The organism is Thalassobaculum salexigens DSM 19539 (genome assembly GCF_000423805.1).
Lineage (GTDB): Bacteria > Pseudomonadota > Alphaproteobacteria > Thalassobaculales > Thalassobaculaceae > Thalassobaculum > Thalassobaculum litoreum.
This window is the reverse complement of record NZ_KE384094.1, coordinates 119,717-232,772: the sequence shown is the minus strand read 5'-3', so window position 1 is coordinate 232,772 and position 113,056 is coordinate 119,717. Positions and strand designations below refer to the sequence as shown.

The window sequence follows — 113,056 nt, the reverse complement described above, 5'->3', positions numbered from 1 at the left end:
CGGCCGGCTGCGGATGACCGGCGGCAACTGGGTGGATGCCCCGGTCTCGGGCGGCACGACGGCCGCCGAGGACGGCAGCCTGACCATCATGGTCGGCGCCACCGATCCCGACTTCGCCCGGATCGAGCCGGTGCTGAAGGTGCTCGGCAGACGGATCACCCATGTGGGCGCGGTCGGTGCGGGCCAGGTGGCGAAGACCGCCAACCAGATGATCGTCGGCATGACCATCGGCGCGGTGGCCGAGGCCATGGCGCTGGCCAAGCGCTCCGGTGTGGAGCCGGCCGTGCTGCGCCAGGCGATCACGGGCGGCTTCGCCCATAGCCGGATCCTCGAGCTGCATGGCGAGCGCATGGCGACCGGCGACTTCCGGGCCCGGGCCAAGGCGACGATCCAGCGCAAGGACATGCGGGCCGCCGTCGCCCTGGCCGATCAGGCGGGCATCGACCTGCCGGGGCTGATGACCAACGCCGCCCTGTGGGAGGACATGGTCGAGGGCGGCCTCGGCGATCTGGACCACTCCGCCCTGATCCTGGCGATCGACCCACCCGACGAGGCGTGACGCCGGTCAGGCCGGCTTCCGCCATTCCATGACATGGAAGAACGGGACGCGCGTGTTGCGGTCGGCCCAGTCTGGGGTGCCGCCGGTCGGTGCAGGCTCGTCGAAATGGCGCAGGATCAGACCGTTGTGCAGAAGGGCGGACATGTAGCGGCTGAGCGGGCGGTGCCGATTTCGCACCCGAATGCCCTTCCACTCGGCCCAATCGGTCCGTTCCTCAAGATAGTTGTCGATGCGGAAGCGCGGTATGCCATCGGCGTCCGCCTTCCAGCGGCCATCCACCAGGGCGGTGGCGAAGCCGTTCAGGTTGGCGATCAGCAGCGCGCCGCCGGGACGTAGGACACGGGTCATCTCGGCCAGCGCCAAGTCGATATCCGGAATGTCGATCAGGGTGAGGTAGCTGACCACCAGGTCGAAGGCGGCATCGGGAACGGGCAGGGCCTCGGCTACACCGTCCCGATAGTCTCCGTCGGGGTCCAGCGCCCTGGCGCGATCCAACAGCGGTCGGGTGGGGTCGATCCCGACAGTCGCGATGCCCCGCGCGCGCAGGATCCGACAAAACCGTCCTTCACCGCAGCCGACATCCAGGGCGTTCGCGGGTGCGATCCCGGCGACGCGGTCAAGCATCCGCGCATCAAGAACGAAGCGGCGTGAGAGATCGCCGGACTCGCCCTGCTCCGCGATCCAGGCATCCGCGGACTCGACCCAGCCTTCCGACATTCGTGCCTCCGCCCCTTGGGAGACGGGTCGATACACGATGGCCCGGGCTGGGCCAAGCGTCCGCTTGCCGCTTGCGCGGACCGGCGCGGCCCCGTAAGTCGGAAGTCCGTGCCGCTGCATCCTCCGACAAGGAACTGACATGCCCGAGAGCCTGGACGCCGTCGTCTTCGACATCGGCAACGTGCTGATCCATTGGGACCCGCGGCTGCTGTACCGGAAGATCTTCACCCGGGTCGACATGACCGCGGACGAGGGCATGGTCGACTGGTTTCTCGCCACTGTCTGCACCACCGAGTGGAACATCGAGCAGGATCGCGGCCGATCCATCGCCGAGGCGGAGGCGGAGGCGATCGGCCGGCACCCCGACTACGCGCCACAGATCCGCGCCTTCTACGGCCGGTTCCAGGAAATGATTACGGGCGAGATCCCGGATACGGTCGCGGCACTGCGCCAGGCGAAGGCCGCCGGCCTGCCGCTGCATGGGCTGACCAATTTCGGTCGGGAGACTTTCCCGCAGACCGCCGCGCGATTCGATTTCCTGCGGAGCTTCGACACCGTCGTGGTGTCCGGTGACGAAGGGGTCATCAAGCCCGACCCCGCCATCTTCCACATCCTGATCGAGCGCGCGGGCCTCGATCCGCAGCGGACGGCCTTCATCGACGACAGCGCGGCCAATATCCGGAGCGCGGCAGAGCTGGGGTTCGCCACCCATCACTTCGCCGACCCGGGCGCCTTCACCGCGTGGTGGACGGCTGCCGGGCTTCCGGTGGGCTGAGCGGCTGCTTCCGGCGGGCGAGACGCCCGATCAGTCGACCGTGAGGGGACGGCAGACCGCCTTGTCGATGGAGGACAGGAACACCGCCTGGAACGGCGCGTCCATGCGCAGATGCAGCATCGGGGTCGCGGTACCGGGCAGGTTCGGTGCGATGAAGGCGTTGGCGAAGAGCAGCATGTTGACGGGCGCCAGATCGCTTTCGGCCAGGGGCAGGATCAACCGCCGGATGGTGACCGTCCGCTCCGCGCCGTAGTCGAAGATCGCCTCGCTGAGCATCGGCCGCCGGTGCTCGACGGCGGCGGTGTACAGGTCGTTCAGGAAGTCGCGATACCGCCCGTGCTTGGCCGCATCCAGGTATTTGCCCTGATAGTTCTCGCCGAACATGGTCTGCATGTAGGAGCCGACCAGCCGGTAGCGGTAGCGGCGCGGCGGGCCCTCGACGTCGATCAGGCCGATGTGCTGGAGAAGTTCCGGAATATCGACCGGGTCGATATCGGCTCGGCTCGGTAGCGTGCGCCGGTCCCGCTTGATCGTCCAATATGCCAGCAGCGGATCGAGAACGGCATCTCCCAGCTGTCCCTCGGCCGTGGCGGACGGGGGTGGGAAACCCGGATTGCTCTGAACGGCTGCTGACATCGCTTTTCCCTACGATGCGGGAACGATATCGGATGGTACGATCGGCGACCAGAAGTATCGAATTGGAATTAGGGAAAGTTCATTTCAATCTGAAAGTAAAATAGTTAATCAACTTTAAGAAACTGTGTTGTTTACCACATTCGTCTTGTCGTGATTTGCCTCTAAGGGGCTTGGCAAGCGGGGGCGCGAATAGAAACGGGCCGGGGATCGCTCCCCGGCCCGTCCCGCATCGTTAAAGAGGGCTGGATCAGAAGCCCATGCCGCCCATGTCCGGACCGCCCGCCGAAGCAGACGACTTCGGCTCCGGCTTGTCGGCGACCATGGCCTCGGTGGTGATCAGCAGGCCGGCGACCGACGCGGCGTTCTGCAGCGAGCTGCGGACAACCTTGGTCGGGTCGATGATGCCGGCCTTCACCAGATCGGTGAAGCCACCGCTCTGGGCGTCGAAGCCCCAGCTGCTGTCCTTGGACTCGAGCAGCTTGCCGACGATGACCGAACCGTCGTGACCGGCGTTGGACGCGATCTGACGGGCCGGAGCCTCCAGGGCGCGGCGGATGATGTTCACACCCATGCGCTGGTCGTCGTTGGCGTACTTGACCTTGTCCAGCGCCCTGATGGCGTAGACCAGGGCGGCACCGCCACCCGGCAGGATGCCTTCCTCGACCGCGGCGCGGGTCGCGTGCATCGCGTCGTCCACGCGATCCTTGCGCTCCTTCACCTCGATCTCGGTCGCACCGCCGACGCGGATCACGGCCACACCGCCGGCGAGCTTCGCCAGACGCTCCTGCAGCTTCTCGCGGTCATAGTCGGAGGAGGTGTCCTCGACCTGAGCGCGGATCTGCGAGCAGCGACCCTCGATGTCCTTCTTCTTGCCGGCACCGTCGACGATGGTGGTCTCGTCCTTGGTGATGGCGACACGCTTGGCGGTGCCGAGCATGTCCAGCGTGACGCTGTCGAGGTTGATGCCGAGATCCTCGGACACGACGGTGCCGCCGGTCAGGATCGCGATGTCCTCGAGCATCGCCTTGCGGCGATCGCCGAAGCCCGGGGCCTTCACGGCCGCGACCTTCAGGCCGCCACGCAGCTTGTTGACCACGAGGGTGGCCAGGGCCTCGCCCTCGACGTCCTCGGCGATGATCAGTAGCGGACGGCTGGACTGCACGACCTGCTCCAGAACCGGCAGCATGGCCTGCAGGTTGGACAGCTTCTTCTCGTGCAGGAGAATGTACGGGTTCTCCAGCTCGCAGATCATCTTGTCGGCGTTGGTCACGAAGTACGGCGACAGGTAGCCGCGATCGAACTGCATGCCCTCGACGACGTCGAGTTCGGTGTGCAGCGACTTGGCTTCCTCGACGGTGATGACACCCTCGTTGCCGACCTTCTCCATGGCCTTGGCGATCATCTCGCCGATTTCCTTCTCGCCATTGGCCGAGATGGTACCGACCTGGGCGACCTCACCGGAGGTGGTGATCTTCTTCGAGCGCTTCTCGATGTCGGCGACGACGGCCTCGACGGCGCTGTCGATGCCGCGCTTCAGGTCCATCGGGTTCATGCCGGCGGCAACGGCCTTCGCGCCCTCACGGACGATCGACTGCGCCAGCACGGTCGCGGTGGTGGTGCCGTCGCCGGCCACGTCGTTGGCCTTGGAAGCGACCTCGCGCACCATCTGCGCGCCCATGTTCTCGAACTTGTCGGACAGCTCGATTTCCTTGGCGACGGTCACGCCGTCCTTGGAAATCCGCGGCGCGCCGAACGACTTCTCCAGAACCACGTTGCGACCCTTCGGGCCCAGCGTGACCTTCACCGCGTCGGCCAGAATGTCCACGCCGCGCAACATCTTGTTGCGGGCATCGATGCCGAACTTAACGTCCTTGGCAGCCATGTTGTTGTTCTCCTTGGATAGGGTTAGCCCTTTGTTACAAGCGGCTTCTTTCGAAGGCCCCTCGCTGAATGGGACAGCTGGTTAGGCGGCCTTCTTGGACGACTTGGAGGTGCCCTCGAGCACACCCATGATGTCGCTTTCCTTCATGATCAGCAGATCGTCACCGTCGATCTTCACCTCGGTGCCCGACCACTTGCCGAACAGGACGCGGTCACCCGGCTTCACGTCGAGAGCGACGATCTTGCCGGCTTCGTCGCGGGCGCCCGGACCCACGGCCAGGACTTCACCCTCCATCGGCTTTTCCTTCGCCGTGTCGGGGATGATGATGCCGCCAGCGGTCTTCTGATCGGCGTCGATACGACGAACCACCACGCGGTCGTGGAGCGGCCGAAATTTCATGACCCTTCCTCCAATTTACACTCTGTTGAGACGTGCAGTTTGAGCAATGTCGCCGGGATTGACTCGTATTGTTAGCAGTCTCGCCCGGTGAGTGCCAGCGATGTAAGGAGGCGGGAGGAAACTGTCAAGCGGGCTGCGAGCGCGTTCGCGCAGATTTCGCGCTCCGGACCGGTCCGTTGGGGCGGTGAAGTTGCAACGGTATATGCGGTTTAGCGTCCGCCGGATCAACCATCCGGGCGGCCGCGGCCCGGTGCAGGCGACCCCGTCAACTCAGCGTCCCGACATGGGGGAAGTCGGGGATGCCGTTGCCGATGTCGATGAAATGCCGGATCGCGGTCTTCTTCTCCAGGAGATAGCGCTCCTCGCGCGTCTTGAAATCGTCCAGTCGGATATCGTCCACCTGATAATACAGCAGGGTCGCCCGCCCCGCGTCGTCGCGCATCGGCAGGCCGAAGGATTCCGAGATCCGGCCCTTCCCGTCGCCGGTCCGCACCGCCTGGCTGACGAGTTGGCCGCAGGGGTGAGTGGCAATGAGCGTCATCGCTGCCCGGGTGATCGACCGCTCCTGCGGGGTGCGGAAGTCGAGATAGTTCTGTCCGGTGATCTCGCGGCCGTAATGCTCGATCACGGTGGTGCCGGCGAGCCGGACCAGGAAGTGATCCGGGGCGACGATCTCGAAGATCAGGAAGGTGTTGAGGATGCCGGCCAGTGCCCCGGGTTCGAAGTCGCGCCGGTACGGGATCAGGTCGGTCCGGGGCAGGGAAAGCCAGTAGTCGGCGAAGGCCCGCGCCCGGGGCTTCAAGGCGGCGGTGCGGATGCAGGACACCGTGGTCATGGCCGTCCGTCAGTATGTCCAGTTCGGGTCGAAGGTGACCGCGATGGTCGTGGGCGAGGTGGGCTCCACCAGCGAGTACATGAACTTGGTCGGTCCAGTATAGCCGCACTGGCCGATATCCGCGCCGGCGCGCTTGCGGAACTGGACCTCCAGGCGGAAGTGCCGGACCAGAGTGTCGATCTCCGCCTGCCGATAGGCCTCGACCGCTTCGGCCGGAAGCTCGATCGAGCGCGGCGGCGAGTAGATACCCTCGATGCAGAGCTGGTTGACGATACAGGCGGCGAGGTCGGGACCGTCGCCCTGCCCGAGGCCGGGGCAGGTGCCGGTGTCGGCCGACGCGGAAGCGGGGAGGAGTTGGCAGCAGAGTCCGATGGTGGCTGCTAAAATACTGAAGTAAAACAGAATTCCTCTTGTCCGCGCGGGCTTTCTACCAGCAGAATTTTCAGCGTCAACTGCGTTCATGCGGAGGTTAGGCGCGATGCTGCATTCCGGAACCCGTCCGAGCGTCAACGACTTGTATCGATATCGGCTGACCACGGCGGAAATCCTCTATCGTCTTCCCGACTACCCCAAGCTTCTCCAAAGCTATCTCTGGCAGGAGATGGATATCGCGCCGGACTTCCCCCGGCTGACGAAGTTCCTCGACTACTGGGAGCGCAATATCGACGGCCGGCTCCACACGGTGCGGATCGCCAATGCGGAGTTGGTCCGGCCGCAGGAGATCGCGTACGCCACCCACGACTTCGCCTACCACTAGGCCGCGGGCGGGACCGAAGGGCCGGTCACGGCCCTTCGGCTTACTCAGGCACCGATGTACTCAGGCATCGGCTTATTCAGGGGCCAGGGTGACCTTGAGGCCGTCCAGGCTCTCGTCGAACAGGATCTGGCAGGACAGGCGCGAGTTCTCCTGCACCTCGAAGGCGAGATCGAGCATGTCGTTCTCCTCCTCGCCGCGCGGGTCCAGCTTGTTCCACCAGTCGGGATCGACATAGACATGGCAGGTGGCGCAGGCGCAGGCGCCGCCGCATTCGGCGGTGATCGGCAGCCCGGCCTCGCGGATGATCTCCATCACCCGCCAGCCCTTGGTCGCCTCGACTTCGTGCTCACCGCCTTCTCGGTCGGTCACTTGGATCTTCATCGGGTCCCCTCGACTTGCATGACGTTCGGATTTTTTCCGAGGTTTAGGCGAAGGCACCGGCAGGGTCCAGCGCTTTGCGCCTCACAGGGAGAGGTCCAGACGGTCGCCGATCAGCCTCAGGGCGGCGCCGTGCGGGTCGGTCCAGGCGACCGGCATTCCGTTCACCGCCTGCATGAACATGCCGTTCGGCGGGGAAGCCGGGGCCTTCTCCGCGATCCAGGGCAGGACGCGGGTGGCCTCGTTGCAGATCCACACGTCGCAGGCAGCCCGTATGCGGTCGCAGACCTGCCGCCTCTCCTCCCCGTCGTCGATATAGGCCAGAACCGAGCTGTGGATCAGCACGCGGGTGGCGCCGGCCGGGGCGCCGTCGAACACGTCGTCCAGCGGATCGAGCAGGCTGCGCTTGCGGATCGCCACCGGGTCCTGGCGGGCGATCGCCAGGGCCTTGCCAAGACGGTCGGCCCGGTCGGTCTGCTCCGGCCAGACGAGGGTCTGCAGCCAGGCCACCTGTTCCGGATCGGTGGCGTCGAGCGGGTTGATGTCGAGGCCGCCGCGCCACGCGATGGTCGGGTAGGAGGACGGGATCAACGCCGCCGGCTCGATCGCGCAGGGGAAGACCGGCACGTCGTCGCCCGCTCCCTCGGGCATCAGCCGGACACCACCGTAGTCGTAGCCGTATCGGTCCGGATAGAGGCAGAGACCGGCCGACGTCCCGATCTCGAACAATGCGATCGGCTGCGGCAGGCGGGCGAGCACCGGCATCATCAGCGCGCAGCGCCCCGGCTCGTTGGTCTGGGTCGAGTGGGACAGCATGACGGCGCGGATCGCTTCGCCCCGGCTTCGGATCGCCGCGGCCAGGGCGGTGCCGTCGGCCGGCACACCGCAGACATGGCGGACCGCGGCGAGCAGCAGGTTCGGCTGCTGCTTCGGCGCCGGCAGTGTTGCGAGGAAGGCGAGGATGTCCGGCGTCTCGGCCACCGCCAGGCCGAGCGCGACATAGATCGGCGACCTCCCGCGCACCTGCTCGTCGACAAAGTCCCGATAGCGTCTGGCGATCGCGGCCGTCCCGCTCATCGGGGCGGCCTATCTGGGCATGGGCGCGAGGGTGACGTGCAGGCCGTCGAGCTCCTCGCGCATCAGGATCTGGCAGGAGAGGCGGGAGGTGTCGCGGACGTCGAATGCCTCGTCCAGCTTCGCCTCTTCCTCCTCGCTGCGCGGCGGCAGCCTGTCGAGCCAGTCCGCGTCCACATACACATGGCAGGTGGCGCAGGAGCATGCGCCGCCGCATTCCGCGACGATCGGCAGGTCCCAGTCCCGGATCACCTCCATCACGCGCCAGCCCTCCAGCGCTTCCAGCGCATGGCGCTCGCCGTCGGGGGTGGTCACGTTGAGGATCATGCGACGCCGAGCTTCTGCTGCAGGTCGGTGGAGGAGGTCGTGTACTGGAAGCGGATCTTCTTGTCCGGATGGACGATGCGCACCGCCGCCTGGCTCATGAGCGCCGCCTCGTGGAAGCCGGATAGGATCAGCTTCAGCTTGCCGGGATAGGTGTTGATGTCGCCGATGGCGAAGATGCCGGGGGTGGAGGTCTCGAACTTCTCGGTATCCACCGGGATCAGGTTCTGCTCCAGGTTCAGGCCGAACTCGGCCACCGGGCCGAGCTTCATGGTCAGCCCGTAGAACGGCAGCAGCATGTCGCAGGGCACCGACCACTCGCCCCGCTCCTTGTCCTTGAACACCACGCCGGTCAGCTGGCCGTTCTCGCCCTCCAGGCCGGAGATCTGGGCGATCTCCAGGGTCATCTTCTTCTCGGCCACCAGGGCGCGCATCTTGTTGACGCTGTCGGGGGCCGCGCGGAACTCGTCGCGGCGGTGGACCAGGGTGACGGACTCGGCCAGCGGCTGCAGGTTCAGCACCCAGTCCAGCGCGCTGTCGCCGCCGCCGGCGACGATCAGCTTCTTGCCGCGGAACTGTTCCATCTTGCGCACCGCGTAGAACACGCTGGAGCCCTCATAGGCGTCGATGCCCGGGATCGGCGGCTTCTTCGGCACGAACGATCCGCCGCCGGCGGCGATGACGATCACCTTGCTGTCGATCACCGTGCCGGTATCGGTGGTCAGCCGCCAGGTGCCGTCCTCCAGCTTTTCCAGCTTCTCGGCCATCTGGCTGAGGTGGAAGACCGGGCTGAACGGGGCGACTTGCTCCATGAGGCGGTCGGTCAGCTCCTGACCGGTGCAGACCGGGACCGCCGGGATGTCGTAGATCGGTTTCTCCGGATACAGCTCGGCGCACTGGCCGCCCGGCCGGTCGAGGATGTCGACCAGATGGCATTTGAGGTCCAGCAGCCCGAGCTCGAACACCGCGAACAGGCCGCAGGGGCCGGCGCCGATGATGGTGACGTCGGTCTGGTGCGGACCCGCACCCTCGGCGGTGATGATGGAGGGGGCGGCGTCAGTGGCGGCGTCTGGGGACATGGTGCGGCTCGGGGCTCGAAGTGTCGGATGGTCGCGTCGAACATAGGCACCCGGCGGGGCGGGGCCAAGCGTTCGATTGGTTTAATGTGGCCGGCCCGCGGTGGGCCATCGCGTTCCCTGCCGTCCATCCAGCCCTCTCCGCCAACCCAACCCGTCGTCCTGATGTCGATCAGGACCTGCGCCCAGGCGGTCGGAGTCGTCCGTGGCTTGATCCTGACGGGCGTCAGGATGACGGGAGGGGCGGATTGACGGCTTGCCTGCGTTGGCGGACCTTTCCCGAGCCGGATCAACTGGAGGCGGGCGATGACCATCATCCTCAAGAATATCAGGCCCTGGGGCCGGGCCGTCATCGACCTGGCGGTCAACGACGGACGGATCGTCTCCGAGGCGCCCGCCGGCGCTCAGGTCATCGACGGCGGCGGCGCCATCGCTCTGCCGGGCCTGGTCGACGCGCATGGCCATATCGACAAGACGCTGCTCGGCATGGGCTGGCGGCCGTTCACGGCCGCGGCCGGGGTGCAGTCGATGATCGCCAACGAACGCCAGGTGCTTTCGGAGATCGCGGATTTCTCGCCCGCCCGCCAGTCGGCGCGGGTGGTCGACCGTATGGTCGCGCGCGGCACCACCCATTGCCGCACCCATGTGGATATCGGTCCGGATATCGGACTGGCGCATTTCCACGGCGTCGCCGAGACCCGGGACGCCGTGCGCGACCGCATGGACATGCAGATCGTTGCCTTCCCGCAGACCGGCGTGATGACCCGTCCCGGCACCTTGGAGCTGCTGGACCGGGCCTGCGCCGAGGGGGCCGACGCGATCGGCGGGCTCGATCCGATCGGCATCGACCGCGACCCGAAGGGTCAGCTCGACGGGCTGTTCGCCATCGCCGACCGGCACGGGGTGGAGGTGGACATTCACCTGCACGATCGGGGCGAGGTGGGGGCCGTCACCCTCGACATGATCCACGAGCGCACCAAGGCGCTCGGGCTCAAGGGGCGGGTGGCGGTCAGCCATGCCTTCTGCCTCGGCAGCGTATCGGACGACCGGCTGGCCGGGCTGATCGGCAAGCTGCTCGACCAGGACATCGCCATCATGACCCACGGCCCGTCCGGCGATACCCCGTTCCCGCCGGTCCGACGCCTGCACGACGCGGGTGTCCGGTTGTTCACCGGATCGGACGGGATACGGGATTCCTGGGGACCGCTGAATTCCGGCGACATGCTGCAGCGGGCCTTCATCGTCGCCTATCGCAACGGTTTCCGACGGGACGAGGATATTGCCCTGACCCTGGACATGGCGACGACCGGCGGCGCGCAGGTGATGGGGGCCGCCGGCTACGGTCTGGACCCGGACTGCACCGCCGACCTGGTGCTGGTCGATGCCGAGACGCCGGCGGAGGCCGTGGTGGAGCACCCGCCCCGCAGGTTGGTGATGAAGCGCGGCAGGGTCGTCGCCGAGAACGGGCGGCTGACGATCGAGCCGGCCGGATGACCGAACTGCGACACCCCGCCGTTTGACCGGACGCGGGCCTTGCGCCATATCCCCAAGCCATGAGCGACGCGACATTTTCACCGTCTTCTCGGACGGCTCCTTCCAAGGCCGAGCGCGCCCGTCCGGCGGTCGCGGCCTGGCTGTTCGCCTCCGCCTTCATGGTGGCGGCGATGATCGTCATCGGCGGCATCACCCGGCTCACCGAGAGCGGCCTCTCCATGGTCGAGTGGCGCCCGCTGATGGGCTGGATTCCGCCCCTGGGCGATGCCGAATGGCAGCGCGTCTTCGACATGTACAAGGCGACCCCGGAATACACGGCGTCCAACTTCTGGATGACGATCGACGACTTCAAGACGATCTTCTTCTGGGAATACATCCACCGGGTCTGGGGCCGGCTGATCGGCATCGTCTTCGCCGTGCCGTTCCTGTTCTTCCTGCTGACCGGGCGGATCGAGCGCGCGCTGGTGCCGCGGCTGGTGCTGCTGTTCGTGCTCGGCGGCATCCAGGGCGGCATCGGCTGGTGGATGGTGACGTCCGGGCTGGTCGACGAGGCGCGGGTCAGCCCCTACCGCCTGTCCGTGCATCTCTCCATGGCCTTCCTCATTCTCGGCCTGCTGCTGTGGACGGCCCTCGGCCTGGTGCGGACGCCGTCCGGCGGCACGCGCGGCCAACGGATCGGCGCCGGACACGTGCTGGCGGCGGTCTCCATCACGGTGGTCCTGGGCGCCTTTGTCGCCGGCACCGACGCCGGGTACGCCTACAACACCTTCCCCTTGATGGGCGGGCGGTTCGTGCCGGCGGAGTACTGGGACGCGGATCTCGGCTGGCGCTCCCTGATCGAGCATGTGCCGGCGGTCCAGTTCCATCACCGCTGGGTGGCGGTGCTGACCGCGCTGCTGACCCTGGTCTTCGTGATCCGCAACCGGCCGCGCACCGAAGGCGCCGCGCAGCTCGCGCTGACCCTGCTGGGGGCGATGGTGCTGCTGCAGGTCGGTCTCGGCATCGCCGCCCTGCTGGCGGTGGTGCCGGTCTGGCTCGGCGCGCTGCACCAGGCGGGTGCCGTGGCGCTGTTCAGCCTCGCCGTGTGGACGCGGTTCGCCTTACGCGCGCCCTGATTGACGGTTCCACTAGCGCCTCCTTTAGCCAGGTGCCGACGGGGGCTGCGGATGAAGATCACCCGGACCGATTTCGATCAGGCCGTCGAGCACAGCGGCCTGACCCCTGAGCAGGGCGCCGTCCTGTGGCGGCACATGGAGGCGTCCCGGCCGGACGTACCGTTCACCGCCATCAATGTCCTGTTCTACGCCGGAGCGCTGATCGTCATCGCGGCGATGACCCTCTATGTCGGGCAGAGCTGGGAGACGTTCTCCGGACTGGCGATCGCCGGTATCGGGCTCCTGTACGGCGCTGTGTTCCTGATCGCCGGCGACCTGCTGATCCGGCGCGCCAGCATGCACGTGCCGGGCGGGTTCTGCGTGACCGTGGCCCTGGCGATGGTTCCGATGATCGTCTACGGCGTGCAGCTCGAGGCCGGCCTCTGGCCGGATGTCGAGCCGGGCGAGTACGGCGATTTCACGCGCTATATCAAGGGCGGCTGGTTCGCCATGGAGGTCGCCACGCTGGCGGTCGGTGCTGGGCTGCTGCGCGCCTATCGCTTCCCGTTCCTGGTGTTCGTGATGGGCGTGGTGCTGTGGTTCATGTCGATGGACATCGCGCCGCTGCTGGTCGAGGAGCGGGCCGACTATTTCGAGATCCGCCGCATGGTGTCGATGGTGTTCGGCATCCCGGTGCTGATCGTCGCCTATTGGGCCGACCTGTCCTTCCGCCGGGACTACGCCTTCTGGCTCTACCTGTTCGGCATGCTGGCGTTCTGGGGCGGCCTTTCGCTGTCGGACGCGGAGACCGAGCTGGCGCGGCTCCTGTATTGCCTGCTGAATGTCGCTCTGATCGTCCTGTCGGTGTTCCTGCGCCGTCGGGTTTTCATGGTGTTCGGGGTGATGGGCGTCATGGGCTATCTGGGCTATCTCGCCTTCCGGCTGTTCGAGGATTCGCCCTGGTTCCCCTTCGCCCTCAGCGGGCTCGGCATCCTGGTACTGCTTGCCGGTTACGCGGCGCTGAAGAACCGGGAGTGGCTGACGGGCTGGGCGGAGGCGGCGATCCCGCCGGGGCTGCGCGGTCTGCGACCGGACCGCGCCTGATCAGTTCGCATTGAGGAACGCCGTGGTCTCCGCCACCGCCTCGGCGAGACCGCAGCGTTTCACCGGCACGTCGGGCGGGAAGGCGCCGAGCAGGCGGCTTGGCATGCTCGGGTCGAGCAGGACGAAGACGCCCTTGTCGTCGGCCCGGCGGATCAGCCGGCCGAAGGCCTGTTTCAGGCGCAGGCGGGTCAGCATGTCGGTATAGGCGTTGCCGCCGAAGGCCGCGCGCCGGGCGCGATAGAGGATGTCCGGACGCGGCCACGGCACCCGGTCGAACACGATCAGCTTCAGGCTGTCCCCCGGCACGTCGACCCCGTCGCGCACTGCGTCGGTGCCGAGCAGGCAGCTTTCCGGCTCGGCCCGGAAGATGTCGATCAGGGTGGCGAGGTTCATGCCGTCCACATGCTGGGCGTAGAGCGGCAGCCCGGCCTGATCCATGGCGGGGGCGATGCGGTGATGCACCTGGCGCAGCCGGCTGATCGCGGTGAACAGGCCGAGCGCGCCGCCGCCGGACGCCTGGAACAGGGTGCGGTAGGCGCCGGCGACCTGGTCGAAATCGTCCTTGCGCACGTCGCCGACGATGAAGACGCGGGTGCGGTTGGGATAGTCGAAGGGCGAGGCGACGGCGGTGCGGATCGCCGGCGTCGGCAGGTGCAGCGAGCCGGTGCGGGCCTCGGCCGCATGCCAGTCCAGGTCGTCGTTGCCGGTCCCGTCGCGCAGGGTGGCCGAGGTCACCACCATGCCGTGGGCGGCCTTGGCCACCGTTTCGGTGAAGGGCCGGGTCGGATCGATCCAGTGGCGGTGCAGACCGATATCGATGTCGCGGCCCTCGATCCGCTCCACCGCCATCCAGTCGACGAATTCCGCCGGGGTTTCGGCTTCCAGGCTGGAGAGCATGGAACGCCAGCCCTCCACCATGGACCCGCCGCGCCGGGACAGCGACCGGGCGGCCGCCTCGATGCGCAGGCGGGTCGCCGTCTCCAGATCTTCGGCCTGCTCGTCCAGCATGGCCAGCAGGTCCTTGCGCAGGGCCAGCATCGGCTCCACCAGCCTGCGCAGCGCCTGCTCCAGCACCCGCGCAGCGGCGGCGAGACCCTCCACCGGCGGCCGTGTCTCGCATTCCAGCCCGTAGGGCGAGCGCGGGTCGGCGGAGCGGGCATAGACCTGCTGGCGGACCATCACCAGGAAGGTCTCGGTCGGTCCCTTGGGCTGGGCGTCGGAGATCCGGTTCATCCAGCCGTCGCCGGGCAGGGCGCGGGCGGAATCCTCGATCTCCTCCATCGCCTCCAGGGCGACGGGCCGGTCGGCGATCAGCTCCTCCACCCGGCGGCGCAGGCCACGGGCCCGGCCGCCGCGCCGGGTCTCCGCCCCCAGCAGCCAGCGGCGCAGCTCGACCGATTCCAGCGCCGACAGATGGGCGGAAAACGCACTGTCGGCGGCGTCGAAGACGTGATGGCCCTCGTCGAAGACGTAGCGGGTCGGCACATGGGCGTCGTCGACCCCGCCGAGGGCGGCCTGGATCATCACCAGCGCGTGGTTGGCGACCACGATCCGAGCCCTTCGCGCCCGGCGCACCGAGCGCTCGATGAAGCACCTGTTGTAGTGCGGGCAGGCGGAATAGACGCACTCGCCGCGCCGATCGGCGAGGCCCAGGGTGCGGCCGCGCCCCAGGATGTCGGACAGCCAGGCCGGGAAGTCGCCGCCCTGCAGGTCGCCGTCCCGGGTCGCCCGCGCCCAGCGCGCCATCAGCCCCAGCGCTGTGGCGTATTGCGGCTGCAGGGTGAGGGTGCGGATCGCCTCCTCCAGGTTCAGCAGGCAGAGATAGTTCTCCCGCCCCTTGCGCACGACCACCTTCGTCGCCTTGCCGACCGGGTCGGGATAGAGCCGGTCGAGTTCTCCGTCGATCTGGTGCTGCAGGTTGCGGGTATAGGTGGAGATCCAGACGGCGCCCTCGTTCTTCTCTGCCCAGACCGAGGCCGGGGCGAGATAGCCCATGGTCTTGCCCACGCCGGTTCCGGCCTCGGCCAGCACGACGGTCGGCTCGTCCTCGCGCTCCCGGGGGCGGAAGGCGGCCGAGGTGGCGGCGGCATAGTCGGCCTGGGACGGCCGCGGCTCGGCCCTGTCGCCCAGCATGGTGGACAGGCGCACCCGCGCCTCGCTCTCGCCGACCGATTCGTGGCCGGCGGGCGGCTGCGGCGCGTGCTCCGACCATTCCTGCAGCTCGCGCCAGACCTCCATGGTCGCCGGGCGGATCGGTGCCGGCGGTCCCGGGTCGGGCTCGTCCAGGGCCATCAGGATCAGCCGTCCCCAGCCCCAGCCGCCGTCATGCATCGCCTTGGCGATCGGCCGGGCCCAGCGGTCGCGCGCGCCGAGAGCCTGGCGCTCCGGGATCTCGGCCAGCAGAGCATCCGCGACCTCCAGCAGAGTGTCCGGCGCATCGTCCAGCGTGTGCGGGGCCGGGAGGCCCACCGCCTCGGCCAGGCCGCGTGGGGTCGGCAGGCAGAACTGCGCCGGCCGCACGAAGGCGAAGAGCTCCAGCACATCGAGGGCGACGACCTGCTCGACCCCAAGCCGGCGGGCGATGGAGCGGGCATGGCACACGACCGGCGGCGTCTCGTGGGCGCGCAGGGCGGCCCGCGACGGCGTGGGATGCTCGATCCGCCCATCGGGCAGGCGCCACGCCGTCCCCACGGGGGAGGCGTGCAGGGCGTGCATCTGGCTGATCTCGCGGGCGACGGGGGAGCGCATGGGGTTCGTCTAGCAGGCTGCCGGAATGTTTGAAAGCAAGCGTCGGTGGCGGCTAGATTTGCCGTGTCACACACCGACTGCGGAATGGCGATGGCTGATATGGAAAGCCGCGAGACAGCCCTGCGCGCGCTGGAGGAGCGGCTGGTTCAGTTCGCGCTCGCCCGCGCCGATGTCGAACCGATCACCGTCGCGCTGGGCGAGGCCCTGACCTCCATCGGCCTGCCCCTGGACGAGATCCGAGTCGGGGCCCGGACCCTGCACCCGGAGATCGATGCCATCGGCGTGACCTGGACGGCGGATCAGGCGCCGGATACCGGAGTGTGGCGGCATGCTGACGACACCCGGGACATCTGGCTGAACAGCCCACTCTACCACATGCTGACAAGCGGCGAGCTGCGGATGCGCCGACCGCTGTGGGACCCCGCCTGCCCGATGGATTTCGCGGTGTTCGAGGAGCTTCGCGAGCAGGGCTACACCGACTACCTCGCCCATATGGTGCCGGTCGGCGGCCGGCGACAAGGGCGGCCGGAAGGGTTCATCGTGCGCTGGCTGTCGCGCCGTCCGCAGGGGTTCGGGGCCGACGACCTCGCGGTGTTCGACCGTCTCGTGCCGTGTCTCGTCGCCGCCTGCGAGCCCGGGCGCGAGCGTGCCATCGCCCGGGACCTGCTCGGCGCCTATCTCGGTCCGCGCTCCGGTGCGGCCGTGCTCACCGGCGCGGTGCAGCCGGGGCACACCGAGTCGCTGGAGGCGGTGATCCTGGTGGCCGATCTCACCGGCTTCACCACGGCGAGCGACACGATGCCGGGCGCTCGGCTCGTGGACTTCCTGGACCGGCATTTCGACGCCATGGTGCCGCCCATCGAGGCGGAGGGCGGCGAGATCCTGGCCTTCCTCGGCGACGGGTTCCTGGCGGCGTTCGACGTGGCGGGAGATCCGGCGGGCGCCTGTGCCCGCGGGGTGGCGGCGGCCCGGGCCATCCACGACCGAGTTGCCGCCTTTCGTGCGCGCGAGCCGGAGGCGCTGCCGGTCGATATCGCGCTGCATATCGGCACGGTGCGGTACGGCAATGTCGGCGCCGGCGGGCGCCAGGCCTTCACCGTCATCGGCCCGGCGGTGAACCTGGCCAGCCGGATCGAGGCCCTGTGCCGGCCGCTGAAGTGTCCGATCCTGATGTCGGCCGAGGTGGCCGCCCATCTTCCGGCCGATGCGGTCGATGAGATGGGCATGCATCCGGTGCGGGGGATGGCGGTCGAAATACCACTATTTTCCTTGAAACAGAGGTAGAATCCGTCAATTATCCGGTCATGGATAAAATTGACCGGAATATTATCAATCTTGTGCAGGCCTTTGGCCGCGCCACAAATGCGGAGATCGCCGGCGCGTGCGGGCTCTCCGTCTCGGCGGCGAACGACCGGCTGAAGCGGCTGCAGGAGCGCGGCGTGATCACCGGCTGGTCGGCCCGCGTCGATCCGGACGCGGTAGATTTGGGACTGCTCGCCTTCATCTTCGTCGAGATCGACCACACCGGGCACAACGAGCGCTTCATCGCCGCGGCGACCCTGATGCCGGAGGTGCTGGAGCTGCACCATGTCACCGGCGAGTGGTCCTATCTGCTGAAGGTACGGGCGCGCGACACCAAGGCGCTGGAGACGCTGATCACCGGGCGGCTCAAAGCCCTGCCGGGCGTCGCGCGCAGCCACACCCATATCGCCCTGTCCTCCGCCAAGGACAACGGCCCCCTGCCGGTGGACGTGTCCGGGGATGACTGACTGGGGGCTGGGGCCGTTCGGCCAGGGTTTCCTGTTCGGCCTCGCCCTGGCGATGCCGGTCGGCGCGATCGGTCTGCTGTGCATCCGCCGGTCGCTGGAGTACGGCTTCGCGACGGGCTTCGCCACCGGACTGGGGGCGGCGGTGGCCGATGCGGGCTATGGGGCCGTGGCCGCCTTCGGGCTCACGGCGGTCTCGGATTTCCTGCTGGCTTGGCAGACGGTTCTGGCGCTTGCCGGCGGGGCGGCGCTGATCTGGCTCGGCGTCCAGTCCTGGCGCACCCGGGCGCAGGGCCCGGCCCGGACAGCCTCGGTCGGCCCGCATCCGCTCATGGCGTTCGTCCAGACCGTGGGCCTGACCCTGGCCAACCCGCAGACCATCCTGACCTTCGTCGCGCTGTTCGCCGGACTCGGGGTGGTGCTGGGAGAGCAGACCGGCTGGACACCCGCCCTGCTGCTGGTCCTCGGCGTTTTCCTGGGGTCGGGGGTCTGGTGGCTGACCCTGGCCGGGGCCGTGGGCGGCGTGCTGCGACGGCGCCTGAGCGACGGGGCGATCGGCTGGATCAACCGCGGGGCCGGCGCATTGATCGTCGGCTTCGGCCTGCTGGCGGTGGCCCGGGGCCTGGGTCTGATCTGACCGCCCTCAGTTCAGCCGGAAGACGATCGGGACGAGGGTTTCGCCGGCGACCGCATGGCCGCCGCGCGTCGCCGGCTGGAAGACCCAGGTCGTGATGGTCCGATGGGCCGCCTGGTCCAGCACCCCATGGCCGCTGCTTTCGGCCACGTCGATCCGGATGGGACGGCCCTGTCGGTCCACGGCGACGCGCAGGACGACCCGACCTTCCCAGCCGCGCTGGCGGGCCCGGAACGGGTAGTCCGGCGCCGGATTGCCGGCCGAGCCGAGGGCGAATTCCGCCGGGCTCGAGCCGGCGCCGGCAGGCTCGGAAGCGGCGCCCCGAGAGGCATCCCGGGCGGCGCTGGACGGAGCGGGAGGAGCCTCGGGCTGACCGGCCGGCAGGGCCGCGACCTGACGGGCGGGCTCGGTCCTTGAACCGGCGGCCGGCTGCGGTCGCGCGACCGGACGGGGCGGCTCGGCCACCGTCGGCGCCACAGGTTGCGCCGTCGCCGGTTGACTTGTCTCCGGTTGAGCTTTCGGCGGCTGGGCCGTGTCGGCATGGGCAACAGGGGCCTGCTCGAGCGCGATGGTCTCCGCGACGGCGGACGGGGGCGCCGTCGCCGCTGATCTCACCCGGACGGGCTCCGGCGGAGGGGGCGATCCAACCGGCGGTGCCGGGGCGGCGGCGCGGGCGCTGACCGGTCGGGGCGCCCGGACCGCCGGGGTGGCGGCGTCGGCCACCGGCATGGCCACGGCGGGCGGACCGCCCCGTTCGGCGGGGTCCGGTGCTGCCGAGCGCGGCGCCGTTCCGGGAGCAGGGGCCGGATTCGGTCGGGTGAGGGTGACCATCACGACCTCGAATGCCTGAGGCGGCGCGGCCTCCTCGGCGCCCCACAGGCCGATGGCGGCGGCGAGCGCCACGCCATGTACGGCGACCGACGCGCATACCGCCAGGGCGGCGAGGATCGGCCGCCGGGAGGGGGCGGTCGGCTCGGGGGCGAAGAGGCGGTCAGCGGCAGCCGGCATCGGAGCCTCCGCTGTTCCGCGCCCGGATCGACCAGGGCACGATCAGGGCATCGTCGCCGTCGCCGATCCGTCGGGCCTCCACCTCGAAGGCGGCGGCGATGGTCGCCGCATCCAGCGCCTCGGCCGGCGGACCCTCGGCCACCACCCGGCCCTCGTGCAGGACATAGACCCGGTGACAGAACCGGGCGGCCAGCGTCAGGTCGTGCAGCACCACCAGCGTGCCGCGGCCGTCGCGGGCGAGCCGGTCGAGCAGAAGCATGGCTTCCAGCTGGTGGCGCGGATCCAGCCCGGTCACAGGCTCGTCCAGCAGCAGCAGCGACGGCGATCCCGCCAGCACCCGGGCGAGCATCACCCGCATGCGTTCGCCGCCGGACAGGGTCGTGACGGTGCGGTCGGCCAGGTGCGTGGTGTCTGTGACGGCCAGCGCGGTCTCGACCGCCGCATGGTCGGCCTCGGAGTTGCGGGCGAGGGGCGACAGGAACGGCGTGCGGCCCAGCATGACCGTCTCGCGGGCGGAGATCGGCCATTCGCTGCGCGCGCTTTGCGGCAGATAGCCGAGGGTACGGGCGGTCAGGCGGCGGTCCAGCCCGGCGATCGGAGCGCCGTCCAGGGTGACCGAGCCCGAGGACGGCTCGGCCAGGCGGGCGAGAATTCGCAGCAGGGTGCTCTTGCCGGACCCGTTGGGCCCGAGCAGTCCGACGACCTCGCCGGGCCGAAACGACAGGCTGACCCCGTCGAGCAGGGCGCGGCCGCCGGCATGCAGGCTGACGTCGCGGGCGCTGAGGCCCGTCGTCGGGACGGATGATGAGGGAGCAAGGGCGGTATTCATGGGCGGCGGTCCGATCGCGATGGCGCATATCGCCACCGTTCGGGCCTCGGCCCTACCGTCGGAACACCCCGCCCGGCGGATGGTGACGTGTCGCGATCGGTCTCCTGGCTTACGGCTCGGACGCGAACCCCCGTCCTTCCCGGCGCATGTCCGGTGGCTCGTCGGGGGTCGCTCGCCGCTTACAGTTGCGGGGGCAGCGCCGGTCTCGCACCGGCTTCCCTGACCGGGAATCCCTGTCGGGCACCGGTCATCACGACAGCCGCAGTCTCTGGTTTCCCGCCCGGTCTTGCAAGGGATTTCGCCGCGATCCGGGGCGCCCGGCCACCAGCCCGGTCGTCAGTGCAGCAGGGCCGATCCCTCGTGATGGGTCGCAAGCCCCTCGATCCACCAGGCCTCGGGCTGCAGGTCCTCGCGCATCGGCACGATCATATCCGCGCCGGACAGGGCCTGTCCGATCGCCGCGATGTCGTCATAGGCGCGCAGGGCGGCCGAGAGCGGCAGCCAGGTCTGAGCCACCGACAGCGCCTCGTCCCGCCTGCCGCGCTGGGACAGGGCGACCGCCTGGAGGATATCGCGCTCCCCTTCGCCCAGGGTCGGGCAGCGCACACAGCCGACATCCCGCACGGTCGTCGCTTCATGCAGGGTGATCATCAGCAGCCGGTCGACCGAGTCGGTCACGTCCTCGGCCTCGATCGTGGCGAAGCCGCAGCGCAGCAGGTCGCGTGGGTCCAGCCGCGCCTTCACCGACTGAACCCAGTGCCGGATCGCCCAGACGATCAGGGCCTCGCCGGTGGTCAACCGGCAGATCGGTGTCCGCGCCGCAGACGGGCGGCGGTGAGCGGGTCGGAGTTCGGTGAGGTTGGCCATCGCAGAAATCCCTTGTTGCGACCGGTTCTCATTTGTAGATACTGAAATTGAGAATGAGTTGCAACAAGAAGGCGCGTCTCATGTCGATTTCCCTGATCCTGAGCCTAGTCACCCTTGCGTTGCTGCTGGCCACCGCCGGATGCGGTGTCGCCATCGCCGTTCTTGAACGAAAAGGCGCCGTCCCGGAATCCGTCGAGCGGGTCTTCATGGGCCTCGCCGGATCCGGGTCGGCGGTGCTCGTCTGTTCCGTGGTGCTGATCCATCCGGCGACCGGCGGCGATACCGCCTACCAAGTGGCCCTGCCGGCGGTGGCCGGCATCGCCATGGCCGCCGAGATCGATGCCTCCGAGCGTCCGGCATGCGTTCCCCTCGTCGACGGACCTGCCTATGATCGCGCCCAAGCCCGATTTGAAGGCGACGGCGCACAGGGAGAAAGCGGCCATGAAGTTTCTGTATTTCGATCACCCGGATCTCGGTGACTGGCGGCTGGGCGTTCTGTCCGGCGATGGCGTGGTCGATGTGACCGATGCCGTCGCGCATCTGCCCCACCTGGACAACCGGGGCCTGATCAATGCCGTGATCGCCGCGTACGACGAGACGAAGGGCGCGATCGAGTCGGCCGTCTCCTCCGGCAGGCCGGTGGCGCTGGACAGCGTCACGATCCGGCCGCCGCTGCCCCAGCCGCGGCAGATCGACTGCATGGCGGTGAACTACATGGAGAACGGCACCCTGACCGAGAAGCCGCTGATCAACGGCTTCCACAAGTCGCCCAGCGCGATCATCGGCACCGGCGGCACCATGGTCCTGCCGGACGTGCCGGCCGACGTGTTCGAGGGCGAGGCGGAGCTGGCGCTGGTCATCGGCAAGCGCTGCTCCAATGTCTCGGCTGACGAGGCGATGGACTACGTCTTCGGCTACATGAACTTCATCGACGGCTCGGCCCGGAATCTGCCGCCGGCCGGCAACCAGTTCTTCCAGGTGAAGTCGCGCGAGACCTTCGCGCCGATCGGCCCGTACCTGGTCACCAAGGACGAGGTGGCGGATCCCAACAACCTGGACGTTCGGCTCACCGTCAACGGCGAGACCCGGCAGTCTTTCAACACCTCCGACATGGCGCACAAGATCCCGCGCTGCATCGAGTGGCTCAGCGCCATGCATACGCTGGAGCCGGGCGATATCGTCGCCACCGGCACCAATCACCGGGGGCTCAGCCCGTTCATGGACGGCGACCGGATCGAGCTTGAGGTGGCCGGCATGGGCGTGCTGAAGGTCTCCGTCAGCGACCCGCTCAAACGCACCTGGGGCCGCGACAGCCGCCTGCAGCACAAGGAGAAGGGGCTGTCGGGCCCGTATACGCCGCAGCTCACCGGGAAATACGCGAAGTAGGGCATGGGGCGAGGGTTGCCTCTCTTTGCCTCCAGAAAAAAAACCGGACACTCCCCGGCCTTGTGTCGGGGGCTACTCCCAGAAGCGCATCGACGCTCATGAGTGTCCTGCATCGCTAGCCGCGCATGGCCGTAGGTCCCGGCACAAGGCCGGGGAGTGAGTTTGAGGTAAGGGGGAAGAAGAACCGCTTCCCCACCTCGGAACCGCCCCGGCCCGATCGCGTTGAGTCTCACATCGACAGGCCCGTTCTTGTTCTTCGACGTGCGCGGGCCATTTCTGCCGCAGTCCCAACGCCTATCGCACCGCAGCACACGCGTGGTGGCACTTTGCTGTGGAGCCGATATGCTTGATATCATCGCGTGTTAGCCACCCTGAAGGAGTTCTCATTGGAGATCCTGGCCGGCGACTATCATCGCCTCGGCGCCCATGCCGACCGCGACGGGGTGAGCTTCGCTGTCTTTTCCGAGAACGCCGCGCGGATCGAGCTCTGCCTTTTCGATGCCGAAGGCAATGAGACCGAGAAGCTTGACCTCCCGGAGCGCAGCGGGCCGGTCTGGCACGGCTACCTGCCTGGCCTGAAGGCCGGCACGCGCTACGGCTATCGGGCGCATGGCGGCTACGCGCCGGAGCGCGGCCAACGCTTCAACCCGAACAAGCTTCTGCTCGATCCCTATGCCAGGGCCCTCGACGGCGCCTTCGTACAAAGCGACGCGCTGTACGGCTTCGACGTGCGGGCGGCCGACGAGGATCTCTCCTTCGACGGCCGGGACAGCGCGCCCTTCGTGCCCAAAAGCGTGGTGCTGGATCCGGCGGCCCCGGCGGGGGCTGGGTCGCGCCCGCGCACGCCCTGGGCCGACAGCATCATCTACGAGGCCCACGTGAAGGGCCTGACCAAACAGTTCGAGGCGGTCGACGCCCCGCTGCGCGGGACCTATGACGCGCTCGGCCACCCCAAGGTGATCGAGCATCTGCAGGCGCTGGGCGTGACCGCCGTCGAGCTGTTGCCGATCCAGGGAATCCTGGACGAGGGGTTCCTGGCCGATAAGGGACTGGTGAACTACTGGGGCTACAGCCCGATCGCCTATTTCGTGCCCGATGCCCGCTATGCCGGCCCGTCCGGCGTGGAGGGCTTCCGCGAGGCGGTCAAACGGCTGCACGACGCCGGGATCGAGGTCCTGATGGACGTGGTCTACAACCACACCGGCGAGGCCGACCAGCGCGGCCCGACGGTGTCGTTCCGCGGCCTCGACAACGCCGCCTATTACCGCCTGCAGCGCGGGCGGCCCCGCTACTACGCCGACGACACCGGCTGCGGCCATACGCTGAACACCGCCCATCCGTTCGTCACCCGGCTGGTGCTCGACAGCCTGCGCTACTGGGTCGAGCAGATGGGCGTCGACGGGTTCCGCTTCGACCTCGCCACGGTGCTCGGCCGCGAGGAGAAGGGGTTCGAGGCGAGCGCCGGCCTGTTGGACGCCATGACCCAGGACCCGGTCCTGTCGGGTGTGAAGCTGATCGCCGAGCCTTGGGATATCGGCCCGGGCGGCTATCGGCTGGGCGGCTTTCCGTTCCCCTTCGCCGAGTGGAACGACCGCTATCGCGACGAGGTGCGCAAGTTCTGGCGCGGCGACGACCACGGCGCCCATGGCCTGGCGGCCCGGCTGCTGGGCTCGGCGGAGCTGTTCGACGAGGGAGGGCGCCCGGCCTGGAGCTCGCTGAACTTGATCACCGCCCATGACGGTTTCACCCTGGCCGACGTCACCGCCTATAACGAGAAGCACAACGAGGCCAACGGCGAGGACAATCGCGACGGCCACGAGGGCAATTACAGCGACAATTGCGGGGCCGAAGGACCGAGCGAGGATCCGCAGATCCTGGCGCGCCGGGACCGGCGGCGGCGCAACATCCTGACCACCCTTCTGGTCTCGCAGGGAACGCCGATGCTGCTCGCCGGCGACGAGATCGCCAACAGCCAGGGCGGGAACAACAACGCCTATTGCCAGGACAACGAGATCGGCTGGATCGACTGGCCCAATGCCGACCGGGACCTGCTGGCCTTCGTCCAGCGGTTGACGGCGCTGCGCAGATCCCATCCCGCCCTGCGCCAGGGCCGCTTCCTGCACGGCCGCGTCCGGGCTGAGGACGGCCAGCCCGATGTGATCTGGCGGGCCTTCGACGGCGGCGCCGTCAACTGGCGCGACCCGGGGCTGGGCATCTTCTGCCTGCGGGTGCGGGGCTCGGCCGAGGCGGCCAACCCGTCGCTGATCGACGACGACGTGTTCCTGGCGTTCAATGCGGGGAACCGCGACCGCTCCCTCGCCCTGCCCGAAGCGCCGGACGGACGGGCCTGGATCCGCTGCCTCGACACGGCGGCGCCGACCGAGGAGGAGCGGCCGGTGCGCGAGCAGGAATCCGTGACCGCGGAAAGCGTCGTGATCTTTGCCTTGAACCGAAACGGGACGACCGAATGACAGACACCGCCCTGGACGCACTCGCCGCCCATGCCGGTATCTTCGATCGCTATCGCGACCTCGCTGCCGTCGAGCATGTCGCCTCGGCGGACACCAAGCGCGCCCTGCTCGCCGCGATGGGCCTGGATGCGGATCATCCGGGCGAGACCCTGGGGCACCTGCAGGCCGAGGCGGCGGTCCGGTCGCTGCCCGCCGCCGTGGTCGTCAGGGCGGGCGAGCCGGCGGACCTGAGGATTCAGGGTTGGGACGTCGAATGGCGCCTGGCCCCCGATCCCCGGACCGCCGAGCGCCTGCATGGCGGCCGTTCCCAGGAGGGTGTGATCGCCCTGCCGGCCCTGGCGGTCGGTCTGCATGTGCTCATCGTCCAGGAGCGACAGACCCTCGTCGTCGCGGCCCCCGACGCGGCTCCGGATCTGGCGGCGCGGGGCCTGGCGGCGCCGAGATGGGGGGTTACGACGGCCCTCTATGGTCTGCGGTCGGACGAGAACCTGGGCATAGGGACCTATCGCGATCTCGGGGCGGCCGCCGAGGCGCTGGGCAGGCAGGGTGTGGATTTCCTCGGCATCAATCCGGTGCATGCCCTCGGGGCGGCGTCGGGGACCATCAGCCCGTATTCGCCGACCCATCGCGGCTTCCTCAACACCAGCCACATCGCGCCCCTGGACGATGCCGAGGAAGGGGCCGATCTGCGCGCGCGGCAGCAGATCGACTACGCCGGCGGGCGGCATGCCTTGGACCGGCTGCTGCGTGAGCAGCATCGACGGATGGACACCGTGGCGGCGGAGGATTTCCGCGCCTTCCGTGCGCGGTCCGGCGCGGCGCTGCAGGATTTCGCCACCTTCGAGGCCCTGTCCCTGGTCCATGGGGCGGACTGGCGCGCCTGGCCGGAGACGCTGAAGCATCCGACCGCCTCGGCCGTGCTGCGTTTCGCCGCCGAGAACGAGCGCGAGGTCGAGTACCACGCCTATCTGCAGTGGCTCGCCGACAGCCAGCTCGCCTCGGCCCAGCGCAGCGCCAGGTCGGCGGGGATGGCGCTCGGCCTGTATGTCGATCTCGCCATCGGCGTCCGCCCGGACGGGGCCGAGGTCTGGGGCGAGCCGAATTCCTTTGCCCGGGGCGTGTCGCTCGGCACGCCGCCGGATCAGTTCAACGCCAAGGGGCAGGTCTGGGGTCTGGCGCCGATCTCGCCGCTCGGATTGCAGAACGACCTGTTCCGGCCCTTCGTCGACGCGATGCGCGCCGTGGTCGGCCATGCCGGCCTCGCGCGGATCGATCATGTGCTCGGCTTCATGCGCTGTTTCTGGGTGCCGGAGGACGGAACCCCCGGCGCCTATGTGCGCTATCCGACCGATCTCCTGCTCGCCCTCACCAAGGTGGAGGCGTTTCACGCGGGCTGCATCATCATCGGCGAGGACCTGGGCGTTCTTCCGGAGGGTCTGCGCGACCGGCTCGCCGAGTCGCGGCTCTATGGCTGCTCGGTCGCCCAGTTCGAACGCGATCCCGACGGCGACCTGACAGACCCGTCTGAGTACCGCACCGCGACTCTGGCCAGCTTCTCCACCCACGATACCCCGACGGTGCGCGGTTTCTGGCAGGGGTGGGAGATCGAACGGCAGCAGGCATTCGGCCAGCTCGACGCGGAGGCCGCGGCGGGGGCCCGCCAGCGGCGGGACTGGGACCGCAGGCGGCTGCACTGGCTGGTCGACGGCGCCGCGGACGAGCCGCCGCAAGACCTGGACGCGGCCCATGTCGCCCGTCTTCACGCCGCCCTCGGGGACGGCGCGTCGGACCTGATCGCCGTGCAGCTCGACGACGTTTTCGCCCGGCTCGAGCAGCCCAATTTTCCGGGAACGGTCGACGAATACCCGAACTGGCGCCTAAAATGCCCCGTGGCGATAGGGGATCTGGAAGAAGTCCCCGCCTTGGAACCCGTGCGGCGCTCGGTGGAAAATCGCCGAGCGCGCGATAGATAGACAAGCGGGCGGGAAACGCAGCAGAACGAGACGGGTACGGATTCCACCGGCCGGCCGGTGGGGTTTCGGATATCGCAGGTGATAGCGAAGGGATACTTCATATGCATGGATTGCAGGCCCTGGCTCGGGCGCGGACGGCGTCCGGAGATCTGGAAAACGCCATCCACGACCACCTGCTCTACTCGATCGGCAAGACCACGGCGGCGGCCTCCCTGGCGGACTGGCGCATGGCCCTGTCGCGGGCGGTGCGGGATCTCGTGGTCGATCCCTGGTTCGAGACCACGCGTCGGATCTACGCCGAAGACCGCAAGCGGGTCTATTACCTCTCCATGGAGTTCCTGATCGGTCGGCTGCTGGAGGATGCGGTTCTCAATCTCGGCATCGAGGACCATGCCCGCCGCGCCATGTACCGCTTCGGCGTGAACTACGACGAGGTGGTCGACGACGAGCCCGACGCCGCCCTCGGCAACGGCGGTCTGGGCCGGCTGGCGGCCTGCTTCCTGGACAGCATGTCGACCGTCGGGGTCGCCGCCTACGGTTACGGCATCCGCTACGAGCATGGCCTGTTCAAGCAGCGCTTCCGCGAAGGCTGGCAGATCGAGCAGCCCGAGGACTGGCTGACCCAGGTGCATCCCTGGGAGTTCCAGCGCTCCGAAAGCGTCTATCCGATCGGCTTCGGCGGCGAGGTCCGCCAGAAGGAGGACGGACGCACGGTCTGGGAGCCGGCGGAGACGGTTCTTGCGGCCGCCTACGACACACCGGTGCCCGGCTGGCGAGGCCGCTGGGTGAATACCCTGCGCCTGTGGTCGGCCCAGGCGACCCAGGTCTACGACCTCGAGCCGTTCTCGCGCGGCGACTATCTGGCGGCGGCGGCTCCGGCGGTGCTGGCCGAGACCATCAGCCGGGTGCTCTATCCCGACGACAGCACGCCCCAGGGCAAGGAACTGCGCCTGAAGCAGGAGTTTTTCTTCACCGCCGCCTCCCTGCGCGATCTGGTGCGCCGGTTCGTTGCCCACCACAAGGACATCCGCAAGCTGCCGGAAAAGGTCGCGGTCCAGCTCAACGACACCCACCCGGCGATCGCCGGTCCGGAACTGGTGCGCATCCTGGTCGACGAGCATGGGCTCGAGTTCGACGAGGCGTTCCTAGTGGCGCGCGGATGCCTGCATTACACCAACCACACCCTGATGCCGGAGGCGCTGGAGCGCTGGCCGGTCGACCTCATGTGGCGCGTGCTGCCGCGCCACATGCAGCTCATCGAGCGCATCGACGAGGCCCACGCGGTCTCGACCCATGCCGCCAACCAGCCGCGGCCGGACAGCGTGAAGATCATCGACGGCGGCAACGTGCGCATGGGCGACCTCGCCTTCATCTCCGCGCGCAAGGTCAACGGCGTGTCGGCCCTGCATACCGACCTGATGAAGCGCACCGTCTTCCGCGACCTGCACGCGCTGCATCCGGACCGGATCGTGAACCAGACCAACGGCGTGACGCCGCGGCGCTGGCTCGCCGGCTGCAACCCGGCGCTGGCCAGCCTGCTGACCGAAGCGGTCGGGCATGGCTGGGAGACCGATCTGGAACAGCTCAAGGTCATAGCCCCCCTGGCCGACGATGCCGGCTTCCGGACACGCTTCTCCAAGGCCAAGCAGACCAACAAGGACTTGCTGACGAAATACCTGAAGGCCAAGCTGGACATCACCGTCGACCCGACGGCGATGTTCGACATCCAGATCAAGCGCATCCACGAATACAAGCGCCAGCTCATGAACATCCTGGAGGCGGCGGCCGCCTGGAACGAGATGAAGCGCAACCCCTCGGCCCCCTTCGCGCCGCGGGTGCGGATCTTCGGCGGCAAGGCCGCGCCCGGCTATGCCATGGCCAAGCTGATCATCAAGCTGATCAACGATATCGGCCGCACGGTGAACGCCGACGAGGAGACCCGGGACCGGCTCGCGATCGTCTATCCGCCGAACTACAACGTCTCCATGGCCGAGGTGCTGATCCCCGCCGCCGATCTCAGCGAGCAGATCTCCACCGCCGGGATGGAGGCGTCGGGCACCGGCAACATGAAGTTCGCCATGAACGGCGCGCTGACCATCGGCACCCTGGACGGCGCCAATGTGGAGATCCGCGAGCGGGTCGGCGACGAGAACATCTTCATCTTCGGCAAGACCGCCGACGAAGTCACCCAGTCGCGCGAGCAGGGATACGACCCCTCGGCGGCGATCGCCGCATCGCCGCGCCTGGCCGAGGTGGTGGAGCAGATCGCCTCGGGGCTCTTCTCACCGGAGGACCCGGAGCGCTATCGCGCGCTGGTGGACAATCTGCGGGGCCATGACTGGTTCATGGTCTGCGCCGACTTCGACGCCTATTACGCGGCGCAGCGCGAGGTCGATGCCGCCTGGGCCGACAAGAACGCCTGGGCCAGAAGTGCCGTCCTCAATACCGCCCCAATGGGGTGGTTCTCTTCCGACCGCACGATCCGCGGCTACGCGAAGGACGTCTGGGAGGTGGACGCGCGGGTGTAACGCCCGCGGCGTCGACCGTCCGCCCGCCTCGACAGGCGGAGACGTCGACCTGACAACAGACGGCAAAGCGGAGATCCATGACCGACGAGACACAGCTCATCGATCCGACCACCGCCGCCGATATCGCCCGGGGAATCTTCCCGGATCCGTTCTCGGTTCTTGGCATCCATCCGCAGGACGACGGCGTCGTCGTGCGGGCCTTCCTGCCCGGCGCCGAGCGCGTCGAGCTGATTTCCGGAACGTCCGGTAAACCGGTAGCCGACCTGGCGCCCGCCGGGGCGGAGGGGGTCTTCGCCGGCAGACTCGGCAGCCATCCCGGCCCGTACAGCCTGCGCGCCCATCGGGGCCAGGATACCTGGGAGGTGGTCGACCCCTACGCCCTTCCGCCGGTGATCGGCGAGCAGGACGAATACTACCTCTCCGAAGGCAGCCACCTGCGCCTGTGGCAGATTCTCGGTGCCCATCCGATGACCCACGAGGGCGTGGACGGTGTGCATTTTGCCGTCTGGGCGCCCCATGCGATGCGGGTCTCGGTCGTCGGCGAGTTCAACGCCTGGGACGGCCGCCGGCATGTGATGCGCCGGCGCGGCGCCACCGGTGTGTGGGAAATCTTCCTGCCCGGCATCGAGGCCGGCACCCAGTACAAATACGAGATCCGCGGTCCCGGCGGGAAGCTGCTGCCGCTGAAGGCCGATCCGATCGGCTTCGGCTCGCAGCATCCGCCCGAGACCTCCTCCATCGTGCGCGACCTGCGCGGCTATGGCTGGCCTGACGGGGAGTGGATGCGGGACCGCGCCGCCCGCAACCGGGTCGACGCTCCGATCTCCATCTATGAGGTTCACCTGGGATCGTGGAAGCGGCGCTGGGAAGAGGACGGCCGCATGCTGTCCTACAAGGAGCTGGCCGAGGAACTGGTGCCATACGTGGCCGAGATGGGCTTCACCCATATCGAGGTGATGCCGATCTCGGAATTTCCGTTCGACGGTTCCTGGGGTTATCAGCCGGTGGGGTTGTTCGCGCCGTCAATCCGTTTCGGCCGTCCCGAGGAGTTCCGCGATTTCGTCGCCGCCTGCCACGCCCACGGGCTCGGCCTGATCCTCGACTGGGTGCCCGGCCACTTCCCGAGCGACCCGCATGGGCTCGGCCAGTTCGACGGCACGCCGCTCTACGAGCATGCCGATCCGCGCGAGGGGTTCCACAAGGACTGGAACACCCTGATCTACAATTACGGTCGGCGCGAGGTGTCGAACTTCCTGATCGCCAACGCCCTGTACTGGCTGGAGGCGCACCACGCCGACGGCCTGCGGGTCGATGCCGTGGCCTCCATGCTGTACCGCGACTACAGCCGCGACGACGGCGAATGGGTGCCCAACATCCATGGCGGGCGCGAGAACCTGGAGGCGATCGCCCTGCTGAAGCGGATGAACGAGGTGGTCTACGGCGCCGACAGCTCGGTCATGACCATCGCCGAGGAATCCACCGCCTGGCCCGGGGTGACCCGGCCGACCAGCGAGGACGGGCTCGGTTTCGGCTTCAAGTGGAACATGGGGTGGATGAACGACACCCTGGAATACATGAAGGAGGATCCGGTCCACCGGCGCTATCACCACTCGAAGATGACCTTCGGGCTGCATTATGCGTTCAGCGAGAACTTCATCCTGCCGCTGAGCCATGACGAGGTGGTGCACGGCAAGGGCTCGCTGCTCGGCCGGATGCCGGGCGACCGTGGGCAGCGCTTCGCCAACCTGCGGACCTACTACGCCTACATGTGGACCCATCCGGGCAAGAAGCTGCTGTTCATGGGCGGCGAGTTCGGCCAGGCCAAGGAATGGGACCACGACGCCGAGCTGGACTGGGCGGCGCTGGAGTCCGGCGATCATGCCGGGTTGAAGACACTGGTGCGCGACCTGAACCGGCTCTACCGCGATCTGCCGGCCCTGTACCGGCGCGACGCGCGCGAGGACGGCTTCGGCTGGATCAACGGCGGGGCGGAAGCGGAATCCGTGATCGCCTGGGCCCGGTACGGAGAGCAGGGGGACGCCCCGGTGGCCGCCGCGTTCAATTTCACGCCGATGCCGCGCCCGGGCTGGCGCCTCGGCGTTCCGGCCGGCGGAAGCTGGAGCCTGCGGATCAACACCGACGCCACGGCCTATGGCGGGAGCGGCGCGCCGGTGCGCGAGACGGCGGACAGCGAGACCATCCCCTGGGACGGCTTCGCCCAGTCGATCGTCGTCGACCTGCCGCCGCTGTCGGGCGTGGTTCTGGAGCACACGGGGTGAGCGGGATCAGCGGTAGAACTGCATCACGCCGATGATGTGATCCGCCCGGCGGCCCGTGCCGCCCAGGGGCAGCAGAAGGCGGGTGTAACTTCGGATGTCGCCGAGAGAGGTCATCGCCTCGGTATTGGTGATCAGCACCGCGCAGCGGTCCTCGGCGCAGCGTCGATGCTCGTAAAGGGTCTCGTCGAGGCTGGTGCCGCCCATCAGCTCGCAGATCGACCGGCCCTTCATCCGGACGGCGTAGCGGCTGGCGATGGTCTCGCCGACCAGACGGAATCGAAAGTCGCCGTCCTCCACCTCAAGCAGCAGGATGTGCTCCAGCAGCGCCGGTATGTCGATGGGGTCGACGTCGGCGCGCTCGGGTATCGGCCGCTCGCCGCGCCACTTGTGCCAGGCCTTCAGCAGCGCCAGCGCCCTTGCATGCGTTGCCAGATCGGTCTCCGCGCTTGCGGGATCGAGGATCTGCAATCGCTCCTGACGAAAGCGTCCTGTCGCCTGTCTTATCGGTCGGGACATCGGCTTACATCCAAGGGAAAAGGGGCGGCAGGCACATCTCCGTGTCTCCGGCTAGCGGCTGGCTCGTCCCGCTCGGTCCATCGACGGACTGACGCAATCGGCGGAGCCGAAGCGTACATCCGCAAGTATGAGGGATCCGTTAAGGCTGATCGTATGTCGGTCGACCGGCCTCAGGCAATGCCCCGGGCATCGTCCTCATCGTCCACCAGGCCTTTCGCCATGGCGTCTTCCAGGTCGCGAACCCTCGACCACAGGGCGGTCTTGGTTTCGATCGGCAGGCTTTCCAGCGTCTGCTGACAGAGGATCAGGCTGAGGTTGTCGTTGTTCTCGATCGCACTGGCGAGGTCCGAATATGCGGAGCTCTTTCGCCCGAGCACCTCTGCGATCGCCTTCAGGACAACGTTTTTTCTAGACATTCCAGGTCCCGCCCGACGCCGGAATCAGCGCGGGTGAACCTTAGGTGATTCGAGGCCGAACCGTCCAGGCGGCTGGTTATCGTGTGAGAAAATTCACATCCATTCGGAGGCGGATTGCCGGGCTACGTCGCCGCTCTAGATTGTGTTTTAATCAAAAACACTAGCAGTCTCGCGTACCAGGGAGCGACCCGACCGGCATGAAGATCTTCCGACGACCTGACACGCCCTTGCCGGTGGGCGTCGCGGAACGACGCGAGGAACGGCTGGGCAAGAGGCCGAGCGTGCGACTGGAGACGTCGGACCGCGATCTCAGCCCGCTGGCCGCCGCGCTTCTTGCCTATTGGCAGTCCAGCCGACGCGATGGCGGCGTCCCGGACCGGGGCGCCTTCGACCCCCTGCATCTGACCAGGTGGCTTGGATACCTCAGCGTCTACGAGTACGAGCCGGATCGGGACGATTTCCGCAACCGGCTCGAAGGCACCTATGTCGGCAATCTTACGGGCGAGAACTGGACCGGCCGGCGCGCGTCGGAGGTCGATGCGCGGTTCGGCTCGAGTTTCCTCGCCGACCTGCGCCAGGTTCGTGACCGTCGCGAGCCGACGGCACATCTGATCAAGGTCTTTCAGAAGGATTTCAGCGTCACCGAACGGGTGCTGCTGCCGGTCTCGACACGGCCGGGCGGAGACGCCGATCAGGTCTTCGTCGCGATCTTCTCCAACGGTGTCCGGCCCGCTCAGAAGGCCTGACAGAGATCCGCATGAATTAGAGCAGATCGTGCGGTGACGGGATCGCTTCGTGATCGCGTCAGCGTGCGTGACTCTGCTCTATCTCATTGTTTTAGAGACAAATTCACCGACCGTATTGAATCATGAAAGGATTCAATATGGTCGGATTTGGCTCTGGGATTCCGCGTCGATCCCGGCGGCACGCAGCCGCGCGCGCATCGGGCCGAGGTGGCGGGCGTAGCGGCGCCAGGACCCGATCGCCTGGGTATGGATCGGCTGTCGAACCTGCTCGACGCTGGCCGTGCGCACGATCCGCCGCGTGTTCGCGAAGTCGAGGCAGCGGTCGTCCCAGGGCAGGCCGCAATAGTCCAGAAGGGCCCGCGCCACCGTTTCGGGATCCGCCACGAGGGTCTCGTAGGACAGGGTGAACACGCCCCCGGGCCGGCGCTCCTCCCAATGGGTCATGAACCGGTCGTAGATGCCATAGAGTGCGGCGACCTCCTCCTGATCGTAGGCATAGTGCAGGCCCCAGCCGACAAAATTGTGCCGGAAGATCGAGAAGCAGGTGTCGAGCGGACTGCGTCGACAATGCACGATCCGCGCGCCGGGAAGCGCCGACCAGATCGCCGGGACCATCTGGAAGTTGCCCGGCGTCTTGTTCACGGTGAACGGCCGGCCGCTCGGCTCCAGGGAGGCGACGTATGCCTCGCCCACCGCGTGCCAGCCGGCGGTGTCGAGCCGCCGGGCGCCATCGGGAAAGCCGTCCTGGAGGTTGTCCCGCTCGAACCCGCGGAGCATCGCCAGGCGCAGGTTCTGGATCTCGCCGGCGCCATGCACCATCGGGTGGCTGGCGAGGATCTGCTCGACCAGCGTGGTTCCGGATCGCGGAAGGCCGACCACGAAGATCTGGCCGGTGCCGGGCCCCGAGGTCGCCGTCGCACCGGCGCCGCCGACCGCATCGAAGGCCTGCCCGATGCGGTCGAAATAGCGCTGATCGGCGTCGGTGGCGTAAGTGAGCTGGCCGCGCACCAGGGCGTTCGCCTGGGCGAGATGCTGAAAGGCGCCGTCGGTGTCGCCGAGGTCCTCGCGCACTTTGAAGAGGGCGAAGTGGACGTCGGCACGCTGGCGCGCCGGCAACTCGGAGGTGCTGGCCAGGCGCATCAGATCGCGGACCCTGGCGTCCTCGCCGGTATGGCGGGTGATCCGGGCGAGACTGTAGTGCGCCGCGGTGTTGGTGGGCATCTGGACGATGGCCTGCCGGAACGCCCGGCGCGCCGCGTCGGCCTGCCCGGACTCCAGGAGCCGGGTGCCGAGGCGCAGGCTCGCCGCCGGGCCGGGGGCGAGGATCGCGGCGCGGCGACAGGCGGCCACCGCTTCGCCGATCCGGTACCGGTCGATCAGCACGTCCGACAGCGCGAGCAGGGCGGGGGGGCTCGGCAGCAGCTGGATCGCGCGGCGCAGCGCCGTCTCTGCCGCGTCGAGCCGGCCGAGCTGACGCATGCCCTGGGCGAAGGTCAGCAGCCCGCGCGGGCTTTCCGCCAGGCTCAGGGCGTCGCGGTAGGCCTGCTCGCTGGCGATCAGCCGCTCGGATTCCAGAAGAAGAGAGGCGCGGGCGAAGGCGATGTCCGGTCGGGTGGGGCTGTAGGCGAGGGCCTTGTCCACCTGGCCGAGCGCCGCCGCGGTGGCGCCGAGGGCGGCCAGCACCATGGCCGACCCGAACAGCGCGTCCGTATGGGCCGGCTCCAGTCTCAAGGCTGTTTCGTATGCGGCCAGGGACGGTCTGAGCCGACCCGCCGCGTGATGGGCACGCGCCTGGGCCAGCGCATCCTCAAGGGCAGAGGCCTTAGCCATGGGGCGGCCGCACATGTCTGCCGACGGGTCGGCTGAGCGGCGATGCAAAGACTGACAGTGGCGTGCTCTCAAAAGATGCGCAGCCACGATGGTGGCTTGCGGTATCTCCTTAAATGGCGTCGGAGGGGGATACTCGACAGTGGCGTCTTCCGTGGCATTCCGGAATTTCTATCGTTCCGGTGGAGAGGGAAAGCGGCTGCCGGGGTCGGCTTTGACAGCCGCCGGGGGGGGCGGTTCCATAATCGGCGGCAATGGATACAACTCTGGGCACTGCCGCCATGCCGCATTCCGGGTCTCCGAACCCTCCCCGTTCCAGCCCGCCGCTTCGGCCCCGATAGCGTCATGGCTGACCAGCACTATGTCGCGGAGACCCGCCGACTACTTCAGATGGCCGAGATAGAGCAGACCCGCGCGCGCTAATCGGCCAGGCAGTCGTGCAGGGTCCGGGCGATGCCGCGGATCAGCGCGGGGTACATCCCCGGGCCGTCCTCAAGGGCGCTGCCCAGCGGGTCCAGGGTGGCGATCTTCGCGTCGCTGCCCTCCACGATCACCTCGGCGATCGACGGATCGAACTGCGGCTCGATGAAGACGCAGACGAAGCCGTCCTCCTCGATCTCCTCGCGCAGCTCGGCGATCCGCTTCGCGCCCGGCTTGATCTCCGGGTTGACCGAGATCGCCTCGCCCTTTGCCAGACCGTACCGCGCCTCGAAATGACCGAGCGAGTCGTGGAAGGTCAGGTAGGGCTTGAACCAGACCGGCTCCAGGGTCGCGGTGACCTCCTCGTCGAGACGGCTGAGGGCGGCAATCGTCTCGGCGGCGTTGGCGGCGAAGGTGTCGGCGTGAGCCGGCATGGCCGCGCTCAGGGTGCTGGCGATCACCGACACCATGGCGCCGGCATTCGACGGATCCAGCCAGATATGCGGGTCATGGGCGCCGTGATTGTGGCCGTGCTCGTCCGCCTCCTTGTGGCCGTCTTCCTCTTTGTCCTCGGCGTCGTGCCCGTGGTCATGGTCGTCACCGTCGGCGAAGCCGCGCCGGGTGATGCCCGGCGCGGTCATCATCGTCTCCACCGTCGCCTTGGCCGCCAGGGTCTCCAGCGGATGCTCCAGCGCTGTCTCAAGGTCGGGGCCGATCCAGAAGACCACCCCCGCCTCCTCGAGCTTTCGGGCGTCCGAGGGTTTCAGGGTGAAGGTATGGGGGGAGGTGGTGCCCGGGATCAGCAGGGTCGGTTCGGCAACCCCCTTCATCACGGCGGCGACCAGGGAATGCAGCGGCTTGATGGTGGCGACCACAGAGGGCTCGGCCCAGGCGGGGGTGGCGAAACCGGCCAGAAGACCGGCCAGGATCGGGGCGGCGGTGAGGGGGTTCCGCATCGGACTCTCCGAAATGTTATATTATAACGTTGCGCTCAGTCGTAGCCGCTGTCATATCTCCGCGCAAGAGGGAAGCGAAGGGTTCACCGATGGCTAATGCCGCCAGTCTGCCGGATGTCTCGCATGCGCCGGATGGGCCGCTCGTCCGCCTGTCGGGCGTCGGCGTGCACCGGGCCGGACGCTGGCTCACGCGCAATGTGGATCTCGACGTCCGGCCGGGGGAGATCGTCACCCTGATCGGCCCGAACGGGTCGGGCAAGACGACGACGGCCAAGGTTGCGGCGGGGATCGTGCGGGCCGATGAGGGGCGGGCGGAAACCCGTCGCGGGCTTCGGATCGGCTATGTGCCGCAGAGGATCCAGATCGACTGGACCCTGCCGATCACGGTGCGCCGGCTGATGACCCTGACCTCCCGACATTCCGCCGCGGAGATCGCGGCGGCACTCGACGCGGTCGGCATCGCGCACCTGGCCGAGGCCGAGGTCCAGTCGCTGTCTGGCGGCGAGTTCCAGCGTGCCCTGCTGGCCCGGGCCATGGTGCGCCGGCCCGATCTGCTGATCCTGGACGAACCGGTGCAGGGCGTCGATTTCACCGGCGAGGTGACCCTGTACGGCCTGATCAAGCGCATCCGCGACGAGTCCGGCTGCGGCATCCTGCTGATCTCCCACGACCTGCACGTGGTCATGGCGGAGACCGACACGGTGGTCTGCCTGAACGGCCATGTCTGCTGCCGGGGCACGCCGCAGACCGTGGCGGAGAACCCGGAATACCTGCGGCTGTTCGGCGGCCGCGCGGCGGGATCGCTGGCGGTCTACCGGCACCAGCACGACCACACCCACCTGCCGGACGGCCGCATCCGCAACGCCGACGGCTCGATCACCGACGGCCATGCCCATCACCATGACGGGCACGACCACGGTCATGCGCACGAGGGGCACGGTCAGGGCCATGCTTGACGATTTCTTCGTGCGCGCCCTGCTGGCTGGGATCGGCGTCGCGCTGACGGCCGGTCCGCTGGGCTGCTTCGTGGTGTGGCGGCGCATGGCCTATTTCGGCGACACCATGGCCCATGCCGGCCTGCTCGGCGTCGCCCTGTCGCTGGTGCTGCAGGTCGCCCCGGTCTTCGGCGTCTTCGTGGTGGCGGCGACGATCGCCGGCGCGCTTCTGCTGCTCGACCGGCGCGGGGCCTTGTCGACCGACGCGCTGCTTGGGCTGCTGTCGCATGGGACCCTGGCGGTCGGGCTTGTGCTTGTCGCGCTGATGACCTGGGTGCGGATCGACCTGACCGCGCTGCTGTTCGGCGATGTGCTGGCGGTCGGGGTGACGGACATCGCGCTGATCTGGGCCGGGGGCGCGGTCGTGCTGGCCGGGCTGTTCTGGTTCTGGCGGCCGTTGCTCGCCGACACCGTGCATCCGGACCTGGCGGCGGCCGAGGGCATGCACCCGGAGCGGGCGCGGGCGGTGCTGATGCTGCTGATGGCGCTGGTGATCGCTGTGGCGATGAAGGTGGTGGGCGTGCTGCTAATCACTTCGCTGCTGATCATCCCTGCGGCGGCCGCGCGTCGGCTGGCGGCGACGCCGGAGGCGATGGCGGTGCTGGCGGCCCTGACCGGCGTGCTGGCGGTGGTTCTCGGCCTGTTCGCCTCGCTGCAATGGGACACGCCTTCGGGGCCGTCGATCGTGGTGGCGGCGATCCTGCTGTTCGGGGCGGGCCTGGCACTACCGGCACTCCGCCTGGGCCGGTAGGGCCGGGGAGTGCGAGTTTAGAAGGAGCGGCCGGTGCACGGGCCGACTCAGTCGGTTCCCACCATCACGACACGAAGCACCCTTCCAGCCGGCCGGTATCGGCCTCGCTGTTGTCGTCGAAATACCCCTCCCGGGTCGCCTCGCCCCGGTCCGAGGTGAAGCGGACCCGGACCCGGCCCTCGGCGATCTCGTCGGTGGAGACGACCGTCGGCACGAAGCCGGCGGTGTCGTCCAGGTCGATGGTGAAGCCGAAGCTGTCGCCCGGCGCGAAGCGGCTGAACCGCAGGGTCAGCAGGCTGTCGCCGTCGGTGACGTCGCTGCGGTCGGCGATGACCTCCGTGCCGGTCGCCTCCTCGAACGGCTGATACACGCTGAGCCCGGCACCGCGTTCGGTGACGTCGAAGATGACCCGCCCGCGCGACGGGCCGAGATCGATCTCGACCTCGGTGACCGACCAGCCGGGATCGCTGGTGTTGGTCAGGGTGAAGCGGTCCGCCGGCGCGCCCTCGCTGAAGGTCGCCACGAGACGCGGACCGCAGGCATCGGCCAGCGCGGTGCCCGGGAGAACCAGCAGGCAGAGGCTCAGAAACAGGCGCATGCGGCCCTCGCGATCCAATCCGGCTCTCAGCTAGATGGATCGACCGGCGCGCCATGCAACCCCATTCGCGGTTATGGTAGTGCCCCGGGTATGACCGTCCGCACTACCGCCGCTCTGCCTTGGTTCGGACGCCGCTCAGCCGGCCTTGATCCGGTCGACGAAGGTCGAGACCTGCGACTTCAGGCCCTCGAACTCGCGGTTGAGCTGACCGATGGAGTCGGACACCAGACTCACATCCGCGCCGGTCTCCCGGGACAGGCCGCTGACAGACTGGATCGTCGATACCGTGCGCTCCACGCTGGTCGCGGCCTGCTGAGCGCTCTCCGAGATCTCCCGCGTCGCCTGGCCCTGCTGGTCGATCGAGTCGGCGATGGTCGTTGTGATCTCGTCGACCTCCCGGGTGGACTCGGCGATCATCCGGATCGCATCCACCGCGCCGGAGGTCGCCTCCTGGATTGAGCGGATCTGCTCGGCGATCTCCTCGGTCGCCTTCGCGGTCTGGGTGGCGAGGCTCTTCACCTCGGACGCCACGACGGCGAAGCCCTTGCCGGCATCGCCGGCCCGGGCCGCCTCGATGGTCGCGTTCAGCGCCAGCAGGTTGGTCTGCTCCGCGATATCCTGGATCAGGGCCACCACATTGCCGATCTTCTCGGCGCCGGCGGCCAGGCTCTCGATCTGCTCGTTGGTGGCCTGCGCCTTGGCGGTCGCATCCTTGCTGGTCCGGGCCGACTGCTCGACCTGGCGGTTGATCTCGGCGATCGACGCGCTCAGCTCGTTGGCGGCCATGGCGACCGCCTGGACGGCGGCGTTGGTCTCGTCGGACATGGAGCCGACGGCGTCGGTCTCCGACACCATGCGGGAATTGCTGGACACCAGCCGGTCGGCGGTGCCGCTCATCTCGTTCGCCGCCGAGGACACGCCGTTGACCACCGAGCGCACCGAAGCGTCGAACTCGTCGGACAGCTTCACCATCGCGGCACGCCGTTCGGCGGCGGCGGCCTCCTGGGACTTCTCTTGCTCCTCGCGCAGGCGCTCCACCTCCCCGGCGTTGCGCTTGAACACTTCGACCGTGCCGGCCATGGAGCCGAGTTCGTCGGTGCGGTCGGTGAACGGAATGTCGGTGTCCAGCTTGCCGTCGGCCAGCGTGGTCATGGCCGTCGACAGGCCGCTCAGGCCGCGGACGACGCTGAGGGTCACCCAGGCGATCAGCGGCAGGATCACCAGCAGGCCGACCACCGCCATGATGACGGACATGGTCCGGGCGTCGTCGACCGCCAGCTGGCTCTCTTCAAGCCGTTGTTCCAAGGCGGTGTTCGCCCGGTCATACACCGTCGTTAGGGCGGCCGCGAACCGTTCGCCGGCACCGTCGATCACATCGTCGATCTTCGCGAAGGCGGCATCGTCGGCATTGGAGGCGATCGCCTCGGTGAGGTCGACCTTGATGGCTCTCGCCAGGGCGGCGAAATCGGCGTCCAGGGTCGAGGCCTGGCCGCTTTCGCCGATCTCCCCGGCCAGGGTGGCCACCGTCGGAATGCTCTCGGTGATGAAGCCGGTCGTGTTGGCGATGATCTCGGCCCGCTCCGGCTGGATCTGCCCTTCGGCCTTGTCGATGATCGAGTCCATGGCGGCTAGAAGCAGCTCGATATTGGCGAGCCGGACATCGGTGAGCACCGCGACCTTCTCCCGCATCGCGCTTACCGCCGCCGTCTTGGTCTTTACGGTGTCGGCCGAGTTGAACTGGATCGCGCCAAGGGCGGCGATGACGATGACGACCAGCGCCGCCAGAACGACCATGCGGCTCTTGAGGGACCAGCTTTTGAGATTGAGCATGTCCACCTCCTTTCGATGAGGTGAACATGGTTAAGGGGGCATCCGTTAATATGAGATGAATTTGGTGCAAAGATTGCCGTCGGGCAAAGCCCGACGGGGTGTCGCCGGTCGCGACACCCCTTGTGTCGGGGCCGCCTTGAGCCGCCGGGTCAGGCTCCGAGCGCCTTCACCATGACCTCCGAGAAGCGCCGGGTGAAGGCCTTCGGGTCGCTGACCGGCTCGCCTTCCAGAATACGTGCCTGCTCGAACAGCAGGTGGGCGGCGTCCTCGATGCCGTCGGTCCTGCCGTCCTTCACCAGCTTCGCCAGACCCTTGATCAGGGCGTGGTCCGGATTGACCTCCAGCACACGCGGCGCGGCCTGGTCGAGCTGCTTATGTTGGCGCAGCATCCGTTCCAGGTTCATGTCCATGTCGGTCTCGTCGGCGACGAGGCAGACCGGGCTCTCGGACAGACGGTCGGTGGTACGCACGTCCTTCACGGTCGCGCCCAGGGCCAGCTTGACCGAGACGATCAGGCCGTCGACCAAGCCGGTATCCTTCGCCTCGTCGTCCTTGGTCTCGGCGTCGGACTCCTTCTCCGCGTCGCCCGACTTGATGGCGGCGAGGTCGGCGCCGCCGCGGGTGATCGACTTGAGCGGCTTGCCCTTCACCCCGTCGAACATGGTCTGGACCCAGAACTCGTCGATCGGGTCGGTGAGGAACAGGACCTCCACGCCCTTCTTCACGAAGCCTTCCAACTGCGGCGAGGCCTTGGCGGCGGCCTCGTCCTCGGCGGCGATGTAGTAGATCGCCTCCTGGCCCTCCTTCATGCGCTCGATATAGCCGTCCAGGCTGGCCAACTCGTCGCCGGCGGTGGACTTGAAGCGCACCAGGTCGAGCAACGCCTCCTTGTGCTCGGCGCCATCGGCGTACAGCCCTTCTTTCAGTACCGCGCCGAAGTTGCGCCAGAACTCGGCATAGGCCTCCGGTTCCTTCTTCGCCTTCTTGGCGAGGTCGCCTAGCACGCGCTTGGTCAGCGCCTTGGAGATGGTGGCGACCACCGGATTGTGCTGCAGCATCTCGCGGCTGACGTTGAGCGGCAGATCCTCGCAGTCGACCACGCCCTTCAGGAAGCGCAGCCAGGAGGGGACCAGGCCTTCGATCTCGTCGGTGATGAAGACCCGCTTCACGTAGAGCTTCACGTGATGGCGGCGCTCCGGGTGGAACAGGTCGAACGGGCGCTGCGACGGCACGAAGAGCAGGCCGTGGTACTCGATCCGGCCTTCCGCCTTCCAATGCACCGTCATCCACGGGTCGTCGAAGGCGTGGCCGACGTGGTGATAGAACTCCTTGTAGTCGTCGTCGGAGATCTCGCTCTTCGGGCGGGTCCACAGGGCCGAGGCCTGGTTCAGGGTGTCCTCGTCCTCGCCCTCCACGAACACCACCGGGAACGGGATGTGGTCGGAATAGGTGCGGACGATGGTCTGAAGCCGCTGCTTCTCCAGGAACTCCTTGGCGTCCTTCTTGAGATGCAGGGTAATGATGGTGCCGCGGGTCGCCTTCTCCGCCGGCGCGACGGTGTATTCGCCGAGCCCGTCGGAGGTCCACAGCCAGCCCGTGCTCTCGCCGGCCTTGCGGGTCAGGACCTCGACCTTGTCCGCCACCATGAACGCCGAATAGAAGCCGACGCCGAACTGGCCGATCAGGCTGGTGTCCTTCTTGGCGTCGCCGCTGATCTCGTCGACGAAGGCCGACGTACCGGAGCGGGCGATGGTGCCGAGATTGTCGTGCAGCTCGGCCTCGGTCATGCCCACTCCGTTATCGGAGAGGGTCAGCGTCTTCGCCTTCTCGTCGGCGGAGATGCGGATCTTGAAAGCGCTGTCGTCGGCGGTCAGATCCGGATTGGAGATCGCCAGAAAGCGGAGTTTGTCGCAGGCATCGGCGGCGTTGGAGATCAGCTCGCGCAGAAAAACCTCGCGCTCGCTGTAGAGCGCGTTGGCGACGATGTGCAGAAGCTTCGAAACTTCGGCTTGAAAAGATCGTGTTTCGGCAGCCATGGCAGTGGGTCCGTTGTTGCTATTGTCGACTGTCAGGACGGGACCGAGATATGGCCGATGGGTGACGTCTGCAAGACCTTCTCTGTGCCGGCGCCCATATGTGTTATGCCGAAGCCTGCATAGACCCGAGCCCGTTGTAGATCTCCCCCATGGTTCTCGCCTCGCCCGCCGCATCCGTCACGGCCGTCCTCGGCCCGACCAATACCGGCAAGACCCATCTTGCGATCGAGCGGATGCTCGGTCACCGCGACGGTGTGATCGGGTTTCCGCTGCGTCTGCTGGCGCGCGAGAACTACGACAAGATCGTCGCCCGCAAAGGCCACCGCGCGGTGGCCCTGGTTACCGGCGAGGAGAAGATCATCCCGCCGGACGCACGCTATTTCGTCTGCACCGTGGAGTCGATGCCGTTGGATCGGGCCTTCGAGTTCCTGGCGGTGGACGAGGTACAGCTCGCCGGCGATCCGGAGCGCGGCCATGTCTTCACCGACCGTCTGCTGCATGCGCGCGGTCTCGAGGAGACCATGCTGCTCGGATCGGAGACGATCCGCCCGCTGCTCAAGCGCCTGGTGCCGGAGGCCCGGTTCGAGACCCGGCCGCGCCTGTCGGAGCTGAGTTATTCCGGCCTGTGCAAGATGACCCGCCTGCCGCGCCGCAGCGCGGTGGTCGCCTTCTCCGCCGCCGATGTCTACGCCATCGCCGAGGTCGTCCGCCGACAGCGCGGCGGCGTGGCGGTGGTCATGGGGGCACTGAGCCCGCGCACCCGCAACGCCCAGGTGCAGATGTACCAGGAGGGCGAGGTCGACTATCTGGTGGCCACCGATGCGATCGGCATGGGCCTGAACATGGATATCGACCATGTGTTCTTCGCCTCGGACCGCAAGTTCGACGGCCGTTTCCCGCGCCGGCTGCGCGCCGCCGAACTGGCGCAGATCGCCGGACGGGCCGGCCGCCACATGAACGACGGCACCTTCGGCGTCACCGGCAACTGCGCGCCGCTGGACGACGAGGCGGTGATGGCGATCGAGAGCCATACGTTCGATCCGCTCAAGCAGCTTTCCTGGCGCAACACCCGACTGGACTTCTCCACCATGCGCGACCTGAAGCGCTCGCTGGAGGTCTGGCCGGAGCACGATTTCCTCTCGCGCAAGCGCGACGGCGAGGATCACGAGGCGCTGGAAGCCCTCTCCCGGACGGAGGAGGTGGCGGCGCGGGCGAACGGTCCGGCCCGTATCCGACTGCTCTGGGACGTCTGTCAGATTCCGGACTTTCAGAAGCACCTGACGGAAAGTCATGCACGCCTCCTCGCGCAGGTGTATCTTTACCTGACCGACGCTGAGGAGAAGCTGCCGAGCGACTGGGTCGACGGCCAGATGAGCCGTTTCGACAGGACCGAGGGCGATATCGATACCCTGATGGGACGTATCGCACATATCCGCACTTGGACCTACATTACTCACCGAGGGGACTGGATTGACGATGCCGGTCACTGGCAGTCTAGGGCGCGCGCGATCGAGGACCGGTTATCGGACGCGTTGCACCAGCAGCTCACTCTAAGGTTCGTCGATCGGCGGTCGGCGACTCTGTCGCGGAAGCTGAAGGGTGGTAAGGAGGATATATTGGCGGGCGTATCCGGCGACGGGACGGTAACGGTCGAGGGGCATCGTGTCGGGCATCTGGAAGGGTTCTCCTTTCAGCCCGACGCCGCGAATACCGAGGAAGAGAAGCAGGTGATGACGGCGGCGCGGCGCGTCCTTCCGGACGAGATCGCGCGCCGGGTCTCCCGGCTTGAGAGCGATCTGGACGAAGTCTTCCGTCTGGATGGTCATGGCGTGTTCTTCTGGCGGGGGACCCCGGTGGCCGATCTGGTCGCCGGCGACGTGCCCTGGCGCCCGGATGTGCGCGTGCGCGAGAGCGACATGCTCGAGCCGCCGCAGCGCGACCGGGTGCAGAAGCGCCTGCGCACGTGGCTGGAAGTCCATCTGGAGGCGGTTATCCCGCAGCTGCTGCAGCTCGCCCGCTCGGATCTGTCCGGCGGCGCGCGCGGCATCGTCTTCCAGGTGCTCGAGGGCCTGGGCAACGCGCCGGCCGAGGGCCTGCGGCCGATGGTCAAGGAACTGGACGATCAGGGCCGCAAGGATCTGGCCCGGGTCGGTATCCGTCTCGGCACCGAGAATCTCTACATTCCCCAACTGCTGAAGCCGAAGCCGGTCGCCCTGCGAGGCCTGCTCTGGTCCGTGTTCCACGGTCGCTTCCCCGAGGAGGGACTGCCGCCGGAAGGCCGGGTCCAGGTGGTGCGCCGGCCGGAGACGCCGACGGAATACGACATCGCGCTGGGCTACCAGCGGCTCGGCGGCCGGGCGATCCGCATCGACATGGTCGAGCGCATCGCCGCCCTGATCCGTCAGGCGGCCCGCAACGGCCCGTTCGCGATCAACCCGGACATGCTGTCGCTGGCCGGTGTCGATCACGAGACCTTCACCGCCATTCTCAACGACCTCGGCTACCGCAAGGTGGGTGAGCGTCCGGCGGAACAGCCTGCGGCGGAACAGCCGGTGGCGGATCAGAGCGCCGCGCCGGAAGATCAGGCGGCGGTCGCGGATACGGCTGCCGAGGAGCCCACACCGGGCGAAGCGGCCGAGACCCAGCCTGTCGAGACCCAGTCTGTCGATACGACCGCCGCCGATACGACCGCCGCCGATACACCGGCGGCTCCGGCCGAGGTGGAAGGGCCGGAGGCCGGATCCGAGCGCGCGGATGCCGAGGCGCCGGAAAGCGTCGGCGCGCCGACCCCCGAGGAACCCCCTGCCAGGGAACAGCCCGCGGACGCCGCGCCGACCGAGGTGCGGCCGGAAGCGGCGGAGACCCCAGCGGTCCCCGATGCGGCTCCAACTGCGGATCCCGAGGCCACGACCCCCGCGGAACCGGTCGACGCGGCGGCTTCCGACGTCGCCGCCGAGCCGGCATCGCCGGACGATGCCGCGGAGGTCGCACCGGAGGCGGAAGCCGAGCCCGTGGTCATGGTGCCGCTGTTCGCGCGCCGCCGCCGCGAGGAGAACCGCCGCCCCCGTCCGAACCGGAACAAGCAGCGCCAGGGCGGCAACCGGCAGAACGTGGCCGAGGGTGCGCCTGCCGGCGAGGCCCGCGCCGACGGTAGACCTGCTCAGGACAGGCCAGCCCAGGACCGGCAGGGGCAGGACAGGCAGGGGCAGGACAGGCAGGAGCGAAGCGGGCAGGGCAAGCGGCCCGACAACCGCTCGTCCCAGGGCAAGCCGCAGCACGGCAAGCCGGCCCATGCCCGTCAGGGCGAGGGTGACGGCCAGCGCTCGGATCGCCGGCGTGGTGGCGGCAAGGGCCCGAACCGGCGGGACGGCGACCGCCGCGGCCGGGACGACCGGCCCCGGGTCCATACCGCCGAGCCGGAGCGCCGGGGCGAGATCGATCCGGATTCGCCCTTCGCCGCTCTCGCAGGCCTGCGCGACGCGATGCGCAAGAAGGACGGATGAGCGGAGACGACGCGTCCGCTCCCGACGGCGCCGAGAGCCAGCGTCTCGACAAGTGGCTCTGGTGCGCGCGGTTCTTCAAGTCGCGTTCGCTCGCCAATGCGCTGCTGGCCGCCGGGCGGCTGCGGCTGGACGGCACGGTGGTGTCGAAGGCCCACCAGAAGGTGCGGGTCGGCGCGGTACTGACCTTTCCCCAGGGGCCGCATGTGCGCGTGGTGAAGGTTCTGTCCCTGGCGACCCGGCGCGGGCCGGCACCGGAGGCGCGCACCCTGTACGAGGATCTGGCGCCGATTCCGGAACGCAGTGCCGACCCCGCGGACGCCGCGCCGCTCAGGGCGAGCGGCCCCAGCCGGGACAGGGGGGCGGGTCGGCCGACCAAGCGGGACCGGCGGGCGATCGAACGTCTGTTGGACGATAACGGCTCGGGCCGCTAGCCTCCGCGCGACACCGCGCCAGGGAGGTTACGCATGTCCACCACATCAGCGCCCATCGATGTCGACCGGGCCCGGGCCGAGACCCGGGGCTGCGAGGGCATGGCCCACCTGAACCATGCGGGCTCCTCGCTGATGCCGATCCCGGTCGCCGATGCGCTGATCGGCTGGCAGCGCGAGGAGGAGTTCCGCGGCGGCTACGAGACGGTCGACCGCTATCAGGACAAGCTGGACAACTTCTATGACGCCACCGCGCGCCTGCTGAACTGCGGGCGCGACGAGGTCGCCTTCATCGAGAACGCGACCCGGGCCTGGGACATGGCCTTCTATGCCCTGGATCTCGGGCCGGGCGACCGCATCCTGACCACGGAGTCGGAATACGGCTCCAACATGATCGCCTATCTGCACCGCGCCAAGCACACCGGGTGCGAGGTGGCGATCGTGCCGAACGACAGCCACGGCCAGATCGACGTGGCGGCCCTGGACCGCATGGTCGACGAGCGGGTGAAACTGATCTCGATCAGCCATGTGCCGACCGGCGGCGGGCTGGTGAACCCGGCGGCCGCCGTCGGCAAGGTCGCCCGCAGGCACGGTGTGCCCTACCTGCTGGACGCCTGCCAGTCGGCCGGGCAGATCCCCCTCGATGTCCGGGAGATCGGCTGCGACTTTCTGTCGGCGACGGGGCGCAAATACCTGCGCGGGCCGCGGGGGACGGGGTTCCTCTACGTGCGTGGCGACTGGATCGAGCGTCTCGACCCGCCGCTGCTCGACCAGCACGCCGCGGAACTGATCAACGAGCGCGAGTACGTGATGCGCGGCGACGCCCGCCGGTTCGAGAACTGGGAGTGCCATTTCGCCGGCAAGGCCGCCTTGGGGGTGGCGATCGACTATGCCCTCGGGTGGGGCGTGGAGGCCATCCGCGACCGGGTGCAGCCGCTCGCCCAGGCCCTGCGCGACCGCCTGGCCACGGTGGACGGTGTCGAGGTGCTGGACGAGGGGGCGGAGAAATGCGGCATCGTCACCTTCCGCAAGGCGGGCGAGGAGGCCGATGCCATCAAGCGGCGCCTGAAGGCCCATCGCATCAATGTCAGCGTGTCCGGCGACAGCGGCGCCCGGGTGGGCTACGACCGCCGCGGGATCGGCACTGCGGTGCGGGCCAGCGTCCACTACATCACCCTGGAGCGGGAGATCGACGATCTGGTGCGCGCCCTCGGCACTGCCGGGTGACGCCCGTCAGGGCACGATCGATCCAGATCGAAGCGATCCGAACCGATCGTGCCTTAATTCATTGAAGATGGAGAAAAATTACTCGATCAGACGCCTCTATCCGACCGTGATTGGGACTAGGCTGCCATCGGCGCCCGGATCGGCGGGTCGGCCCGCTCGAAGGTGAGCGTGAGCGACCGTGCGCCGCCGTCCCCGGTCTCCACGGCGACGGACGCTCCGGCGCTGAGCGCGAGCGAGTTCACCAGCGACAGGCGCAGCGCGGCGGGCGTGGAGGACGGGAAACTCTCCTGCGGGGCCGAATCGCTCAGTTCCGGCGGAACGTCGCCGGACCCCCAGGGCAGGTCGCTGGCGATGGTCAGCACCGCGCGGTCGGCCGTCTCCGTCAGGCTGACGTCGATGCGTCCGGCGGGTTCGTTGGTACCGATCGCGACCTGCAGCGCGTGCAGGATGATCTGCTTCAGGGAACGCTCGTCCGCGACCGAGACATGTGTGTCTGTGCCCGAGACGGCGACACCGACCAGAGTCCCGCAGCGCTCGGTGTGGAAATGGCTCAGCCGGACCGCCTGGCCGACGGCGGCGCCCAGATCGACGACCGCGCGGGCGACATCGCGGTTCTCCGGATCGGCCTCCTGGGCGCTCAGGTCCAGGATCGTCTGCAGGGTCGTCATCAGGTCCTCGCCGCTGTTGCGGATGCCGCTTGCATAGTCGCGGTAGCGGTGGCTGCCCAGGGGGCCGAGCGCCTCGGTCGTCATCACCTCGGCGAAGCCGATCACGTGGTTCAAGGGCGTGCGCAGGTCGTGACTCATGCCGGCCAGAACCTGGAACTTGCTCCGGTGACCGCGAACCGTTTCCTCGCGCTGGGTACGGGCAGCGTCGAGGGCGGTGTCGAGGCGCGTCACCGTTTCCTGGACATTGGCCAGGAGGATGCCGGCCTCGTCGTCGTAGCGGGTCGGCAGCGACGGGACCTCCCCGTCCTCCATGTAGGCGCGCAGGGCGGACGCCGCCCGGGTTACCGGCGCCAGAAGGAAGTAGAGCATGGTCATCGTCGCCACGGTGCCGACCAGGGTCGCCGCCAGCAGGGCCACCAGAACGCCGATGGTGTCGGACAGGGCGATGTCTGCGGACAGCAGAATATACGCAACCGCACCAATCATCGGGATATGCACCCCGACGAAACTGACGGCCAGGATCTTCACAAGATAGATGCGGGGCAGGGGAAGGCGGCTCATCCAGTCATAGAACTTCATGGAACCAGTCGCTTTGTCTAGAAAGGTTACGATCAGCCCTTCGTCCGAGCCCCATAACCGAAGCCGGCTGATGTCGCTTGCGCGTCAGCCATCGGGTCGAAATATCCATGAGGATACGGGGAGCAGCGAAGGCATGACCAAGGGCGTGCGGGAGAACTGCCTCCCCCGAAACCCTTTATACGCGGTGATGTGCGGAACGGATCAGCCGCGCAGGACGACGCACAGATTGTTCGCCGGCATTTCGTGAATCGCGGTCGGTGCCAGGCCGGCCTCGGCCGCCGCCGGCAGGACGTCCCGCTCCAGATCGCGGATTCCCAAGCGCGCATCCTGGCGCCGCAGGTCGGCGTCGAACGCGGAGTTGCCGTCGCTCATCGATCGGCCGTCCCGGTGAAACGGGCCGTAGAGGATCAGCGGCGCACCGGGCGCAAGCCACCGCATAGCCCCGGCGAAGATCCCGAGCGCCACATTCCAGGGCGCGATATGGATCACGTTGACGCTCAGCATGCCGGTGAACGGGGCGCAATCCGCCACGGGCCAAGCCTGGGCGTCCGCGGACGCGTCGAGCGCGCGGGGCGCCATCGGACGCGGCGCCGGCGGCGGCAGGACGGCCGTCCAGGCCGCGATGCTGTCACGACGCTCCCGGGTGGTCTCCGTCGGCAGCCAGCGGCGGGGATGCAGCGCCTGGATGAAGGCGGCGGCATGGTGTCCCGTGCCGGAGCCGATCTCCAGCACCGTGCCCGTCGGCGGCAATTCGGCTTGGAGGATGGCCAGGAGCGGCCGGGCGTTGCGCCGCGCTGCCGGCGCGTCCATGGCGCCATCGGGCGTCTCGGCCGCGATCACCGCATCGAACCCGATCCCGCGGGCCGGGGTCTCCCGACCTGCGTTGCCGGGTGTTGAGGGGGCTGACGGATCCATGATTGCAACCTATGTACTCACGATCCGGCAACGGGGAGCGCCGGAACCGGGATGAGTATGACCCGGTCGCAAACTCGGAACCAGAATGGAACTCGCCCATGCTCGCGCGCCTGAAGGCCTTCATGAACAGCATCGATGCCGGCGGCGCACCCTCTGCCGCCCCGAAAGACGCCCTGGCGACGGCCGTGGCGGTCCTGCTGGCGCGGGCGGCCACCCTGGACGGTAGCTTCGAGGCGCAGGAGCGCGCGGTGGTCGCCGACCACCTCTGCAACCGGTTCGACGTGTCCCGAGAGGAGATCGACCGGACGCTGGACGAAGCCGTGAACTCCGCGGACGAGATGGTCGATCTCTACGGCCTGATCCGAACGGTCAAGGATCGTATGGACGAGGAAGGGCGGATCGATCTCATGGAGGCCCTGTGGGAGGTCGTCTATGCCGATGGCGAACTCCACGACTACGAAGGCCAGCTCATGCGGCGGCTTTCCGGGCTGTTGTACGTGTCCGACCGGGAGAGCGGAGAGGCGCGAAAACGGGCGCTCGCAAAGCTCGGTCTTGAAGTTGGTTGACCGGCTACGCTAAAGAGCCACGTCAACCGCGCGCCGGAGACCCGCATGACCTACATCGTCAATGAGAAGTGCATTAAGTGTAAGTACACTGACTGTGTTGAGGTCTGCCCCGTCGATTGTTTCTACGAGGGCGAGAACATGCTGGTCATCCACCCGGATGAATGCATCGACTGCGGCGTGTGCGAGCCCGAATGCCCGCCCGAGGCGATTCTGCCGGATACCGAGCCCGCCGCCGAGAAGTGGCTGGCCTTGAACGCCGAGTACGCCGATATCTGGCCGAACATCACCCGCAAGACCGACCCGATGCTGGACGCCGACAAGCTTCAGGACGAGGCCGGCAAGTACGAGAAGTATTTCTCCGCCAACCCGGGCGAGGGCAGCTGACCGGCATCAATTTCCACGACGACTTTCGTCCGCGACTTTAAGACTCCGGTCACAAATATCTGATCTAATGGTGGCGTCGGTTAAGCTCGGGCCCTGCATGCGCATGCCTGCCTGTAAGCTACCATTCGCCGCGTTTTTGTGGTAAGGTTCACACCATCGCGCTGGTCGAAAAAGCCGACGAGGACCAGTGCACCCCCGCAAAACGTGGGACCATCTACGAAACGACCATATGTTTCGACCGTCTCTCGTGTTGATCGCGTGGTAATCGGCTGTTTGGGGAAGTCGATCCTTTGGATCGGCAAGTGATTGTTGTCTGTGTGTGGTGGGAGCAATTTCGGTGGCTAAAGAGGGCGGAATGGCAGAAGACGTGGAAAAATCACCCATGACAAAAAAGAACGAGTTCAACACTGGCGATTTTGTCGTGTACCCGACGCATGGTGTGGGCCTGATCAAGGGGACGGAGACCCAGACCATTGCCGGGACTGAACTTGAACTGCTTGTGATCGATTTCGAGCAGGATCGCATGACCCTGCGCATCCCCCTGACCAAGGCCAAGACCAGCGGTCTGCGGCGCCTGAGCAGCCGCAAGCAGATGGATGCGGCGATCGCCAAGCTGAAGGGCCGGGCGCGCGTGCGCCGGACCATGTGGAGCCGCCGCGCGCAGGAATACGAGGCGAAGATCAATTCCGGCGATCCGGTGTCCATCGCCGAGGTGGTCCGCGACCTGCGCCGTTCCAGCAATCAGGCCGAACAGTCCTACAGCGAGCGGCAGATGTATCAGGCGGCGATCGACCGTCTCGCCCGCGAGTTCGCCAAGATCGAGAAGATCGACGAAGAGGCGGCGATCGACCGTCTCGAGAAGCTGATGGACGCGGCCTGATCCCGCCAAGGCAGCGCGAATCGGCCATTGTGATGCAACGGGCGGCCTTCGGGCCGCCCGCATGCGTTCCGGGGTGAGGCACATAGTATGCGAAGGCGTTCGCCCTCAACTCTGCCAGCGAAATCCTGCACTTAACTAGAATCCCGGGAATCGGAAATCGCGACTCGCGGTGGGGCTGACCGAGTGGTGCGTTGACGCGCGACTCGGAAATGGTATTGGGGTGGGATGACTCGTTCACCCGAGCGCGAGGCCCCCCCGGCCGTGACAACATCCTGTCTCCCCGCCTCCGACCGTCACGTCGATCTGTCCGGCGCCAGGCGCGTCTGGGCGGTCGGCGCGATCTTCGGGGAATCCGCCCTTCTCTGCGACCTGCACGACCGGATCGCCGCCCGCTTCGAGCCCGGCGACCGGATCGTCTATCTCGGCAATATCCTGGGCGGCGGCGACGTCCGGGAGACCCTGAGCGAGCTGATGCGGTTCCGGGCCCTGGTGATGGCGCAACCGCCCCTCTACCTGCCGGACGACATCGTCTGCCTGCGCGGCGCCCAGGAGGAGATGTGGCACAAGCTGCTGCAGATCCACTTTGCGCCGAAGCCGGCGGACCTGCTGCGCTGGATGCTGGACCGCGGTCTCGGCGCGACCCTCGCGGCCTATGGCGGCGAGGCCAGCCAGGGCTTCGCGGCCGCCGAGGAGGGCATGGTCGCCCTGACGCGCTGGACTAGCCGCCTGAAGGCCGGCGTGCACGCCTCGCCGGGGCACCAGACGTGGTTCGGACAGATCCGCCGCTTCGCCTGTACCGGCCCGGACGGGGTGCTGTTCGTCAACACCGGCATCGACCCGTCTCGGCCGCTGCTCGATCAGCGCGACGCGTTCTGGTGGGGCAGCAAGGGTTTCGAGCAGGCCGAGACGGCCGGATACGAGTCCTTCGCCAAGCTGGTCCGGGGCTACGATCCCCAGGGCGGCGGGCCGAAGGAAACCGACCGCACGCTGTGCATCGACAGCGGATGCGGCCGGGGCGGGGCGCTGAGCGCGGCGTGCCTGTCGACGGACGGACGCCTCCTCGACTGGGTCGAGGCGGTGCCCAGCGAGACCGTGGTCCCCCTGCGCGCGGCCCGCTGACGCGCAGAGCGCATCAATTCCGTCCCACGGATTTTCCACTCCGATCACGTTTGCTTGAGCGGCGCAGAACCTTGTGCAGCGCAGCAATTTTTTCATGTCAATCGGGTCCCGGATATGATCCGATTTCCGCTGAAGTGCGTATGAAAGGCTAAAAAGAACCGCAGTACGGGTGTCAGACACCAGCGGGTGCCAACCACACAGGGGGCGGCAATGGCCTATATCGACGACCCGGAGACCCAGCGCGCCAACATCGCCTTCATCAAGGCCTCGATGAAGGAACCGCTGCTGGAACGTGACCACGAGTTCGATCTGGCCCGCCGCTGGCGCGAGGAGGGCGACGAGCGGGCGCTGCACGAGCTGGTGCGCTCCTACACCCGGCTGGTGGTGTCCACCGCCAGCAAGTTCCGCAACTACGGCCTGCCCATAGGCGATCTCGTCCAGGAGGGCAATGTCGGCCTGATGCAGGCGGCCGCCCGGTTCGAGCCGGAGCGCGAGGTGCGGTTCTCGACCTATGCCGGATGGTGGATCCGGTCGGCCATCCAGGACTACATCCTACGCAACTGGTCGATCGTGCGCACCGGGACGACGGCGGCCCAGAAATCGCTGTTCTTCAACCTCCGGCGCCTGCGGGCCAAGATCAGCAGCTCCGCCAACGGCGGCATGACCGACGAGGGCCGCATGTACGTGGCGACCCAGCTGAAGGTCGACCGCCGCGAGGTCGAGGCGATGGAGATGCGCCTGTCGGGCCACGACCAGTCCCTCAACGCCCCGATCTCCGAGACCGGCGAGGACGACTGGCAGGATTTTCTGGCGGACGAGCGACCGAGCCCCGAGGCGGTGGTCACCGGCATGCGCGATGCCTCCACCCGCTCCAAGTGGCTGGCGGAGGCGCTGGCGGAACTGTCGCCGCGCGAGCGCACGATCATCGACCAGCGCCGTCTGAGCGAGGAGGGAGCGACCTTGGAAGAACTGGGCCGGGAGCTCGGCGTGTCCAAGGAGCGCGTGCGTCAGCTCGAGCACCGGGCGCTGATGAAGCTGCGCGACCGTCTGTCCCATCGCGTCGAGCGGACCGGCGACCTGTTGCTGGAGGCCTGATCCCGCCGCTACGAAAGCGGCCGAAGTCAGCCCAGATTGCCTCTCACGCCGAACGACGAGAGGAGGTGGGCATGACGCATCGCGCTACACGCGGCTCACCGCCGAACTGACCGCGTTCTGTATGGCATCGGCTGCGCGGTAGAGAGCGTCGTCGGCGGTGATGCCTACGTGATCGCCTGCCACCATCGGCGCGCCACCAGGATCGCCAGCAGGCCTTGCGCTGCGAGCGCCACGGTCGCCGTCTGCGCGCCAACGGCCTCGGCGAGGAAACCGAGATAGAAGAAACCGACCGGCCCGACACCGATGCACACCGACAACAGGCCGAGCAGGCGGGCACGCATCTCGACCGGGGCATGAAGGTAGACGAGGGTGGCCTGCATGACGCTGAACCCGGCGCCGCCGATGCCAACCAGCAGCAGGGCGCCGCCGGCCAGTGCCACCAAGGGCACCGTCGCGAACGCGATCAAGCCGGCCATGAAGAGGGTGACGCCGCCGACATAGACCCGTGTGTACCAGTGGGTGCGGGAAAACGCGGCGATCGTCAGGGCTCCGAGGAAGGCACCGACACCGTCGATCCCGGCCAACAACCCGACGCCCTCCGGCCCGAGATTCAGATGGTCCTTACCGAGCACCGGGATCATGCTGAGGCACGGCCAGCCGAAAATATTGAAGATCACGGTCACCATCAGCACGCCGGTCATCCGACGGTCGCCGCGCACCCACGCCAAGCCCTCCCGGACCCGCTGCAGCACCGGTGCGGTATCCGTGACGCCGGTCCGGCTGCGGATCCGGATGCGCAGCGCCGCCACCAGCGCGATCGCGTATAGCGCTGCCCCCAGCCAGAATACCCCGGCGATCCCGGCCGTCGCCAGGATCAGCCCACCCACCGTCGGCCCCAGCATGCGGCTGGCATTGTTGGTGCCGACGTCGAGCGACATCGCCGGGCCCATCCGCTCGGGGCCGACCGTGTCGCCGATCATCATCCGCCGCACCGGGTTATCCGTCGCCCAGCCCAGCCCGTTCACGAAACTGGCGACGGCCAGGTGCCAGACCTCCAGCAGGCCCAGGGAGCCGAGGATCGCGATGGCGAGCGAACTCGCCATCATCGCCAGCACCACGAGGATCAGTGCGCTGCGCCGCTCGAGCCGCTCGGCGACGGCGCCGAGGACGGCGCCGAACAGCCCCATCGGCAGCAGCCGCAGCATGGTCAGCATGACGACCAGGAATGCCGATTCCGTCGCCTGATAGGCGAATACCCCGACGGCCAGCATCTCAAGCCAGCGGACCACGAACACCACCAGCCCGACCAGCCACAGGCGCCGATAGTCCGGCTCTGCCAGCAGCCAGCCACGCCGGCTTCCCGCGGGTTGCCCCAAACCGCTTTCCTCCACCGCGTTTCTTATCGTTGGTCCAGGCGCACGCCGGGCGGTGTCACGGCGGGTCGCGTCGGCTCGAAGTAGATGCTCTGGCGGCGTTCAGGCCAAGACCTGAATCGCTGCTTCTACGTCGATGCTGGCAACGCCCGGCACGGCTGTGTTGCTGACGCTCTCGGTCGACGTTGCCCGATCCGACGAAGACGCTCGGGCCACCGACGCCAAACCTCTTCCCGTGGCGGCGGACGAGATTTCGGCCGATGGCGGATCAATTGGGCGGTCCGAATTTCTCGTCGCGCGCTTATCGTGAACGACCAATTCGGGCTGCAAGGAGCAATGCTGCGCGTGGCCGCTATGGGTCGCAAATGTCATGGCAGGGTCCGCGCATAGTATGTGGCTGATTGCCTTTGTTGCTGCGTAAGAGCTCAATACCGGCTCTGCAGAGACCGATGCTGTTGGAGGGAACGACGCTGATAGGCGATAACTTTTCTTCAGACGCTTTGGCCTTTATCGACCGGCGTTTTGGTCTCGCCGCGACAATCGAGCCGACAGGGGCCGGATAGAGTGCCAACCGAAGCCATCTCTAAGCATCGGACGAAGCAGAGACCAACGGGCCGACGCGGTGTTGTCGCCGTTCGTGCTTTCATCCACGGTTCCGTCGCGGCAGGGGACGTTGCGCTGCGATGACATCGATCCTCATCGTGACCGATGCCTGGACACCGCAGGTGAACGGCGTTGTCAGGTCGCTGGAAAGCGTCATCGGCGAGTTGACGGCGATGGGCGTGCGCGTCGAGATCCTCTCGCCGAGTGAGTTCCCGACGATCCCGTGTCCGAGCTACCCGGAAATCCGGCTCTCACTGACCCATAGACCCGCCGTGCGGAAGCGGATCCTGGAGCACGGGTGCGACCACCTGCACATCGCCACCGAGGGACCGCTGGGACTGCTGGCGGCCTCCGCCGCGCGGGGGATCGGCGTTCCCTATACGACCAGTTACCACACGCGGTTTCCCGAATACCTCGCGGCGCGCTGGCCGCTGCCGCTCCGATGGTCCTATGCGTGGCTGCGCCGTTTCCACAACTTCGGATCCGGGTGCATGGTGGCCACCGAGACACTCATGGAAGACCTGGAAGGACGCGGCTTTCGGAACCTGATGCGCTGGTCGCGGGGGGTGGATTCCGACCTGTTCCGCCCGATCGGCCAGTCGGTCCTGCCGGATCACCTGCCGCGCCCCATCTTCCTCACCATCGCTCGGGTCGCGATCGAGAAGAACATTGAGGCGTTTCTGGATCTGGCGCTTCCCGGCACCAAGGTCGTGATCGGGGATGGCCCCCGCCTAGCGCGCCTGCGACGGACATATCCGGACGTCGTTTTCACAGGTCAGAAGCAGGGAGCGGAACTTGCCGGGCTATGCGCCAGCGCCGATGTGTTCGTCTTCCCGTCCCGCACGGACACCTTCGGTCTGGTCCTTCTGGAAGCCCTGTCCTGCGGCGTGCCGGTGGCCGCCTATCCTGTCACCGGGCCGCGGGACATCGTCGGGGACAGCGGCGTCGGCGTTCTGAGCGAGGATCTTCGGCAGGCGGCCTTGAGTGCGCTGCGCATTCCAAGGGACCGCTGCCGCGAACACGCGCTTCGGTTCAGCTGGAGGCTGAGCGCGCGGGAGTTCCTGCAGAACGCGCTGGTCGCCGAGGCGGCGCACAGGACGGTTCCCGCTACGGTCTGACGAAGGAGATCTGGCGGACATCGATAAAGCCGCCTCGGAAGCCGCCCTCGCAATAGGCAAGGTAATAGTCCCACATGCGCCGGAAGCGGGCGTCGAAACCCTGGCGTTCGATGGCCGGCCAGTGGGCGTGGAACCGGCTGCGCCAGCAGGCGAGCGTCCGGGCGTAGTCCAGGCCGAAGGCTTCCTCGGACTCGATGTCCAATCCGTGCGCCCGGGCCAGGTCGACGAGGTGCCGCCGGGTCGGCAGCATGCCGCCGGGAAAGATATAGCGCTGGATGAAGTCCGGGTTCGCCCGATAGTCTGCGAACCCCTCTTCGGCAATGGTGATGACCTGCAGCGCGGCGCGGCCGCCGGGCTTGAGCCGATCGTGGAGCTGCCGGAAGAAGTCGGGCCAGTAGGCCTCTCCCACCGCCTCGAACATCTCGATCGAGGCGACAGCGTCGAACCGGCCGACGGCGTCGCGGAAATCCCGGACCTCGACCCTGACCCGGTCCGACAGACCGGCCCGCTCGGCCCAGCCGGCAGCATAGGCATGCTGCTCGCGCGACAGGGTGATCCCGAGCACCTGCACGCCATGCTCCTGCGCGGCATGGATCGCGAAGGAGCCCCAGCCGCAGCCTATGTCCAGAACCCGCTGGCCCGGCCGCAACCCGAGCTTGGCGGCGAGGCGGCGGTTCTTGGCCGCCTGCGCCGCCTCGAGATCCGCGGCGCCGTCGGAGAAGACGGCGCTCGAGTAGGTCATGGAGGGGTCGAGCCACAGGGCGTAGAAGGTATTGCCCAGATCGTAATGAAACGCGATGTTTCGGCTACTGCCCCGGCGGCTGTTGCGGTTCAGCCAGTGTAGGAGGCGGCGGGTCAGAATGCGCAGCAGCCCGTCCGGGTTTCCCTGGTTGAAGATATATTTGTTCCGCTCGAACAGCTCGATCACGGCGACGATGTCGGGACTTTCCACCGCCCCGTCCATATAGGCCTCGGCGAAGGCCAGGTGGCCGCCGACGAGGAACCGCTTCACGACGGTGCGGTCCCGCAGGTGAAGCACGGCGTCCGGGCCGGGGACGCCGCTGTCGAAGTCAACCCGCCGGCCGTCCGCCAGGGTCACGGACAACCGGCCGACGCCGAGGCGCTGCAACAGGCCGAACGCGGTGCGGGTCCAGGGGTCGAGCCCGGTAAGGCCGACCGAATACGATCCTGCGGCGCTCGGCACTGGGCCGCCTGTCGGTAAGTGCCGGTTCATGCCGTCAGCCTCCCGGCCGGCCCTGCGCGGCACGGACCTCCTGGGTGACGCTGCCCTCCCCATCGGTGACATGGAGTGGTTCGAAGTCGCGGGCGAATTTCGCGGCGAGGCGGTGGGTTGGACGATAGCTGACGCTCAACGGGTCGGTCATCGCGCAGTAGGTCCGCGGCGCTTCCCGCCATGTCTGGCGCATCTGCGACAGCGAGCCGACCCTCGGGATGCCGCCGAACCTGGTCAGCGGACCGAGCAGGCTCATCAGCGACTGCGCGGTGTCGAAGGAGGCCCGGCGCGACCATGCATGGCGCACGGCATGCCGGATGAGCGCCCGTTTCCGGCCGCGAAACCGCAGCAGATCGGCGAGATAGGGAACGACGTGCTCGAGCGGCTCCTTCGGCCATTCGACGAGCTTCTGTCCGTCGAGATCGCAGAGCCGAAGGTTCGGCATCAGGCGACCCGCGCACGCGGCTTCGTCGAAATAGGGCGTACCCAGGATCGGAATGGTGAGCGACAGCAGTCCGGGCAGCGGCGTGTCGGTATGGCCCAGCAGCGCGTCGATCTGCCCGTCCACCTCGGCAATCGTCTGCTGGGTGAAATCGAGCATCATTCCGTATTCGAAGTGTATCCCGTGCTCGGCGCAGACCCGCGAGACGGTATAGGGGTCGGACGACAGGCTCTGGCGCTTGTTATAGCTCTTCAGCACCGCCGGATCGAAGGACTCCACGCCGGAGAACAAAGCCTTGCAGCCGTTGGCTGCCACCAGGGCGAGGTTCTCCGGTCGTTTGAAGAAATCGCCGGTGACCAGCGCGCCCCAACCCCGGAACGCACCGCGCCGCCACCGGGTGCCGAGCAGGTCGACCCGCCGCTCGAAATCCTGGCGGTTGTTGCCGTAGAAATTGTTGTCCAGGACGGCCAGAAACAGGCGCCGCCCTCCCGCGTCCAACTGCCGGTCTATGTCGTCGGATGAATAGGGTTCGTAGGGCCGGCTCTCGCCGGTCAGCGAACAGAAGGCGCAGTTGAAGTTGCAGTTCTTGGTGGTTTCGACATAGCCGAGACCGGAGAGGCCTGCGGCCATGTCGAAGCGGGGGGCGGGCGCCTCGGCGCGAAAGCCCGACCCGAGCAGGTCGTCGATCAGGGTGTCGATGGACTCCACGTCGCCCTGGCAGACATGGTCGAAGACCTCCTCGCACAGAGCCGGAAGGGCGCGGGCGATCGGGCCGCCGATGGCGACGGCCACATCGGGTCGCGCGTCGCGGAAATAGGCCGAGAGCTGGCGGGCGCGATCGAAGGCGACGGTGAGGCCGGTAAGAATGACCAGATCCGGCCAGCCATGAACCTTCCGGTTGAGCAGGGCGCCGTGATGGACCTCGTCGTAGACCCGCACATCCGTCCGGTCGCGGCAGAACCTGCCAGCCAGATAATAGGGAGCCATGGCGCGGGGAACGAACCCGCGGGTGGGAGCCGCCGACCGCCACGGGTCGACATAGGCATTGACGATCAGAATTCTCGGACGCCTGCTCGGTGTCATATCGCTGCCCTGTCCCCGCGCGGCGTCCCGACGCTCAGACCTGATCCAACCCAGCGAAGATGCCGAGAACGAAGATAGCGTAAACGCCTATGATCGTGTGGGAAATGATCGGCGGCACGATGCTGCCGGAGCGCATGAACAGCCAGCCCCACAGAAGCGACGGCAGAATCACGGCCAGGGAGACGAGGGGATTGAGATGGGCGTGCAGCACGGCGAACAGGAGCGTGGCGATCCCGTTCGCTATCCAGCCGGCATAGCCGACAACCCCGGTCAGGAAGCTCTGCAGCGGCGCCTGAATGGCGCATCGGACCGCGAACTGCTGGAACAGGACGGATAGCAGATAGATCCCCAGGCCGAGCGCGTAGAGCTCGATACTGTCCACCTTGGTGCCGTCGTCCAGCACGAAGAAGCTGAACAGGGGCCGCTGCGCCCCGTCGGATGTGGCGGCGAGGGAGAGCAGCACGTATTTGAAGACGGTCATCGCCACGCAGAAACCGACCGACCAGACGACGGCTTCGACGACATCCCGACGCTTGGGGCGGATCAGGCCGACCGTCTGCGACGACGGCGTGATCCAGCGGTTGATCAGGAAGGCGATCACCACGAGCGTCAGAAGCGCGATCACCGGACCGAGATCGAAAAACCGCTCCCGCGCCAGTCTCTGCATCGGCTCCAGCATCAGGGTGAACACGCTGAAGATCGTCAGGATGGCAACGATGAACCGACCGGTCGCCGCACGTTCCACCTCCCGCCTGGCGGTCCTCTCCAGGAGCTCCACGCGCTCGCTTTCGTCGGAAATCGTCACCAGGACGCCGATCCGGTCGCCGGATCCCTTCCGGCGCAGCAGGACTGCGCGGACACTCAGGTGAAGCACGCCGTCCGGGCCGTCGAGGCTGATATTGGCGACATGGGGTCGTTCGGGTTGCCGGATCGCCTCGAGCACGCAATCGGTGAAGTCGTCCAGCCCCTCGATGGGCAGAAAGACCTCGGCCACCGTCCGCCCGACCACGTCGGTGGCCTGTAAACCGAAGATGGCCTCCGCGCCCGCGTTGAAGGTCGTCACCCGTCCTTCCGGGTCGATGGTGACGATGCCGTCCCGGGACGAGGCGACGATATCCTCGGTCATGGCTGTCGGCAGGACCTGGAGAGGGCTCGACCCGTTCATGCGATTGTCTCTTTCGCGCTGGTGCCCACCGAGGGTAGCGCCGTCCCACGCCGAGATCGACGGCTCCGTGCCAGCCGCGCATCCGGCGAAAGAGCAGGCCGGGTTTAGGTCCAACGTGAATGCAACGGGCTTTAACGGCGGCTGCCGGCTATTCGACCACCAGCTTGACCAGCATGCCCGGCTGAAGCTGGGCGTTGCTGTCGATACCGTTCAGCACCTGGAAGCGGGCGCGCTGCTCGGGTCCCTGCGGCATGCGGGCGGCAAGGCTGTCGATCGTGTCGCCCGGCTGAACCTGGACCACCTGCAGGCGCAGGGGCCGGTAGGACGAGGCTTCCGCCTCGCTCAGGCGCTCGAAGCTGTACGTGGTGCGACGCAGCTCTTCGTCGTTGGCGGCCAGCGTGCCGGCGCTGCCCAGGAAGACGAAGCGATACACATGGCTGCTGTCGGCGCGGATCGCGATCAGCCGGTAGTTCGCAACGCCCTGCTGGGTCTGGACCGCAGCCGCCGCGGTCGCCGCGTTCATGCCGTTGACGGTGATGTCCTGCAGGCCGGATAGCCGGGCATTCTGCGCCCAGCGCTGCAGGTACTGGGACATCGGCATGCCCGACGTCTCGCGTACCCCGTCGAAGACCATGGCCATCTCGTCGCCACGTCGGCCTTCGACCCGGTCGGAGGAATTGATCAGGGTGAAGCCCGGCGGGGCGACGAAGCGGAAGCGCAGGGTCGGATGGATGAAGGTCCGGTCGCGGATGAACCCTTCCTCCGGATCGTCGCCGTACAGCATCCCGTCGATCTGACGCAGATAGGGCTCGCGCTCCACCCGTCCCGGGGCCAGGGAGCCGGTCGCCTGCTGTGCCTCCCGGACCCGGTCAAGGGTGCGCGGGTGGGTGGCCAGCAGGTTGAAATCATTGGAACTGCTTTCCGCCCCCCTCAGCCGTGCCTGGAGGTCTGTCTGGGCGCCGAGACTGGCGAGGAACTGCGCCACGGCACTCGGCTCGTAACCGGCCGCCGTCATGTAGCGCAGGCCCAGGGAATCCGCTTCGAACTCGTTCTCCCGGCTGTAGCTCTTCAGATAAAGGCCGCCGCCGAGATTGGCGAGATCCGACAGGGCCCGCTGGCCGGTGACCGCGCCGAGCAGGCCGGCGCCCAGGCTGACCGCGACCGAACGGCTGTAGCGCTCGGCGCTGTGGCGGGCGGTGACGTGGCCGATCTCGTGGCCGAGAACGCCCGCCAGCTCCGCCTCGTTGTCGGCGAGGGCGAGCAGACCGCGGCTGACATAGACATAACCGCCGGGCAGCGCGAAGGCGTTGACCACGGGGCTGTCGAGGATGGTGAAGGTGAAGTTCAGGTCCGGCCGCTCGGAAACCGACGCCATCCGCGCGCCGATGCTGTTCACATAGGCGTTGAGCTGCGGGTCCTGATAGGCCCCGCCGAACTCCTCCAGGATCTGCGGGTGCTGTTCCGCGCCGATCCGCTTCTCGTCCTCCGGCGACATGAACGCCGTGAAACTCTGATCGCCCGTCGCCGGGTTGGTGGAACAGGCGCCGACCGAGACGGCGGCCAGGACGGCGAGAACGGGGAGCGTGCGTTTGAACAGCGAAGCCATCATGCGAGTGTACCCTACATCTGGTCGTGGCAACGATATGGCAGGCCGAAACCTTGCCCAAGATCCGCTTGCCGGCAATGCAATGGGCAACGATTCAATCCACGCGACGGTTCCAGCATCGATATAGGGAGTGGGCTCAGTCCTCCAGGACTTCAAGCTGCGCGGGGTGGGTGAGGTCGATCATCGGTCCGTTCGTCGGATAGACCCAGCCCCGCCCCCGCACCCGCCGGCCGGTCAGGTCCGGCAACTCGATACCGGCCTTCCGGAACGCCCGGCGCGCGTCGCTCTCGGCCCGAAAGGTGAAGTCGTTGCGCCAGTCCAAACCGAAGTTCAGGTAGGCGTTCCCGCGGACCAGGGCGGCGTCGACCACGCGGCCTTCGACGATCTGCCAACTATCCAGATCGCCCCAGGTCTCAGAGGGGTTGCGGATGCGGTAGAACCGGTCGGCCCAGATCCCGCGCCGGTTAGCCCGGGCGGTACGCTCCAGGTCGAGCATGCTTCGGGCGCCGGTCGCGGTGCGGGGCCATGTGTAGACGCGGGCGAGGCCGCGCTGCAGCAGATGCCCCTGCAGCCAGGTGCCGTCGTCGACCACCAGATGGGCCAACGCCCGCTGCCAGCGGTCGCGCCGGTCGTCGGCGTAATGGAGGGTGACCGTCCGGCCCAGGCAGGCGGCGCTGGTTTCGACCGTCGCCTCGACGGCGTGCGGCCAGGCCGGAGAACCGTCGCGCGTCGGGGCCGGACCCTGGACGCCCGCCAGACGCACCCGCAGACCGTCTTCAAGGTCGATCGTATCGGCGGACAGAACGGCGGCGACCCGGCCGGTCTCCCCCGGCGTCAGGCCGGCGGGAAGAGGGGGACCGGGTCTGGCCGGCTTGGCCCCCGACAGCAACACCGCCCCGCCCGCGACCAGGGCGGTGCGGAGCAGCGATCGTCGGGTCGGCCGGGTGGTCATCGGATCCCGCGTCAGGCCTTCAGGCTGCGGAGCATCCAGGCATGCTTGTCGTGGGTGGTCAGCCGCGCGGTCAGCATGTCGGCGGTCGCCGGATCACCGGCGTCCTCGGCCACGGAAATGCCGTCGCGCAGGGTGGCGCCCATGGTCTCGTGGCTGGCGGCGAGGTCGGAGACCATCGTCTTTGCATCGGCATTCTGCTTGGCGTCGGCGATCTTGGTCGCGTCCATGAAGACCTGGAAGCTGCCCGGCGCCGGCGCGCCCAGGGCGCGGATGCGCTCCGCCAACTCGTCCACGGCGCCGTGGGCGTCGTTGTACTGCTCCTCGAACAGGTTATGCAGCCCGTAGAAGGTCGGGCCCTCGACGTTCCAGTGATAGTTCTGCGTCTTCAGAGCCAGCGCGTAGGTGTCGGCCAGAGCCTGTTCCAGGGCGGCAATCACAGGTTTGCTATTCGCGGACATAAAAGGTCCCTCCTTTATCTCTCGTCGGGATGAAGCATGGCAGCCCGAATTCGGGCTTGGAGTTGATATGGGAGCTCAAGAACGATCCGCTAATCAATAAATCCCACCGGTGTGATAGGTTAAAGCTATGAGTACCAACGGTCTCAGTTTGCGCGAACTCGAGTATCTGGTGGCGGTGTCCGAGCACGGGCATTTCGGCCGGGCGGCGGAAGCCTGCCATGTCAGCCAGCCGTCGCTTTCGGCCGGTGTCCGCAAGGTCGAGGAACTCCTTGGTTTCCGGGTCTTCGAACGGACCAGCCGCACGGTCTTGCTCACCCGTCGCGGCGCCGTCGCGGTCGACCGCGCGCGGCAGGCGATCGTGGCCGCCGAGCATTTCCTGTCCACCGCGCCGGCCAGCGGCGATCCCCTGTCCGGACGGTTCGTGATCGGAGCGATTGCGACAATCGGTCCCTATCTCTTCCGTCACGTGCTCGGTCCGCTGCGCCGGGAGCATCCGGATCTCGATCTGATCATCGAGGAAGGACTGACCGGCCATCTCATCGACCGGCTGCGCGAGGGGGCCCTGGACGCGGTCATCCTCTCCCCGCCCGTAGCCGATGAGGGCCTGGTGATCGAGCCCTGCTACCGCGAGCGGTTTCACCTGGCCGAGGCGGCGGGCGCCCCCTTGCCCGCCGGTCCGGCGAACCTGGCCGCCCTGGACATGCAGGGCGCGGTTCTGCTGGAGGAGGGCCACTGCCTGCGGGATCAGACGCTGTCGATCTGCTCCGCCGCCGGCATCCGGCCGCGGCAGACGGCCATGAGCCTGGAGACTCTTAAGGCGATCGTCGCCGCCGGCACCGGCTTCAGCCTCATTCCGGAGACGGCGACGGACGACACGCTGGGCGGTCTCATCCGCTACCGGCCGTTCAGCGATCCCCGGATCGGCCGCACCGTGGCGCTGGCCTGGCGGCGCAGCCGGACGGAAGACGACGATGTCCGCAGCCTGCTGGCCCTGCTGCGCCGCGCGTCGCCGCCGGGCGCGATCCCGATCGAGGGCGCGCGCATCGAGGGTTTTGACAATGGCCGGGCGGAAGCGGATAACCGGGCAGTTCAGAAGGGAGGACGGCCGTGATCCGCGACGAACTGTTTCCGGAAATCGCTTCTCGGCGAAACGGCTTCCTCGAGGTCGGCGACGGCCACACGATCTACTGGGAGGAGAGCGGCGCCCGTGAGGGCATTCCCGTCGTCTTCCTGCATGGCGGGCCGGGATCCGGAACCTCGCCGACCCAGCGCCGGTTCTTCGATCCCCGGGCCTACCGCATCATCCTGTTCGACCAGCGCGGTGCCGGGCGCTCGACACCCCGCGCCGAGATCGAGGCCAACACGACGCCGCACCTGATCGCCGATATGGAGCGCCTGCGTCAGCATCTCGACATCGAGGCATGGCTGGTCTTCGGCGGGTCGTGGGGCTCCACCCTGGCGCTGGCCTATGGTCAGGCCCACCCGGATCGGTGCCTCGGGTTCGTGCTGCGCGGCGTCTTCCTCGGCCGGCGTAACGAGATCGACTGGTTCATGAACGGCATGCGCGGGTTCTTCCCCGAGGTCTGGCGGAGCTTCGCCGAGTTCATCCCCGCCGCCGAACGCGCCGACCTGCTGCGGGCCTATCACCTGCGGCTGACCGATCCCGATCCCAAGGAACACCTGCCGGCCGCCAGGCAGTGGGCGCGCTACGAGAAGGCCTGCTCCTCGCTGCTGCCCGAACCCGAGCAGATCTGGTCCGCGGAGGATCCGAACCACGCGCTGAATCTGGCGCGGATCGAGGCCCACTACTTCCTCAACGACATGTTCCTGCCGGAAGACGGTCTGCTGGCCGGCGTCGAGCGGATCCGTCATCTTCCCGCGACCATCGTCCAGGGACGCTACGATGTGATCTGTCCGCCGGAGAGCGCCCATGCGCTGGCCCGTGCGTGGGCGGGCGCGGAGCTGGTCTATGTGCCCGACGCGGGCCATGCGGCGATGGAGCCGGGAGTGCGCCGCGCCCTGGTCCGGGCGACCGAGCGGTTCAAGACGACCCTGCGCCAGCCGGTTCGCGTCGGCTGAGCGGAGTATCGCCGCTTGAAGCGGCAGACAGGCTCTCTATGATGCCGATATCCAATGAATTTTTCCGCCGCGCGCGGATTTTTCGCAGCCTGGGAGACGATCGTTGCGCCAGCCTCTCGCCACTGCCCTGATCCTCGCCGTCGCCCTGTGGCTCGGGGCCGTGGGCCAAGCCCGGGCGGAGGAGCCCGACTTCCTGACCGTCGGTGCCGGCTACTACGACCTGTTCGACGATCAGGCTGCCGCCGAGGCCCGCTTCGAATACCGGTTCTCCGAGAAGAACAAGCTGCTCTGGTTCACGCCCTTCGTCGGGCTGACCGCCACCTCCGACGCGGCGACCTACGGCTATGCCGGGATCGCGCTGGACGTGTTCTTCGGCAACCGGTGGGTGGCGACGCCGACCTTCGCTGCCGGGTTGTACGGCAATGGCGACGGCAAGGATCTGGGGCACGCGATCGAGTTCCGATCGGGCCTGGAGGTCGCCTACCGGTTCGACGACTACTCCCGTGTCGGCCTGTCCTTCACCCACATCTCCAATGCCGGCATCGGCGAGCGCAATCCGGGCGTGGAATCGCTGGTGCTGTTCTATTCGGTGCCGTTCGACGCCGTCTTCGGGGAGTAGGCTGCGCCAGGCCGCATGCCGGATCCCATCCCCTTTCGACCGCGGCCCCAGGTCCCGCCCGAGCCAAAGCCCTCGCTGCCGGTCGTGACCGTTCTGCTGTGTCTGGGACTGTCGGTCGTCTATCTGTGGCAGACCGGCCTGGACGTCTATGGCGACCTGGTCCTGATCAGCGGCTACGCGCTGACGCCCGCGGATCTGTTCGGCCTGCGCCTGCGCCCGCCGGAGATCGAGGGCGTGCCGCCAATCGCAACGCTCGTGACCGCCCAGTTTCTGCATGGCGGGTGGTTACACCTGCTGGGCAATGTCGTCGCCATCCTGCTCGCGGGCATTCTGGTGGAGCGCCGCGCCGGGGGACTGCGGACCCTGGCGGTCTTCCTGCTGTCCGGGGTCGCCGGCCTGGCGGTGGAGGCGGCCGCCGCGCCGGGGTCGACCGCGCCGATCCTGGGGGCCAGCGCCGGGGCGGCCGGGCTGATGGGCGGCGTGCTTCGACTGGATCCACGCGGCCGGATCCATATTCCCTGGCCGGGCGGCGGGCGCCCCCGCCTGCGGGCGGTGCCGGCGCTGCCGGTGATCGGTGTCTGGCTGATCGCCCAGGTCGCCGGGCTGGCCTTCGCGGCGGGCGAGCCGGTCGCCTTCCTGGCCCATGGCACAGGCTTCGTGGTCGGGGCGCTGCTGGCCGGCGGCCGGCCGGCGGCTACATGATGGTGGAGGGCGCGGAGTGTTCCAGCTTGAGCAGCTTGTCCAGGCCGGGCGCCAGGTCCGACTGAACGAACTCGGCCCGCTTGTGCGGGCTGCCGGTATGGTGCGGGAACTTGGTCTCCCAGGCGTCCAGCTTGACCGTCAGGCCGCAGAGCACGCCGCCGATCGTCTCGTGGTGGCTGATGATCAGGGCGTGCAGCTTCTGGAAGCTCTCCATGGAGATATTGTCCCAGAAGCTCTGTGAGTTGCGGTCGAAGGACTCGAACCGGCCGGTCACCGAGCCCAGCAACTCGTTGAGACCGCCACGCACGGCCTCGCATCTTTCCATCAGCTGATGGTTCTCCCGCAGCATGGTGCCGCGCATCTCGTCCATCCAGTCGGTGAGCTGGTCGAATTTCGGGACGATCTCGTCCAGGCAGCGCCGGAAATAGGAAAGCGACAGATAGATGTCGCCGTATTTCTCCAGGAAGTCAGGGATGTCGGCGACCGTGATGTTCATCATCGCGGCGATCTTCTGCATGTTCTTCAGCGCGACCTTGCGGTCGACATTGGTGAACATCTCGATGATCTGGCCGGAATTGCTGACATTGTCAGTGTTGGCGCCGAAGACGTTGACCACCAACGGGCGGGTGAACGACTTCATGTAGTCGGTGAGGCGTGCCTCCATCGTCGGCGACAGGGTCAGATCGGTGGTGTGCCGGACGTCGATCTTCAGATCGCGCAGGGAGTTGCGGAGCGAGAAGACGTCGAAACTGTTCAGTTCGGCCAACTCATAGAGCACCGCCATGTCGGCCTTGAGGTCTTCCTCGTCGGCGCCGATGAAGTCCGGCAGGGCCTTGATCTGGATGAGACCGGCCCCAGTGCTGTGGTCGTGGAACAGCTCGAGTTCGGAATTCAGCTGCGCCGATTTGATCAGCCGGGCACGCGCCAAGCCTGGCAGGCGCAGGGGCACGATGCGCAGCGGCATGATGTGCAGGGAGTCCCGGTCGAGATCTGAGAGGTCGTCTAGAATGTCTTTGCCCTAGGGTTCCGCTTCGGCGGGACAAACCATGATGCGCTACCTGCGATTGCTCAAGGTGAAAACGTACTCCGGTTTACCCAAGAGAAGCCGAATTCCGTTTTGCCCTGCGATTTCGCGGTCAATCCACGTGTAGGGGCAGCATATGCGCCGCGCGGCCTTCCCCTTGCGTGTTCGTGCCGGCGGTGTATGTCACTCCCTCGGCCTCGGCGGCGCGGGCGGGACATGGCGGCAGGATGGGGTCGCGGGACAGGGCCGCAGGATACGGCGGATTTCAGGCCCGCCCTTGCTCTCGGGCCGCCATTGGCCAAATATATTAGTATGGAAATCAACCTCTTCAGAATCGGGCAGGACTATGAAAATCGTTGAGCCCAAATTTCCGATCGGCGCCGTGGTCAAGCACCGGCATTTCGATTTTCGCGGCGTCGTGTTCGATATCGACCCGGAGTTTTCGAATACCGAGGAATGGTACAACTCCATCCCGGAGGACCGCCGGCCGAAGCGCGATCAGCCATTTTATCATCTGTTCGCGGAGAATCCGCAGAGCTACTACATCGCCTATGTCTCCGAGCAGAATCTTATCGACGACGCGTCCAACGGGCCGGTCGATCATCCGCAGATCGGCGAGATGTTCAGCACCAGTGGCGACGGGCGCTACGTGATGCGCCAGATCAACGCCTGAGGCGCCCGGAGGCTTGCGACCCGGCCCGTATGACGGCGTTAGGACAATCCATAGATCGGTGCGCCCGCGACCGGCAGGTCGGCCGCGAGGATAGATCCGCTCTCGCTTTCGGTGATGAACAACGTCCGCCGGTCCGGTCCGCCGAACGCGATATTCGTCGTGCCGAGACCGAGCGGGGAGCGGATGCGGTGCAGCGGCTCGCCAAGCGGCGAGAAATGCCAGACCGAGCCGAGGCCGAAATGGGCGACGACCAGGCCGCCGGTCTCGTCTATCGCCAGCCCGTCGGGACCGTGGCCACCGGACAGCTGGATGAACTGTCCGACCTTGGAGACGTGGCCGTCCGGCATGAACGGCAGCCGCCAGATCGCGTTGGCCCGGGTCATCGCCACGTAAAGCCAGTTCTCCTGCGGGGTCAGAACCAGGCCGTTCGGCGAGGGGGCATTGTCCAACAGTTTGTCGAGCCGGCCGCCGGCGGTGAGCCGGAACACCCGGCCGCGAGGATCGTGCAGGCCGGTCTGTCCCTGATCGGTAAAGTAGAGGTCGCCATTGGCGGCGAAGTGCAGATCGTTGACGCCGATCAGCCCTTCGGAATAGCGGTCCCCGACAACGGTCTCGATCACGCCGGTCGTCGGGTCGAGTGCCAGGACGCCCTTGCGGTAGTCGGCGATGAAGGCGCGGCCGTCGGCGTGGAACTTCAGCCCGTTCGGCCAACCGTCATATTCGGTCACCACATCCCAGTCCTTACCGTCGGCGGAGAGCCTCAGGATGCGTCCGTTGGGGATGTCAACCAGCCACAGGTTGCCGTCGCGGTCGAAGCTCGGCCCCTCCAGGAAGCACTCGGTGGCCATGCCCGGGCGGTTGCCCTTGGCCCAGCTGGAGCCGGTGTCCTTGCGAAGGCGGTCGGGGAAGCGGGCGAAGAGGCGGGCGTCGATATCGACGGGTGGGGCGAACAAGCTCATGGCCGGCAGGCTAGTTCAGAATGTACCGACCGGGAAAGCCGTGATCGCGAGGTCGGCAGCAGCGATGAGCGGTCGAGTCAAAAAAAGAATGCCGGCGAGTGGCATTTCGGGCCCGCCCGGCCGGTCGGATCCGCATGACCCCGTTCGTCAGATTATCCGCCGCCGGCTTCGCCGCGACCGCCATCACCTATGGCCCGGCCCGAATGGGTTTCGGGCTGTTTCTGCCGCAGTTGAAGTCGGCGTTTGCAATCTCCACCCATGTTGCTGGCGTGGTCTCCAGCCTGGGTTTTCTCGGCTTCTTCGCGGGTCTGCTGGCCTCGCAGGTCATGACCAATCGGATCGGACCTCGGCTGCCGGTCGCAGCAGGACTGGCTGCGGCGACTGCCGGTATCGCGGTGGCAGCGGCCGCGCCGAACTGGCAGACCTTGTGCGTTGGGGTGGTGCTGGCGATGTCGAGCGCCGGGTTTTCCTGGACGCCCTTCAACAACGCGGTTCACCGGTCGGTCGAGGACGGTTGGCGGCCGGGAGCGCTTTCCTCTGTGAGCAGCGGCACCGGCTTCGGAATTGCCGTTGCGGGGATTGCGGCGCTTGTCATGAGCATGAGCGGTCTGTCTTGGCGCCAATGCTGGGTGGCGTTCGCCCTCGGCAGCGTGCTTGCCCTGCTTCTCAATTGGCGGTCCCTGCGGGATGTCGCCGGAACGCCGGGCCCGGACCCCGTGCAGCGATGGAGCGTGCTGCTACAGCCCTCGGCCGCGCCGATCTTTGCCCTCGCCCTCTGCTATGGCATCACCTCGGCGATCTACATCTCGTTCGCAGCCGATGGCGTCGCCCAGGCGGGCGGATTGCCGGATCTGCAGGCGGGCGCGTCCGGCGGGCTTATTTTCCTGTGTTACGGACTGTTCGGCCTCAGCGGCCTGTACTCCGGTCGGTTGAAGGCCGCGATCGGTCTGCCTTGGCTGCTACGGCTCCTCATGCTGGCGTCCGCCCTGTCTTTCGGTCTCCTCGCCCTGGTGCCGACGGTCTGGCCGGGTGTCGTGCTTTCGGCCGGTCTGCAGGGCGTCAACGTGATGATGATGAGTGCCGTCCTGGCGTTCTGGTCGGACCGACTGTTTCCCACCCTCCCGTCGCAGAGTTTCACCGCGGTCCTGCTGGCTGTCGCCGCGGGCTGCGTCCTGGGCCCGGTTGCGGCCGGATTTGTCTCCAGTACGGTCGGCATGACGCCGATGTTCCTCGGTACCGCCGGCCTTGCCACGGCCGCAGCGGCGGCCGTGCGCACACGCTTCATCAGCGAACAGCCTGCGGCTGGTGACGGAATCACGGGGTGATCCCGTCGCCGGGCGGTATGTTCGAGCTTCTTGCTTTGGAGATAAACTCACCGACCATATTGAAGCATGACGCGGTTCAATATGGTCGGATCTGGCTCTAAGTCTTCAGATTCTGGGGGATGACCGGCTTATCGTCTTTCTTGCCATCGGGATCGAAGGACTTGGCGCGGTCCTTGACCTTGGGCGCGGTGTCCAGCGGCTTGGCCTTGGTCGGACCCTTCGCCTTGACGCCGCCGCTGAAGGTGGCGACCTCCAGCATGCGGTCGCACTGCTTCTTGAAGTCCGGCGGCGCCTTGTACTTGACGGCGCCGGCGAGGTACTCCCGCGCCTTCTTGATCATCTCGGTGCGCTTCTCGATATCGTCGGACATGCCGGCATCGATCGCGCCCTTGCAGGCGAGGGCGGTGGCTTTCATGTAGGCGTGGAGCAGGAACGCATCCACCGCGTTTCGGCGGTCCTTCGAATAGGGAGCCGGCAGCTTCGGGTTCTTCAGCGATTCAACAAGCCGCTTGGCCGCGGCTTCGCTGCGGTCCGTATTGCCGGCTTCGGCGTGATGACGAAGGTGTTCGAAACCGGAATCGATCGAGACCATCGTGGCCTCGATTTTCTTGCGTTCCGCCTCTTCCTTGTCGGCGTCGCCGTCCTTTTTACCCATGCCGAACACGGCCAGGTTTCCTCCTCATCGTTCCGTCCGGTTCAGTCGCCGGATTCGGAACCCGCAGTGACAACACTGCATCTGTAAACTGGAGGGTAACCGTTAATATTCCGTTAGCGTTAAGAAAAATACGTATGTAACCGATCGGTCAGTTCAATAAAATTGGCGGCGATCTTTATCGGTTTCCAAACAATTTTACTAAAGAAAAAGGGGAAGGCGTCACACCTTCCCCTTCGTGTTCTTGGTGAGGCCGGAAAACTCCGGTCCCAGCCTCAGCTGCAGCCGCTGGTGCCGCCGCAGGTGTCGCACTTCAGGCAGGTGCCGTTGCGCACCAGGGTGAAGTTGCCGCACTCGCCGCAGCTTTCGCCCTCGTAGCCCTTGATCCGGGCCTCGCGGATCGCCGACAGCTTGGCGTCGACGGCACTCTTGACCGCACCGCCGACGGCGGTCGACCGGGTGGTCGTCCGTTCGGCCACGGCCACGCCGCCGCCCGACAGAGGCGCCGACGCGACCGTCTGGGTGGCTGTCGTCTGCGCCACGGGCGCCTGGGTCGCGGGCGCCTGGGCGGTCGGAGCCGGCGCGGCGGCATCGGTGCCCGTCGCCCGCAGCTCGTTCAGCCCGCCGGTGATGACCTCCAGATTGGCCCGCACGTCGGTCCGTGCGAAGCCGCGGCTGGCGAAACCGGTGACCTTCTGCAGGATCGCGCTGGCCTTGGCGGCGTCGTACTCCTCGCCCTGGCCGTCGCCCACCGTATCCGGGGTCAGGTCCTCCTGCTCCACATGGGCCAGGTCGTGGCGGTCGAGATAGGAGATCGCCAGTTCGCGGAACATGTAGTCGAGAATGGACGTCGCCATCTTGATGGCGTCGTTGCCCTGGACCAGACCCTGCGGCTCGAAGCGGGTGAAGGTGAAGGCGTCGACATACTCCTCGAGCGGCACGCCGTACTGCAGGCCGATGGACACCGCGATGGCGAAGTTGTTCATCAGCGAGCGGAAGGCGGCGCCCTCCTTGTGCATGTCGATGAAGATCTCGCCGAGCTTGCCGTCCTCGTACTCGCCGGTGCGCAGGTAGACCTTGTGGCCGCCGACGACCGCCTTCTGGGTGTAACCCTTGCGGCGCTGGGGCAGGCGCTCGCGCTCGGCCCGCTTCTCGACGATCTTCTCGACCACCTTCTCGACGATGCGCTCGGCGACCACCTCGACCTTCTGCGCGGTCGGCTGGGCGGCGAACTCCTCGGCCTCGTCCTCATCCTCGAAGTCGAACACCGAGGCGGAAAGCGGCTGGCTGAGCTTGGAGCCGTCGCGGTACAGGGCGTTGGCCTTCAGACCGAGGCGCCAGGACAGCATGTAGGCGTCCTTGCAGTCCTCCACCGACGCGCCGTTCGGCATGTTGATGGTCTTGGAGATCGCCCCCGAGATGAACGGCTGGGCGGCCGCCATCATGCGGATGTGGCTCTCCGCCGACAGGTAGCGCTTGCCGATGCGGCCGCACGGGTTGGCGCAGTCGAACACCGGCAGGTGCTCGTCCTTCAGGTGCGGCGCGCCTTCCAACGTCATCGCTCCGCAGACATAGGTGTTGGCGGCCTCGATCTCCGACCGCGCGAAACCCAGCTCGGCCAGCATGTCGAAGGAGATGTCGTTGAGCTGCGCGTCGGTGAAACCGAGCACGTCCTTGCAGAAGGCCTCGCCCAGCGTCCATTTGTTGAAGGCGAACTTGATGTCGAAGGCCGACACCACCGCCTGCTCCAGCGCGCCGATCTGCTCGGCGCCGAAGCCCTTCTCGGTCAGGGCGGCGTGGCCCAGGGCCGGCGCGCCCTTCAGGGTGCCGTGGCCGACCGCGTAGCGCACGATGTCCTCGATCTGGCCGTCGCCATAGCCCAGCGTCCGCAGGGCGTCCGGCACGACGCGGTTGATGATCTTGAAGTAGCCGCCCCCGGCCAGCTTCTTGAACTTCACGATCGCGAAGTCGGGCTCGATGCCGGTGGTGTCGCAGTCCATGACCAGCCCGATCGTGCCGGTCGGCGCGATCACGGTGGACTGGGCGTTGCGGAAGCCGTTCTTCTCGCCGAGTGCCAGGGCGTCGGTCCAGGCGGCCTGGGCCGCGGTGACCAGATCGGCCTGCGGGCAGTTGGCGACGTCGAGCGGCACCGGCGCGATGGACAGCTCCTCGTAGCCGGCGGACTCGCCATGGGCCGCGCGGCGATGGTTGCGGATCACCCGCAGCATGTTGTCGGCGTTGGCCGTGTATTCCGGGAAGGCGCCGAGCTCGCCGGCCATCTCCGCGGAGGTGGCGTAGGCCACGCCGGTCATCAGCGCGGTGATCGCCCCGCACAGGGCGCGGCCGGTGTCGCTGTCATACGGCAGGCCCATGCCCATCAGCAGACCGCCGATATTGGCGTAGCCGAGGCCGAGGGTGCGGTAGTCGTAGGAGAGCTGAGCGATCTCCTTCGACGGGAACTGCGCCATCAGCACGGAGATTTCCAGGGTGACGGTCCACAGCCGCGAGGCGTGGCTGAAGTCGGCGACGTTGAACGTGCCGTCGGCGTTCTGGAACTGCATCAGGTTCATCGACGCCAGATTACAGGCGGTGTCGTCGAGGAACATGTACTCCGAGCACGGGTTGGACGCGTTGATGCGGCCGCCGGCCGGGCAGGTGTGCCAGTCGTTGATGGTGGTGTCGTACTGCAGGCCCGGATCCGCACTCTGCCACGCGGCTTCGGCGATCTTCTCCCACAGGTCCTTGGCGCGCAGGGTGGCGCTGATCTTGCCGTCGGTGCGGCGGATCAGGTTCCAGTCGTCGTCGGCCTCAACGGCGCGCAGGAAGTCGTCGCTGACGCGGACCGAGTTGTTGGAGTTCTGGCCGGAGACGGTGAGGTAGGCCTCGCTGTCCCAGTCGGTGTCGTAGGTGCGGAAATCGATCTCGGTGAAGCCCTGGCGCGCGAACTGGATGACGCGCTGCACATAGCTCAGCGGGATCATCGCGTTCTTGGCGGCCTTGATCGCGGCCTTCAGCTCGGGATTGGCGGTCGGCTCGAACGCGTCGTCGCCCAGGGTCTCGCGGGCATCGACGCAGGCGGCCATGATGCCCTTCATGGTGCGGGCGGCCAGTTTGGAGCCGGCGACCAATGCCGCGACCTTCTGCTCCTCGATCGCCTTCCACTCGATGTACTGGACGATATCCGGATGGTCGATGTCGACGGTGACCATCTTGGCGGCCCGGCGGGTGGTGCCGCCCGACTTGATGGCGCCGGCGGCCCGGTCGCCGATCTTCAGGAAGCTCATCAGGCCCGAAGACTTGCCGCCGCCGGCCAGCGGCTCGCTCTCGCCGCGCAGGCGGGAGAAGTTGGAGCCGGTGCCGGAGCCGTACTTGAACAGCCGCGCCTCGCGGACCCACAGGTCCATGATGCCGCCGTCGTTCACCAGGTCGTCCTGGACGCCCTGGATGAAGCAGGCATGGGGCTGCGGGTGCTCGTAGGCGGACTTCGAGCGGGTCAGCTTGCCGGTCTTGAAGTCGACATAGTGATGGCCCTGGGCCGGGCCGTCGATGCCGTAGGCCCAGTGCAGGCCGGTGTTGAACCACTGCGGCGAGTTCGGCGCGGCCATCTGGCGGGCCAGCATCGCGCACATCTCGTCGTAATAGGCGCGGGCGTCCTCTTCGGTGTCGAAGTAGCCGCCCTTCCAGCCCCAGTAGGTCCAGGTGCCGGCGAGACGGTTGAACACCTGCTTGGCGCTGTTCTCGCCGGTGGTGCGCTCTTCGGCCGGCAGGGCGGCGAGCTTCTCCTCGTCCGGCGTCTCGCGCCACAGCCAGGCCGGCACGTCCTTTTCCTTCACCTTCTTGCGCACGGCCGGGATGCCGGCCTTGCGAAAATACTTCTGGGCCAGAATGTCGCTGGCGACCTGGGACCAGTCGCTCGGCACTTCCATGTCGTCGCGGCGGAACACCACGGAGCCGTCCGGGTTCCGGATTTCGCTGGTCGTCATCCGGAAATCGATGCCGTCGAAGGCGTCTTTGCCCGCCGTCGTGAAGCGCCGTTCGATCCTCATGCCTTAGCTCCTGCCTTGGGTGTTGTCCTGCCGGATTGTCTCGCCGGGCCCCATATACGCATCAGAGCGTCCCCCGCCCGTGCCGACCCATATCTTGTGTGCCGACGACGCAAAAACTACTCGATCTAGTAGTGGATCGGCAACGAGAAATTTCACAGTTTGATGAGTTAGTTTGGTGTGTTGCTGCAGCGCAACAAGTATCGGCGAAGTCAGAATACTTCGCCCGAAAGTCCAGGTAAGACTTTCGCCGCAATCGATTTGCGATTTCTATAAGAGACGACGTCCGTGCCGAATTCGCCTCCGGTCGGCAGGAAGGTCCAAGTCTCCGTCAGCAGACCCCCGCGCCACGAGAAAGCATGCGGGAGGGGGCGCTCAGGTGCAATAGATTTTGTGTGAAACATTATTGCAAAATCTAGATGTGGTGGGCGGTGCCAAGTTATCCACAGTTCCGCCGGAGCCGCGGAATCCCTGGCTTCCCGACCCGCTGCGGCGGCCGTTAGGATGCCCGGACCAGTCACCTGCCCGTAACAATATGTCGGAGGAAACCATGGCGATCCTGCGCCGTGCGCTGAGCTACACCCCCCTGGATGCCGCGACCCTGGAGCGCTGGCGCGCCGTGCCGCCGGCGGTCGCCGGCGACAGCATGAACCGCGACCGCTGCATGGACGCCACGGTGTCGCCGATCGCCGAGGGCTACACCATGGTGGGACATGCCCGCACGATCTCGGTGATGGCGGGCGATAACGGCGCGGTGCACGCCGCCCTGCCGCTGATCCAGCCGGGCGAGATCCTGGTGGTGACCGCGGGCGGCGCCGGCGAGGTCGCCATCATCGGCGAGATCATCGCCGAATGCGCCAAGGCGCAGGGCTGCGCCGGGATCGTGCTCGACGGGGCGGTGCGCGATGTCGCCAGCCTGCGCAAGCTCGGCATCCCGGTCTACGCGGCCGGCGCCACCCCGCGCGGCCCGCACAAGGGGTTCGGCGGCGAGATCGACACGCCGATCGCCTGCGGCGGCGTGGTGGTGGCGCCGGGCGACCTTGTGCTGGGCGACGATGACGGCATCTGCGTGGTGCCGCGGGCGCTGTGCGACGAGGTCCTGGCGAAGGGCGAGGCCCATGTGGCCAAGGAAGCCGACATGATCGCCAAGGTGCGTTCCGGCATCACGACGGCCGAGATCATCGGTGTGGCCGTGCCTGAGCCGACCGCCGCGGCGGGGTGAGGGACGTCTGGATCGCTGGGTCCCGGCCCGCTCCCGGATCAGGTCCCGTAGCGGTCGGGACGACGACTATTTTTTATATTCTCCCCGTCAGCCCGGGCGGCCCCGGACCTGATCCGGGGACGGCCCGGGACCCGGCCGCTCGCCGTCAACCCATCGGCCGGCGGATACGCTCCACCTGCATGAGCAGGATGCCTGCCAGTACGACGAGCGCGCCGAGCATCTGCCACGGTCCCAGGAACTGGCCGAGCAGCAGGGCGGCGGTCACCACGCTGACCACCGGCTCCATATTGCCGACCACCGCGACCCGCACCGAGCCGAGTAGCGCGATCGCCCCGTAGAGCGACGACAGCCCGACCACGTAGCACAGCACGTTGACCATGAACCCGAGCCAGGCAAGCTGACCGGTCGGCAGCTTCACCCCCTCAACCGCCGTGGTGGCGGCGAAGATCACCAGACAACCGGTGGTCACGATCGCGGTGATGTGCAGGGGGCGCAGGCTGCCCGACAGCTGGCGGGTCAGCAGGAAGCTGATCGCCACGCAGGTCCCCGCACCGAAGGCCATGCCCACGCCCAGCGGGTCGGCATCCTTCAGGTCGGCGCCGAGCAGCAGCGCCAGCCCGGCGAAACCCAGCACCAGGGCCACCATCCGCAGCGGCGTCATCCGCTCGTGCCCGGCCAGATGCGACAGCGGCCCGACCATCAGCGGGAAGACGAAGAAGGTAAGGCTCGCCAGCGGCACCGGGATCAGACTGACGCTGGTCATGTAGCCGAACGAGGCGAGGGCGGTGGTGGCGATCAGCGCCGCCAGCAGCCCCCAGATCCGGCGCGGCACAGGCCGGGCAATGCCCCCGACCCTGACGATCACCCACAGCACTCCGACCGCCAGGACGAAGCGGCCGAGTTGCAGCGTGACCGGCCCGGCTCCGCCGTCGAACGCGAGCTTGCCGAAGCTCGGCGCGATGCCGAAGAACACCGCCACAAGGGCGATGAGGAGATAACCGGTGGCAAGGGACTCGCCTGAAGAGGCTGGAGCGTTCGTCATGTCCGGCTGATACGCCCGGGCGAGGCGGGGCGCAACTGCGCAGGCGGCCGATAGCGCGATCCGGGGACGCCGGTTGTTCGGTCCGAAGCCCCCCTTCGCCGGTGCGTGCACCGGTCCGCTCGGCGGCCCGCGCTCCCGACTGGACGATCGGGGTCTCCGATGACATAGTCGCCCGCGATTCAGCAGTCTCTTCGGGGTCGGAGAATGGACGTCGGAACGAAACTCTTTACCTGGATGAACGGCAAGCTCGTGGGCGAGGACGCCTACGGGAACAAGTACTACGTCCACCGTCGCGGCGTCCTGCGGGACGGCCACGAGATGCGGTGGTGCATGTACAAGGGCCTTGCCGAAGCCTCCAAGGTTCCGCCGGAATGGCACCACTGGCTGCACCACGGCACCGATATGGTGCCGGACGGCACCGAGCTGCGCCAGTTCGCCTGGCAGAAGGAACACCAGCCCAATCTGACCGGCACGCCCTACGCCTACCGCCCGCCGGGCCATGTTCTGGAAGGCGGCAAGCGCGACAAGGCGACGGGTGACTATGAGCCCTGGACACCGGCGTGATCCGGAAGGACGGGGGTTACCGTGACTAGAGGCGTAATCGAGACGTTGATGGGGGCGCTTGTCCTGGCCGTGGCCGGACTGTTCCTGTTCTACGCGTATGCGTCGTCGGAATTCAGCACCGGCGGCGGCTACGAGGTGACCGCCCGCTTCACCACGGTGGGCAGCCTGAAGCCGGGCAGCGACGTGCGCATGTCCGGCATCAAGGTCGGCACCGTGTCGAAGCAGGTGCTGGATCCGCAGACCTACCTCGCCGAGGTCACGCTGAGCATCGACGAGTCGATCCAACTGCCGATCGATTCCAGCGCGGCGGTTTCGAGCGAGGGGCTGCTGGGCGGCAATTTCGTGGATCTCGTGCCGGGGGCCGATGAGAAGATGCTGGCGCCGGGCGAGCGGATCGAGCTCACCCAGGACGCGGTGGACTTCATCCAGATGCTGAGCCGGTTCATGTTCCAGGCTGGCAGTTCTGGTTCCGGGTCGGGGTCCGGATCCGGGTCCTCGGCACCGATGGGGGCTGCTCCCGGGACTAATTGACCCGGTTTCGCCGTCTATCGGACATAATCCCCTGACATCCTGGGATTCGATGAAATCTGCGATGGCCTCGGATATGGACCGGTCGACCTTGTTGAACTGTTTGGCGCGCGTCTGCGCGGGGTGTGGCCTTCTGGTCCTGGCCTCGACCGCCTTCGCCCAGACCGCTCTGGCCCAGAGCGCGGCGGCGGAGGACTGGCGCCAGCATGAGATCGCGGTGCTGCAGGGGCTCGACAAGGTGACGGCGCGGATCTCACGCTTCGAGGTCCCGGTCGGCCAGACCGTCCGTTTCGGCACCTTCAATATCCGCGTCGAGACCTGCCAGGACCTGCCGCCGACCCTGCCGCCGGAAAGTGCCGCCTTCGTTCATGTGGAGGATCAGCCGCCGGACGAGCCGCCGCGCGAACTGTTCAGCGGCTGGATGTTCGCCTCGAGCCCCGGCCTGAACGCGGTCGAGCACCCAGTCTACGACGTCTGGGTCGCGTCCTGCAAAAGCGCTTCCACCGAAGGCCAGTCGTCCGCCGCCGGATCGAACTGAACCGGGGCGGCGATCGCCGTGGCGAGCTGCTGACGATACGCGTCGCGCGGGATCTCCATCGCCCCGAAGCGGGTGAGGTGATCGGTGATGAACTGGGTGTCGAGCAGGGTGAAGCCGCAAGCCTTCAGCTTCGCCACCAGGTGGACCAGCGCCACCTTCGAGGCATCGGTGGCCCGGCTGAACATGCTCTCGCCGAAGAACGCGCCGCCCAGCCGAACCCCGTAGAGACCGCCGACCAGCTTGCCGTCCTTCCAGGCTTCCACCGAATGGGCATGGCCGCGGGCGTAGAGCGCGAGGTACAGCCGCCGGATCTCCGGATTGATCCAGGTGTCGGGCCGCCGTCGGGTCGCTTCGGCGCAGCCGTCGATCGTTGCTTCGAAATCCCGGTCCCACACCACCTCGAACCGGCGCCGGCGGACCGTCTTGCGCAGGCTGCGGGAGATGTGGAAGCCGTCTAGCGGCAGGATCCCGCGGTTGTCGGGATCGACGAAGAACAGGCGCGGATCGTTGCGCCCTTCGGCCATGGGGAACACGCCGACGGCGTAGGCCTGTAGCAGCAGTTCCGGTTGCAGCTCGGACATCCGATCCATCCGATCGCCTGACACCCTGGAATCCTAACACTCCCGGGGACGACGGCAACGGGCTCCTCTCAGGATTTCAGATAATCGGATTCCAGCCAGCGGATATGGTAGTCGCCGCTGCGGAACACCGGCGCGCGCATCAGTTCCGCGTGCAGCGGAATCGTGGTGGGGATGCCGCCGATCACGTATTCGCCCAGCGCCCGCTCGGTCCGCATCAGGCATTCCTCGCGGTTGCGGCCATGGACGATGAGCTTGGCCACCAGGCTGTCGTAGTGCGGCGGCACGCTGTAGCCGGCATACAGCGCGCTGTCCACGCGCACGCCGAGGCCGCCGGGCTGGTGATAGTCGTCGATCCGGCCCGGCCGCGGCTGGAACGTGCGCGGGTCCTCTGCGGTGATGCGGCATTCGATGGCATGGCCGGTGAAGGTCACGTCCTTCTGCTCCATGCCCAGGGGGCGGCCGGCAGCGATCTCGATCTGCATGCGCACCAGATCGACCCCGGTGATCGCTTCGGTGATCGGGTGCTCGACCTGCAGGCGGGTGTTCATCTCGATGAAGAAGAACTCGCCGTTCTCGTAAAGGAATTCCAGGGTGCCGAGGCTGCGGTATCCCATCTTCTGGATCGCCTCGACGGCGCGCTTGCCGATCGCCTCGCGCTCGGCCTGGGTGAGCGCCGGGGACGGGGCCTCCTCGATCACCTTCTGGTGGCGGCGCTGGATCGAACAGTCGCGTTCGCCCAGATGGATGACGTTGCCGTGGCTGTCGGCGGCGATCTGGATCTCGATATGCCGCGGACGGCCGAGATAGCGCTCCATGTAGACCGAGTCGTTGCCGAAGGCGGCGGCGCTCTCCCGGCGGGCCATTGTGTAGGCCTCGTCCAGGTTCTCGGGGCCCTCGGCCACCTTCATGCCGCGACCGCCACCGCCGGCGGCGGCCTTGATCAGCACCGGATAGCCGATGTGCGCGGCCTCGGCCCGCGCGGCCTCCAGACCCTCCACCGGGCCTTCGGAGCCGGGCACGCAGGGGATGCCGAGCTCGATCATCGTCCGCTTGGCGGTGATCTTGTCGCCCATCGACTGGATATGGCTGGGCGACGGACCGATGAAGGTGATGCCGTGGGCCTCGACGATCTCCGCGAAGGCGGCGTTCTCCGACAGGAAGCCGACGCCCGGGTGAATCGCGTCCGCATGGGTGACGGCGGCGGCCGACAGGATCGCCGGGATGTTGAGATAGCTGTCGCGGGCCGGCGGCGGGCCGATGCACACGCTCTCGTCGGCGAGCCGGACATGCATCGCGTCGGCATCCGCGGTGGAGTGGACGGCCACCGTCTTGATGCCCATCTCGCGGCAGGCACGGTGAATGCGGAGCGCCACGTCCCCGCGATTGGCGATCAGGACCTTATTGAACACGCTGGACCTCTCTTCGCGCCGGTCGGCGGATTATTCGAGGACCAGCAGGGGCTGGCCAAATTCCACCGGCTGCCCGTTCTCGACATGGACGGACTTGATCTTGCCGTCGCGCGGGGCGGGGATCGGGTTCATGGTCTTCATCGCCTCGACGATCATGATCGTCTGGCCCTTGCGCACGCTCGATCCGACCGGCGCGAAGGCGGCGGCACCGGGCTCCGGCGCGATGTAGGCCGTGCCGACCATGGGCGAGGGCACGACTTCCCCATCCTCTGCCGGCGCGGCCGTCGGGGCTGCGGGCGCCGCGGCTACGGGCGCTGCCGTCGGCATCGGCGCGGCATAGGTGGCGTTGACCGTCGGTTTGGCGATGCGGATCCGCAGATCGCCCGTGGCGTATTCGATCTCGCCCAGCCCGGTTTCTTCCAACAGGCCCGCCAGTTTGCGGACCAGCGCTTCGTCCAGATCCTTGCTCACGGCAATTTCTTCCTTATTCGTCGGCCCCGACCAGGCCCGCCATGGCTTCCAGCGCCAGGACATAGCCCCGGGCGCCGAAGCCGGCGATGATCCCGTCCACCACACCCGAGAGATAGGAATGGTGGCGGAACTCCTCGCGCCGGTAGGTGTTCGACAGGTGAAGCTCGATCGCCGGCAGTTCCGCGACCGAAAGCGCGTCACGGATGGCGACCGAGGTGTGGGTATAGGCGCCGGCGTTCAGGATGATGCCGTCGTGACTGTCGCGGGCCTGCTGGATGATCGTCACCAGCTCGCCTTCGAAGTTCGATTGCCGGAAATCGACGCCGAGGCCGAGGGCCTCGCCGCGCTCCTGGCACATCGCCTCGATATCGGTCAGCGTGTCGCTGCCGTAGATCGTCGGCTCGCGGACGCCAAGCATGTTCAGGTTCGGTCCGTTCAGGACCAGGATGTCGGGCCGTTCAGCCACTGAAAACGCCTCTCGTTTACTTGGGCGGGGTTATACCATGGCGCAATGCGTGCGCAACGGTGGCGCCGCTCCCAAGGGGGAAACCCCCGGCAATCTCCGGCAGAACCACTGGCAGGCCTCATGACCCGCGTGACTCTCGATACCGTTCGAGCCCTCGACTCCGACGATCCCCTGGCCGGATTCCGCGAGCGATTCGTCCTTCCCGACGGGGTGATCTACCTCGACGGCAACTCGCTCGGCGCCCTGCCCAAGGCGGTGCCGGAGCGGGTGTCGGCCATGCTGCACGAGGAATGGGGGCGGCATCTGATCGGCGGCTGGCTGAAGGACGGCTGGATGGAGAAGCCGCTGGTCCTGGGCGACCGGCTGGCCCGACTCGTGGGCGCGGCGGCAGGTGAGGTGGCGGTGGTCGACACCACCTCGATCAACGTCTTCAAGCTGCTCTCGGCGGCGCTCGCCATGCGGCCGGAGCGCACCGTGATCCTGTCCAATGCGGAGAACTTCCCGACCGACCTCTACATGGCCCAGGGACTGATCCGGCAGTTGGGCGCCGGTCACGAACTGCGTCTGGTGCCGGAAACCGAGATCGAGGATGCCATCGACGACACCGTCGCCGTGGTCATGCTGACGGAGACCAACTTCAAGACCGGCGCGGTGTTCGACATGGGCGCGGTGACCCGCGCGGCCCATGCCGCCGGGGCTCTGACCCTGTGGGATCTCGCCCATTCGGCCGGCGCGTTCCCGGTCGATCTGAACGGGACGGCGGCGGATTTCGCGGTTGGCTGCTCCTACAAGTACCTGAATGCCGGGCCGGGCGGTCCCGCCTGGATGTTCGTAGCCAGGCGCCACCAGGAGGCCGCGCACCAGCCGCTGACCGGCTGGCTCGGCCATGACCGGCCCTTCGACTTCGATCTGGAGTACCGCCCGGCCGACGGCATCCGCCGCCATGTCTGCTCCTCGCCGGGCGTCCTCGGCCTGGTCGCCTTCGAGGCGGCTTTGGACGTGATGCTGGAGGCCGACATGACGGCGATCCGCGAGAAGTCGGTGGCGCTCGGCGATCTGTTCATCCGGCTGGTGGAGCAGGAATGCGGCGATGCCGGCTTCCGGTTGATCTCGCCGCGCGCGGCCGGGCTCACGCCGCCCTGGGGCCGCGGCAGCCAGGTCTCCTTCGCCCACCCGGACGGCTACGGAATCGTGCAGGCGCTGATCGCCCGCGGCGTGGTCGGCGATTTCCGTGACCCCGACGTGATGCGCTTCGGTTTCGCCCCGCTGTATCAGCGCTACGAGGATGTCTGGCACGCGGTCGCCCATTTGCGGGCGGTGCTGGACGGCGGCGAGCACCTGGCCGAGGTCTATCGCGAGCGCGCCTCGGTCACCTGAGCACCCGGCCGGGGCGCTTAGAGCCCGGCCCGGGCCAGCACCCGGTACATGCTGCGCAGGACCGGCTTCTCGATCAGCTTGCCGTCGATCACCACGAGGCCGCTGTCGCCCTGCTCGAACGCGTCGACGATGCGTCGGGCATGGGCGATCTCCGCCTCGCTGGGGCTGAAGATCTCGTTCAGGACGGGCACCTGCTTGGGATGAATGGATCCCTTGCCGCAGAAACCGAGTGCTCTTGCGGCCTCGGCCTCGCGGCGCATGCCGTCCATGTCGTTCAGGTCGAGGAACGGCACGTCGATCACGTCGACCCCCGCGCCGGCCGCCGCATGCACGACCCGCGAGCGGGCGTAGAGCAGCGCCTCCCAGGTGTATTCGCAGCGCAGGTCGGCGGCCATGTCGACGCCCCCGAAGAAGATCGCGTCGATCCGCGTCGAGCAGCGGGCGATCTCCCAGGCCGCCTCCAGCGCCTCGTTGGTCTCGATGATGACCTGCAGGCGGGAGGCGATCTTGAACTCGTCGAACAGCTCGTCCAGGGCGATCACCTCGGCCGGTGATTTCACCTTGGCCAGCATCAGCGCCGGCGGCGCCTTGGCCGAGTCGAGGATCGCCTGCACATCCTTCATGCCCTCCGGTGTGCGCGGCGGGTTGATCCGCACCATGCACTCCACCGCGTCGTCCAACTCGGCGGTGGCGAACCAGTCGAGGGTGGCGGTGCGGGCCTGTTCCTTGTGCTGGGGCGCGATCGCGTCCTCCAGGTCGATGCACATGATGTCCGCGCCGGTCCCCATGGCCTTGGGGAACATGTCCGGCTTGTTGCCGGGCGCGAAGATGAAGCTGCGTCGCGGACGGATCGTGGTCATCGGGAAGCCTCCGGGTGCGTGTCGGCGGGCAGACTACGTCGCTTCAGCGCGAAGTTCATTACCAGCGCGGCGATGACGATGGCGCCGCCGATCAGCGCGTTGGTGCTCGGCTCCTCGCCCATGACCAGCCAGACCCATAACGGGCCGAGCACGGTTTCCAGCAGCACTACCAGCCCGACCTCCGCCGCCGACAGATAGATCGGCGCCAGGGTCAGCAGGCCGAACGACACCGGCAGGATCAGGAGACCGAGCAGGGCCATCCAGCCGAACTGCACCGGCGAGAGGGCGAGGCTGTCGGCGACGATGAGCGACACCGCGGCGACCAGCAGGCCGGACAGGCCGACCGCCGGCATCATGTCCACCGGACGGGCGGAGCGGACCAGCACGAAATGCCCGCCGAGCGCGATCGCTGCGGCCAGGGCGATGAGGTCGCCGACCCAGGTCCCGACCGACAGCCCGTCGCCCACGATCACCAGGATCCCCAGAATGGCGACGCCGATGGCGATCCAGGTCCGTGCGGGCGGTCGTTCGCCAAGACACACCCGGCCGATAACCGCGGCGAAGAGCGGGGCGGCGGACATGATCACCAGGGTGTTCGCGACGGTGGTCGTGGACACCGCGACGACGAACAGGATCGTGTTGATGGCGAAGAGCACCGTCACCAGCGCACCCCGCGACCCGACGGCCGCCACCGCCGCCAGACACCCGCCACGGTAGCGCAGGGCGAGCAGTCCGACATAACCGACTGTCATTAACACCCCACGCCAGAATAGAATGGTCCAGGCATCCGCGCCGACCATCCGCATCAGAACGGTGTCCGGGGTGAGGATCAGTATGCCGAGGACGGCAAGGGTCAGGCCCTTTGCCGGATCGGCTGCGGAATCGGTCGACATGGATTTTTTGTTCCGGTGCGGCGGTTCTGATCACGATAGCCGATCACTCAGAAGCCAGCCGTATCCCGCGAGTGTGAGCGAGGCAAGTACCATAACGGTCCCGTGGCACATACGTCTGAAGGCCTGGTGGGAAGGCTACGACCCGGACGAGTATGTCGAGTGGCGGGATCGCGATCCCGAGTCCGGGGCCGACGGTGAGGACACCGACGATCCGTCGATGCCGGCGTCGATCGCACTGCCCAAGATGATGAGTTTCGACGACCTCATGGCGAGCCATGCCACGGAGTCGGGGCTCAACGACGGCGACCTGGAATTCCTCGAGGAGGTGGCGCCGGACCCGGTCTGGCCGAGGGCCAAGGTGGAGGTGTCCCAGCGGGTGTTCGGCCGCGGCTTCGTCACCCCGGGCGGGGCCGAGCAGATCATCGACGCGGCGAAATCCCTCGGCCTCGATCCGGTGCAGTCGGTCCTCGACCTGACCATGAGGCTTGGGGGAGAGGACGCGGCGATCGCCGGAAAATACGGCGTGTGGGTCACCGGATACGAGCGCAATCCGGCGCTGTTCGAAATCTCCGGCTTGGTGCTGCCCACCATCCCGGCCGGCGACCAGGTCCGTCCCAGCTTCTACGATCCGGAGACGGTCGAGCTGCCGCGCAAGAAGTTCGACGTGGTGCTGTCGAACGAGAACATGCACTGCGTCCAGGACCGCGTCGCCCTGATCGCGAAGATCTACGAGTCCCTGAAGGACTGGGGCCAGTTCCTGATGAGCGACTTCGTCCTGCCCGACGAGAAGCCGCCGTCGGAGCGCCTGATGAAGTGGCTGCAGAACCGTGGCGAGCCCGTGACCCTGTGGACCAAGGAGCAGTACGAGGTCGCCCTGGCGAACCAAACCTTCGATGTCCGGTTCGTGAAGGAGGAATCGGAGGACTACGAGCATCGGATCCGCCATGACTTCGCGGCCTTCGTGGAAACCCTGAACGCCGACAAGGTGGTGACCGAAACACCCGTCGCCCGGGCCGCGCTGGTCGATCTGGCGGAGGACTGGTCCCGGCTGGCCAGCCTGCTGCAGAAGGGCGAACTGCAGCTTGTGCGGATTCTGGCGATGAAGCGGGGAGAGTCCTGAAAACCGCCGCATATCGCGGTTGACAGCCTTCCGGCTTCTCAGTAGGTTCCGCGCTCTTCGAAATCTGCCGACCACCGGAGACGACCAATGCGCGTCGCGAACTCGCTGAAGACGCTGAAGAAGCGCCACAAGGCCTGCCGGGTTATCCGCCGCAAGGGCCGTGTCTACGTGATCAACAAGACCAACCCGCGCTTCAAGGCGCGCCAGGGTTGATCCGACTGGGCTTGGTCCTTCGGGTCTGATCACTTCGGTCTGAGGTCCGCGCGCCCCGTCGCTGCGGTCCCCGCATACCCGCTTTCAGGCGGCCGACGGTAACGTCGAGCCGCCTTTTCGCGTTCCGACCGGCCATTGCGCGCCCTGACGGTGCCATGGCTTGAATTTCTGCCCCGTTCCGGCAAGTTAGGCGCCAAGATAGACGCCAAGACCTGTTCAACAGGCGGGGAGCCTTGCCATGCAGATGCCCGAGCCCGACCAGGAGGTCCTGGCGCGCCGTTCGGAGATCGTCGACGCCCTGCGCGCGATCGTGCCGGGCGAGGGGGTGATCGCCGATACCCGCGAGATGCGCCCCTATGAAAGCGACGGCCTGACCGCCTATCGCACCGTGCCGATGATCGTCGTGCTGCCGGAGACCGTGGCCCAGGTCGCCGCCGTTCTGAAGTACTGCCACGAGAACGGGGTGAAGGTGGTGCCGCGCGGATCGGGCACTTCGCTGTCCGGCGGCGCGCTGCCGCTGGCCGACGGCGTGCTGCTGGGGCTGGGCAAGTTCAACCGCATCCTGGACATCGATTTCGACAACCGCACCGTCACCGCCCAGCCCGGCGTGACCAATCTCGGCATCACCACCGCCGTCCAGCACGAGGGCTTCTACTACGCCCCCGACCCGTCCTCGCAGATCGCCTGTTCCATCGGCGGCAACGTGGCGGAGAACTCCGGCGGCGTGCACTGCCTGAAATACGGGCTGACCACCAACAACATCCTCGGCATCGAGATGGTCACGGTGGAAGGCGAGATCATGCGCCTGGGCGGCAAGCATCTCGATTCCGAAGGCTACGACCTGATGGGCCTGATGACCGGCTCCGAAGGGCTGCTCGCCGTGGTCACCGAGGTCACCGTGCGCATCCTGAAGAAGCCGGCCTCCCTGCGCGCCCTGCTGCTCGGCTTCCCGACCAGCGAGCAGGCGGGGGCCTGCGTGGCCGCGATCATCGGGGCGGGCATCATCCCCGGCGGCATGGAGATGATGGACAATCCGGCGATCAACGCCGCCGAGGACTTCGTGAACGCCGGCTATCCGCGCGAGGCCGGTGCGCTGCTGATCGTCGAGCTGGACGGCCCCGAAGTGGAAGTCGACACCCTGATCGAGCGGGTGCGCGAGATCGCCGAGGCCAACGGCTCCACCACGCTGCGGGTGTCCGACAGCGAGGAGGAGCGCAACGCCTTCTGGGCCGGGCGCAAGGCGGCCTTCCCGGCGGTCGGGCGGATCTCGCCGGACTACATGTGCATGGACGGCACCATCCCGCGCCGCCAGCTTCCCGAGATCCTCACCCGCATGACGCGGATGAGCGAGAAATACGGCCTGCGGGTCGCCAACGTGTTCCATGCGGGCGACGGCAACCTGCACCCGCTGATCCTGTTCGACGCCAACCAGCCGGGCGAGCTGGATCGGGCGGAGGCGTTCGGTGCCGACATCCTGAAGGCCTGTGTCGAGCTGGGCGGCGTGCTCACCGGCGAGCACGGGGTCGGTGTGGAGAAGCGCGACCTGATGCCGGAGATGTTCAGCGAGACCGACCTGAACCAGCAGATGCGCGTGAAATGCGCCTGGGACCCCAAGGGCCTTCTCAATCCGGGCAAGGTGTTCCCCACCCTGCACCGCTGCGCCGAGCTCGGCCGCATGCACATCCACCGGGGGCAGCTGCCGTTCCCGGACATCCCGCGGTTCTGAGGTGCTGTTCGTGCTGCGCTTTCCCCGTCGTCCCGGCACGCCCCTGGGCCCGATCCAGGGGCGGGACCGGGACCATACCCCCATCGGCCGATGCTGGGTCCCGGCCCGCCCCCGGATCAGGTCCGGGGCCGTCCGGGATGACGACTACAGATTTATGAGTTCCCTATCCCCGTCATCCCGGCGAGGCCCGGGCTCGACCCGGGGCTCGGCCGGAACCCAGACTCTGCCGGAGCGTGCCGATGCCTGACACCTTCAAGCCCGACACGCCGGAGCAGGTGCGCGACGCCATCGCCTGGGCGGTCTCCGAGGAGAGCCCGCTGGAGATCGTCGCCCGCGCCACCAAGCGTACCATCGGCCGGCCGATGCAGACCGCCAACACCCTCGACCTGTCCGGCCTCGGCGGGATCGGCCTGTACGAGGCGGAGGAGCTGATCTGCCAGGCCGGGCCGGGCACGCCGCTGGCCGAGATCGAGGCGGCGCTGACGGCGCAGAACCAGCGCCTGGCCTTCGAGCCGATGGATCTGGGCGTGCTGCTGGGCGGCGGCGAGGGGCGGCAGTCCATCGCCGGGGTCTTCGCCTGCAACCTGGCCGGCCCGCGCCGGATCAAGGACGGGGCGGCGCGCGACCACCTGCTGGGTTTCACCGCCGTCACCGGCCGAGGCGAGATCGTGAAGTCCGGCGGCCGGGTGGTGAAGAACGTCACCGGCTACGACCTGTCCAAGCTGGTCTGCGGTTCCTGGGGCACGCTGGCCGCGCTGACCGACCTGACCTTCAAGGTCCTGCCCATGCCGGAGACCGAGACCACCCTGCTGCTGCACGGGCTGGACGAGCCGACGGCGGCGACCGCCATGAGTGCGGCCATGGGCTCGGCCCATGACGTCTCCTCCGCCGCGCACCTGCCGGACGGGATCGCCGCCGGCGGGGTGAGCGGCGTGGCGACCGCCCTGCGGGTGGAAGGGTTCGCGCCGTCCGTGGTCGCGAGGGTGGCGGCGCTGACGGACGAGCTGGCCCGCTTCGGCGTCGAGATCACGACGATTGAGGGCGAGGCGTCCCGCGCCCTGTGGCGCGACCTGCGCGACGCCCGGCCGCTCGCCGAGCCGCGCGACCGGGCGGTATGGAAGCTCTCCGTCGCCCCGATGGCGGGACCGCGGGTGGTGGCGGCGATCCGGCCGCTGGTGGCCGAGTGCGCGTATTTCTACGACTGGGCCGGCGGCCTGATCTGGCTCGCCGTGCCGCCGAGGGGCGATGCCCAGGCCGATGTGGTGCGCGGGGCGGTGGACGCGATGGGCGGCCACGCGACCCTGATCCGCGCCGCCCCGGAGGTCAGGGCCTCGGTGGACAGTTTCCACCCGCAGCCGGCCCCACTCGCGGCGCTGTCGAAGCGGGTGAAGGAGAGTTTCGATCCGAAAGGCGTGCTCAATCCGGGCCGCATGACGGTGGGGGTATAGGGACAGATGCAAACCAACTTCACCCTGGCCCAGCTTGCCGATCCGGAGATCTCCGTCGCCAACGAGATCCTGCGCAAGTGCGTGCATTGCGGGTTCTGCACGGCGACCTGTCCGACCTATGTCCTGCTGGGCGACGAGCTCGACAGCCCGCGCGGCCGGATCTACCTGATCAAGGATATGCTGGAGAACGACCGGCCGGCCGGCGAGCAGGAGGTCAGGCATATCGACCGCTGCCTGTCCTGCCTGTCCTGCATGACCACCTGTCCCTCCGGCGTGCATTACATGCACCTGGTCGACCACGCCCGCACCCATATCGAGCGCACCTATACCCGCGCGCCGCTGGACCGCTGGATGCGCGCCCTGCTGGCCAACCTGATCCCCTATCCGAACCGGTTCCGCCTGGCCCTGGCCGGCGCCTGGTTCGCCCGGCCCTTCGCGCCGCTGGCCGGCAACCTGTTCGGCGGGCGGCTGCGGGCGATGCTGGAGCTGGCGCCCAAGGCGATCCCGCCGCGCTCGTCCATGGACAGGCCGGGCGTGTATCCGGCGCAGGGGGAGCGGCGGGGCCGGGTCGCTTTGCTGCTCGGCTGCGCCCAGCGGGTGCTGGAGCCGGAGATCAACGACGCCACGATCCGTCTGCTGACCCGCCACGGCGTGGAAGTGGTGGTGCCGCCGAGTGCGGGCTGCTGCGGCTCGCTGACCCATCACATGGGCCGCGAGGACGAAGCCCAAGCCAGCGTGACGGCCAATGTGGACGCCTGGTGGGCCGAGACCGCCGAGGGTGGTGGGGAGGGGCTGGACGCGGTGGTGATCAACGCCTCGGGCTGCGGCACCACGGTGAAGGATTACGGCTTCATGCTGCGCGAGGATGCGGGCTATGCCGACAAGGCGGCGGCGATCTCGGCGATGACGCGGGACGTGACCGAATATCTGGCGGAGCTGGACCTGCCGGCGGGCGCGCCGTCCGATCTGACCGTGGCGTATCACTCGGCCTGCTCGATGCAGCACGGCCAGAAGATCAAGACCCTGCCCGCCGAGCTGCTGACCCGGGCCGGGTTCGCGGTGAAGGGCGTGCCGGAGGGGCATCTGTGCTGCGGGTCGGCGGGTACCTACAACATGATGCAGCCGCAGATCGCCGGGACGCTGCGCGACCGCAAGGTGGCGAATATCGAGAGCACCCGGCCGGACGTGATCGCCACCGGCAATATCGGCTGCATGACCCAGATCGGCGGCGGCACCGCGATCCCGGTGGTGCACACGGTGCAGCTGCTGGACTGGGCGACCGGCGGGCCGGTACCGCCGGCGCTGCGAGAGAAGGCGGTTTGACGTGCTCCCGTCATCCCGGCGGCCTCCGGACCTGATCCGGAGGGCGGCCGGGACCCAGCCCTGTCAATTGCCTCGGGGTCCCGACCGACCCCCGGGTCGAGCCCGGGTCTCGCCGGGATGACGAGATTGCAGTGCGTGGGAAGATAGCGGCTCCCGTAGCCGCCCCTTACCCCCGCAGCGCCATCTCTCCGCCGTCGCCGAACACCTCCTCGAACGCGCCCTTGAGCGCCGCGTCGACCTCGGTCATGCCGACGAGCACGCCGAGATCCACCAGGCTGGTGACCCCGTGGCCGGCGATGCCGCAGGGCACGATGCCGTCGAAATGGGACAGGTCCGGCTCGACGTTCAGCGCGATGCCGTGGAACGTGACCCAGCGCCGCACCCGCACGCCGATGGCGGCCACCTTGTCCTCGCGCAGGGGCTCGCCCCGGTCGGTGCGGCGCACCCAGATGCCGACCCGGCCGTCGCGCCGCTCGCCCGCCACACCGAGCCGGTCGAGCGTCCGGATCAGCCATTCCTCCAGCGCATGCACATAGGCCCGCACATCCTGGCGGCGGCGCTTCAGGTCGAGCATGACATAGGCCACCCGCTGGCCCGGCCCGTGATAGGTGAACTCGCCGCCCCGACCGGTGCGGTGGACCGGGAAGCGGTCCGGCTCCAGCAGGTCGGTTGTCTCGGCACTGGTGCCCGCCGTGTAGAGCGGCGGATGCTCGAGCAGCCAGACGGTCTCCGGTGCCTCGCCCAGATGGATGGCGCCGGCCAGCCGCTCCATCTCGGCGACGGCGGCCTCGTAACCCACCAGCGCGTCGTCGTGGCGCCAGTCCACGGCACTCCGGAACACGCTGTCGGCCTGGTCGGAGAGAGGGGCGAGTGACATATATCGGTGTCCGTTTCCGGTTCCGTGCTACAACCCGCGATCTCAGCTTGATTGGGCGGGCGGCTTTTGCTAATCCCTCACCCTCGCTGCGGGCCGGGGCTCGTAGCCAAGATAGTGCGGTCGTGGCGGAATTGGTAGACGCGCAGCGTTGAGGTCGCTGTCCGGTAACACGGGTGGAAGTTCGAGTCTTCTCGACCGCACCACATCTCTCTCCGATACATCCAGAAAATGACGGTGACCTCCCCCTTGGGGGCACGCCCGACCGTGCGCGCCAATTGGTCCCGCCATGGACCGCGTACAGCCTCTTGGGCGCGTCCGGTCCGCCGTGTAAGGTCTGCGCCCACATGCGGGCCGACGGGAGCTGGGAATGGCGGAAGATCTCAAAGACGCTGCACTCTACTATCACGAGACGCCGGTGCCCGGGAAAATGGCCGTCGTGCCGACCAAGCCCATGGCGACGCAGCGGGATCTGTCGCTGGCCTATTCCCCCGGCGTGGCCTATGCCTGCACCGCCATCGCCGAGGATCCGAGCACGGCCGCGCGCTATACCGGCCGCCAGAACCTGGTCGGCGTGGTGACCAACGGTACCGCCGTGCTGGGTCTCGGCAATATCGGGCCGCTCGCCTCCAAGCCGGTGATGGAGGGCAAGGCCGCCCTGTTCAAGAAATTCGCCGATATCGACGTATTCGACATCGAGGTGGCGGAGCTGGACGTCGACCGGTTCGTCGAGGTCGTCGCCGCCCTGGAGCCGACCTTCGGCGGCATCAACCTGGAAGACATCAAGGCGCCGGAATGCTTCGAGATCGAACGCAAGCTGCGCCAGCGCATGAACATCCCGGTGTTCCATGACGACCAGCACGGCACCGCGATCTGCGTCGGGGCGGCGATCTTCAACGCCCTGCGGCTGGTCGAGAAGCCGATGGAGACGGTGCGGCTCGTCACCTCGGGGGCGGGGGCGGCGGCCATGGCCTGCATCGACCTGCTGGTGGCGATGGGGCTCAAGACCGAGAACGTGATCATCACCGATATCGACGGCGTGGTGTATACCGGCCGCTCCCAGATGAACCCGGTCATCGCCCGCTACGCCACCGACACGCCGATGCGCACCCTGGCCGAGGCGGTGGACGGGGCGGACATCTTCCTCGGCCTGTCGGCGCCCGGCGTGCTGAAGCCGGAGATGGTCAAGACGATGGCCGACCGGCCGATCATCATGGCGCTGGCCAACCCGACGCCGGAGATCATGCCGGAGGAGGCCAAGGCGGTGCGCGACGACGCGATCATCGCCACCGGCCGCTCGGACTACCCGAACCAGGTGAACAACGTCCTGTGCTTCCCCTTCATCTTCCGCGGCGCGCTCGACGTGGGGGCGACGACGATCAACGAGGAGATGAAGATCGCCGCGGTGACGGCCATCGCCGATCTGGCGATGCAGGAGGCCTCCGACATCGTCGCCACCGCCTATAGCGGCCAGGAGCTCTCGTTCGGGCCGGAATACCTGATCCCCAAGCCGTTCGACCCGCGCCTGATCATGGAGATCGCGCCCCGCGTCGCCCAGGCGGCGATGGACAGCGGCGTGGCCGTCCGGCCGATCGAGGATTTCGACGCCTACCGCCAGAAGCTGTCGCAGTTCGTCTACCGCTCCGGCCAGGTGATGCGGCCGATCTTCTCCAAGGCCCGCGAGGAGCCGAAGCGCGTGGTCTTCGCCGAGGGCGAGGAGGAACGGGTGCTGCGCGCCGTGCAGTCAGTGCTGGACGAGAAGCTGGCCAAGCCGATCCTGATCGGGCGGCCGGACGTGATCGAGCGCCGGCTCGACCGGTTCGGCCTGCGCCTGAAGGTCGGCCGCGACGTCGAGGTGGTCGATCCCAGCAACGACGAGCGCTACGAGCTGTACTGGCGCACCTATCACGGCCTGATGGAGCGCCGGGGCGTGTCGCCGGACCGGGCGCGCGAGGTGGTGCGCACCAACGACACGGTCATCGCCGCGCTGATGATGCAGCTCGGCGACGCCGACGCGGCGATCTGCGGCACGGTGGGCCGGTACTGGGACCATCTGAGGCATATCCGCCAGGTCATCGGCACGCGCCGCGGGGTGAACGAGCTGTCGGCGGTCAGCCTGCTGATCCTGCCTCAGGGCTCCTACTTCATGGTCGACACCCATGTGACGACGGACCCGAGCGCCGATGCGCTGGTGGAGATGGTGGAACTGGCGGCGATCGAGGTGCGGGCCTTCGGCCTGGAGCCAAAGGTCGCCTTCGTCTCCCATTCCCATTTCGGGTCCTCCGACGAGCCGTCGGCGCAGAAGATGCGCCAGGCGGTCGCCAAGCTGGCGGCGAAGCATCCGGGCCTGGAGGTCGAGGGCGAAATGCACGCCGACAGCGCGATCTCCGAAGTGGTGCGGAATCGGACCTTCCCGAACTCGCGGCTGCAGGGTGCGGCGAACCTTCTGGTCATGCCGACGTTGGACTCAGCGAACGTGGCGTTTAACCTGATGAAATCGACAGGGCAGGGACTTTCGGTAGGCCCGATGCTGGTCGGAACCGCCAAGCCGATGCATATCCTTACCCAGTCGGTGACCGTGCGCGGCATCATCAACATGACCGCCGTCGCCGTCGTCGACGCCCAGGCCCATGAAGTGGCGCGCCGTAAGCCGGTGCGCTAAAAAGCGGTGATGTATGACCCCAAGCAACCGACCGGACGAGACCGACGCGCCCGAAGCCGAGGTTGGGGAGCAGCAGGGAACCAAGCGCAAGCCGAAGGTCAAGAAGCGTGAGCTGAAGGCGAAAATCCGCGCCCTTGAGGCGGAGATCGCGGAGACCCGCGAGAACGTGCCGGATGAGCCGCTCTACGGCCTGACGCCACGCCTGGAGGCCGCCGTCATGCGGGCGCTGGAGCAGGAGCGCCTGCCCATCATCCCGCGCCTGATGCGCCCGCTCCACCCGGCGGACCAGGCCGACCTGATCGAGCGGCTGGCGCCGGAACAGCGGCTGACCTTGATCGCGGCGATGGGGGCGACCTTCGACGCCGACATCCTGGCCTACCTCGACGCCACGGTGCGCGACGAACTGGTCGGCACCCTGGGCGAGGATGACCTGACCCGGTTCCTCTCGGCCCTGGACTCCGACGATGCCGTCGACCTGTTCGGCGAGCTGGACGAGGAGGAGCAGGCCCGCATTCTGGCGGCCCTGCCCGCCAAGGACCGGATCTTCCTTGAGGAGGGTCTGAACTTCCCGGAGGATTCCGCCGGCCGCCTGATGCAGCGCGAGATGGTCGTGGTGCCGTCCCACTGGACGGTCGGCCAGACCATCGACTTCCTGCGCACCGTCCGCAATCTACCGGACGACTTCTACGACATCTTCGTGGTCGATCCCGGCCATCGCCCGGTGGGCGAACTGGCGCTGTCGCACCTGCTGCGCGCCAAGCGGCCGGTGCGGGTCTCCGACATCATGCGTAAGGACTTCCGCAAGGTCCGCGCCGAGATGGACCAGGAGGAGGTGGCGCTGCTGTTCCGCCAGTACGGTCTGGTCGCCGCCCCGGTGGTCAGCGAGGACGACCGGCTGCTCGGCGTGATCACCGTCGACGACGTGGTGGACGTGATCGACGAGGAGGCGGAGGAGGATCTGATGCGCCTCGCCGGTCTGGGCGAGAGCGATCTGTACGGCTCCCTGTGGGACACCACCAAGACCCGGTTCCCCTGGCTGGTGATGAACCTGCTGACCGCGATCGCCGCATCGCTGGTGATCGGCATGTTCGAGGCGACCATCGAGAAGGTGGTGGCGCTGGCGGTGCTGATGCCGATCGTCGCGTCCATGGGCGGCAATGCGGGCACCCAGACCCTGACGGTGGCGGTCCGCGCGCTGGCCATGCGCGACATCGACACCCGCAACGCCATGAAGTTCATCGCCAAGGAGACCCTGGTCGGCTCGCTGAACGGCATCGCCTTCGCGGTGCTGGTGGCCGGCGCGTCGATCGCCTGGTTCGGCGATTTCGAGATCGCCTGGATCATCGCCGTCGCCATGGTGCTGAATCTGGTGGTCGCGGGGCTCGCGGGAACGCTGATCCCGCTCGGCCTGCAGCGCTTCAAGATCGACCCGGCCGTGGCGAGCGGGGTGTTCCTCACCACCGTGACCGATGTGGTCGGGTTCTTCGCGTTTCTGGGGCTGGCGACGCTGTTCCTGCTTTAGGGACTGACCTTGTACCGTCATCCTGATGCAAATCGGGATGACGAAAAGTGCGGAAGGGATGAAGGTCGGTTGGGGCGCCGTAGGCCAGAGCCGATCGGCGCCCCATATCCGTCAGCTCGTCAGCACCACGCGGCCGGTGATGCGGCCGGCCTTGAGGTCCTGCAGGGTGTCGTAGGCGGTCTCCAGCGGCCGGGTCTCCATCGGGATCGGCTTCACCTTGCCCGCCTTGACCAGCTCCATCAGCTCCTTCAGCTCGCCCAGCGAGCCCACATACGAGCCCATGATCGACAGCGCCCGCATCGGGATGGTCGGCAGGGAGACGGTCAGCTCGCCGCCATACAGGCCGACGATGACGTAGCGGCCGCCCTTGCGCACCGCGCCGATGCCGACGCTGGAGGTCGCCTCGCCGCCCACCGTGTCGACCACCGCCCGCAGCTCGCCGCCGGCGATCTTCTGCAGCTCGGCGATGGCGTTCTCCGCTGTCTTGGTGTTCAGCACCGCGTCGGCGCCCACACCCTTGGCGGCGTCCAGCTTCTCGTCGTCGATATCGACGGAGATGACGTTCTTCACGCCCATGCCCTTGGCGATGGCGACGGCCGACAGGCCGAGGCCGCCGGCGCCGAAGATCGCCAGCCACTCGCTGTCGAGCACCGGCATCGCCTTCTTCAGCGCCGAATATACCGTGACGCCGGAGCAGGAATACGGGGTGGCGATGGTCGGATCGACGTCGCCGATATCGACCAGGTACTTCGGATGCGGCACCAGGCAGTGGGTGGCGTAGCCGCCGTCGCGGAAGATGCCGATGGAGCGCATGGTCGGGCAGTGGTTCTCCTGCTCCGCCTTGCAGGCCGAGCACTCGCCGCAGCCGAGCCACGGGTGGACCAGCATGGTCTTGCCGATCGGCGCGTCCTTGGCGTCCGGACCGGCGGCGATGACCTCGCCCAGGACCTCGTGGCCGAGGGTGACCGGCAGGCGCTGGCCGCGGGCCACGATGTCGAGCTTCTTGCCGCCGCCCAGGTCGAAATAGCCGTCGGAGATGTGGATGTCCGAATGGCACACGCCGGCGCGGGTCACGCGGACCAGCACTTCGGTCCCGGTCGGTGTCGGATCCTCGCGCTCGACGGCCTCGAACGGCTTGCCGGGCTGGACCAGTTGGTAGCTGCGCATCGTCTTATCGCTCCCTTGGGGCTTTTTGGTGTGGGGGTCTTGAGAAGATCAACGGATCAGGCGGGTGGCGAACTCGGCCCCCAATCCGTTGGCCTCGTAATGCGCCTTGAACTTCTCCAGGCGTGTGAAGACGTCGTCATAGCCGGTCTGGTTGCCCTCGGCATCGACGAAAATCAGCGGTCCGAAATTATGGAACAGGCACTTCATGTGCCCGACCTCGGGGTCGACCACCAGGGTATGGGTCTCGCCCGCGGGCTCGAACAGGAAGGAGCCGGGCGTGGCGGTCCAGTCGTGCTCCAGATAGCCCCAGGCGCCTTCCAGCGTGTAGCCGGTGACCGGGGCCGGATGGCGGTGGCGGCTGACGATGCCCGGCTTGTCGGCCTTGATCAGCGTGACCCAGGAGCCCTGGACTGGGTTGAACAGCATCGGCCGGGCCAGGATCCCGTCGCCGATCGGCATCCAGACGCGCTCGTCGTCCTCGTCGGTGGTGAAGAACAGTTCCCGCGCCGCGTGCTCGGGCAGCGGGATCCGCTTCATGGTGTCGTCTTTATAGGCTTCCAGGCGCGTGATGGCGCTCGACATGGTTTCCTCCGAATCGGCATTGGCTGGGTGTTCTTCTGATTGCCTGAATTTAAGCCTATCCGCGGGGCGGGGCGCAAACCCCCGGATTGCCGCCGGATCTTCCGGAACCCCGAAAAGGAAATTAAGAATTTGCTAAGATATTCTCGTCTACCTTAGATTGATCGCGGGGTGATATACTTGACAAGCGAGGATGTCATGCGGGGATACCAGAAGCTTCCACGGATATCTCAGAGAAAATTGATTACAATTGTCTGCTTTTTGCTCGGCGCTTTCTGCTTCACAAGCGGATCGATAAATATCGATTTCTTGTATGTGGTGTTAAATTCGAGCGTATTTAAAATAATATTCGGGATTTACGTGTTCTCAGGCTGTTTCATGGTTCTCGTCTCGAACCTCTATCTGATCTTCAGTGGGCACGGGCTGGTTCCGGCCCGGGGAGACCTGCATAAGGCACCTGCCGTGGTGCAGATTTCCTACCGGTTTTTCTACCGGCCGCTGATCGCCTGGATCATGTTCCTGGCCGGCGGCGCGTTGGCGAACGCCCTTCTCTAGGCGTCAGCCCGGGCGGCACGCACCCGTTCGCGCCACCACACGTACAGGCCGCTGGCGACGATGACGGTCGCGCCGACCACGGTCCACAGGTCGGGCAGGTCGCCGAAGACAACGAAGCCGATCCCGGTGGCCCAGACCAGCAGGGTGTAGTTGAACGGCTGCAGCACGCTGGCGGGCGCGATCTCCAGCGCCTTGATGACCGTGGCGTGGCCGATCGATCCCAGCAGGCCCGCCAGCACCAGCAGGGCCCAGCCCTTGGCGTCCGGCCAGGTCCAGTCGAACGGGCCGAACAGGCTCATCGCCAGGAACCCGACCCAGCCCGTGTAAAGCAGGATCGTCACCATGCCGTCGGTGCGCGACAGCAGTTTGGTCATCACCTGATAGACCGCGAACATGATCGCGCCCGCCAGGGGCAGCAGGGCCGCCACCTCGAAGACGGCAAGGCCCGGCCGCAGGATGACCAGCATGCCGATGAAGCCGATGCCGACGGCGGTCCAGCGCCGCACGCCGACCTGCTCGCCCAGCCAGAGGGCAGACAGGGCCGTGATCACCAGCGGGAAGACGGCGCCGATGGAATGGGACTCGGCGAGCTGCAGGTAGCGGAAGCCGAGGATGAAGCAGCCGATCTCCGCCACCAGCAGCAGCGCGCGGGCGGTCTGGAACACCGGCCGCGTCGTACGGAACTGCGGCAGGATTCCACCGCCGCGCCGCCAGGCGAGGACGGTGGCGAAGGCCGCGAAGAACGCGAAGCGGACCCAGAGGATCTGGGCCACGGAATACTCCATGGTCAGCGTCTTCGACACCGCGTCCATCCCGGCGAAGCCGAAATTCGCCAGCAGGATGAGCAGGATTCCGCGCGCGGCGGTGGACATGGGCACCCGGCTCACGGCGTCGTGACCTGTCGTTCGCGCCACCAGGCATAGAGACCGCTGGCGACGATCACCCCGGCACCGATCAGGGTAATCCCGTCCGGCAGATGGCCGAATACCACCAGTCCGGCACCCGTCGCCCAGACCACCTGGAGATAGGTGAAGGGCTGCAACGTGCTGGCCGGCGCGCGGGAGAAGGCGACGATGATCAGCCGGTGCCCGATCGTGCCGGCCAGCGCCACGAATGCCAGCAGCAGACCTTCCTCCAGGCTCGGCATGCGCCAGTCGAAGGGCAAGGCGAAGGAGAAGACGGCGAGCCCGATCCAGGCCGTGCTCAACGCGATGCCGTCGCTGCGGTCGGTGCGGCTGAGCAGGCGGGTCAGCACCAGATAGAGGGCGTAGACCGCGCCTGCGAACAGCGCGACGAAGGCGGCGGGGTCGAACACGTCGGTGCCGGGGCGCACCACGATCAGCACGCCGACGAAGCCGATCGCCACCGCCGTCCAGCGGCGCGGCCCCACATGCTCGCCCAGGATCGGCACCGACAGGGCGGTGACGATCAGCGGGAAGGTGCACACCACCGTCGTCACCGTGGCGAGCGGCAGCAGGTTCAGGGCCAGCACCATGGCCGCCATGTTCACCGGCAGCAGCAGGGCGCGGACGATGTGCAGCAGCGGGCGGCGGGTGCGCAGGGCGCCCCGCAGCGAGCCGTTGCGCGCCGCATCGACCGTCGCCGTCACGGTGAAGGCGGCGAAGAAGCCCCAGACGATCTGCGCCGCGCCGAACCCGTCGGACAGCAGCTTCACCATGGTGTCCATGGCGGTGAACACGATCTGGGCGGCGACCATGCAGGCGATGGCCAGCGCCAGGGACTCGTGCAGCGGCTGCGGGGCGGGAATCGGGGGAGCGGACATCGGCACCTCGGGTTGCGGCGCTTCGCTATCACGCGGCCGGTCCTGGCGGTAGTGGTGATGGCGGTAGTGGTCTTGCGCCGGCCAGCGCCACCCGCGACAATCGCCGTCCAACCAAACAAGCGCCGCCCGGCCAAGAGGCGGCATATCCGGGATGGAGGAAGCGATGGCGGGACGGTGGGTGAACCGGCCTGAGGGCTCGAATTGGGGCGATTTCGGCCCGGACGATCAGCTGGGGCGGCTGAATCTGCTCACGCCCGAACGGGTCGTCGAGGCGGTGAAGGAGGTCAAGACCGGCAAGCGCTTCTGTCTCTCCCTGCCGCTGGACCTGCCGGGCGGCCGCGTGCTGAACCCGCGCCGGTTCCCGCCGCGCCTGTTCGCCACCGAGCGCAACAATCTCGCCAACTACAACTTCGCCATGGAGCAGGAGAACCCGGAGCTGACCGACGTCATCTGCGACGACGCGGCGCTGATCTGCCTGCAGTATTCCTCCCAGTGGGACAGCCTGACCCATGTCGGCTCGATGTTCGACGCCAACGGCGACGGGGTGCCCGAGGTCGTCTACTACAACGGCTGGAGCGGCCAGGAGCACAAGCTCGCCGGCGACCCGAACGACAAGGCCGACCCGCTGATGCGCTTCGAGGGCGTGCGGGCCAAGGCGCTGGGCATCGAGAACATGGCCGGCGCCTGCGTCCAGGGCCGCGGCGTGATGATCGACCTGCACCGCCATCTCGGCGACGAGCGCACGGTGGTCGACTTCCAGACCCTGTCGAAGATCATGGACGAGGACGGCGTGGTGGTGGAGGAGGGCGACATGGTCTGCCTGCACACCGGCTTCTCGCAGGGGATCATCGATATGCAGGGCAATCCGGATCCGGAGTTCATGCATAATGGCTGCCCGGCGCTCGACGGCGGCGACCCGGAGCTGCAGGAATGGGTGCGCGACAGCGGCCTGTCGGTGCTGATCGCCGACAACTACGCGGTCGAGCAGGCGCCCGGCAAGGACCGGCGCAACGGCCCGAAGAAGGTGATGCTGCCGCTGCACGAGCTCTGCCTGTTCAAGCTCGGCGTCCATCTGGGCGAGATCTGGTACCTGACGGAACTGGCGAACTGGCTGCACGAGAACGGGCGCAACCGCTTCCTGCTCACGGCCCCGCCGCTGAACCTGCCGGGCGCGGTCGGGTCGCCGGCAAACGCCATCGCCACCGTTTGACCACTGGAAGCCGCATGAGCCAGGACAGACCCGACGTCAGCACCCTGACGCCGCTGATTTCCCCGCGTTCCATCGCTGTCATCGGCGCCTCCGACGATCCCAAGCGGATCGGCGGCCGGCCGCTCGGATACATGATCCGGGGCGGCTTCTCCGGCCCGATCTGGCCGGTGAACCCGAAGCGCGACACCGTGCAGGGGCTGCAGGCCTATGCCGATGTCACCTCCCTACCGTCAGCGCCGGACGCGGCCATCGTCGCCGTGCCGGCGCCTGTGGTGGCCGACACCCTGGAGGCGCTGGCCGACAAGGGCTGCAAGGGGGCGGTGGTGTTCTCCTCCGGCTTCGCCGAGATGGGCGCCGACGGCGCGAAGCTGCAGGACCGGGTGCGCTCGGTGGCCCGGGCCGGCGGGATCCGGGTGCTGGGGCCGAACTGCCTCGGCATCTTCAACGCCCGCTGCAACTGGCTCGCCACCTTCTCCTCCTCGGTGGACCACCTGCTGCCGAAACCGGGCCCGGTTTCGATCGCCAGCCAGTCCGGCGCCTATGGCAGCCATGTCTTCCACCTGATGCGGCAGAAGGGGGTGGAGACCGGGATCTGGATCACCACCGGCAACGAGGCCGATGTGGACGTTGCCGACGCCATCGCCTATCTGGCCGCCGATGACGACACCAAGGTGATCGTCGCCTATGCGGAAGGCATCCGCGACGGCGACGCCACCCGCGCGGCCCTGGAGGCGGCGGCCAAGGCCGGCAAGCCGGTGATCTTCCAGAAGGTCGGACGCTCGGAGATCGGCGCGGCGGCCGCGGCTTCGCACACGGCGGCGCTGGCCGGCTCCGACCGGATCTACGACGCCCTGTTCGCCCAGTACGGCGTGATGCGGGTGGACACCACCGACCAGATGATCGACGCCGCCTATATCTGCTCGCGCGGCGCCTATCCCGACGGCAACGCCATCGGCCTGATGACGATCTCCGGCGGCGTCGGCGTGCAGATGGCGGATGCCGCCATCGACTACGGCCTCGACGTGAAGGAGATGCCGGCCGACACCCAGAAGGCGTTGAAGGAGCTGCTGCCCTTCGCCGCGGTCCGCAACCCGGTGGACATCACCGCCCAGGCGTTCAACGACCTGTCGCTGATCACCACCAACATGCGGATGATGCTGGACGAAGGCGGCTACGACGTGGTGGTGGCGTTCTTCACCATGATCGCCGCCTCGCGCTACATCGCCGACGACCTGATCAAGACCCTGCAGGAGACGCGCGAGCGGTTCCCGGACAAGTCGATCATTCTGTCCCTCATCGCCCCGCCGGAGATCGTGCGGCACTACGAGGAGGGCGGCTATCCGGTGTTCGAGGACCCGACCCGCGCCGTCGCTGCGGCGGCGGTGATCAGCCGCTTCGGCCGGTTCTTCGCCCGCAAGATAGAGGCGGCACCGCCCAGCGCACCGTCCGGCGCCAAGCCGGTGCCGTCCCGGCCGATCGGCGAGCACGAGGCCTCCGACCTGCTGGAGAGCTGGGGCGTGCCCTTCGTGGACCGGCGCCTGGTCACCAGCGCCCATGAGGCCGAGGAAGCGGTGAAGGCGTTGGGCGGCAAGGCGGTCCTGAAGATCGCCTCGGCCGATATCCTGCACAAGACCGAGGTCGGTGGTGTGGTGGTCGGTGTGACCGCGAGCAATGCTTCGGCGGCCTATGACGGACTGGTGACCCGCGTCTCCGAAGCCGCGCCCAAGGCGGAGGTCGACGGGGTTCTGGTCGCCGCCATGGCGCCGGAGGGCGTGGAGACGGTCATCGGCGTGCAGAACGACCCGACCTTCGGGCCGGTGGTGATGGTCGGCCTCGGCGGCATCCTTGTGGAAGTGCTGGAGGATGTGTCGTTCCGGCTCGCGCCCTTCGGTGTCGAGGAGGCCAAACGCATGATCGCCGAGCTGAAGGGCGCGAAGATCTATGGCGGGGTGCGCGGCGCGCCGCCGGCCGATGTGGAGGCACTCGCCGAGTTGCTGTCGACGGTCTCGGTCTTCGCCGCCAGCGAGGGCGCGCGGATCGAAAGCGTCGACCTGAACCCGGTGCGGGTGCTACCAAAGGGCGAGGGATGCGTGGCGCTCGACGCCCTGATCGTTCCCCGCTGATCACGCCGGAATAGGGAGCGGCCTCCATGCGACCGCAGCGCTTCAAGACCCGCATCACCGAGCTGTTCGGCATCGACCATCCGATCGTCGCCGGGGGCCTGATGTGGCTGGCCGACGCGGCCTATGTGGCCGGGGTCGTGAACGCGGGCGGCATGGGTTACATCACCGCCAAGACCTTTCCCGGTCCGGGCGAGTTCGAGGCCGAGCTGGATAAGGCGAAGCGCCTTACCGGCGGCAAGCCGTTCGGCGTGAACCTCTACCTGTCGGTCCATACCGATCACAACAAGGACCTGCCGGCCCAACTCGAGATCGCCCTGGACAAAGGCGTGCGCCACTTCGAGACGGCGGGCCTGCCACCGGCCGATTTCGTGGAGCGGATCAAGGACGCCGGCGGCGTGGTGTTCCACAAGGTCGCCACCGTGAAGCACGCGGTCTCCGCCGCCTCCAAACTGCCGGTCGACGCCATCGCCGTGGTCGGGGCCGAATGCGGCGGCCACCCGGGGCTGAACCTGGTCGGTTCCATCGTGCAGGCGCCGCTGGCGGTTCAACGGGTCGACAAGCCGATCCTGATCGGCGGCGGCATCGGCACCGGCACTCAGGTCGCGGCGGTGCTTGCCATGGGCGCGGATGCGGCGCTGATCGGCACCCGCTTCCTGGTGGCCAGCGAGATCTGGAGCCACGACGCCATCAAGCAGCGGGTGATCGACGCCCAGGAGACCGACACCGCCCTGGTGCTCGCCTCCATGCGCAACACCTTCCGCGGCATCGACAACGCCACCACCCGCGCCATCGCCGAGCTGGAACGCCAGGGCGTGACCGAGTTCGAGGCGTATCGGCCCTATGTGATGGGGCTGGCCCAGAAGCAGGCCTATACCGAGGGCGACCCGGAGAAGGGCATCCTGTCCATGGGCCAGGCCTGCGTCTTTGCCGACAGGATCGAGCCGGTGGAGGCGATCATGGACCGGCTGATCGACGACGCGGTCGCTGCGGCCGGCCGGATGGGTGCGATCTCCGTCGGCGGAGCGGCCGCGGCGGCGGAGTGAGCGGCGAACCCGTCCTCTATTTCATCACCCATCCGGACGTGGTGATCGACCCGGCGGTGCCGATCACCGATTGGCCGCTGTCCGATCGCGGCCGCGTCCGGATCGCGGCGCTGGCCTCGACGCCCTGGCTCTGGAGCCTGTCGGCGATCTATTGCAGCACCGAGCGCAAGGCGCGGGACGGGGCGGCCCTTCTCTGCGGCCTCCTCGGTCTGACCCCGATCGAGCGGACCGACCTGGGCGAGAACGATCGGTCGTCGACCGGCTATCTGCCGCCGGCGGAGTTTCAGGCGACGGCCGATGCCTTCTTCGCCGAGCCCGAGAGCAGCATCCGCGGTTGGGCCCGGGCCGTGGACGAACAGGCCCGGATCGCCGACGCCCTGGAGGCGGTGATGGCGCAGGCGTCCGGGAGTGTCGCCGTCGTCAGTCACGGGGCCGTGGGAGCGCTGGCTCTGGCACACTATCTCGGCCAGCCGATCTCCCGCGCGCTGGACCAGCCGGGGACGTGCGGCGGCCACTTCTTTGCCCTCTCGATCGCACCGCGCAGCGTGCTCCACGGCTGGCGGCCGGTCGATCCGTCCTGATCCCGGATGAGCCTGGCGGCTTGATCCTGATGCAAATCAGGATCAAGCCGTTTGCCTGGTTCTCGATGAGTGTTATAAATGTACCAAGATAACATATCCAGGTATCCCGATGCCGACCTCAAGAACTGTGGACCGCGTGCAGACCGGTGTGCGCATCGAGCGGCGGCTGCTGAAGGTCATGAAGGGCGTGGCCGAGCTGCACGACATCAGCCTCGGCGATCTGATCGAAGGGGTGATGCTCCACGCCTTCGAGGGCAGGCAGCCGTTCGGCGAGGAGACGCTGAAACGGGCCGCCCAGCTCCGCGAGGTCTACGGGCTCGACCTGACCGCCGCCGACAGCCACAAACTCAAGGAGGCGTGAGATGACCGACGACGCCTTTGTCGGCTCCTTCGAGGCGCTGACGCTCCCGCCGTCGGAATTCCGTCATGCCGCCCATGTGCGGCTCGCCTGGATCTACCTGAAGCGGATGTCCCTGCCGGAGGCCATGACCCGGTATTCGATGAGCCTGCGGGCCTTCGCCGGCCATGTGGGCAAGCCGGGGCTGTTCCACGAGACCATTACCTACGCGTTCCTGATGGTGATCAACGAACGCATCGCCGACGGACCGGACGGGGAAAGCTGGGAGGCGTTTCAAGCACGCAACCCGGATGTGATGGCGGGGGTGAAGGGCGCGCTGGGCCGGTACTACACCGACGAGCGGCTGGCCGGCGCCCGTGCCCGGGCGGGCTTCGTCATGCCGGATCGGCTGGCGGGGTGAGGGGCCTCAGTAACGGGGCTCGGTCCCGGTCCTGCCCCGGATCAAGTCCGGGTCAGACCGGGATGACGAGATTTTTTACTACAACCACCGTCATCCCGGCTTGTCCCCGGACTTGATCCGGGGCAAGGCCGGGACCTTGAGATAACAGAGGACAATGGCGAAGACCCTCACGTCCCCGCCAGCATCCCCTCGATCTTCTGCTGCACGCTGAACGCATCGTCCAGCGTGGCGAGCTTCGACGGGCGGCCGCTGAGCAGGTCATCCAGAGCGCCGAGCTGGGCGCCCAGGCTGATCTTGCGCGGGTCCGCCGGCGGGTCGAGGATCTCCTTCCACGCGCCGCCGTCCGACTGGAACAGCCGGTAGAACTCGGCGACCAGGAATCCGGTCTTCTCGAAGTTGAGATAGACCTCCTGGCGATCCGGCTGCACGCCGCCGACCGAGCCGAGGATGGACACCGGCACGCCGGCCTCGTTCTCCAGCCGGGCCAGGACCTGGGTCTCGCACAGGGCCGGGTCGGACGGATAGGACGGCTTGGCCCAGACCAGCTTCGTGCGGCCGAGAATGCGCTCGGACAGGAAGACGAAGTGCGAAATGACCTCGCGGGTGTAACCGCCCTCGTCCTTGAAGCGCAGCCAGTCGGCATCGACCTGCCAGGCGCGCGGCCAGGCGGGGTAGGTGACGAGGATGTTGATGTTGCTCAGCGCGCCGGTCGTGCCCGAGGCGACGGCCTCCTGCACGGTGGCGAGCGCCTTGCCGGCTGCCTGGGTGAAGTTGACGGCGGCGGGCACGCCCGACGCCTTCAGCTTCTCCACCAGATCGCGGCTCTCCCCGATATCGACGCCGAGCGGCTTCTCCAGGAACACCGCCTTGCCGGCGGCGGCGGCCTCCAGGGCGTAGGCCTTGCGCGGCACCGGCGGGCAGGCGAGGTAGACCACGTCGGCGGCGGCGATGGCGGCCTGCGCACTGTCGACGATCGGCACGCCCGGCGCTTCCTCGGCGGCCTTCCTGCAGGCGGTTTCGGACGGGTCCCACAGGGCGACCGGCTCGAAGGCCGGGTGCTCCAGGATACGGCCGAGCAGCCGACGGCCCATGATGCCGAGGCCGATGATCGCGATCTTATGGGCCATGGCAGGCTCCCCTTCTGTGTTCGTCTTCCCGGCCTTGCGCCGGGATCCAGCCGTCCGCCGGCTGGACCGTTAGGTTAATGTCCTGGGACGTTCCGGCTGCCCCGCCCTAGGTCCCGGCTCAGGGCCGGGAAGACGGTGAAGGGGAACGTCGACTGATCAATACCCCGTCGGCTGATCAATACCCCGGTGAAGGGGCATGTCGGCCGATCAAGACCCCGCCGATCAATACCCCAGCGCGCAGCCGTCCTTGCGGGGGTCGGAGCCGGCGACGAGGACGCCGTTCTTCTCGTCGATGAGCACCGCCTGGCCGCCGCCGATCGGCTTCGGCATGCGGGTCAGGCTGTGGCCCTTCTTCTCCAGCGCCGCATAGGTCTCCGGCGCGAAGGTGCTCTCGACCTGCAGGGTGCCCTCGGTGGCGAAGCTGCGGCTGTCGTCCAGCGCCTCCTGCGGGTCCATACCGCGCATCAGCAGGTTCGACAGGAAGGTGGCGTGGCCGGTCGACTGGTACTGGCCGCCCATGACGCCGAACGGGGCGACGGCGCGGCCGTCCTTCACCAGCATGCCGGGGATGATCGTGTGCATCGGCCGCTTGTTCGGCGCGATGGCGTTCGGGTGGCCTTCCACGAGGTGGAACGACTTGCCGCGGTTATGCAGCATGACGCCGGTGTTTTCGCTCATGATGCAACTTCCGAAATCGGAGAAGATCGAGTTGATGAAGCTGATCGCGGTGCCGTCCTTGTCGACGCAGGACAGGTAGATCGTGTCCTTGTGGACCGGGAAGTCGCTCGGCTCGAACGCGCCGGCCTTGTTCGGGTCGATCATCGCGTCCAGCGCCGAGATGTGGGCGTCGGACAGCAGCCAGTCCACCGGCACGTCGACCTGGCGCGGGTCGGCCACGTAGCGGTCGCGCTGGGCGTAGGCGAGCTTGGTGGCCTCGGCGATCAGGTGCACCCGGTCGGCCTGGCTCAGGCTGGCGACGTCGTGGCGGTCGAGGATCGACAGGATCATCAGCGCGCAGACGCCCTGGCCGTTCGGCGGGCATTCGAAGACGTCATGGCCGGCGAACTTGCCCGTGATCGGCTCCACCCATTCCGGGGCGGCGTTGGCGAAGTCTTCGAGGCTGTGCAGGCTGCCCAGCTTGTTCAGGCTGGCGACCATGTCTTCGGCGACCGCGCCGGTATAGAAGCCGTCGCGGCCCTTCTCGGCGAGGATCTTGAAGGTGGCGGCGAGCTTCGGCTGGCTGTGGCGGGTGCCGATGGCCGGGGCCTTGCCGTTCGGCAGCATGGCCGCCTTGGCCGCCGGATTCTTCGACAGCTTCTCCACCGCGTCGGCCCAGTCGCTGCCGACGCGGGAGCTCACCGGATAACCCTCTTCGGCGTATTTGATCGCCGGCTGCAGCAGCTCGCCCAGGGACTTGCTGCCGAAGCGCTCCAGCAGGGCGGTCCAGGCGCCGATCGCGCCCGGCACGGTGACCGTATGCGGGTCGTTCGAGGCGCCCAGTTCGGTGATGCCCTTTTCCTGGAACCAGGAGAGCTCGGCCTTGCCCGGCGCGCGGCCCGAGCCGTTCATGGCGACGATGTCGCCGCTGCCCTTGGGGGCGACCAGGGCGAAGCAGTCGCCGCCGATGCCGGTCATGTGCGGCTCGACCACGCAGAGCACGGCGCAGGCCGCGACGGCGGCGTCCACGGCGGTGCCACCGGATTTCAGAACGTCGAGGCCGACCTGGCTCGCCAGCGGGTGGGAGGTGGCGATGGCGGCGTTGGGTGCGTACACCGGGGAACGGCCGGGAAGGTGCAGGTCGCGCATGATGGGTTGTTTCCTCGCTTCGTTCGATTTGCAGCGGTTTAGCCGGTGTATACAAACTCGGCAAGCTGCGTGGACGCCTGGGAGCGCGGAACCTATAGTCCCGCCGACAAATACGGACGTACAGAAAAGCAACCGTGCCGATCAGGCATGACGATCAAGGGAGACCGCCGTGGCGCTCGATCAGGAGACCCTCAACCAGTTTACGGACACCGTCCGCCGCTACGTGACCGAGCGCCTGATTCCGCTGGAGGAACAGGTCAGCCGCGAGGACGCGATCCCCGAGGAAGTGTCTCAGGAAATGGCTGAGATGGGCCTCTACGGCCTCTCGATTCCGGAGGAATACGGCGGGCTCGGCCTGTCCATGTCCGAGGAGGTGGTGATCGGCAACGAGCTGGGGCACACGGCACCCTGTTTTCGGTCGCTGATCGGCACGAATGTCGGCATCGGCAGCCAGGCCATCGTGATGGACGGCACCGAGGATCAGAAGCGCGACTACCTGCCGCGTCTGGCCTCCGGCGAACTGGTGGGATCGTTCTGCCTGACCGAGCCGGACAGCGGCTCCGATGCCGCCTCGGTGCGGACCTCCGCGAAGAAGGACGGCAACGGTTACGTCCTCAATGGCACCAAGCGGTTCATCACCAACTCGACCAAGGCCGGCGTCTTCACCGTCATGGCGCGCACCGACCCGGACAACAAAGGGGCGGGCGGCATCTCCGCCTTTCTGGTCGACGCCAAGTCGCCTGGCATCTCCACCGGCAAGCCGTACAAGAAGATGGGCCAGCAGGGGACCCATGTGGCCGACGTGATCTTCGAGGACGTGAAGGTCCCGGCCGACGCGATCATCGGCGGGGTCGAGGGCCAGGGCTTCAAGACCGCGATGAAGGTGCTGGACCGGGGTCGGCTGCACCTGTCCTCGGTGTGCATCGGCATGGCCGACCGGCTGATCAACGAGTGTCTGGACTACGCCACCGAGCGCAAGCAGTTCGGTCAGCCGCTCTCCGACTTCCAGCTCATCCAGGCGATGCTGGCCGACAGCAAGACCGAGGCCTATGCCGCCGAGGCGATGGTCAAGGACGCGGCCGCCAAGTTCGACGCCGGCGAGAACACGGCCATGGTCGCCGCCTGCGCCAAGTATTACGCCTCGGAGATGGTCGGCCGGGTGGCGGACCGGGCGGTGCAGATCCATGGCGGTGCGGGCTACATCAACGAATACGCGGTCGAGCGCTTCTACCGCGACGTTCGGCTGTTCCGGATCTACGAGGGCACCTCGCAGATCCAGCAGATCGTGATCGCCCGCAACATGCTGCGGGCCCACGCGGCCTCCCGCTGACCCGGAGACCGTCATGACGGAAACCTGGGACGGCTCGCGTCCGGCGACGGACATCTTCGCCTCGATCGCCGATCCGGTGGCCTGGTGGGCCGAGCGGTATCCCGCCATCCCGGCCCTGGCCGAGGGCGAGCGGGTGATGAGCTACGGCGAGGCGGATGCGCGGTCGGCCCGTCTGGCCGCCACCCTGGCGGAGCGGGGGCTGGCGGCCGGCGACCGGTTCTACATCGTCGGTGAGAACGGCTTCGCCACCGCTCTGTCGGTTCTGGCGGCGGCGAAGCTCGGCGCCTGGGCGATCCCGATCAATGCGCGCCTGTCCTCGGGCGAGATCGACGCCATCCGCGACCATGCCCGCCCGAAGCTGGCGCTGTATACGGACTCGGTCTCGGACGAGGCGACGGCCCATGGCGCGCGCCACGGAGCGGCGCCGGTGGCCGAGCTGGACGATCTCGGCGCCACCCTGGCGGCGTTCGGCGATGCCGACCCGGCGGTGGACGAGAGCGGCGAGGATCCGGCCGACCGGGTGGCGGTGATGATCTACACTTCCGGCACCACCGGGAAGCCGAAGGGCGTGATGCTGACCCATCGCAACCTGCTGTTCATCGGCGCCCGGTCGGGTGACTCCAGGCGGGTGACGCCGGGCGACCGGATCTACGGCGTGTTGCCGATCAGTCACGTGTTCGGCCTCGCATCGGTGTATCTGGGCAACATGTACATGGGTGGCCGGGTCGACCTGATTCCGCGTTTCTCGGCCGAGCATGCCCTGGCCGCGATCGAGGGCGGCGCGATCAGCCTGTTCAACGGCGTGCCCCAGATGTACGCACGAATCCTTGAGCTCACCACAATCCGTGGCCGAGCACTGAACCCGGGGCGGATCCGTTATCTGTCCTCCGGCGGTGCGCCGCTGGACCTGGGACTGAAGAGGCGGGTGGAGGCGGCCTTCGGGGTGCCGTTGCATAACGGCTACGGAATGACCGAGACCGCGCCGACCATCTCGGTGACCGATATCGACCGTCCGCGCGATGACGACACGGTCGGCGAGATCATTCCCGACGTCCAGGTGCGCATCGTCGGCGACGACGGCGCGGCCCTGCCGACGGACATGGTGGGCGAGATCCAGGTGTCCGGTCCGCTGGTGATGAAGGGCTATTACAAGGCACCCGGGGAAACGGCCGCCGTCCATGACGGGCTGTGGTTCAAGACCGGAGATCTCGGCCGGCTGAACGCCGACGGCCTGCTCTATGTGGTCGGCCGCCGCAAGGAGCTGATCATCCGCTCCGGCTTCAACGTCTACCCGCCGGAGGTGGAGGCGGCGATCACCCTGCATCCCGACGTCGGCTTGTGCGCCGTCGTCGGCCGCCCGGCCAGGGACGGCAACGAGGAAGTGGTGGCCTTCATCCAGCCGGTGCAGGGCCGCACCCCCAGCGCCGCGGACCTCGCGGCCTTTGTGGCCGACAAGCTGTCGGCCTACAAACGGCCTGGGCGCTGGGAGTTCCGAGACAGCCTGCCGGCGACGGCGGCGGGCAAGATTCTCAAGCACAAGCTGGACGGCTGACCGGCGGCCGATCGGCGGATACCACCTGTCGGCTGGCAAATGTGGCGGGTTTTCCACTTAAGCGGCCTGATTCTGTCGAATTCACGACAGTTCCGGGTCGGTGTGTCGATTTGTGGCAAATTGGTGTTTCAGGTTAGGGTAGCGTTTCGATAACGCGGAACCGCGACCGGTGCCGCCGAACAGCCGGGACAACCGGCGAGTAGCCCGGGGGAGGGGAGCGCGACCTCCGACGGTCGAGCCGAAAGCCTTCCTGCCAGGCGTCGGCTCCTTTCCCCCGTCGAAGATGTCCGTCCCGATTCGGGTTCGGGCTCGGTGCGACTGGGGGCCAAGGGGGGCTCGCGGCGCGCTGTAAAACCCAAACGAGAGGGAACTACATGTCCGACCACGCTGTGAAGCCGCCCGACGGGCCGGCGGATCTCATCGATACCGATTATGAAATCGGCCA

General features: G+C 67.5%; 102 protein-coding genes, 1 tRNA gene, 1 pseudogene and 1 riboswitch (2 of these 105 cut by a window edge). Of the genes and pseudogenes, 56 read left to right on the top strand and 48 right to left on the bottom strand.

The window, feature by feature from the left end:
- Positions 1–559: the 3' portion of an NAD(P)-dependent oxidoreductase gene (locus G578_RS0116295; RefSeq protein ID WP_051244931.1), read on the top strand. Its footprint begins 380 nt before the window's first position; only the last 559 of its 939 coding nucleotides appear in the window; the start codon falls outside the window, past its left edge; its stop codon occupies positions 557–559.
- 6 nt (positions 560–565) lie between these two features.
- Here the strand turns inward: G578_RS0116295 and G578_RS0116290 are convergent, their stop codons facing one another.
- Complete coding sequence (locus G578_RS0116290) at positions 566–1,276, bottom strand: class I SAM-dependent methyltransferase (RefSeq protein ID WP_028795149.1); 711 nt, start codon at positions 1,274–1,276, stop codon at positions 566–568.
- 139 nt (positions 1,277–1,415) lie between these two features.
- On the opposite strand from G578_RS0116290, the gene G578_RS26705 reads away from it, so the two are divergent.
- Entirely contained in the window at positions 1,416–2,051 is a 636-nt protein-coding gene (locus G578_RS26705; RefSeq protein WP_051244930.1) for an HAD family hydrolase, read from the top strand.
- A 30-nt stretch (positions 2,052–2,081) separates the two neighbouring features.
- On the opposite strand, the gene G578_RS0116280 is transcribed toward G578_RS26705, so the two are convergent.
- The 5 genes from G578_RS0116280 to G578_RS0116260 all read right to left on the bottom strand — a co-directional run bounded on the left by G578_RS0116280 (position 2,082) and on the right by G578_RS0116260 (position 6,265).
- On the bottom strand, positions 2,082–2,687 hold the full coding sequence (locus tag G578_RS0116280) for a PAS domain-containing protein (protein WP_028795148.1): 606 nt from the start codon (positions 2,685–2,687) through the stop codon (positions 2,082–2,084).
- A gap of 247 nt (positions 2,688–2,934) precedes the next feature.
- Complete coding sequence (groL, locus tag G578_RS0116275) at positions 2,935–4,569, bottom strand: chaperonin GroEL (protein ID WP_028795147.1); 1,635 nt, start codon at positions 4,567–4,569, stop codon at positions 2,935–2,937.
- 81 nt (positions 4,570–4,650) lie between these two features.
- Positions 4,651–4,968: a co-chaperone GroES gene (locus G578_RS0116270; protein ID WP_028795146.1), complete on the bottom strand. Its 318-nt coding sequence runs from the start codon at positions 4,966–4,968 to the stop codon at positions 4,651–4,653.
- A 265-nt stretch (positions 4,969–5,233) separates the two neighbouring features.
- Positions 5,234–5,803: a PAS domain-containing protein gene (locus tag G578_RS0116265; protein ID WP_028795145.1), complete on the bottom strand. Its 570-nt coding sequence runs from the start codon at positions 5,801–5,803 to the stop codon at positions 5,234–5,236.
- A 9-nt stretch (positions 5,804–5,812) separates the two neighbouring features.
- Positions 5,813–6,265, bottom strand: a complete 453-nt coding sequence (locus tag G578_RS0116260; protein ID WP_028795144.1) for a hypothetical protein — start codon at positions 6,263–6,265, stop codon at positions 5,813–5,815.
- 16 nt (positions 6,266–6,281) lie between these two features.
- Between G578_RS0116260 and G578_RS0116255 the strand changes: the two genes are divergently transcribed.
- The gene (locus G578_RS0116255; protein WP_051244929.1) at positions 6,282–6,560 is read left to right on the top strand and encodes a Usg family protein; all 279 of its coding nucleotides are present in this window, start codon (positions 6,282–6,284) and stop codon (positions 6,558–6,560) included.
- Between the two features lie 72 nt (positions 6,561–6,632).
- On the opposite strand, the gene G578_RS0116250 is transcribed toward G578_RS0116255, so the two are convergent.
- The 4 genes from G578_RS0116250 to G578_RS0116235 all read right to left on the bottom strand — a co-directional run bounded on the left by G578_RS0116250 (position 6,633) and on the right by G578_RS0116235 (position 9,415).
- Complete coding sequence (locus G578_RS0116250; RefSeq protein ID WP_028795142.1) at positions 6,633–6,941, bottom strand: 2Fe-2S iron-sulfur cluster-binding protein; 309 nt, start codon at positions 6,939–6,941, stop codon at positions 6,633–6,635.
- Positions 6,942–7,022: 81 nt separating this feature from the next.
- Positions 7,023–8,015, bottom strand: coding sequence for a DUF2332 domain-containing protein (locus G578_RS0116245; RefSeq protein WP_028795141.1), 993 nt, complete (start codon positions 8,013–8,015; stop codon positions 7,023–7,025).
- 9 nt (positions 8,016–8,024) lie between these two features.
- Positions 8,025–8,339: a 2Fe-2S iron-sulfur cluster-binding protein gene (locus tag G578_RS0116240; protein ID WP_028795140.1), complete on the bottom strand. Its 315-nt coding sequence runs from the start codon at positions 8,337–8,339 to the stop codon at positions 8,025–8,027.
- Positions 8,336–9,415 (bottom strand): NAD(P)/FAD-dependent oxidoreductase, encoded by a 1,080-nt coding sequence (locus tag G578_RS0116235; protein ID WP_051244928.1) that lies wholly within the window; start codon positions 9,413–9,415, stop codon positions 8,336–8,338. Before G578_RS0116235 ends, G578_RS0116240 begins: the two co-directional genes overlap by 4 nt.
- A 303-nt stretch (positions 9,416–9,718) precedes the next feature.
- On the opposite strand from G578_RS0116235, the gene G578_RS0116230 reads away from it, so the two are divergent.
- Genes G578_RS0116230 through G578_RS0116220 form a run of 3 tightly spaced genes read left to right on the top strand, consistent with a single transcriptional unit; the run spans position 9,719 to position 13,104 of the window.
- Positions 9,719–10,906: an amidohydrolase family protein gene (locus G578_RS0116230; RefSeq protein ID WP_038015135.1), complete on the top strand. Its 1,188-nt coding sequence runs from the start codon at positions 9,719–9,721 to the stop codon at positions 10,904–10,906.
- A gap of 59 nt (positions 10,907–10,965) precedes the next feature.
- Positions 10,966–12,021, top strand: a complete 1,056-nt coding sequence (locus G578_RS0116225; RefSeq protein ID WP_028795137.1) for a COX15/CtaA family protein — start codon at positions 10,966–10,968, stop codon at positions 12,019–12,021.
- 51 nt (positions 12,022–12,072) lie between these two features.
- Positions 12,073–13,104, top strand: coding sequence for an LTA synthase family protein (locus tag G578_RS0116220; RefSeq protein WP_028795136.1), 1,032 nt, complete (start codon positions 12,073–12,075; stop codon positions 13,102–13,104).
- Here the strand turns inward: G578_RS0116220 and G578_RS0116215 are convergent, their stop codons facing one another.
- Entirely contained in the window at positions 13,105–15,852 is a 2,748-nt protein-coding gene (locus G578_RS0116215; RefSeq protein ID WP_028795135.1) for an ATP-dependent DNA helicase, read from the bottom strand. It abuts the gene before it with no gap.
- 90 nt (positions 15,853–15,942) lie between these two features.
- Between G578_RS0116215 and G578_RS26700 the strand changes: the two genes are divergently transcribed.
- Genes G578_RS26700 through G578_RS0116200 form a run of 3 tightly spaced genes read left to right on the top strand, consistent with a single transcriptional unit; the run spans position 15,943 to position 18,255 of the window.
- Positions 15,943–17,136, top strand: coding sequence for an adenylate/guanylate cyclase domain-containing protein (locus G578_RS26700; protein ID WP_169400871.1), 1,194 nt, complete (start codon positions 15,943–15,945; stop codon positions 17,134–17,136).
- A gap of 20 nt (positions 17,137–17,156) precedes the next feature.
- Positions 17,157–17,621 carry an Lrp/AsnC family transcriptional regulator gene (locus G578_RS0116205; protein WP_028795134.1) on the top strand — a complete coding sequence of 155 codons (465 nt, stop codon included), beginning with the start codon at positions 17,157–17,159 and terminating at the stop codon, positions 17,619–17,621.
- Entirely contained in the window at positions 17,614–18,255 is a 642-nt protein-coding gene (locus G578_RS0116200; RefSeq protein WP_028795133.1) for a LysE family translocator, read from the top strand. The genes G578_RS0116205 and G578_RS0116200 overlap by 8 nt, the downstream gene beginning before the upstream one ends.
- 6 nt (positions 18,256–18,261) lie before the next feature.
- On the opposite strand, the gene G578_RS28575 is transcribed toward G578_RS0116200, so the two are convergent.
- The 3 genes from G578_RS28575 to G578_RS0116185 form a co-directional block, all read right to left on the bottom strand.
- Complete coding sequence (locus G578_RS28575) at positions 18,262–19,260, bottom strand: TonB family protein (RefSeq protein ID WP_051244926.1); 999 nt, start codon at positions 19,258–19,260, stop codon at positions 18,262–18,264.
- Positions 19,244–20,089, bottom strand: a complete 846-nt coding sequence (locus tag G578_RS26690; RefSeq protein ID WP_051244925.1) for an ABC transporter ATP-binding protein — start codon at positions 20,087–20,089, stop codon at positions 19,244–19,246. Before G578_RS26690 ends, G578_RS28575 begins: the two co-directional genes overlap by 17 nt.
- A 77-nt stretch (positions 20,090–20,166) precedes the next feature.
- Positions 20,167–20,359: riboswitch (cobalamin riboswitch) on the bottom strand.
- A 66-nt stretch (positions 20,360–20,425) separates the two neighbouring features.
- A complete protein-coding gene (locus tag G578_RS0116185) occupies positions 20,426–20,956 on the bottom strand; it encodes a hypothetical protein (protein ID WP_093154138.1) in 531 nt (176 codons plus the stop codon).
- An 80-nt stretch (positions 20,957–21,036) separates the two neighbouring features.
- Between G578_RS0116185 and G578_RS29600 the strand changes: the two genes are divergently transcribed.
- The 6 genes from G578_RS29600 to glgB all read left to right on the top strand — a co-directional run bounded on the left by G578_RS29600 (position 21,037) and on the right by glgB (position 31,593).
- Positions 21,037–21,435 (top strand): hypothetical protein, encoded by a 399-nt coding sequence (locus tag G578_RS29600; protein WP_139189432.1) that lies wholly within the window; start codon positions 21,037–21,039, stop codon positions 21,433–21,435.
- Complete coding sequence (locus G578_RS0116175) at positions 21,398–22,342, top strand: fumarylacetoacetate hydrolase family protein (RefSeq protein WP_028795130.1); 945 nt, start codon at positions 21,398–21,400, stop codon at positions 22,340–22,342. The genes G578_RS29600 and G578_RS0116175 overlap by 38 nt, the downstream gene beginning before the upstream one ends.
- 359 nt (positions 22,343–22,701) lie before the next feature.
- Positions 22,702–24,813 (top strand): glycogen debranching protein GlgX, encoded by a 2,112-nt coding sequence (glgX, locus tag G578_RS0116170; RefSeq protein ID WP_245565636.1) that lies wholly within the window; start codon positions 22,702–22,704, stop codon positions 24,811–24,813.
- The gene (gene malQ / locus G578_RS26685) at positions 24,810–26,786 is read left to right on the top strand and encodes a 4-alpha-glucanotransferase (protein WP_038015134.1); all 1,977 of its coding nucleotides are present in this window, start codon (positions 24,810–24,812) and stop codon (positions 26,784–26,786) included. Before glgX ends, malQ begins: the two co-directional genes overlap by 4 nt.
- A 101-nt stretch (positions 26,787–26,887) precedes the next feature.
- The gene (locus G578_RS0116160) at positions 26,888–29,314 is read left to right on the top strand and encodes a glycogen/starch/alpha-glucan phosphorylase (protein ID WP_084618963.1); all 2,427 of its coding nucleotides are present in this window, start codon (positions 26,888–26,890) and stop codon (positions 29,312–29,314) included.
- Positions 29,315–29,412: 98 nt separating this feature from the next.
- Complete coding sequence (glgB, locus tag G578_RS0116155) at positions 29,413–31,593, top strand: 1,4-alpha-glucan branching protein GlgB (RefSeq protein WP_425425915.1); 2,181 nt, start codon at positions 29,413–29,415, stop codon at positions 31,591–31,593.
- 6 nt (positions 31,594–31,599) lie between these two features.
- Here the strand turns inward: glgB and G578_RS0116150 are convergent, their stop codons facing one another.
- Both G578_RS0116150 and G578_RS0116145 read right to left on the bottom strand, forming a co-directional pair.
- On the bottom strand, positions 31,600–32,061 hold the full coding sequence (locus tag G578_RS0116150; RefSeq protein ID WP_028795126.1) for a PAS domain-containing protein: 462 nt from the start codon (positions 32,059–32,061) through the stop codon (positions 31,600–31,602).
- 218 nt (positions 32,062–32,279) lie between these two features.
- The gene (locus tag G578_RS0116145) at positions 32,280–32,525 is read right to left on the bottom strand and encodes a hypothetical protein (protein WP_139189433.1); all 246 of its coding nucleotides are present in this window, start codon (positions 32,523–32,525) and stop codon (positions 32,280–32,282) included.
- 281 nt (positions 32,526–32,806) lie between these two features.
- On the opposite strand from G578_RS0116145, the gene G578_RS28570 reads away from it, so the two are divergent.
- Entirely contained in the window at positions 32,807–33,271 is a 465-nt protein-coding gene (locus tag G578_RS28570) for a PAS domain-containing protein (protein WP_169400870.1), read from the top strand.
- A gap of 132 nt (positions 33,272–33,403) precedes the next feature.
- Here G578_RS28570 and G578_RS0116135 read toward each other — a convergent pair whose 3' ends face one another.
- Positions 33,404–35,101, bottom strand: a complete 1,698-nt coding sequence (locus tag G578_RS0116135) for a tetratricopeptide repeat-containing sulfotransferase family protein (protein ID WP_169400869.1) — start codon at positions 35,099–35,101, stop codon at positions 33,404–33,406.
- A 416-nt stretch (positions 35,102–35,517) separates the two neighbouring features.
- Positions 35,518–36,474 carry a zinc ABC transporter substrate-binding protein gene (locus G578_RS0116130; RefSeq protein WP_028795123.1) on the bottom strand — a complete coding sequence of 319 codons (957 nt, stop codon included), beginning with the start codon at positions 36,472–36,474 and terminating at the stop codon, positions 35,518–35,520.
- An 89-nt stretch (positions 36,475–36,563) separates the two neighbouring features.
- On the opposite strand from G578_RS0116130, the gene G578_RS0116125 reads away from it, so the two are divergent.
- Together G578_RS0116125 and G578_RS0116120 are read left to right on the top strand one after the other, a co-directional pair.
- A complete protein-coding gene (locus G578_RS0116125; protein ID WP_051244923.1) occupies positions 36,564–37,430 on the top strand; it encodes an ATP-binding cassette domain-containing protein in 867 nt (288 codons plus the stop codon).
- A complete protein-coding gene (locus G578_RS0116120; RefSeq protein WP_028795121.1) occupies positions 37,423–38,220 on the top strand; it encodes a metal ABC transporter permease in 798 nt (265 codons plus the stop codon). The genes G578_RS0116125 and G578_RS0116120 overlap by 8 nt, the downstream gene beginning before the upstream one ends.
- 64 nt (positions 38,221–38,284) lie before the next feature.
- Here the strand turns inward: G578_RS0116120 and G578_RS26675 are convergent, their stop codons facing one another.
- The 3 genes and pseudogenes from G578_RS26675 to htpG form a co-directional block, all read right to left on the bottom strand.
- The gene (locus G578_RS26675; RefSeq protein ID WP_156907358.1) at positions 38,285–38,818 is read right to left on the bottom strand and encodes an aggregation factor core; all 534 of its coding nucleotides are present in this window, start codon (positions 38,816–38,818) and stop codon (positions 38,285–38,287) included.
- A 135-nt stretch (positions 38,819–38,953) separates the two neighbouring features.
- A pseudogene (locus tag G578_RS30405) lies at positions 38,954–40,006 on the bottom strand (methyl-accepting chemotaxis protein); the annotation flags it as partial.
- 791 nt (positions 40,007–40,797) lie between these two features.
- Positions 40,798–42,684 (bottom strand): molecular chaperone HtpG, encoded by a 1,887-nt coding sequence (gene htpG / locus G578_RS0116105; RefSeq protein WP_028795120.1) that lies wholly within the window; start codon positions 42,682–42,684, stop codon positions 40,798–40,800.
- A gap of 149 nt (positions 42,685–42,833) precedes the next feature.
- Here htpG and G578_RS0116100 point away from each other — a divergent pair, with 149 nt between their 5' ends.
- Genes G578_RS0116100 through G578_RS0116090 form a run of 3 tightly spaced genes read left to right on the top strand, consistent with a single transcriptional unit; the run spans position 42,834 to position 47,842 of the window.
- Positions 42,834–46,187, top strand: coding sequence for a helicase-related protein (locus G578_RS0116100; protein WP_038015132.1), 3,354 nt, complete (start codon positions 42,834–42,836; stop codon positions 46,185–46,187).
- A complete protein-coding gene (locus G578_RS0116095) occupies positions 46,184–46,618 on the top strand; it encodes an RNA-binding S4 domain-containing protein (RefSeq protein ID WP_028795118.1) in 435 nt (144 codons plus the stop codon). The genes G578_RS0116100 and G578_RS0116095 overlap by 4 nt, the downstream gene beginning before the upstream one ends.
- A 33-nt stretch (positions 46,619–46,651) precedes the next feature.
- Positions 46,652–47,842 carry an aminotransferase class V-fold PLP-dependent enzyme gene (locus tag G578_RS0116090; RefSeq protein WP_028795117.1) on the top strand — a complete coding sequence of 397 codons (1,191 nt, stop codon included), beginning with the start codon at positions 46,652–46,654 and terminating at the stop codon, positions 47,840–47,842.
- 116 nt (positions 47,843–47,958) lie between these two features.
- On the opposite strand, the gene G578_RS0116085 is transcribed toward G578_RS0116090, so the two are convergent.
- Together G578_RS0116085 and G578_RS0116080 are read right to left on the bottom strand one after the other, a co-directional pair.
- Complete coding sequence (locus tag G578_RS0116085) at positions 47,959–49,089, bottom strand: sensor histidine kinase (RefSeq protein WP_028795116.1); 1,131 nt, start codon at positions 49,087–49,089, stop codon at positions 47,959–47,961.
- Positions 49,090–49,290: 201 nt separating this feature from the next.
- Entirely contained in the window at positions 49,291–50,004 is a 714-nt protein-coding gene (locus G578_RS0116080; RefSeq protein ID WP_245565635.1) for a DUF938 domain-containing protein, read from the bottom strand.
- Positions 50,005–50,102: 98 nt separating this feature from the next.
- On the opposite strand from G578_RS0116080, the gene G578_RS0116075 reads away from it, so the two are divergent.
- The 5 genes from G578_RS0116075 to G578_RS0116055 all read left to right on the top strand — a co-directional run bounded on the left by G578_RS0116075 (position 50,103) and on the right by G578_RS0116055 (position 54,048).
- Entirely contained in the window at positions 50,103–50,570 is a 468-nt protein-coding gene (locus G578_RS0116075) for a tellurite resistance TerB family protein (RefSeq protein WP_028795114.1), read from the top strand.
- A 45-nt stretch (positions 50,571–50,615) separates the two neighbouring features.
- The gene (gene fdxA / locus G578_RS0116070) at positions 50,616–50,954 is read left to right on the top strand and encodes a ferredoxin FdxA (RefSeq protein ID WP_028795113.1); all 339 of its coding nucleotides are present in this window, start codon (positions 50,616–50,618) and stop codon (positions 50,952–50,954) included.
- Between the two features lie 382 nt (positions 50,955–51,336).
- Positions 51,337–51,834 (top strand): CarD family transcriptional regulator, encoded by a 498-nt coding sequence (locus G578_RS0116065; RefSeq protein ID WP_028795112.1) that lies wholly within the window; start codon positions 51,337–51,339, stop codon positions 51,832–51,834.
- A gap of 261 nt (positions 51,835–52,095) precedes the next feature.
- Entirely contained in the window at positions 52,096–52,953 is an 858-nt protein-coding gene (locus G578_RS26665) for a hypothetical protein (protein WP_051244920.1), read from the top strand.
- Positions 52,954–53,163: 210 nt separating this feature from the next.
- Positions 53,164–54,048 carry an RNA polymerase factor sigma-32 gene (locus G578_RS0116055; RefSeq protein WP_028795111.1) on the top strand — a complete coding sequence of 295 codons (885 nt, stop codon included), beginning with the start codon at positions 53,164–53,166 and terminating at the stop codon, positions 54,046–54,048.
- Positions 54,049–54,212: 164 nt separating this feature from the next.
- Here G578_RS0116055 and G578_RS0116050 read toward each other — a convergent pair whose 3' ends face one another.
- Positions 54,213–55,439: an MFS transporter gene (locus G578_RS0116050; protein WP_169400868.1), complete on the bottom strand. Its 1,227-nt coding sequence runs from the start codon at positions 55,437–55,439 to the stop codon at positions 54,213–54,215.
- Between the two features lie 665 nt (positions 55,440–56,104).
- Between G578_RS0116050 and G578_RS0116045 the strand changes: the two genes are divergently transcribed.
- On the top strand, positions 56,105–57,142 hold the full coding sequence (locus G578_RS0116045) for a glycosyltransferase family 4 protein (RefSeq protein ID WP_028795109.1): 1,038 nt from the start codon (positions 56,105–56,107) through the stop codon (positions 57,140–57,142).
- On the opposite strand, the gene G578_RS0116040 is transcribed toward G578_RS0116045, so the two are convergent.
- The 6 genes from G578_RS0116040 to G578_RS0116015 all read right to left on the bottom strand — a co-directional run bounded on the left by G578_RS0116040 (position 57,132) and on the right by G578_RS0116015 (position 64,082).
- A complete protein-coding gene (locus G578_RS0116040) occupies positions 57,132–58,376 on the bottom strand; it encodes an SAM-dependent methyltransferase (protein WP_028795108.1) in 1,245 nt (414 codons plus the stop codon). The two genes, G578_RS0116045 and G578_RS0116040, sit on opposite strands and share 11 nt — an antisense overlap.
- 4 nt (positions 58,377–58,380) lie before the next feature.
- Complete coding sequence (locus G578_RS0116035; protein WP_156907357.1) at positions 58,381–59,901, bottom strand: B12-binding domain-containing radical SAM protein; 1,521 nt, start codon at positions 59,899–59,901, stop codon at positions 58,381–58,383.
- Between the two features lie 34 nt (positions 59,902–59,935).
- Positions 59,936–61,066: a CPBP family intramembrane glutamic endopeptidase gene (locus G578_RS0116030; protein ID WP_051244919.1), complete on the bottom strand. Its 1,131-nt coding sequence runs from the start codon at positions 61,064–61,066 to the stop codon at positions 59,936–59,938.
- 148 nt (positions 61,067–61,214) lie between these two features.
- The gene (locus tag G578_RS0116025; RefSeq protein WP_051244918.1) at positions 61,215–62,675 is read right to left on the bottom strand and encodes a M48 family metalloprotease; all 1,461 of its coding nucleotides are present in this window, start codon (positions 62,673–62,675) and stop codon (positions 61,215–61,217) included.
- A 133-nt stretch (positions 62,676–62,808) separates the two neighbouring features.
- Positions 62,809–63,624, bottom strand: a complete 816-nt coding sequence (locus G578_RS26660) for a thermonuclease family protein (RefSeq protein ID WP_051244917.1) — start codon at positions 63,622–63,624, stop codon at positions 62,809–62,811.
- A gap of 11 nt (positions 63,625–63,635) precedes the next feature.
- Complete coding sequence (locus G578_RS0116015; RefSeq protein WP_028795104.1) at positions 63,636–64,082, bottom strand: Dps family protein; 447 nt, start codon at positions 64,080–64,082, stop codon at positions 63,636–63,638.
- 127 nt (positions 64,083–64,209) lie between these two features.
- Between G578_RS0116015 and G578_RS26655 the strand changes: the two genes are divergently transcribed.
- The 4 genes from G578_RS26655 to G578_RS0115995 all read left to right on the top strand — a co-directional run bounded on the left by G578_RS26655 (position 64,210) and on the right by G578_RS0115995 (position 67,482).
- Positions 64,210–65,193, top strand: coding sequence for a LysR substrate-binding domain-containing protein (locus tag G578_RS26655; protein WP_084618957.1), 984 nt, complete (start codon positions 64,210–64,212; stop codon positions 65,191–65,193).
- Positions 65,190–66,161 (top strand): prolyl aminopeptidase, encoded by a 972-nt coding sequence (gene pip / locus G578_RS0116005; RefSeq protein ID WP_028795103.1) that lies wholly within the window; start codon positions 65,190–65,192, stop codon positions 66,159–66,161. Before G578_RS26655 ends, pip begins: the two co-directional genes overlap by 4 nt.
- 103 nt (positions 66,162–66,264) lie before the next feature.
- Positions 66,265–66,780, top strand: a complete 516-nt coding sequence (locus tag G578_RS0116000; protein WP_028795102.1) for an acyloxyacyl hydrolase — start codon at positions 66,265–66,267, stop codon at positions 66,778–66,780.
- Positions 66,781–66,864: 84 nt separating this feature from the next.
- A complete protein-coding gene (locus tag G578_RS0115995; protein WP_169400867.1) occupies positions 66,865–67,482 on the top strand; it encodes a rhomboid family intramembrane serine protease in 618 nt (205 codons plus the stop codon).
- Here the strand turns inward: G578_RS0115995 and G578_RS0115990 are convergent.
- Positions 67,475–68,446, bottom strand: coding sequence for a hypothetical protein (locus G578_RS0115990; RefSeq protein ID WP_051244916.1), 972 nt, complete (start codon positions 68,444–68,446; stop codon positions 67,475–67,477). The two genes, G578_RS0115995 and G578_RS0115990, sit on opposite strands and share 8 nt — an antisense overlap.
- Before the next feature lie 196 nt (positions 68,447–68,642).
- Between G578_RS0115990 and hspQ the strand changes: the two genes are divergently transcribed.
- Positions 68,643–69,179 (top strand): heat shock protein HspQ, encoded by a 537-nt coding sequence (gene hspQ, locus G578_RS30315; RefSeq protein ID WP_281169180.1) that lies wholly within the window; start codon positions 68,643–68,645, stop codon positions 69,177–69,179.
- A 38-nt stretch (positions 69,180–69,217) separates the two neighbouring features.
- Here hspQ and G578_RS0115980 read toward each other — a convergent pair whose 3' ends face one another.
- Complete coding sequence (locus G578_RS0115980) at positions 69,218–70,138, bottom strand: SMP-30/gluconolactonase/LRE family protein (RefSeq protein WP_028795098.1); 921 nt, start codon at positions 70,136–70,138, stop codon at positions 69,218–69,220.
- Between the two features lie 134 nt (positions 70,139–70,272).
- Here G578_RS0115980 and G578_RS0115975 point away from each other — a divergent pair, with 134 nt between their 5' ends.
- Complete coding sequence (locus G578_RS0115975) at positions 70,273–71,463, top strand: MFS transporter (RefSeq protein WP_028795097.1); 1,191 nt, start codon at positions 70,273–70,275, stop codon at positions 71,461–71,463.
- 97 nt (positions 71,464–71,560) lie between these two features.
- Here G578_RS0115975 and G578_RS0115970 read toward each other — a convergent pair whose 3' ends face one another.
- Positions 71,561–72,118 (bottom strand): hypothetical protein, encoded by a 558-nt coding sequence (locus G578_RS0115970; RefSeq protein WP_139189435.1) that lies wholly within the window; start codon positions 72,116–72,118, stop codon positions 71,561–71,563.
- 272 nt (positions 72,119–72,390) lie between these two features.
- The gene (locus G578_RS0115965) at positions 72,391–76,161 is read right to left on the bottom strand and encodes a vitamin B12-dependent ribonucleotide reductase (RefSeq protein ID WP_028795095.1); all 3,771 of its coding nucleotides are present in this window, start codon (positions 76,159–76,161) and stop codon (positions 72,391–72,393) included.
- A 547-nt stretch (positions 76,162–76,708) separates the two neighbouring features.
- On the opposite strand from G578_RS0115965, the gene G578_RS0115960 reads away from it, so the two are divergent.
- Positions 76,709–77,380 (top strand): RraA family protein, encoded by a 672-nt coding sequence (locus G578_RS0115960; RefSeq protein ID WP_028795094.1) that lies wholly within the window; start codon positions 76,709–76,711, stop codon positions 77,378–77,380.
- 145 nt (positions 77,381–77,525) lie between these two features.
- On the opposite strand, the gene G578_RS0115955 is transcribed toward G578_RS0115960, so the two are convergent.
- On the bottom strand, positions 77,526–78,422 hold the full coding sequence (locus tag G578_RS0115955; RefSeq protein WP_084618955.1) for a DMT family transporter: 897 nt from the start codon (positions 78,420–78,422) through the stop codon (positions 77,526–77,528).
- A gap of 204 nt (positions 78,423–78,626) precedes the next feature.
- Between G578_RS0115955 and G578_RS0115950 the strand changes: the two genes are divergently transcribed.
- The 3 genes from G578_RS0115950 (at position 78,627) to G578_RS0115940 (ending at position 80,052) form a co-directional block, all read left to right on the top strand.
- Entirely contained in the window at positions 78,627–78,986 is a 360-nt protein-coding gene (locus G578_RS0115950; RefSeq protein ID WP_028795092.1) for an NADH:ubiquinone oxidoreductase subunit NDUFA12, read from the top strand.
- Between the two features lie 21 nt (positions 78,987–79,007).
- On the top strand, positions 79,008–79,517 hold the full coding sequence (mlaD, locus tag G578_RS0115945) for an outer membrane lipid asymmetry maintenance protein MlaD (RefSeq protein ID WP_028795091.1): 510 nt from the start codon (positions 79,008–79,010) through the stop codon (positions 79,515–79,517).
- A gap of 61 nt (positions 79,518–79,578) precedes the next feature.
- Positions 79,579–80,052: a DUF2155 domain-containing protein gene (locus G578_RS0115940; protein ID WP_245565634.1), complete on the top strand. Its 474-nt coding sequence runs from the start codon at positions 79,579–79,581 to the stop codon at positions 80,050–80,052.
- Here G578_RS0115940 and aat read toward each other — a convergent pair.
- The 4 genes from aat to aroQ all read right to left on the bottom strand — a co-directional run bounded on the left by aat (position 79,980) and on the right by aroQ (position 82,979).
- Positions 79,980–80,633 (bottom strand): leucyl/phenylalanyl-tRNA--protein transferase, encoded by a 654-nt coding sequence (gene aat / locus G578_RS0115935; RefSeq protein ID WP_093154209.1) that lies wholly within the window; start codon positions 80,631–80,633, stop codon positions 79,980–79,982. The two genes, G578_RS0115940 and aat, sit on opposite strands and share 73 nt — an antisense overlap.
- A gap of 68 nt (positions 80,634–80,701) precedes the next feature.
- Positions 80,702–82,042 (bottom strand): acetyl-CoA carboxylase biotin carboxylase subunit, encoded by a 1,341-nt coding sequence (gene accC / locus G578_RS0115930; RefSeq protein ID WP_028795088.1) that lies wholly within the window; start codon positions 82,040–82,042, stop codon positions 80,702–80,704.
- Between the two features lie 30 nt (positions 82,043–82,072).
- On the bottom strand, positions 82,073–82,513 hold the full coding sequence (gene accB / locus G578_RS0115925; RefSeq protein WP_028795087.1) for an acetyl-CoA carboxylase biotin carboxyl carrier protein: 441 nt from the start codon (positions 82,511–82,513) through the stop codon (positions 82,073–82,075).
- 13 nt (positions 82,514–82,526) lie between these two features.
- On the bottom strand, positions 82,527–82,979 hold the full coding sequence (gene aroQ, locus G578_RS0115920; RefSeq protein ID WP_028795086.1) for a type II 3-dehydroquinate dehydratase: 453 nt from the start codon (positions 82,977–82,979) through the stop codon (positions 82,527–82,529).
- A gap of 120 nt (positions 82,980–83,099) precedes the next feature.
- Between aroQ and kynU the strand changes: the two genes are divergently transcribed.
- Positions 83,100–84,356, top strand: a complete 1,257-nt coding sequence (gene kynU, locus G578_RS0115915) for a kynureninase (protein ID WP_038015131.1) — start codon at positions 83,100–83,102, stop codon at positions 84,354–84,356.
- A gap of 17 nt (positions 84,357–84,373) precedes the next feature.
- Here the strand turns inward: kynU and G578_RS0115910 are convergent, their stop codons facing one another.
- Together G578_RS0115910 and G578_RS26650 are read right to left on the bottom strand one after the other, a co-directional pair.
- Positions 84,374–85,216 carry an HpcH/HpaI aldolase/citrate lyase family protein gene (locus G578_RS0115910; protein WP_028795084.1) on the bottom strand — a complete coding sequence of 281 codons (843 nt, stop codon included), beginning with the start codon at positions 85,214–85,216 and terminating at the stop codon, positions 84,374–84,376.
- Positions 85,213–86,109, bottom strand: a complete 897-nt coding sequence (locus G578_RS26650) for a DMT family transporter (RefSeq protein ID WP_038015130.1) — start codon at positions 86,107–86,109, stop codon at positions 85,213–85,215. Before G578_RS26650 ends, G578_RS0115910 begins: the two co-directional genes overlap by 4 nt.
- Positions 86,110–86,182: 73 nt before the next feature.
- Here G578_RS26650 and G578_RS0115900 point away from each other — a divergent pair, with 73 nt between their 5' ends.
- From G578_RS0115900 to glcF, 5 genes are all read left to right on the top strand, one after another.
- On the top strand, positions 86,183–87,229 hold the full coding sequence (locus G578_RS0115900; RefSeq protein ID WP_028795083.1) for a methyltransferase domain-containing protein: 1,047 nt from the start codon (positions 86,183–86,185) through the stop codon (positions 87,227–87,229).
- Between the two features lie 87 nt (positions 87,230–87,316).
- On the top strand, positions 87,317–87,442 hold the full coding sequence (gene ykgO, locus G578_RS0115895) for a type B 50S ribosomal protein L36 (RefSeq protein WP_028795082.1): 126 nt from the start codon (positions 87,317–87,319) through the stop codon (positions 87,440–87,442).
- A gap of 238 nt (positions 87,443–87,680) precedes the next feature.
- Entirely contained in the window at positions 87,681–89,168 is a 1,488-nt protein-coding gene (locus G578_RS0115890; RefSeq protein WP_028795081.1) for an FAD-linked oxidase C-terminal domain-containing protein, read from the top strand.
- Between the two features lie 239 nt (positions 89,169–89,407).
- Positions 89,408–90,616, top strand: coding sequence for an FAD-binding protein (locus tag G578_RS0115885; protein ID WP_028795080.1), 1,209 nt, complete (start codon positions 89,408–89,410; stop codon positions 90,614–90,616).
- Between the two features lie 6 nt (positions 90,617–90,622).
- Complete coding sequence (gene glcF / locus G578_RS0115880; protein WP_028795079.1) at positions 90,623–91,939, top strand: glycolate oxidase subunit GlcF; 1,317 nt, start codon at positions 90,623–90,625, stop codon at positions 91,937–91,939.
- 166 nt (positions 91,940–92,105) lie between these two features.
- Here glcF and lipB read toward each other — a convergent pair whose 3' ends face one another.
- Complete coding sequence (gene lipB / locus G578_RS0115875; RefSeq protein ID WP_051244915.1) at positions 92,106–92,816, bottom strand: lipoyl(octanoyl) transferase LipB; 711 nt, start codon at positions 92,814–92,816, stop codon at positions 92,106–92,108.
- Positions 92,817–92,932: 116 nt separating this feature from the next.
- Here lipB and G578_RS0115870 point away from each other — a divergent pair.
- From G578_RS0115870 to mgtE, 3 genes are all read left to right on the top strand, one after another.
- A tRNA-Leu gene (locus tag G578_RS0115870) sits at positions 92,933–93,019 on the top strand.
- 164 nt (positions 93,020–93,183) lie between these two features.
- Positions 93,184–95,475, top strand: a complete 2,292-nt coding sequence (locus G578_RS0115865) for an NADP-dependent malic enzyme (RefSeq protein ID WP_028795077.1) — start codon at positions 93,184–93,186, stop codon at positions 95,473–95,475.
- A gap of 13 nt (positions 95,476–95,488) precedes the next feature.
- Complete coding sequence (gene mgtE / locus G578_RS0115860; protein ID WP_084618952.1) at positions 95,489–96,997, top strand: magnesium transporter; 1,509 nt, start codon at positions 95,489–95,491, stop codon at positions 96,995–96,997.
- 111 nt (positions 96,998–97,108) lie between these two features.
- Here mgtE and G578_RS0115855 read toward each other — a convergent pair whose 3' ends face one another.
- Positions 97,109–98,164, bottom strand: a complete 1,056-nt coding sequence (locus tag G578_RS0115855; RefSeq protein WP_028795075.1) for an alcohol dehydrogenase — start codon at positions 98,162–98,164, stop codon at positions 97,109–97,111.
- A 48-nt stretch (positions 98,165–98,212) separates the two neighbouring features.
- Positions 98,213–98,746 carry a 2,4'-dihydroxyacetophenone dioxygenase family protein gene (locus G578_RS0115850; RefSeq protein WP_038015129.1) on the bottom strand — a complete coding sequence of 178 codons (534 nt, stop codon included), beginning with the start codon at positions 98,744–98,746 and terminating at the stop codon, positions 98,213–98,215.
- A gap of 375 nt (positions 98,747–99,121) precedes the next feature.
- Between G578_RS0115850 and G578_RS29595 the strand changes: the two genes are divergently transcribed.
- Positions 99,122–99,298, top strand: a complete 177-nt coding sequence (locus G578_RS29595) for a hypothetical protein (protein ID WP_156907355.1) — start codon at positions 99,122–99,124, stop codon at positions 99,296–99,298.
- Here the strand turns inward: G578_RS29595 and G578_RS0115840 are convergent.
- Positions 99,295–100,170: a DMT family transporter gene (locus G578_RS0115840; protein ID WP_028795072.1), complete on the bottom strand. Its 876-nt coding sequence runs from the start codon at positions 100,168–100,170 to the stop codon at positions 99,295–99,297. The genes G578_RS29595 and G578_RS0115840 overlap by 4 nt on opposite strands.
- An 11-nt stretch (positions 100,171–100,181) precedes the next feature.
- Positions 100,182–101,081, bottom strand: a complete 900-nt coding sequence (locus tag G578_RS26645; RefSeq protein WP_051244914.1) for a DMT family transporter — start codon at positions 101,079–101,081, stop codon at positions 100,182–100,184.
- A gap of 163 nt (positions 101,082–101,244) precedes the next feature.
- Here G578_RS26645 and G578_RS0115830 point away from each other — a divergent pair, with 163 nt between their 5' ends.
- From G578_RS0115830 to G578_RS0115805, 6 genes are all read left to right on the top strand, one after another.
- Positions 101,245–102,291 (top strand): cyclase family protein, encoded by a 1,047-nt coding sequence (locus tag G578_RS0115830; protein ID WP_028795071.1) that lies wholly within the window; start codon positions 101,245–101,247, stop codon positions 102,289–102,291.
- A 14-nt stretch (positions 102,292–102,305) separates the two neighbouring features.
- The gene (locus G578_RS0115825; protein ID WP_028795070.1) at positions 102,306–104,414 is read left to right on the top strand and encodes an acetate--CoA ligase family protein; all 2,109 of its coding nucleotides are present in this window, start codon (positions 102,306–102,308) and stop codon (positions 104,412–104,414) included.
- Between the two features lie 26 nt (positions 104,415–104,440).
- Entirely contained in the window at positions 104,441–105,457 is a 1,017-nt protein-coding gene (locus G578_RS0115820) for an NAD(P)H-dependent flavin oxidoreductase (RefSeq protein WP_028795069.1), read from the top strand.
- Positions 105,454–106,038 (top strand): histidine phosphatase family protein, encoded by a 585-nt coding sequence (locus tag G578_RS0115815; protein WP_028795068.1) that lies wholly within the window; start codon positions 105,454–105,456, stop codon positions 106,036–106,038. The genes G578_RS0115820 and G578_RS0115815 overlap by 4 nt, the downstream gene beginning before the upstream one ends.
- A 109-nt stretch (positions 106,039–106,147) precedes the next feature.
- The gene (locus G578_RS0115810) at positions 106,148–106,399 is read left to right on the top strand and encodes a hypothetical protein (RefSeq protein WP_028795067.1); all 252 of its coding nucleotides are present in this window, start codon (positions 106,148–106,150) and stop codon (positions 106,397–106,399) included.
- Between the two features lies 1 nt (position 106,400).
- Positions 106,401–106,796, top strand: coding sequence for a hypothetical protein (locus G578_RS0115805; protein ID WP_028795066.1), 396 nt, complete (start codon positions 106,401–106,403; stop codon positions 106,794–106,796).
- Positions 106,797–106,963: 167 nt separating this feature from the next.
- Here the strand turns inward: G578_RS0115805 and G578_RS0115800 are convergent, their stop codons facing one another.
- Together G578_RS0115800 and ggt are read right to left on the bottom strand one after the other, a co-directional pair.
- Positions 106,964–107,923 carry a Gfo/Idh/MocA family protein gene (locus G578_RS0115800; RefSeq protein WP_028795065.1) on the bottom strand — a complete coding sequence of 320 codons (960 nt, stop codon included), beginning with the start codon at positions 107,921–107,923 and terminating at the stop codon, positions 106,964–106,966.
- Between the two features lie 222 nt (positions 107,924–108,145).
- Positions 108,146–109,729: a gamma-glutamyltransferase gene (ggt, locus tag G578_RS0115795; RefSeq protein WP_028795064.1), complete on the bottom strand. Its 1,584-nt coding sequence runs from the start codon at positions 109,727–109,729 to the stop codon at positions 108,146–108,148.
- Positions 109,730–109,898: 169 nt separating this feature from the next.
- Between ggt and G578_RS0115790 the strand changes: the two genes are divergently transcribed.
- From G578_RS0115790 to G578_RS0115780, 3 genes are all read left to right on the top strand, one after another.
- Positions 109,899–111,059 carry an acyl-CoA dehydrogenase family protein gene (locus tag G578_RS0115790; protein ID WP_028795063.1) on the top strand — a complete coding sequence of 387 codons (1,161 nt, stop codon included), beginning with the start codon at positions 109,899–109,901 and terminating at the stop codon, positions 111,057–111,059.
- Positions 111,060–111,072: 13 nt separating this feature from the next.
- Positions 111,073–112,611, top strand: coding sequence for a class I adenylate-forming enzyme family protein (locus G578_RS0115785; protein ID WP_028795062.1), 1,539 nt, complete (start codon positions 111,073–111,075; stop codon positions 112,609–112,611).
- Between the two features lie 374 nt (positions 112,612–112,985).
- Positions 112,986–113,056, top strand: the 5' portion of a protein-coding gene (locus G578_RS0115780; RefSeq protein WP_028795061.1) for a BCCT family transporter. It continues 1,552 nt past the right edge of the window; the window shows 71 of its 1,623 coding nt (coding positions 1–71); it begins with the start codon at positions 112,986–112,988; its stop codon lies off the right edge, out of view.

Coding starts and splice junctions, on each gene's coding strand:
- G578_RS26690 (WP_051244925.1), bottom strand. CDS start 20,089: ATGAATACCGCCCTTGCTCCCTCATCATCCGTCCCGACGACGGGCCTC.
- G578_RS0116125 (WP_051244923.1), top strand. CDS start 36,564: ATGGCTAATGCCGCCAGTCTGCCGGATGTCTCGCATGCGCCGGATGGG.
- htpG (WP_028795120.1), bottom strand. CDS start 42,684: ATGGCTGCCGAAACACGATCTTTTCAAGCCGAAGTTTCGAAGCTTCTG.
- G578_RS0115830 (WP_028795071.1), top strand. CDS start 101,245: ATGGCGGGACGGTGGGTGAACCGGCCTGAGGGCTCGAATTGGGGCGAT.
- G578_RS0115955 (WP_084618955.1), bottom strand. CDS start 78,422: ATGACGAACGCTCCAGCCTCTTCAGGCGAGTCCCTTGCCACCGGTTAT.
- G578_RS0115960 (WP_028795094.1), top strand. CDS start 76,709: ATGGCGATCCTGCGCCGTGCGCTGAGCTACACCCCCCTGGATGCCGCG.
- lipB (WP_051244915.1), bottom strand. CDS start 92,816: ATGTCACTCGCCCCTCTCTCCGACCAGGCCGACAGCGTGTTCCGGAGT.
- G578_RS26650 (WP_038015130.1), bottom strand. CDS start 86,109: ATGTCGACCGATTCCGCAGCCGATCCGGCAAAGGGCCTGACCCTTGCC.
- G578_RS0115855 (WP_028795075.1), bottom strand. CDS start 98,164: ATGCGCAGCTACCAACTGGTCCAGCCCGGCAAGCCGTTCGAGGCCGTC.
- G578_RS0116215 (WP_028795135.1), bottom strand. CDS start 15,852: ATGCGCTCCCCCGTCGCCCGCGAGATCAGCCAGATGCACGCCCTGCAC.
- G578_RS26675 (WP_156907358.1), bottom strand. CDS start 38,818: ATGCGCCTGTTTCTGAGCCTCTGCCTGCTGGTTCTCCCGGGCACCGCG.
- malQ (WP_038015134.1), top strand. CDS start 24,810: ATGACAGACACCGCCCTGGACGCACTCGCCGCCCATGCCGGTATCTTC.
- G578_RS0116095 (WP_028795118.1), top strand. CDS start 46,184: ATGAGCGGAGACGACGCGTCCGCTCCCGACGGCGCCGAGAGCCAGCGT.
- G578_RS0115965 (WP_028795095.1), bottom strand. CDS start 76,161: ATGAGGATCGAACGGCGCTTCACGACGGCGGGCAAAGACGCCTTCGAC.
- mgtE (WP_084618952.1), top strand. CDS start 95,489: ATGACCCCAAGCAACCGACCGGACGAGACCGACGCGCCCGAAGCCGAG.
- G578_RS0116205 (WP_028795134.1), top strand. CDS start 17,157: ATGGATAAAATTGACCGGAATATTATCAATCTTGTGCAGGCCTTTGGC.
- G578_RS0116065 (WP_028795112.1), top strand. CDS start 51,337: ATGACAAAAAAGAACGAGTTCAACACTGGCGATTTTGTCGTGTACCCG.
- G578_RS0116075 (WP_028795114.1), top strand. CDS start 50,103: ATGCTCGCGCGCCTGAAGGCCTTCATGAACAGCATCGATGCCGGCGGC.
- G578_RS0116015 (WP_028795104.1), bottom strand. CDS start 64,082: ATGTCCGCGAATAGCAAACCTGTGATTGCCGCCCTGGAACAGGCTCTG.
- G578_RS0115910 (WP_028795084.1), bottom strand. CDS start 85,216: ATGACCACGATCCGTCCGCGACGCAGCTTCATCTTCGCGCCCGGCAAC.
- G578_RS0116245 (WP_028795141.1), bottom strand. CDS start 8,015: ATGAGCGGGACGGCCGCGATCGCCAGACGCTATCGGGACTTTGTCGAC.
- G578_RS0116090 (WP_028795117.1), top strand. CDS start 46,652: ATGTCCACCACATCAGCGCCCATCGATGTCGACCGGGCCCGGGCCGAG.
- G578_RS0116235 (WP_051244928.1), bottom strand. CDS start 9,415: ATGTCCCCAGACGCCGCCACTGACGCCGCCCCCTCCATCATCACCGCC.
- G578_RS0116080 (WP_245565635.1), bottom strand. CDS start 50,004: ATGGATCCGTCAGCCCCCTCAACACCCGGCAACGCAGGTCGGGAGACC.
- G578_RS0116225 (WP_028795137.1), top strand. CDS start 10,966: ATGAGCGACGCGACATTTTCACCGTCTTCTCGGACGGCTCCTTCCAAG.
- G578_RS0116280 (WP_028795148.1), bottom strand. CDS start 2,687: ATGTCAGCAGCCGTTCAGAGCAATCCGGGTTTCCCACCCCCGTCCGCC.
- hspQ (WP_281169180.1), top strand. CDS start 68,643: ATGCGCCGCGCGGCCTTCCCCTTGCGTGTTCGTGCCGGCGGTGTATGT.
- G578_RS0116085 (WP_028795116.1), bottom strand. CDS start 49,089: ATGAAGTTCTATGACTGGATGAGCCGCCTTCCCCTGCCCCGCATCTAT.
- G578_RS0116025 (WP_051244918.1), bottom strand. CDS start 62,675: ATGATGGCTTCGCTGTTCAAACGCACGCTCCCCGTTCTCGCCGTCCTG.
- G578_RS0116120 (WP_028795121.1), top strand. CDS start 37,423: ATGCTTGACGATTTCTTCGTGCGCGCCCTGCTGGCTGGGATCGGCGTC.
- G578_RS0115840 (WP_028795072.1), bottom strand. CDS start 100,170: ATGTCCACCGCCGCGCGCGGAATCCTGCTCATCCTGCTGGCGAATTTC.
- G578_RS0116055 (WP_028795111.1), top strand. CDS start 53,164: ATGGCCTATATCGACGACCCGGAGACCCAGCGCGCCAACATCGCCTTC.
- G578_RS0115850 (WP_038015129.1), bottom strand. CDS start 98,746: ATGTCGAGCGCCATCACGCGCCTGGAAGCCTATAAAGACGACACCATG.
- G578_RS0116220 (WP_028795136.1), top strand. CDS start 12,073: ATGAAGATCACCCGGACCGATTTCGATCAGGCCGTCGAGCACAGCGGC.
- G578_RS0116185 (WP_093154138.1), bottom strand. CDS start 20,956: ATGGCCAACCTCACCGAACTCCGACCCGCTCACCGCCGCCCGTCTGCG.
- G578_RS0115885 (WP_028795080.1), top strand. CDS start 89,408: ATGCCTGACACCTTCAAGCCCGACACGCCGGAGCAGGTGCGCGACGCC.
- ykgO (WP_028795082.1), top strand. CDS start 87,317: ATGCGCGTCGCGAACTCGCTGAAGACGCTGAAGAAGCGCCACAAGGCC.
- G578_RS26645 (WP_051244914.1), bottom strand. CDS start 101,081: ATGTCCGCTCCCCCGATTCCCGCCCCGCAGCCGCTGCACGAGTCCCTG.
- G578_RS26660 (WP_051244917.1), bottom strand. CDS start 63,624: ATGACCACCCGGCCGACCCGACGATCGCTGCTCCGCACCGCCCTGGTC.
- G578_RS0116255 (WP_051244929.1), top strand. CDS start 6,282: ATGCTGCATTCCGGAACCCGTCCGAGCGTCAACGACTTGTATCGATAT.
- G578_RS26700 (WP_169400871.1), top strand. CDS start 15,943: ATGGCTGATATGGAAAGCCGCGAGACAGCCCTGCGCGCGCTGGAGGAG.
- G578_RS0116160 (WP_084618963.1), top strand. CDS start 26,888: ATGCATGGATTGCAGGCCCTGGCTCGGGCGCGGACGGCGTCCGGAGAT.
- G578_RS0115805 (WP_028795066.1), top strand. CDS start 106,401: ATGACCGACGACGCCTTTGTCGGCTCCTTCGAGGCGCTGACGCTCCCG.
- G578_RS0115890 (WP_028795081.1), top strand. CDS start 87,681: ATGCAGATGCCCGAGCCCGACCAGGAGGTCCTGGCGCGCCGTTCGGAG.
- glcF (WP_028795079.1), top strand. CDS start 90,623: ATGCAAACCAACTTCACCCTGGCCCAGCTTGCCGATCCGGAGATCTCC.
- G578_RS0116290 (WP_028795149.1), bottom strand. CDS start 1,276: ATGTCGGAAGGCTGGGTCGAGTCCGCGGATGCCTGGATCGCGGAGCAG.
- G578_RS29600 (WP_139189432.1), top strand. CDS start 21,037: ATGTCGATTTCCCTGATCCTGAGCCTAGTCACCCTTGCGTTGCTGCTG.
- G578_RS0116135 (WP_169400869.1), bottom strand. CDS start 35,101: ATGGCTAAGGCCTCTGCCCTTGAGGATGCGCTGGCCCAGGCGCGTGCC.
- G578_RS26655 (WP_084618957.1), top strand. CDS start 64,210: ATGAGTACCAACGGTCTCAGTTTGCGCGAACTCGAGTATCTGGTGGCG.
- G578_RS0116260 (WP_028795144.1), bottom strand. CDS start 6,265: ATGAACGCAGTTGACGCTGAAAATTCTGCTGGTAGAAAGCCCGCGCGG.
- G578_RS0116200 (WP_028795133.1), top strand. CDS start 17,614: ATGACTGACTGGGGGCTGGGGCCGTTCGGCCAGGGTTTCCTGTTCGGC.
- G578_RS0115990 (WP_051244916.1), bottom strand. CDS start 68,446: ATGCCGCTGCGCATCGTGCCCCTGCGCCTGCCAGGCTTGGCGCGTGCC.
- G578_RS0116130 (WP_028795123.1), bottom strand. CDS start 36,474: ATGCGGAACCCCCTCACCGCCGCCCCGATCCTGGCCGGTCTTCTGGCC.
- G578_RS0116250 (WP_028795142.1), bottom strand. CDS start 6,941: ATGAAGATCCAAGTGACCGACCGAGAAGGCGGTGAGCACGAAGTCGAG.
- G578_RS0116045 (WP_028795109.1), top strand. CDS start 56,105: ATGACATCGATCCTCATCGTGACCGATGCCTGGACACCGCAGGTGAAC.
- kynU (WP_038015131.1), top strand. CDS start 83,100: ATGACCCGCGTGACTCTCGATACCGTTCGAGCCCTCGACTCCGACGAT.
- G578_RS0116265 (WP_028795145.1), bottom strand. CDS start 5,803: ATGACCACGGTGTCCTGCATCCGCACCGCCGCCTTGAAGCCCCGGGCG.
- G578_RS0116030 (WP_051244919.1), bottom strand. CDS start 61,066: ATGAACGGGTCGAGCCCTCTCCAGGTCCTGCCGACAGCCATGACCGAG.
- G578_RS0115950 (WP_028795092.1), top strand. CDS start 78,627: ATGGACGTCGGAACGAAACTCTTTACCTGGATGAACGGCAAGCTCGTG.
- G578_RS0115800 (WP_028795065.1), bottom strand. CDS start 107,923: ATGGCCCATAAGATCGCGATCATCGGCCTCGGCATCATGGGCCGTCGG.
- G578_RS0115825 (WP_028795070.1), top strand. CDS start 102,306: ATGAGCCAGGACAGACCCGACGTCAGCACCCTGACGCCGCTGATTTCC.
- G578_RS0116145 (WP_139189433.1), bottom strand. CDS start 32,525: ATGTCTAGAAAAAACGTTGTCCTGAAGGCGATCGCAGAGGTGCTCGGG.
- G578_RS0115785 (WP_028795062.1), top strand. CDS start 111,073: ATGACGGAAACCTGGGACGGCTCGCGTCCGGCGACGGACATCTTCGCC.
- G578_RS0115970 (WP_139189435.1), bottom strand. CDS start 72,118: ATGGGTAAAAAGGACGGCGACGCCGACAAGGAAGAGGCGGAACGCAAG.
- G578_RS0116175 (WP_028795130.1), top strand. CDS start 21,398: ATGAAGTTTCTGTATTTCGATCACCCGGATCTCGGTGACTGGCGGCTG.
- aat (WP_093154209.1), bottom strand. CDS start 80,633: ATGTCCGAGCTGCAACCGGAACTGCTGCTACAGGCCTACGCCGTCGGC.
- G578_RS0116040 (WP_028795108.1), bottom strand. CDS start 58,376: ATGAACCGGCACTTACCGACAGGCGGCCCAGTGCCGAGCGCCGCAGGA.
- G578_RS0115975 (WP_028795097.1), top strand. CDS start 70,273: ATGACCCCGTTCGTCAGATTATCCGCCGCCGGCTTCGCCGCGACCGCC.
- G578_RS26705 (WP_051244930.1), top strand. CDS start 1,416: ATGCCCGAGAGCCTGGACGCCGTCGTCTTCGACATCGGCAACGTGCTG.
- G578_RS0115980 (WP_028795098.1), bottom strand. CDS start 70,138: ATGAGCTTGTTCGCCCCACCCGTCGATATCGACGCCCGCCTCTTCGCC.
- G578_RS0115810 (WP_028795067.1), top strand. CDS start 106,148: ATGCCGACCTCAAGAACTGTGGACCGCGTGCAGACCGGTGTGCGCATC.
- G578_RS29595 (WP_156907355.1), top strand. CDS start 99,122: ATGGTTCTCGTCTCGAACCTCTATCTGATCTTCAGTGGGCACGGGCTG.
- G578_RS28575 (WP_051244926.1), bottom strand. CDS start 19,260: ATGCCGGCTGCCGCTGACCGCCTCTTCGCCCCCGAGCCGACCGCCCCC.
- groL (WP_028795147.1), bottom strand. CDS start 4,569: ATGGCTGCCAAGGACGTTAAGTTCGGCATCGATGCCCGCAACAAGATG.
- G578_RS0115820 (WP_028795069.1), top strand. CDS start 104,441: ATGCGACCGCAGCGCTTCAAGACCCGCATCACCGAGCTGTTCGGCATC.
- G578_RS0116270 (WP_028795146.1), bottom strand. CDS start 4,968: ATGAAATTTCGGCCGCTCCACGACCGCGTGGTGGTTCGTCGTATCGAC.
- G578_RS0116230 (WP_038015135.1), top strand. CDS start 9,719: ATGACCATCATCCTCAAGAATATCAGGCCCTGGGGCCGGGCCGTCATC.
- G578_RS0115865 (WP_028795077.1), top strand. CDS start 93,184: ATGGCGGAAGATCTCAAAGACGCTGCACTCTACTATCACGAGACGCCG.
- ggt (WP_028795064.1), bottom strand. CDS start 109,729: ATGCGCGACCTGCACCTTCCCGGCCGTTCCCCGGTGTACGCACCCAAC.
- G578_RS0115940 (WP_245565634.1), top strand. CDS start 79,579: ATGGCCTCGGATATGGACCGGTCGACCTTGTTGAACTGTTTGGCGCGC.
- G578_RS0116035 (WP_156907357.1), bottom strand. CDS start 59,901: ATGACACCGAGCAGGCGTCCGAGAATTCTGATCGTCAATGCCTATGTC.
- G578_RS0116240 (WP_028795140.1), bottom strand. CDS start 8,339: ATGATCCTCAACGTGACCACCCCCGACGGCGAGCGCCATGCGCTGGAA.
- G578_RS0116100 (WP_038015132.1), top strand. CDS start 42,834: ATGGTTCTCGCCTCGCCCGCCGCATCCGTCACGGCCGTCCTCGGCCCG.
- fdxA (WP_028795113.1), top strand. CDS start 50,616: ATGACCTACATCGTCAATGAGAAGTGCATTAAGTGTAAGTACACTGAC.